100 protein-coding genes and 1 tRNA gene (2 of these 101 cut by a window edge) are annotated in these 115,343 nt (G+C 40.7%); 64 read left to right on the top strand and 37 right to left on the bottom strand.

Annotated features, from left to right (window positions below):
- The 12 genes from ACO6S2_RS07165 to thrC all read left to right on the top strand — a co-directional run.
- Positions 1-1,466, top strand: the 3' portion of a protein-coding gene (locus ACO6S2_RS07165; RefSeq protein ID WP_422361814.1) for an alpha-isopropylmalate synthase regulatory domain-containing protein. It extends 70 nt beyond the left edge of the window; 1,466 of the gene's 1,536 nt are visible here — the last part of the coding sequence; its start codon lies beyond the left edge, outside the window; its stop codon occupies positions 1,464-1,466.
- Entirely contained in the window at positions 1,456-2,538 is a 1,083-nt protein-coding gene (leuB, locus tag ACO6S2_RS07170; protein WP_422361815.1) for a 3-isopropylmalate dehydrogenase, read from the top strand. Before ACO6S2_RS07165 ends, leuB begins: the two co-directional genes overlap by 11 nt.
- Positions 2,539-2,944: 406 nt before the next feature.
- Positions 2,945-3,835, top strand: coding sequence for a branched-chain amino acid transaminase (locus ACO6S2_RS07175; protein ID WP_422361816.1), 891 nt, complete (start codon positions 2,945-2,947; stop codon positions 3,833-3,835).
- 120 nt (positions 3,836-3,955) lie between these two features.
- Entirely contained in the window at positions 3,956-5,626 is a 1,671-nt protein-coding gene (gene ilvD, locus ACO6S2_RS07180) for a dihydroxy-acid dehydratase (protein ID WP_422361817.1), read from the top strand.
- 81 nt (positions 5,627-5,707) lie between these two features.
- The gene (gene ilvB / locus ACO6S2_RS07185; protein ID WP_422361818.1) at positions 5,708-7,447 is read left to right on the top strand and encodes a biosynthetic-type acetolactate synthase large subunit; all 1,740 of its coding nucleotides are present in this window, start codon (positions 5,708-5,710) and stop codon (positions 7,445-7,447) included.
- A 5-nt stretch (positions 7,448-7,452) separates the two neighbouring features.
- Positions 7,453-8,013, top strand: coding sequence for an acetolactate synthase small subunit (gene ilvN / locus ACO6S2_RS07190; RefSeq protein WP_422361819.1), 561 nt, complete (start codon positions 7,453-7,455; stop codon positions 8,011-8,013).
- 79 nt (positions 8,014-8,092) lie between these two features.
- Positions 8,093-9,418: a pyridoxal phosphate-dependent aminotransferase gene (locus ACO6S2_RS07195; protein ID WP_422361820.1), complete on the top strand. Its 1,326-nt coding sequence runs from the start codon at positions 8,093-8,095 to the stop codon at positions 9,416-9,418.
- A 10-nt stretch (positions 9,419-9,428) separates the two neighbouring features.
- Positions 9,429-10,691 carry a threonine ammonia-lyase IlvA gene (gene ilvA / locus ACO6S2_RS07200; RefSeq protein WP_422361821.1) on the top strand — a complete coding sequence of 421 codons (1,263 nt, stop codon included), beginning with the start codon at positions 9,429-9,431 and terminating at the stop codon, positions 10,689-10,691.
- A 170-nt stretch (positions 10,692-10,861) separates the two neighbouring features.
- Positions 10,862-13,306, top strand: a complete 2,445-nt coding sequence (thrA, locus tag ACO6S2_RS07205) for a bifunctional aspartate kinase/homoserine dehydrogenase I (protein ID WP_422361822.1) — start codon at positions 10,862-10,864, stop codon at positions 13,304-13,306.
- A gap of 3 nt (positions 13,307-13,309) precedes the next feature.
- Positions 13,310-14,233 (top strand): homoserine kinase, encoded by a 924-nt coding sequence (locus ACO6S2_RS07210; RefSeq protein WP_422361823.1) that lies wholly within the window; start codon positions 13,310-13,312, stop codon positions 14,231-14,233.
- Positions 14,234-14,237: 4 nt separating this feature from the next.
- A complete protein-coding gene (locus ACO6S2_RS07215) occupies positions 14,238-14,540 on the top strand; it encodes a DUF1330 domain-containing protein (RefSeq protein WP_422361824.1) in 303 nt (100 codons plus the stop codon).
- Positions 14,541-14,569: 29 nt separating this feature from the next.
- Positions 14,570-15,865, top strand: coding sequence for a threonine synthase (gene thrC, locus ACO6S2_RS07220; RefSeq protein WP_422361825.1), 1,296 nt, complete (start codon positions 14,570-14,572; stop codon positions 15,863-15,865).
- Between the two features lie 21 nt (positions 15,866-15,886).
- Here the strand turns inward: thrC and ACO6S2_RS07225 are convergent, their stop codons facing one another.
- The gene (locus ACO6S2_RS07225) at positions 15,887-17,005 is read right to left on the bottom strand and encodes a fatty acid desaturase family protein (RefSeq protein ID WP_422361826.1); all 1,119 of its coding nucleotides are present in this window, start codon (positions 17,003-17,005) and stop codon (positions 15,887-15,889) included.
- A 152-nt stretch (positions 17,006-17,157) separates the two neighbouring features.
- On the bottom strand, positions 17,158-19,533 hold the full coding sequence (locus ACO6S2_RS07230) for an ATP-binding protein (protein ID WP_422361827.1): 2,376 nt from the start codon (positions 19,531-19,533) through the stop codon (positions 17,158-17,160).
- A gap of 177 nt (positions 19,534-19,710) precedes the next feature.
- On the opposite strand from ACO6S2_RS07230, the gene ACO6S2_RS07235 reads away from it, so the two are divergent.
- Genes ACO6S2_RS07235 through ACO6S2_RS07250 form a run of 4 tightly spaced genes read left to right on the top strand, consistent with a single transcriptional unit; the run spans position 19,711 to position 23,088 of the window.
- Positions 19,711-20,325 (top strand): RNA polymerase sigma-70 factor, encoded by a 615-nt coding sequence (locus ACO6S2_RS07235; RefSeq protein ID WP_422361828.1) that lies wholly within the window; start codon positions 19,711-19,713, stop codon positions 20,323-20,325.
- Positions 20,326-20,358: 33 nt separating this feature from the next.
- Positions 20,359-21,345 carry a FecR family protein gene (locus ACO6S2_RS07240; protein ID WP_422361829.1) on the top strand — a complete coding sequence of 329 codons (987 nt, stop codon included), beginning with the start codon at positions 20,359-20,361 and terminating at the stop codon, positions 21,343-21,345.
- Positions 21,329-21,682 carry a hypothetical protein gene (locus ACO6S2_RS07245; RefSeq protein WP_422361830.1) on the top strand — a complete coding sequence of 118 codons (354 nt, stop codon included), beginning with the start codon at positions 21,329-21,331 and terminating at the stop codon, positions 21,680-21,682. Before ACO6S2_RS07240 ends, ACO6S2_RS07245 begins: the two co-directional genes overlap by 17 nt.
- Positions 21,679-23,088, top strand: a complete 1,410-nt coding sequence (locus ACO6S2_RS07250) for an LA_2272 family surface repeat-containing protein (RefSeq protein WP_422361831.1) — start codon at positions 21,679-21,681, stop codon at positions 23,086-23,088. Before ACO6S2_RS07245 ends, ACO6S2_RS07250 begins: the two co-directional genes overlap by 4 nt.
- 22 nt (positions 23,089-23,110) lie before the next feature.
- Here the strand turns inward: ACO6S2_RS07250 and ACO6S2_RS07255 are convergent, their stop codons facing one another.
- A complete protein-coding gene (locus ACO6S2_RS07255) occupies positions 23,111-24,400 on the bottom strand; it encodes a 3-phosphoshikimate 1-carboxyvinyltransferase (RefSeq protein WP_422361832.1) in 1,290 nt (429 codons plus the stop codon).
- A 217-nt stretch (positions 24,401-24,617) separates the two neighbouring features.
- On the opposite strand from ACO6S2_RS07255, the gene ACO6S2_RS07260 reads away from it, so the two are divergent.
- The gene (locus tag ACO6S2_RS07260) at positions 24,618-24,797 is read left to right on the top strand and encodes a hypothetical protein (RefSeq protein WP_422361833.1); all 180 of its coding nucleotides are present in this window, start codon (positions 24,618-24,620) and stop codon (positions 24,795-24,797) included.
- A gap of 73 nt (positions 24,798-24,870) precedes the next feature.
- On the opposite strand, the gene aroB is transcribed toward ACO6S2_RS07260, so the two are convergent.
- A complete protein-coding gene (gene aroB / locus ACO6S2_RS07265) occupies positions 24,871-25,917 on the bottom strand; it encodes a 3-dehydroquinate synthase (protein WP_422361834.1) in 1,047 nt (348 codons plus the stop codon).
- Positions 25,918-26,026: 109 nt separating this feature from the next.
- Here aroB and ACO6S2_RS07270 point away from each other — a divergent pair, with 109 nt between their 5' ends.
- Positions 26,027-27,967, top strand: a complete 1,941-nt coding sequence (locus ACO6S2_RS07270; protein ID WP_422361835.1) for a YgiQ family radical SAM protein — start codon at positions 26,027-26,029, stop codon at positions 27,965-27,967.
- Between the two features lie 10 nt (positions 27,968-27,977).
- On the opposite strand, the gene ACO6S2_RS07275 is transcribed toward ACO6S2_RS07270, so the two are convergent.
- Both ACO6S2_RS07275 and metG read right to left on the bottom strand, forming a co-directional pair.
- Complete coding sequence (locus ACO6S2_RS07275; RefSeq protein ID WP_422361836.1) at positions 27,978-30,086, bottom strand: molybdopterin-dependent oxidoreductase; 2,109 nt, start codon at positions 30,084-30,086, stop codon at positions 27,978-27,980.
- Positions 30,087-30,212: 126 nt separating this feature from the next.
- On the bottom strand, positions 30,213-32,303 hold the full coding sequence (gene metG / locus ACO6S2_RS07280) for a methionine--tRNA ligase (protein WP_422362437.1): 2,091 nt from the start codon (positions 32,301-32,303) through the stop codon (positions 30,213-30,215).
- A gap of 102 nt (positions 32,304-32,405) precedes the next feature.
- Between metG and ACO6S2_RS07285 the strand changes: the two genes are divergently transcribed.
- A complete protein-coding gene (locus tag ACO6S2_RS07285; protein ID WP_422361837.1) occupies positions 32,406-32,948 on the top strand; it encodes a hypothetical protein in 543 nt (180 codons plus the stop codon).
- On the opposite strand, the gene ACO6S2_RS07290 is transcribed toward ACO6S2_RS07285, so the two are convergent.
- The 11 genes from ACO6S2_RS07290 to ACO6S2_RS07340 all read right to left on the bottom strand — a co-directional run bounded on the left by ACO6S2_RS07290 (position 32,945) and on the right by ACO6S2_RS07340 (position 45,071).
- A complete protein-coding gene (locus ACO6S2_RS07290) occupies positions 32,945-34,672 on the bottom strand; it encodes a transglutaminase domain-containing protein (RefSeq protein WP_422361838.1) in 1,728 nt (575 codons plus the stop codon). The genes ACO6S2_RS07285 and ACO6S2_RS07290 overlap by 4 nt on opposite strands.
- Positions 34,673-34,765: 93 nt before the next feature.
- Complete coding sequence (gene rseP, locus ACO6S2_RS07295; RefSeq protein WP_422361839.1) at positions 34,766-36,085, bottom strand: RIP metalloprotease RseP; 1,320 nt, start codon at positions 36,083-36,085, stop codon at positions 34,766-34,768.
- Positions 36,085-37,236 carry a 1-deoxy-D-xylulose-5-phosphate reductoisomerase gene (locus ACO6S2_RS07300; protein WP_422361840.1) on the bottom strand — a complete coding sequence of 384 codons (1,152 nt, stop codon included), beginning with the start codon at positions 37,234-37,236 and terminating at the stop codon, positions 36,085-36,087. The genes rseP and ACO6S2_RS07300 overlap by 1 nt, the downstream gene beginning before the upstream one ends.
- Positions 37,237-37,492: 256 nt before the next feature.
- A complete protein-coding gene (locus ACO6S2_RS07305) occupies positions 37,493-38,989 on the bottom strand; it encodes a GH3 auxin-responsive promoter family protein (protein ID WP_422361841.1) in 1,497 nt (498 codons plus the stop codon).
- 2 nt (positions 38,990-38,991) lie between these two features.
- The gene (locus ACO6S2_RS07310) at positions 38,992-39,576 is read right to left on the bottom strand and encodes a DUF6624 domain-containing protein (RefSeq protein ID WP_422361842.1); all 585 of its coding nucleotides are present in this window, start codon (positions 39,574-39,576) and stop codon (positions 38,992-38,994) included.
- A complete protein-coding gene (locus tag ACO6S2_RS07315; RefSeq protein ID WP_422361843.1) occupies positions 39,573-40,625 on the bottom strand; it encodes a M42 family metallopeptidase in 1,053 nt (350 codons plus the stop codon). The genes ACO6S2_RS07310 and ACO6S2_RS07315 overlap by 4 nt, the downstream gene beginning before the upstream one ends.
- A gap of 145 nt (positions 40,626-40,770) precedes the next feature.
- Entirely contained in the window at positions 40,771-41,301 is a 531-nt protein-coding gene (locus ACO6S2_RS07320; protein ID WP_422361844.1) for a GNAT family N-acetyltransferase, read from the bottom strand.
- Positions 41,302-41,634: 333 nt separating this feature from the next.
- Positions 41,635-41,718, bottom strand: a tRNA-Leu gene (locus ACO6S2_RS07325).
- Positions 41,719-41,903: 185 nt separating this feature from the next.
- Entirely contained in the window at positions 41,904-42,875 is a 972-nt protein-coding gene (egtD, locus tag ACO6S2_RS07330; protein ID WP_422361845.1) for an L-histidine N(alpha)-methyltransferase, read from the bottom strand.
- Entirely contained in the window at positions 42,868-44,154 is a 1,287-nt protein-coding gene (gene egtB, locus ACO6S2_RS07335; RefSeq protein ID WP_422362438.1) for an ergothioneine biosynthesis protein EgtB, read from the bottom strand. The genes egtD and egtB overlap by 8 nt, the downstream gene beginning before the upstream one ends.
- A gap of 80 nt (positions 44,155-44,234) precedes the next feature.
- Positions 44,235-45,071, bottom strand: coding sequence for a cytochrome-c peroxidase (locus tag ACO6S2_RS07340; protein WP_422361846.1), 837 nt, complete (start codon positions 45,069-45,071; stop codon positions 44,235-44,237).
- A 227-nt stretch (positions 45,072-45,298) separates the two neighbouring features.
- Here ACO6S2_RS07340 and ACO6S2_RS07345 point away from each other — a divergent pair, with 227 nt between their 5' ends.
- The 3 genes from ACO6S2_RS07345 to ACO6S2_RS07355 all read left to right on the top strand — a co-directional run bounded on the left by ACO6S2_RS07345 (position 45,299) and on the right by ACO6S2_RS07355 (position 48,732).
- The gene (locus tag ACO6S2_RS07345; RefSeq protein WP_422361847.1) at positions 45,299-46,405 is read left to right on the top strand and encodes a cytochrome-c peroxidase; all 1,107 of its coding nucleotides are present in this window, start codon (positions 45,299-45,301) and stop codon (positions 46,403-46,405) included.
- Entirely contained in the window at positions 46,374-47,129 is a 756-nt protein-coding gene (locus tag ACO6S2_RS07350) for an MbnP family protein (RefSeq protein ID WP_422361848.1), read from the top strand. Before ACO6S2_RS07345 ends, ACO6S2_RS07350 begins: the two co-directional genes overlap by 32 nt.
- A gap of 73 nt (positions 47,130-47,202) precedes the next feature.
- Positions 47,203-48,732, top strand: coding sequence for a GNAT family N-acetyltransferase (locus tag ACO6S2_RS07355; protein ID WP_422361849.1), 1,530 nt, complete (start codon positions 47,203-47,205; stop codon positions 48,730-48,732).
- A gap of 80 nt (positions 48,733-48,812) precedes the next feature.
- On the opposite strand, the gene ACO6S2_RS07360 is transcribed toward ACO6S2_RS07355, so the two are convergent.
- The 3 genes from ACO6S2_RS07360 to ACO6S2_RS07370 form a co-directional block, all read right to left on the bottom strand.
- Positions 48,813-49,415, bottom strand: a complete 603-nt coding sequence (locus tag ACO6S2_RS07360) for a superoxide dismutase (protein ID WP_422361850.1) — start codon at positions 49,413-49,415, stop codon at positions 48,813-48,815.
- A 142-nt stretch (positions 49,416-49,557) separates the two neighbouring features.
- Positions 49,558-50,016, bottom strand: coding sequence for a nucleoside deaminase (locus ACO6S2_RS07365; protein ID WP_422361851.1), 459 nt, complete (start codon positions 50,014-50,016; stop codon positions 49,558-49,560).
- Positions 50,013-50,573, bottom strand: a complete 561-nt coding sequence (locus tag ACO6S2_RS07370) for a hypothetical protein (protein WP_422361852.1) — start codon at positions 50,571-50,573, stop codon at positions 50,013-50,015. The genes ACO6S2_RS07365 and ACO6S2_RS07370 overlap by 4 nt, the downstream gene beginning before the upstream one ends.
- Positions 50,574-50,687: 114 nt before the next feature.
- Between ACO6S2_RS07370 and aspS the strand changes: the two genes are divergently transcribed.
- The 5 genes from aspS to ACO6S2_RS07395 all read left to right on the top strand — a co-directional run bounded on the left by aspS (position 50,688) and on the right by ACO6S2_RS07395 (position 55,237).
- The gene (aspS, locus tag ACO6S2_RS07375) at positions 50,688-52,442 is read left to right on the top strand and encodes an aspartate--tRNA ligase (RefSeq protein WP_422361853.1); all 1,755 of its coding nucleotides are present in this window, start codon (positions 50,688-50,690) and stop codon (positions 52,440-52,442) included.
- A gap of 4 nt (positions 52,443-52,446) precedes the next feature.
- Positions 52,447-53,559, top strand: a complete 1,113-nt coding sequence (locus ACO6S2_RS07380; RefSeq protein WP_422361854.1) for a BamA/TamA family outer membrane protein — start codon at positions 52,447-52,449, stop codon at positions 53,557-53,559.
- A gap of 75 nt (positions 53,560-53,634) precedes the next feature.
- Positions 53,635-53,994: a response regulator gene (locus tag ACO6S2_RS07385; protein ID WP_422361855.1), complete on the top strand. Its 360-nt coding sequence runs from the start codon at positions 53,635-53,637 to the stop codon at positions 53,992-53,994.
- Positions 53,995-54,003: 9 nt separating this feature from the next.
- Positions 54,004-54,396, top strand: coding sequence for a DUF2721 domain-containing protein (locus ACO6S2_RS07390; protein WP_422361856.1), 393 nt, complete (start codon positions 54,004-54,006; stop codon positions 54,394-54,396).
- Positions 54,397-54,400: 4 nt separating this feature from the next.
- The gene (locus ACO6S2_RS07395) at positions 54,401-55,237 is read left to right on the top strand and encodes an SGNH/GDSL hydrolase family protein (RefSeq protein ID WP_422361857.1); all 837 of its coding nucleotides are present in this window, start codon (positions 54,401-54,403) and stop codon (positions 55,235-55,237) included.
- Here the strand turns inward: ACO6S2_RS07395 and ACO6S2_RS07400 are convergent.
- Positions 55,234-55,698: a hypothetical protein gene (locus ACO6S2_RS07400; RefSeq protein ID WP_422361858.1), complete on the bottom strand. Its 465-nt coding sequence runs from the start codon at positions 55,696-55,698 to the stop codon at positions 55,234-55,236. The genes ACO6S2_RS07395 and ACO6S2_RS07400 overlap by 4 nt on opposite strands.
- 166 nt (positions 55,699-55,864) lie before the next feature.
- Between ACO6S2_RS07400 and ACO6S2_RS07405 the strand changes: the two genes are divergently transcribed.
- On the top strand, positions 55,865-56,257 hold the full coding sequence (locus tag ACO6S2_RS07405; protein ID WP_422361859.1) for an acyl-CoA thioesterase: 393 nt from the start codon (positions 55,865-55,867) through the stop codon (positions 56,255-56,257).
- Between the two features lie 12 nt (positions 56,258-56,269).
- On the opposite strand, the gene ACO6S2_RS07410 is transcribed toward ACO6S2_RS07405, so the two are convergent.
- Both ACO6S2_RS07410 and ACO6S2_RS07415 read right to left on the bottom strand, forming a co-directional pair.
- Positions 56,270-56,845, bottom strand: a complete 576-nt coding sequence (locus ACO6S2_RS07410) for a PhnA domain-containing protein (protein ID WP_422361860.1) — start codon at positions 56,843-56,845, stop codon at positions 56,270-56,272.
- Between the two features lie 7 nt (positions 56,846-56,852).
- Positions 56,853-57,920, bottom strand: coding sequence for a VOC family protein (locus ACO6S2_RS07415; protein WP_422361861.1), 1,068 nt, complete (start codon positions 57,918-57,920; stop codon positions 56,853-56,855).
- A 179-nt stretch (positions 57,921-58,099) separates the two neighbouring features.
- Here ACO6S2_RS07415 and ACO6S2_RS07420 point away from each other — a divergent pair, with 179 nt between their 5' ends.
- From ACO6S2_RS07420 to ACO6S2_RS07430, 3 genes are all read left to right on the top strand, one after another.
- Entirely contained in the window at positions 58,100-58,549 is a 450-nt protein-coding gene (locus ACO6S2_RS07420) for a hypothetical protein (protein ID WP_422361862.1), read from the top strand.
- Positions 58,550-58,555: 6 nt separating this feature from the next.
- Positions 58,556-58,984, top strand: coding sequence for a hypothetical protein (locus tag ACO6S2_RS07425; protein WP_422361863.1), 429 nt, complete (start codon positions 58,556-58,558; stop codon positions 58,982-58,984).
- Positions 58,985-59,139: 155 nt separating this feature from the next.
- On the top strand, positions 59,140-61,047 hold the full coding sequence (locus tag ACO6S2_RS07430) for a peptidase M61 (protein WP_422361864.1): 1,908 nt from the start codon (positions 59,140-59,142) through the stop codon (positions 61,045-61,047).
- Between the two features lie 45 nt (positions 61,048-61,092).
- Here ACO6S2_RS07430 and ACO6S2_RS07435 read toward each other — a convergent pair whose 3' ends face one another.
- Together ACO6S2_RS07435 and ACO6S2_RS07440 are read right to left on the bottom strand one after the other, a co-directional pair.
- Positions 61,093-62,643 (bottom strand): OmpA family protein, encoded by a 1,551-nt coding sequence (locus ACO6S2_RS07435; protein WP_422361865.1) that lies wholly within the window; start codon positions 62,641-62,643, stop codon positions 61,093-61,095.
- 228 nt (positions 62,644-62,871) lie between these two features.
- Positions 62,872-64,188: a serine hydrolase domain-containing protein gene (locus ACO6S2_RS07440; protein ID WP_422361866.1), complete on the bottom strand. Its 1,317-nt coding sequence runs from the start codon at positions 64,186-64,188 to the stop codon at positions 62,872-62,874.
- A gap of 168 nt (positions 64,189-64,356) precedes the next feature.
- Here ACO6S2_RS07440 and rpsT point away from each other — a divergent pair, with 168 nt between their 5' ends.
- The 3 genes from rpsT (at position 64,357) to ACO6S2_RS07455 (ending at position 66,009) form a co-directional block, all read left to right on the top strand.
- Positions 64,357-64,608 carry a 30S ribosomal protein S20 gene (gene rpsT / locus ACO6S2_RS07445; RefSeq protein ID WP_318172766.1) on the top strand — a complete coding sequence of 84 codons (252 nt, stop codon included), beginning with the start codon at positions 64,357-64,359 and terminating at the stop codon, positions 64,606-64,608.
- 118 nt (positions 64,609-64,726) lie between these two features.
- Complete coding sequence (radC, locus tag ACO6S2_RS07450) at positions 64,727-65,422, top strand: RadC family protein (protein ID WP_422361867.1); 696 nt, start codon at positions 64,727-64,729, stop codon at positions 65,420-65,422.
- A complete protein-coding gene (locus ACO6S2_RS07455) occupies positions 65,422-66,009 on the top strand; it encodes a DUF1684 domain-containing protein (RefSeq protein WP_422361868.1) in 588 nt (195 codons plus the stop codon). The genes radC and ACO6S2_RS07455 overlap by 1 nt, the downstream gene beginning before the upstream one ends.
- Positions 66,010-66,013: 4 nt before the next feature.
- On the opposite strand, the gene hutI is transcribed toward ACO6S2_RS07455, so the two are convergent.
- The 8 genes from hutI to ACO6S2_RS07495 form a co-directional block, all read right to left on the bottom strand.
- Positions 66,014-67,234 (bottom strand): imidazolonepropionase, encoded by a 1,221-nt coding sequence (gene hutI / locus ACO6S2_RS07460; protein WP_422361869.1) that lies wholly within the window; start codon positions 67,232-67,234, stop codon positions 66,014-66,016.
- A 19-nt stretch (positions 67,235-67,253) separates the two neighbouring features.
- A complete protein-coding gene (locus tag ACO6S2_RS07465) occupies positions 67,254-69,947 on the bottom strand; it encodes a tetratricopeptide repeat protein (protein WP_422361870.1) in 2,694 nt (897 codons plus the stop codon).
- A 4-nt stretch (positions 69,948-69,951) separates the two neighbouring features.
- A complete protein-coding gene (gene gatC, locus ACO6S2_RS07470) occupies positions 69,952-70,239 on the bottom strand; it encodes an Asp-tRNA(Asn)/Glu-tRNA(Gln) amidotransferase subunit GatC (protein ID WP_422361871.1) in 288 nt (95 codons plus the stop codon).
- Positions 70,240-70,331: 92 nt separating this feature from the next.
- Entirely contained in the window at positions 70,332-71,300 is a 969-nt protein-coding gene (gene arsM / locus ACO6S2_RS07475; protein WP_422361872.1) for an arsenosugar biosynthesis arsenite methyltransferase ArsM, read from the bottom strand.
- A gap of 115 nt (positions 71,301-71,415) precedes the next feature.
- A complete protein-coding gene (gene arsS, locus ACO6S2_RS07480) occupies positions 71,416-72,465 on the bottom strand; it encodes an arsenosugar biosynthesis radical SAM (seleno)protein ArsS (RefSeq protein ID WP_422361873.1) in 1,050 nt (349 codons plus the stop codon).
- A gap of 38 nt (positions 72,466-72,503) precedes the next feature.
- Positions 72,504-72,839: an arsenosugar biosynthesis-associated peroxidase-like protein gene (locus ACO6S2_RS07485; protein ID WP_422361874.1), complete on the bottom strand. Its 336-nt coding sequence runs from the start codon at positions 72,837-72,839 to the stop codon at positions 72,504-72,506.
- 303 nt (positions 72,840-73,142) lie between these two features.
- Entirely contained in the window at positions 73,143-74,372 is a 1,230-nt protein-coding gene (locus ACO6S2_RS07490; RefSeq protein WP_422361875.1) for a BspA family leucine-rich repeat surface protein, read from the bottom strand.
- 143 nt (positions 74,373-74,515) lie between these two features.
- On the bottom strand, positions 74,516-75,031 hold the full coding sequence (locus tag ACO6S2_RS07495) for a DUF4924 family protein (protein ID WP_422361876.1): 516 nt from the start codon (positions 75,029-75,031) through the stop codon (positions 74,516-74,518).
- Positions 75,032-75,234: 203 nt separating this feature from the next.
- Between ACO6S2_RS07495 and lepA the strand changes: the two genes are divergently transcribed.
- The 13 genes from lepA to ACO6S2_RS07560 all read left to right on the top strand — a co-directional run bounded on the left by lepA (position 75,235) and on the right by ACO6S2_RS07560 (position 96,479).
- Entirely contained in the window at positions 75,235-77,022 is a 1,788-nt protein-coding gene (gene lepA, locus ACO6S2_RS07500) for a translation elongation factor 4 (protein WP_422361877.1), read from the top strand.
- Positions 77,023-77,116: 94 nt separating this feature from the next.
- Complete coding sequence (locus ACO6S2_RS07505; protein WP_422361878.1) at positions 77,117-77,989, top strand: bifunctional 5,10-methylenetetrahydrofolate dehydrogenase/5,10-methenyltetrahydrofolate cyclohydrolase; 873 nt, start codon at positions 77,117-77,119, stop codon at positions 77,987-77,989.
- A gap of 41 nt (positions 77,990-78,030) precedes the next feature.
- Entirely contained in the window at positions 78,031-78,612 is a 582-nt protein-coding gene (locus ACO6S2_RS07510; protein WP_422361879.1) for a 7-carboxy-7-deazaguanine synthase QueE, read from the top strand.
- Positions 78,613-78,641: 29 nt separating this feature from the next.
- Entirely contained in the window at positions 78,642-80,573 is a 1,932-nt protein-coding gene (locus tag ACO6S2_RS07515) for an OmpA family protein (RefSeq protein WP_422361880.1), read from the top strand.
- Between the two features lie 167 nt (positions 80,574-80,740).
- Positions 80,741-83,935 (top strand): SusC/RagA family TonB-linked outer membrane protein, encoded by a 3,195-nt coding sequence (locus ACO6S2_RS07520; RefSeq protein ID WP_422361881.1) that lies wholly within the window; start codon positions 80,741-80,743, stop codon positions 83,933-83,935.
- Positions 83,936-83,959: 24 nt separating this feature from the next.
- Positions 83,960-85,471, top strand: coding sequence for a SusD/RagB family nutrient-binding outer membrane lipoprotein (locus ACO6S2_RS07525; RefSeq protein WP_422361882.1), 1,512 nt, complete (start codon positions 83,960-83,962; stop codon positions 85,469-85,471).
- 27 nt (positions 85,472-85,498) lie between these two features.
- Positions 85,499-86,191 carry an immunoglobulin-like domain-containing protein gene (locus ACO6S2_RS07530; protein WP_422361883.1) on the top strand — a complete coding sequence of 231 codons (693 nt, stop codon included), beginning with the start codon at positions 85,499-85,501 and terminating at the stop codon, positions 86,189-86,191.
- Between the two features lie 24 nt (positions 86,192-86,215).
- Positions 86,216-86,746, top strand: a complete 531-nt coding sequence (locus ACO6S2_RS07535) for a hypothetical protein (protein WP_422361884.1) — start codon at positions 86,216-86,218, stop codon at positions 86,744-86,746.
- A 64-nt stretch (positions 86,747-86,810) separates the two neighbouring features.
- Complete coding sequence (locus tag ACO6S2_RS07540; protein WP_422361885.1) at positions 86,811-87,161, top strand: hypothetical protein; 351 nt, start codon at positions 86,811-86,813, stop codon at positions 87,159-87,161.
- Entirely contained in the window at positions 87,151-90,696 is a 3,546-nt protein-coding gene (locus tag ACO6S2_RS07545) for a T9SS type A sorting domain-containing protein (protein ID WP_422361886.1), read from the top strand. Before ACO6S2_RS07540 ends, ACO6S2_RS07545 begins: the two co-directional genes overlap by 11 nt.
- 138 nt (positions 90,697-90,834) lie before the next feature.
- The gene (locus ACO6S2_RS07550) at positions 90,835-91,389 is read left to right on the top strand and encodes a hypothetical protein (protein ID WP_422361887.1); all 555 of its coding nucleotides are present in this window, start codon (positions 90,835-90,837) and stop codon (positions 91,387-91,389) included.
- Positions 91,390-91,759: 370 nt separating this feature from the next.
- Positions 91,760-94,921 carry a SusC/RagA family TonB-linked outer membrane protein gene (locus ACO6S2_RS07555; protein ID WP_422361888.1) on the top strand — a complete coding sequence of 1,054 codons (3,162 nt, stop codon included), beginning with the start codon at positions 91,760-91,762 and terminating at the stop codon, positions 94,919-94,921.
- Positions 94,922-94,949: 28 nt separating this feature from the next.
- The gene (locus ACO6S2_RS07560) at positions 94,950-96,479 is read left to right on the top strand and encodes a SusD/RagB family nutrient-binding outer membrane lipoprotein (RefSeq protein WP_422361889.1); all 1,530 of its coding nucleotides are present in this window, start codon (positions 94,950-94,952) and stop codon (positions 96,477-96,479) included.
- A gap of 232 nt (positions 96,480-96,711) precedes the next feature.
- Here the strand turns inward: ACO6S2_RS07560 and ACO6S2_RS07565 are convergent, their stop codons facing one another.
- Entirely contained in the window at positions 96,712-98,109 is a 1,398-nt protein-coding gene (locus ACO6S2_RS07565) for a hypothetical protein (protein ID WP_422361890.1), read from the bottom strand.
- A gap of 92 nt (positions 98,110-98,201) precedes the next feature.
- Positions 98,202-98,516 (bottom strand): HesB/IscA family protein, encoded by a 315-nt coding sequence (locus ACO6S2_RS07570; RefSeq protein ID WP_422361891.1) that lies wholly within the window; start codon positions 98,514-98,516, stop codon positions 98,202-98,204.
- Positions 98,517-98,569: 53 nt separating this feature from the next.
- On the opposite strand from ACO6S2_RS07570, the gene ACO6S2_RS07575 reads away from it, so the two are divergent.
- The 13 genes from ACO6S2_RS07575 (at position 98,570) to ACO6S2_RS07635 (ending at position 110,970) form a co-directional block, all read left to right on the top strand.
- Positions 98,570-99,091: a hypothetical protein gene (locus ACO6S2_RS07575; protein WP_422361892.1), complete on the top strand. Its 522-nt coding sequence runs from the start codon at positions 98,570-98,572 to the stop codon at positions 99,089-99,091.
- Between the two features lie 10 nt (positions 99,092-99,101).
- Entirely contained in the window at positions 99,102-99,500 is a 399-nt protein-coding gene (locus ACO6S2_RS07580) for a YkvA family protein (RefSeq protein ID WP_422361893.1), read from the top strand.
- The gene (locus ACO6S2_RS07585) at positions 99,497-99,676 is read left to right on the top strand and encodes a hypothetical protein (RefSeq protein ID WP_422361894.1); all 180 of its coding nucleotides are present in this window, start codon (positions 99,497-99,499) and stop codon (positions 99,674-99,676) included. The genes ACO6S2_RS07580 and ACO6S2_RS07585 overlap by 4 nt, the downstream gene beginning before the upstream one ends.
- Complete coding sequence (locus ACO6S2_RS07590) at positions 99,673-100,152, top strand: RDD family protein (RefSeq protein ID WP_422361895.1); 480 nt, start codon at positions 99,673-99,675, stop codon at positions 100,150-100,152. The genes ACO6S2_RS07585 and ACO6S2_RS07590 overlap by 4 nt, the downstream gene beginning before the upstream one ends.
- A gap of 232 nt (positions 100,153-100,384) precedes the next feature.
- Complete coding sequence (pheT, locus tag ACO6S2_RS07595; protein WP_422361896.1) at positions 100,385-102,796, top strand: phenylalanine--tRNA ligase subunit beta; 2,412 nt, start codon at positions 100,385-100,387, stop codon at positions 102,794-102,796.
- 2 nt (positions 102,797-102,798) lie between these two features.
- On the top strand, positions 102,799-103,098 hold the full coding sequence (locus ACO6S2_RS07600) for a hypothetical protein (protein WP_422361897.1): 300 nt from the start codon (positions 102,799-102,801) through the stop codon (positions 103,096-103,098).
- Positions 103,099-103,108: 10 nt separating this feature from the next.
- Positions 103,109-103,393: a cell division protein ZapA gene (locus ACO6S2_RS07605; protein WP_422361898.1), complete on the top strand. Its 285-nt coding sequence runs from the start codon at positions 103,109-103,111 to the stop codon at positions 103,391-103,393.
- Between the two features lie 54 nt (positions 103,394-103,447).
- Positions 103,448-105,013, top strand: coding sequence for a ribonuclease Y (gene rny / locus ACO6S2_RS07610; protein ID WP_422361899.1), 1,566 nt, complete (start codon positions 103,448-103,450; stop codon positions 105,011-105,013).
- A 41-nt stretch (positions 105,014-105,054) separates the two neighbouring features.
- The gene (locus ACO6S2_RS07615; protein ID WP_422361900.1) at positions 105,055-106,116 is read left to right on the top strand and encodes an endonuclease/exonuclease/phosphatase family protein; all 1,062 of its coding nucleotides are present in this window, start codon (positions 105,055-105,057) and stop codon (positions 106,114-106,116) included.
- Positions 106,117-106,332: 216 nt separating this feature from the next.
- Entirely contained in the window at positions 106,333-106,728 is a 396-nt protein-coding gene (locus ACO6S2_RS07620) for a lipocalin family protein (RefSeq protein ID WP_422361901.1), read from the top strand.
- 215 nt (positions 106,729-106,943) lie between these two features.
- Positions 106,944-109,376 carry a TonB-dependent receptor domain-containing protein gene (locus ACO6S2_RS07625; protein ID WP_422361902.1) on the top strand — a complete coding sequence of 811 codons (2,433 nt, stop codon included), beginning with the start codon at positions 106,944-106,946 and terminating at the stop codon, positions 109,374-109,376.
- A gap of 218 nt (positions 109,377-109,594) precedes the next feature.
- Positions 109,595-110,128 carry a DUF5946 family protein gene (locus tag ACO6S2_RS07630; protein WP_422361903.1) on the top strand — a complete coding sequence of 178 codons (534 nt, stop codon included), beginning with the start codon at positions 109,595-109,597 and terminating at the stop codon, positions 110,126-110,128.
- Between the two features lie 221 nt (positions 110,129-110,349).
- On the top strand, positions 110,350-110,970 hold the full coding sequence (locus tag ACO6S2_RS07635; protein ID WP_422361904.1) for a GNAT family N-acetyltransferase: 621 nt from the start codon (positions 110,350-110,352) through the stop codon (positions 110,968-110,970).
- Between the two features lie 93 nt (positions 110,971-111,063).
- Here the strand turns inward: ACO6S2_RS07635 and ACO6S2_RS07640 are convergent, their stop codons facing one another.
- A complete protein-coding gene (locus tag ACO6S2_RS07640) occupies positions 111,064-112,071 on the bottom strand; it encodes an NAD-dependent epimerase/dehydratase family protein (protein ID WP_422361905.1) in 1,008 nt (335 codons plus the stop codon).
- Positions 112,072-112,144: 73 nt separating this feature from the next.
- Here ACO6S2_RS07640 and ACO6S2_RS07645 point away from each other — a divergent pair, with 73 nt between their 5' ends.
- The 4 genes from ACO6S2_RS07645 to ACO6S2_RS07660 all read left to right on the top strand — a co-directional run bounded on the left by ACO6S2_RS07645 (position 112,145) and on the right by ACO6S2_RS07660 (position 114,696).
- The gene (locus ACO6S2_RS07645) at positions 112,145-112,582 is read left to right on the top strand and encodes a winged helix-turn-helix transcriptional regulator (protein WP_422361906.1); all 438 of its coding nucleotides are present in this window, start codon (positions 112,145-112,147) and stop codon (positions 112,580-112,582) included.
- 3 nt (positions 112,583-112,585) lie between these two features.
- On the top strand, positions 112,586-113,077 hold the full coding sequence (locus ACO6S2_RS07650; RefSeq protein ID WP_422361907.1) for an ester cyclase: 492 nt from the start codon (positions 112,586-112,588) through the stop codon (positions 113,075-113,077).
- Positions 113,078-113,222: 145 nt separating this feature from the next.
- Entirely contained in the window at positions 113,223-114,062 is an 840-nt protein-coding gene (locus ACO6S2_RS07655) for a peptidylprolyl isomerase (RefSeq protein ID WP_422361908.1), read from the top strand.
- Between the two features lie 10 nt (positions 114,063-114,072).
- Positions 114,073-114,696: a YdeI/OmpD-associated family protein gene (locus ACO6S2_RS07660; protein WP_422361909.1), complete on the top strand. Its 624-nt coding sequence runs from the start codon at positions 114,073-114,075 to the stop codon at positions 114,694-114,696.
- 7 nt (positions 114,697-114,703) lie between these two features.
- Here the strand turns inward: ACO6S2_RS07660 and ACO6S2_RS07665 are convergent, their stop codons facing one another.
- Positions 114,704-115,343 carry the end of an adenosylmethionine--8-amino-7-oxononanoate transaminase gene (locus tag ACO6S2_RS07665; RefSeq protein WP_422361910.1) on the bottom strand. Its footprint extends 644 nt past the window's final position, so the window shows 640 of its 1,284 coding nt (coding positions 645-1,284); the start codon falls outside the window, past its right edge; its stop codon occupies positions 114,704-114,706.

Below are 115,343 nucleotides of genomic sequence, written 5' to 3' on the forward strand. Positions count from 1 at the left end.
GTGAAAAGCTTACCCTCGCCCAACTCATCATCGATGAGCTGGGTGTGGATCGTTTGGAGATTGCCTCTGCGCGGGTATCTGATGGAGAGTATCGGGGAGCTCAAAATATTTTAGACTGGGCCAATCAAAATGGTCACGGTCACAAAATCGAAATCCTCGGTTTTGTAGATGGTGGTAAATCATTGGATTGGATCAAGGAAGCCAACGGGCAGGTGATGAACCTGCTGACCAAAGGCTCATTGAAACATTGCACGGCTCAGTTGAGAAAAACACCGGAAGAGCACTTGGTTGATATTGCTGAGACGATAGCTTATGCCGATAAGTTAGGGATAGCTATCAATGTCTATCTCGAAGACTGGTCGAATGGCATGATGGACTCTCCGGAGTACGTCTATCAAATGGTAGAAGGGCTACAAAAAACCAGTGTGAAACGCATCATGTTGCCGGATACTTTGGGCGTACTCAACCACGAGGAAGTAAGTAAGTATTGCACAGAAATGGTGAAGCGTTTTCCAAACGTTCATTTCGATTTTCATGCGCACAACGATTACGATCTTTCGGTGGCTAATGTATTTGAGGCCTTGAAGGCTGGTATGAAAGGCATTCACACCACGCTGAACGGACTAGGCGAGCGAGCGGGCAATGTGCCACTTTCTAGCGTAGTGGGTATCATGAAAGACCACCTCAATCTTGAGGTAAATCTGGATGAAACCAAGCTGTACAAAGTCAGCAAGGTCGTCGAAGCATTTTCTGGGGTACGTATACCGGCTAACAAGCCATTGATCGGAGAATTTGTATTCACACAAACTTCTGGTGTACATGCCGATGGCGATAGCAAGGACAACTTGTATCAGACAGCATTAGAGCCTACTCGATTTGGACGATCTTATTCATACGCATTAGGCAAACTTTCCGGCAAGGCCAATATTCTCAAGAACCTAGAGGCTTTAGGCATTCAATTGTCGCCAGAAGAGACAAAGAAAGTAACTGAGCGGATCATCGAATTGGGCGATAAGAAGGAAACCATCACACAGGAGGATTTGCCATTCATTGTCAATGATGTATTGGGTAATTCGGTTTCCGATCCTACGGTCGAAATTCTGAATTACTCTTTGTCAGTAGCAAAAGGGCTAAAGCCTTCGGCAACGATTTCTGTGAGTCTAGACGGTATCGTGCAAGAAGAAACAGCACCTGGAGATGGACAATATGATGCATTTATGAATGCCTTATTGAAAATCTATGCTACAGTAGGAAGAACGTTCCCAAAGTTGGTGGATTACGAAGTTAGAATACCACCCGGAGGTAATACGGACGCATTAGTGATGACCACCATTTCATGGAATTGGAATAGGAAAATATTAAAAACCAAAGGGCTAGACCCTGACCAAACAGTGGCAGCAATTAAAGCAACCACACGAATGTTGAACATAGTAGAAAGTAAAGAAGTAAAAGAATATGCAGTATAAAATAGCTACACTTCCTGGAGATGGAATTGGACCTGAGATAGTAGAACAGGCCGTAAAGGCCATGAAATCTGTGGGAGAGGCTTTCAATCACGAATTTGATTTTCAATTCGCGCCAGTAGGTGCATCTGCAATTGATGAAGTAGGAGAGCCTTATCCGGAGGCTACACATAACCTTTGTATGGAGTCTGATGCCGTTCTTTTCGGTGCTATCGGAGATCCGAAGTATGACAATGACCCTTCGGCAAAAGTTCGTCCAGAGCAAGGCTTGCTAAAAATGAGAAAGCTACTTGGACTTTATGCAAACATCCGTCCGGTAGTGACTTTCCCTAAGTTGAATTATAAGTCACCATTGAAAGAAGAGATTGTAGAAGGTTCTGATTTTGTGGTCATTCGTGAGTTGACTGGTGGTATTTATTTCGGGGAGCCAAGAGGAAGATCTGAGGATGGACATACAGCCTTTGATACTTGTGTGTACAACAAAGACGAAGTGAAGAGAATTCTTGACTTGGCTTATGAATACGCTGGTAAGAGAAGAAAGCATTTGACTGTAGTCGACAAAGCCAATGTATTGGGTACTTCCAGACTGTGGAGAGAAGTAGCTCAGGGCATGGAAAAAGAGCATAGCGACATTCAAACTGAATATATGTTTGTGGACAATGCAGCCATGCAACTGATCCAATGGCCAAAGAAATTCGACGTGATGGTAACTGAGAATATGTTTGGAGACATCCTTTCTGATGAAGCAAGTGTAATTACTGGTTCTATGGGATTGTTACCTTCAGCATCTGTGGGTATCCACACTTCAGTGTTCGAACCTATACACGGGTCATACCCTCAAGCAGCTGGTAAAAACATTGCTAATCCCATTGCTACCATTTTGTCAGCAGCGATGTTGCTAGAGTCTTTGGACTTGATGAAAGAAGCTGAAGCGATTAGAAATGCTGTGAATCAGGTGATCGATGAAGACTACTTGACAGAGGATTTGAATAAAGAAAATGCAAAATCTACTACAGAGGTAGGAGATAAAATAGCCGAACTGATCCGTGCAAATAGCACAGTATTAGAAGGTTAGATAAAATAGTATTAAAAATTGCCTAAAATGCTAGGACGTTAAAAATTTTATGTTCTACCTTTGGAATTCGAAAGAACAACAAAGATGAAGAACATTATTGTCATAGCATTAGCGATTATTACCGAGGTCACAGTCACCTCAGGTCGGGAATGATATGCAATAGTTTAAAAAGATATTCTAAAGCGTCATTCCCAACAGGATGGCGCTTTTTTTATACCCAAATGTTGACCCAAAAAATGATAACGACTATCGTCACAGTATTAGCCATCGTGATTATTACCATTATTGGTGATACGTGAGAAAGGTATATAAGAACTAAAAAGATTCTAAAGCCTTTCTCCACTGAGAAAGGCTTTTTTTATGACTAGAGTCAAACAAAAGAAATTATTAACTAAAGAGACAGACTATGTATTACAACGAAAACTCGATCCTTTTCCTAGATGGACAGTGGGTAAAAGCATCAGAAGCAAAAGTTGACTTGTTTAGCCAGACCATGCATTATGGCAATGGCGTCTTCGAAGGGATTCGATCTTATGCGGGAGCAGCAGGACCGAATGTATTCAAGGCCAAGGAGCATTTCGAAAGACTAAAGTACTCAGCAGATAAGATGGGTATCAAAATCAGCCAGTCCGTCGATGAATTAGTCAAAGTCTCTTACGAATTGTTGGATAGAAATGGATTGAGCAATGCTTATATCCGCCCTATGGTTTACCTCGGCGCCAACATGAAATTACTCTCGTGTGGAGAAGTTCATATAATGATGGCGGCTTGGGATTGGCCTCCTTACTTGGGAGACGAAGCCCTGAAAGTTATGATTTCGTCGATCGAACGACCAAATCCCAAGTCGATCCCAGTAGATGCGAAGGTGACAGGCAACTACACCAATTCTATCATGGCGTCTAACGAAGCCAAGAGAAATGGATATGATGAAGCGTTGTTGCTCGATTCAGAAGGATATGTAGCTGAAGGTTCAGGTCAAAACTTCTTCTTCGTGAAGGATGATGTGATCTATACGCCACCACTCGGCAATATTCTTCCTGGAATCACCAGAGCCACCATCATCGAGTATGCTATGGAATTGGGCTATCCGGTGGTTGAAAAATTGTTTAAGCCTGAAGAAATGAAGGGTGCTGAAGTAGCCTTCTTCACTGGAACAGCTACAGAAGTAGCGAGTATAGCTTCTATCGATGACATGGAATTCAAAACGGATTGGAAAGAAACAGTCGCCTATGATTTGTTTCTCATGTACCGTCAGCGAGTAAGCAACGCAGAACTAAGTGAATTCACCTTGGTTTAAAGAATAGCCAAGATTAAAGAACCAAGAAAGAAGACAGAATTACAAAATAGAAATAAGGACATCAATTGAGTCAGGAATCAAATCTTGGTTCTTGACTCTTGAGTCTAACATCCGAATAACATGAGTTTAAATAAATACAGCAAAACGATCACACAAGACCCCTCACAGCCAGCTTCACAGGCACAATTGTATGCCACTGGCTTGAGTGAAGACGATATGAAAAAAGCACAAGTTGGGATCGTGAGTACGGGGTTCGAAGGCAACCCGTGTAACATGCACCTCAACATCTTGTCGCACCAAGTGAAAAAGGGTGTTCGTGAGGCTGATCTAGTAGGGTTGATCTTTCATACAATCGGTGTGAGTGATGGAATTTCCAATGGAACCACAGGGATGAAGTACTCTTTGATTTCGAGAGACATCATTGCGGATTCTATTGAGACAGTGGTCAATGCACAATTTTATGATGCTGTAGTACCTGTAGTAGGGTGTGATAAAAATATGCCGGGCTCTATCATCGCCTTGGGCCGATTGAATAGACCGGGATTGATGGTTTATGGTGGAACGGTGAAACCTGGAAAGTGGAAGGGTGAAGACTTGAACATCGTTTCGGCCTTTGAGGCCTATGGTCAGAAACTAGCCAACAATATTTCGGATGAAGACTATAGTGGAATTATCAAAAATTCTATTCCTGGTCCAGGTGCTTGTGGAGGTATGTACACGGCTAATACCATGTCGTCAGCGATCGAAGCTATGGGTATGAGTTTGCCATCTTCTGCTTCTAACCCTGCTGAAAGTGAAGATAAAAAGCAAGAGACCTATAGAGTAGGTCAGGCAGTTAGACACTTGTTGGAGCAAGACTTGCGTCCGAGAGATATCATGACAAAGGAAGCATTCGAGAACGCCATCCGAATCATTATGATTTTGGGTGGTTCTACCAATGCAGTGCTTCATTTAATTGCTATGGCGAAGTCAGTGGATGTACCTATCGGATTGGACGACTTTCAGCGTATTTCTGACAGCACGCCGTTCATCGCTGATTTGAAGCCAAGTGGAAAATACTTGATGGAGGATCTGCACTACATAGGTGGAGTTCCTGCGGTAATGAAAGCATTGTTGCAAGAAGGTTACTTGCACGGCGACTGTATGACCGTGACGGGTAAGACTTTAGCAGAGAACATTGAAAAAGGTCCATCCTTGAAAGAAGGGCAAAAAATCATTCATTCATTCTCAGACCCAATCAAACAATCTGGTCATTTACAGATTCTATACGGAAACTTGGCGCCAGAGGGGTCAGTTGCAAAGATTACTGGAAAAGAAGGCGAGTACTTCGAAGGCCCAGCCAGATGTTACGACGATGAGTTTGAGGCGATCGAAGGCATCGGTAAAGACGTGAAAAAAGGAGAAGTGATTGTAATCAGACAGTCGGGACCGAAAGGCGCTCCTGGAATGCCAGAAATGCTAAAACCTACAAGTGCCGTGATGGGTGCCGGATTGGGTAAGGATGTGGCATTGATTACGGATGGTAGATTCTCTGGTGGATCCCATGGATTTGTGGTGGGACACGTTACTCCAGAATCGCAAGAAGGCGGACCACTCGCATTGGTGAAAGATGGAGACATCATCAGTATCGATGCAGTGAAGAACGAAATGAATTTGAAAATTTCTGACGAAGAAATGGCGAAACGAAAAGCAGAGTGGAAACAACCTGCCTACAAAGCCGATAAAGGGATTTTAAGAAAATATATCAATCAAGTAGCATCAGCTTCAGAAGGCTGTGTAACTGACGAATAACCTAAACATGAATGAAGAGCCAAGAATCAAGAACCAAGATAAAATCTTGACTCTTGATTCTTGCATCTAAAATCTATCAAAATGAATACATCGACACTAGAATTGGAAGAGAAACCAAAACAAGGTATGAAAAGATTGACAGGTTCTCAGGCATTGCTTGAGTGCTTGCTTGCCGAAGGAGTGGAGACACTTTTCGGATATCCAGGTGGAGCCATCATGCCAGTCTATGATGAATTATATAAATACGCAGATCGACTAAATCATATTTTGGTTCGTCATGAGCAGGGTGCTGCACATGCAGCGCAAGGATTTGCACGAGTCAATGGACAAACAGGTGTATGCATGGCCACTTCTGGGCCAGGAGCTACTAATTTGATTACTGGTATTGCTGATGCTCAGATCGATTCTACACCAATGGTGGCTATTACGGGTCAGGTGTTTTCTCACTTATTGGGTACAGATGCTTTTCAGGAAACAGATGTCATAGGTATTTCTATGCCAGTGACGAAATGGAATTTTCAGGTGACTAAAGCCGAAGAAATTCCTCAAGCGATTGCCAAGGCATTTTATATCGCTAATACCGGGCGTCCGGGTCCAGTTTTGATCGATATCACTAAGGATGCTCAGATCACTGAATTTGATTTTCCAGTGTATGAAAAGTGTACGAAAATAAGAAGTTATCATCCCTTTCCAATATTGGAAAAATCGAAGGTAACGGCTGCGGCTGAGTTGATCAATCAGGCCAAAAAACCACTGATGCTAGTGGGACACGGCGTTTTAATTTCTCAAGCCCAAAGTGAATTGTTGGCTTTCGCCGAAAAGGCAGAGATTCCGATGGCTTCTACTTTGCTAGGCCTATCCGCAGTGCCTAATAAACACCCCCTATATGTGGGTATGCTCGGCATGCACGGCAATTATGGGCCAAATTTAAAAACCAATGAAGCCGACGTGATTATAGCTGTTGGCATGCGATTCGATGATCGTGTGACGGGTGACTTGAGTAGATATGCTAAACAAGCCAAAATCGTCCATATTGAAATCGATCCTGCTGAAGTGGATAAGAATGTAAAGGCGGATGTGGCTATCGTGAGCGATGCTAAAGCAGCCTTGATTCAACTAGAAAAGGAGATTGCATCAAATACCCATAAGAAATGGCTACAAGAATTTGCGGAATGCGACGCCAAGGAATTTGAGAAAGTAGGCAAACTTGATCTTCATTCTGAAAAAGAAGAGATCAAAATGGCTGAGGTGATCAAAATGATTTCAGATCAGACCAAAGGAAAAGCCATTGTAGTGACCGATGTAGGGCAGCATCAAATGATTGCGAGCAGATATTATGCTTTCGACGATACGAGGTGTAATGTAACATCGGGAGGCTTGGGTACAATGGGATTCTCATTGCCAGCGGCAATGGGTGCTAAAGTGGCTCGTCCAGAAAAACAAGTGATTGCGGTGATCGGTGATGGTGGGTTTCAAATGACGATCCAGGAGTTAGGTACGATTTTCCAAAGTAATATTGGAGTGAAAGTGTTGATTTTGAACAATCAGTTTTTGGGTATGGTGAGACAGTGGCAAGAAATGTTTTTTGACAAAAGATACGCGCATACAGAAATGGTGAACCCAGATTTTCAGATGATATCCAAGGGATATGGGATACCTTGTAATAAGGTGACCGACCGCGATGAACTGGCTGTGGCAGTAGATGTTTTCTTGGAGCACGAAGGGCCTTATCTGCTAGAAGTGTGTGTAGAGCAAGAAGGAAATGTATTCCCAATGGTTCAAACCGGAGCATCTGTATCAGAAGTAAAATTGGAAAACTAGAATTCATGGAACAAGAAAAACAATATACCATATCGGTATTGACCGAAGATAGAGCAGGTTTACTCAATCACCTGACGGTTGTATTAAACCGAAGAAAGATAAATATTGATTCTTTAAATGTTTCTACTACCGAAGTGGCTGGAATCAGTCGGTTCACCATCGTGATTACGACCACCAGAGACCAAGCGGACAACTGCTGTAAACAATTCAGAAAGTTGATCGAAGTATTGGGAGCCTTTGTCTATGAAGAAGGTGAAATCTATTATCAGGAGATTGCACTTTATAAAGTGCCTACTACCGTTTTCCTAAATGGAAACAAGATTGAGACTTTGGTAAGAAACAACGGCGCCAGAATTTTGGTGATCGAAGAAGATCATATCGTCATTGAAAAAACAGGTCACATTGAAGAGACCCACGATCTGTACAAAAAACTAGAGCCATTAGGCTTGTTAGAGTTTGTGCGATCTGGCCGGGTGGCCATTTCCAAATCCAAGCGTAAGACTGAGGCTTACATCAAGGAATTGGAAGAGACCAAATCGAATCAGTTGAGTATAAAAGACTATTAAGAGACATTAGATATTAGTATTTAGATCCTAGAGCGAGTGGTCTAAATACTAACGTCTAACTACTAAATACTGCAAAGCCATGCGCCAAGTACTACTACATGAAGGATCGAGCCAGCTGGACTATGAAATCAGAGACATAGTCAAGAAAGCGGAAGCCCTACAAGCACTGGGTCAGCGGATCTATTGGGAGAACATAGGAGACCCGATATTGAAGCATGCGGTGGTGCCAGCTTGGATCAAGGAAATTTTGACTGATTTGGTCAATGACAACAGCACGTATGGTTATTGCCATTCGAAGGGCGTGTTGGAGACCCGTCAGTATCTGGCAGAAAAGAATAACAGAAAAAACGGTGTTCAAATCACTGCTGATGATGTATTGTTTTTCAATGGATTAGGAGATGCTATTGGTAAGCTGTATCAGTTCTTGAATCCCTATTCAAGAGTGATTGGCCCATCGCCAGCTTACTCCACACACTCGGCATTAGAGGCAGCACACTCCAACAAAGAACCGCTTACCTACAATCTGGATCCGGAAAACAACTGGTACCCAGACTTGGACGACTTGCGTCTGAAGGTGAAGTACAATCCGAATATTGTAGGCATTCTAATCATCAATCCGGATAACCCGACTGGTATGGTTTATCCTGAAGAGTACTTGGTGAAAATTGTAGAAATTGCAAAAGAGTTCAACCTCTTTATCGCAAGTGATGAAATCTATACCAACATCATCTACAACAATACCAAGACTAAGGCTTTGTCTGAAGTGTTAGGCGATGTGCCAGGAATAGCCCTGAAAGGTATATCCAAGGACTGCCCATGGCCAGGCAGCCGATGTGGCTGGATGGAGTTTTACAACAGAGAAGCCGACGAAGAATTCAACAAGTATTGTGCTACGCTAGAAAATGCGAAGATGGTTGAGGTTTGCTCCACCACGCTTCCGCAAAAAGCATTGCCCTTGATTCAAGAGCATCCAAAATATCAAGAGTATCTGGCGCTAAGGAGAAATGAGATAGCCGAGCGCAGCGAGATTATCTCTCAATATTTGAAGGACTTACCTTATGTGACTTTCAATAAAACGAATGGTGCTTTTTACAACACCATCGTCTTTAAAGATGGCGTATTGAGTAATAATCAGAGCTTACAAATTGAGAACCCTGATGTGAGGGAGCTGGCGGATGCTTGGGTGGAGCGCATAGGTGAACCAGACAAGCGATTTGTTTATTACTTATTGGCAGCAAAGGGAGTATGTGTGGTTCCGCTATCTTCTTTTCAATCTGAATTAAGAGGGTTTAGAATCACGTTGCTTGAAGAAAATAAAGAGGTCTTGCATGAGACTTTTAGTAAGATAGCAGATGCCATCAATGAATTTTGTACCTCTGATGTGAACGAAGAAGTGGTCGTATAAAGAAAGAAGAATGGAAGTGGAAGAATTGATGATACCGTCTTACGAAGGCATACAAGCGGCCAAGGTGAAGCTCAACAATGTGGTGGTACGAACCCCGTTGATGAAAAACTTCAATTTCTCAGAAAAGTATGAAGCCAGTGTTTCATTCAAGAGAGAAGACCTGCAAGCCGTGCGATCCTACAAAATTCGTGGAGCTTATCATAAAATTTCCTGTCTCGATGAGCAGGAAAGAGCCAACGGTATCGTTTGTGCTAGTGCTGGTAATCATGCTCAAGGTGTAGCTTATTCTTGTCAGAAGTTGGGTATTAAAGGCACGATCTTCATGCCGAGTGTAACGCCCAAGCAGAAGATTGGTCAGGTACGTATGTTTGGTAAAGATAAGGTCGAAGTAGTACTCACGGGAGATACTTTCGATGATGCCTACAACGAAGCCATGGCTTTTTGTGATGAACACAAAGCCACTTTTGTACATCCATTCGATGACGAAAAAGTTATCGAAGGACAGGGCACGGTAGCACTGGAAATATTGGAAGACGCTGATGGGCCTATTGATTATCTCTTTGTTCCGATCGGTGGCGGAGGGTTGGCAGCGGGTGCGATCACAGCACTCAGAACTTTGTCGCCTAATACCAAGATTATTGGTGTGGAGCCGACGGGTGCCCCAGCCATGAAAGATTCCCTTGCTCAAGGAACGAATGTTCTTTTACCTAAAATCGATACCTTCATAGACGGTGCCGCGGTACGCCAAGTCGGAGCGAAAACTCTAGAGATTTGTAAAGAAGGGTTGGATGACATCATCTTGGTGCCTGAGGGCAAAGTGTGCTCGATGATCTTACAGCTCTATAATCAAGAGGCCATAGTAGTAGAGCCCGCTGGTGCTTTGAGTTTGGCCGCCTTGGATTTTTATGAAGACAAAATCAAAGGCAAAAACGTGGTCTGCGTGATCAGTGGCAGCAACAACGACATTACCCGAACAGAAGAGATTAAAGAACGGTCCTTATTGTATGAAGGCATCAAACATTATTTCATCATTCGTTTTCCGCAAAGGGCTGGAGCGTTGAGAGAATTTTTGACCGAAGTACTTGGACCAGGAGATGATATTGTTCATTTCGAATATTCGAAAAAGAACAGCAGAGAGAAAGGTCCGGCATTGATTGGGATTGAATTGCAGAATAAAGAAAGCCTTCAGGGTTTGTTTGAAAAATTGGAAGCCAAAAGTTTTGTCTTCGAATACCTCAATGAGAAGCCTGATTTGATGCAGTACCTTGTTTAATAACCTAATGAGCCAATGAAATAATGAACACTGACACATTATTCATTGGTACATTAAGACATTAACTCACCGAACCGGAGCCTAGTTTGTAATAGGCAAAAGTTCAAAACTTAAATAAACAATAAGAGTGAAGCCTTGAATCTTGACTCTTGAATCTTAAATCATAAAAAATGAAAGTGTTGAAATTTGGAGGTACATCCGTAGGTACCCCGGATAATCTGAGAGTGGTAAAGGATATCTTATCCAATGGAAAAAATGAAAAACAAGTTTGTGTAGTATCTGCCTTCGGTGGAGTGACCAACTTGCTCCATGAGTGTAGTGATTTGGCCGCGGCTGGTGACGAAGGTTACCAGGAACTATTAACCAAAATAGAAGAGAGACATTTAGATACAGTAAAGGATCTCCTTCCAGTAAAGAGCCAGTCTGGCACACTTAGTAAAACCAAAATCTTATTGAACGACCTGGAGGATATCATGAAAGGTATTTTCTTAATTGGCGAATTGTCACCAAGATCTTTGGATCGCGTACTGGGAATGGGCGAGACGCTTTCGTCCAATATCATTGTCGATTTCTTGAATGCAGAAGGATTGATAACAGACTGGGGCAACACGGGGGGCATGATCAAAACAGATAGCACTTTCAACAATGCAATCGTAGATTTTGAGGCTACTAATAAAAAAATCAAAGACTTCTTTAAATTATCGGCTGATTTGGTGATTTGCCCAGGTTTTGTGTCTTCCAACGAAGACAACGTAAACACCACCTTGGGTCGAGGAGGATCAGATTATACGGCGGCAATTTTAGCTGCTGCACTAGAAGTAGATACTTTCGAAATCTGGACAGACGTAAGCGGCATGATGACTTCCGACCCGCGGGCCGTGTCGTCAGCACATCCTATCGAGAAGATTTCTTATCAGGAAGCCATGGAGCTGTCGCATTTTGGTGCGAAGGTGATCTATCCACCTACCATTCAGCCAGCGTTGGATAAGAACATTCCAATTAAGATTAAAAACACCTTCAAGCCGGAAGACGCAGGTACGACCATTAGCGCTGATGCGAATGGTACCAAGCAGTTTGTGAAAGGTTTGTCAAGTGTGAAAAACATTGCCTTGCTCAACTTGTCAGGTAGTGGCATGATCGGCATCCCTAAATTTTCATTTAGGCTCTTTAAGGCCTTGTCTGAAGCCAAGGTGAACGTAATCATCATCACTCAGGCTTCGTCTGAGCACTCGATATGTGTAGGTGTAGATGGTAGTGACGTGGAGGCGAGTAGAGCGGCAATCGCTGAAGAGTTTCAGTTTGAGCTTAGCCTGAAGAAGGTTAACCCACTGGAGGTAGAAGAAAACCTGGCCATTGTGGCATTGGTGGGTGACAAGATGCGAGACCATGTGGGTATCAGTGGACAAATGTTTGCCGCGCTGGGTGAGAATGGTGTGAACATCAAAGCTATTGCGCAGGGTTCCTCTGAAAGAAATATCACCGTAGTGATTCAAGAGCGTCATCTAAAAAAGTCGCTCAATGTATTGCACGAAAGTTTCTTCTTGTCCGAAAAGAAAAGAATCAACTTGTTCTTGGTCGGAATTGGCAATGTGGGCGGTACGCTCATAGATCAAATTGCCAAACAAAGAGATTACCTGAGCGAAAATGAGCATGTTGATTTGCGAATCGTCGGCTTGGCCAATAGTAAGAAAATGTGCTTTGATCAGGACGGTATTGACTTGTCAAAATGGAAAGATCTGCTAGTAAGCAGTGACTTGAAAATGGACAATGAAGCTTTCATCCAATCCATTCAAGACATGAATTTGCGAAATAGTGTGTTCGTGGATAATACGGCTAGTGCAGACATCGCCGGGCTGTACAACGGCATTCTGAGCAAAAACATTTCGGTAGTCACGCCAAACAAGATTGCTTGCGCTTCTTCTTATGAAAATTATCAGGAGCTCAAAAACACGGCACGTGAATACAAGTCGAAGTTCTACTACGAAACCAATGTAGGTGCTGGCCTTCCCGTCATCACCACTCTCCAAGATCTGATCAAGAGTGGAGACAAGGTAAAGAAAATTGAAGCCGTGCTTTCAGGGAGCTTGAATTTTATATTCAACAACTTCAAGCCGGGAGTGAAATTCGTAGACATCGTAAAACAGGCTGGCGATGAAGGGTACACCGAACCAGATCCGAAGATAGATTTGAGCGGAGTGGATGTGATGCGAAAGATTTTGATTTTGATCAGAGAGTGCGGCGTAGAAGCTGAACTGGCTGACATTACGGCTGATTCTTTTATTCCTGAGGATTGCATGAGTACCAAAACCAATGAGGAATTTTATGCCAAGTTGGAGGAACATGAAGAACACTTTCAGTCTTTGGTGAAAAGTGCTGAAGACAACGACGCTCGGCTGAAAGTAGTTGCAACTTACGACAACGGAAAAGCATCTGTTGGATTAAAGGAAATTACCAAATCGCATCCTTTTTATATTCTGGAGGGTAGTGATAATATTGTATTGTTCAATACCAACAGATACGATGATCAGCCCTTGGTGATCAAAGGTGCTGGAGCGGGTGCTGCAGTCACTGCCATGGGTATATTTGCCGACATCATGCGAATTGCAAATAGCTAAACTATGCCTGACAAAATAAAAATATTTTCTCCTGCCACCGTTGCCAATGTGGGCTGTGGATACGACGTCCTTGGCTTCGCATTAGATGGGGTTGGTGAAGAAATGGAAGTCTCCAAAAGAGACGATGGTAAATTGGTCATTGAAGAAATTATTGGATTTGACTTACCGAAAGACCCTACCGTAAATACCGCAACTGTGGCGGCTCAAGCACTTTTGGATGCCGCAGGTAGCAAACAAGGGTTTTCCGTTACCATCAAGAAAACCATCAATCCTGGTAGTGGAATGGGTACCAGTGCTTCAAGTTCAGCGGGCGGCGTGTTCGCTGTCAATGAGTTGCTTGGTAAACCGTTTTCAGCTGCTCAATTGGTAGAGTTTGCCATGGAGGGAGAAAAGGCCGTGTCTAAAAAAGCGCACGCCGACAATGTAGCGCCAAACTTGTTAGGAGGGTTCACTCTCGTTCGTAGCTATGATCCGCTAGATATATTAGAGCTGCCAGTGCCAGAGGAGCTGTTTGTTACTGTGGTACATCCACAAGTAGAGGTGAAAACCACTGATGCGAAGAAGATACTGAAGAAGCAAGTGGACCTGTCTACAGCAGTCCAGCAATGGGGCAATGTGGGGGGATTGGTGTCTGGACTGTACGAGTCGGACTACGAGCTCATCGGGCGTTCCATGGTAGATGTGATTGTAGAACCTATTCGCAAGATTTTGATTCCACTCTATGATGAGGTCAAATCACAGGTCTTGAAAGAAGGTGCTTTGGGTTGTAGTATAGCAGGTTCTGGGCCTTCGATCTTTGCGTTTAGTAAAGGTGAAGAAACGGCTCTGAAGATTAAAAACATCATGCAAACTAAATACGACGAGGTAGGCATATTGGCTTATACTTATATGTCGGCGATTGGAAAAAAAGGAGTAAGAACCATTTAATACCATGTTGTATATCACTCAACTTATCTATGTAAAACAGGGGAAGGAAGATGTTTTTCAAGAGTTTGAAAATCAGGCGATTCCCTTGATGGAAAAGTATACAGGAAAGCTGATTCAGAGATTAAGACCAGAGGTAAGTGCTTACGTGGACGGTGAGGATCAAAAGCCTTATGAAATTCATATCATAAGTTTTGATTCTGAGGATAAGTTGAAAGAATTTATGAAAGACGATACTCGTCTAAAATTCAAGCATCTGAAGGATGAATCAGTAGAGTCCATTCTGATGTTCAAAGGAGAAAAAATGTGATCCATTTTGGATTGATTAGTTAGAAGACAATGAAATATTACAGTACCAATAAGCAAGTCCCAGAAGTAAGTTTTGAAAAAGCCATTTTCCAAGGCCTACCTGATGACAATGGCTTGTACATGCCGAAAGAGATCAAACAGTTGCCTGCTGAATTCTTTGAAAAAATTCATGACATGCCGCTGCACGAAATCGCCTATCAGGTAGCGAAGTGTTTTATCGAAGATGAAATTCCTGAAAAGGACTTGAGACAAATCGTAGAAGGTACTTTGGCTTTTGACCTGCCACTCGTAGAGGTAGAGGACAATGTTTATGCCTTAGAATTGTATCATGGGCCTACTTGTGCATTCAAGGATGTGGGGGCAAGATTCCTAGCCAGATGTTTGAGTTACTTTTCAAGACAAAGCGACAAGAAGGCGACCATCTTAGTAGCCACCTCAGGCGATACAGGTAGTGCTGTAGCTAGTGGTTTCTTGGGTATGAAAAACATCAATGTGGTCATCCTTTACCCGAAAGGGAAAATAAGTAAGATTCAAGAGCAGCAGCTGACCACGCTTGGCGAAAATATTACGGCATGTGAAGTAGAAGGCACTTTCGACGATTGTCAGAAAATGGTCAAAGATTCATTCCTTAATCTGGAATTGAAAGAAAAATACAATTTGACTTCTGCCAACTCCATCAACATGGCACGATTGGTTCCGCAGTCATTTTATTACTTCTGGACCTACGCCATGCTGGGGGAAGACAAAGATTTGGTGGTCTCTGTTCCGAGTGGAAACTATGGTAATCTAACCGCTGGATTACTCGCCAAGAAAATGGGCTTGCCCATCAAGCAATACATAGCTTCGGCCAATGCCAATGATATCGTACCCGCCTACCTGAGATCAGGGAATTTCGAACCAAGAAGATCAGTTGAAACTATTTCCAATGCCATGGATGTGGGCAATCCGAGCAACTTCTATCGCATGAATGATTTGTTTGGGGCTGATGTAGAAACATTCAGAAATGAGCTAAAGGGTTACACTTACTCAGATGAGGAAACCAGCCAAACCATCAAACAAGTTTATGGAGGTACCGGCTATCTTCTCGATCCACATGGTGCTGTGGGGTACTTGGGGCTGAAGGACTATTTGAAAGACCATGAAGGAATCGGTGTATTTTTAGAAACGGCTCACCCTGCCAAGTTCTTGGATGTGGTCGAACCAATTATCAATGAAAAGGTCGAGATTCCACAAAGACTTCAGGATTACATCGACAAAGAAAAAGTAGCCATAGAAATTGAAGCCGACCTTGAACAGTTAGAAGAAGTGCTGAAGAACCTTGAGTAAACCTAAAGTAAGCTTTTGGTATTAAGCCTTTGCCATAAAGAATGCGGGCTGTCCAGCGTATTCCTCATGTTTTCCGAGTTGTTTCAGCATGTGAAAGTGACTAGCTACTGCATCACCAAAGGAGTCTACCGCATAGTATGGTAGCCCAAATTCTTTAGTGGTTTGTTGTACAATTGGAGCAATGGCAGGATAATGCACATGACAAATATCCGGAAATAGATGATGTTCCACCTGAAAATTCAAACCACCGACTAACCAGCTCAGTACTTTGTCGTTCATACCGTAGTTGCATGTGGTGAGCAACTGATGTGCTGACCAGCTATGGTCAACTTCTTCACCTTCTATTTCATAGAACGCGGCTGAAGGTACTACATGTGCAGTCTGAAAAATCATGGCCAACATGATGCCTGTTACCCCACTAGAAACTAAAATCATAACCAAAGTAATCCAAGCAGGGATTGGAATGACGAGCATGGGCACTGCTACGAAGAATATGTAGTAGAAAAATTTTCGAAGTACAATCGCGGCAAATTCTTTTCTGAATTCAGCACCAGGTTTGATCAAGCGCATTTTTTTGTAATCAAAAGCCTTTAAAAAATCTTTGGTGGTCAGCCATTCCAAAAGTGGAACGCAGTAAAATATAGGTGCATAAATATGTTGAAATCTATGGAACCACTTTTTAGGCTGATGGTTTGAAAATCGGAATACAAAACGGGGTAGGATGTCTTCGTCAGTATGCTCTATATTGGTGTATGTGTGGTGGATTACATTGTGCTGTATTTTCCAAATCAAGGAGTCTACACCAATGATCATGGCCGACAATCCCATCCAAAAGTTTACCTTCTTATTGTTGGAATATGAACCGTGTAAAGAATCATGCATCACGGCGGTACCAATAAAGGCTTTGCCAAGGCCCATGATCACCCAAAGCCCCATAAGTATCGGCAGACTGGTAATTCCAGAAAAAACAAGAATAAAGAAGGGGATTAGATACCAAGAAAACAAGCAAATGGATTTGATGACCATCGTGGAATTCGCATCCCTTTTTAAATTGTTTTTTTGAAAGTAACTATTGACTCTTGTTCGTAGGGTGGCTGTAAATTCTTGATCCTGTTTTTTAGAGAACTTATATCTGATCATAGCTGCTTAACTTTTCTTTGGTTAGGTTGAAAAACTTGCCATTATGGCAACCAAGGAAAAATCTTTCCGTAGTCCAATCGACAAATCTAATCAGAATTGAGCGATCTGCCTAATATGAAGCAATGAGCAGTATGATTTAAGTCAGGACGCTTTTAGTTATTCTCTTCGTTAATCTTTCCTTTCATGAGGTCGACCTGTAGTGTAAGTATGAAGGCTGTACCTACACCCACTTTGCTTCTGACGTCTATGTGACCTCGGTGAGTTTTTATGATATCCGTAGTAATAGACAGTCCCAGGCCAGTTCCTTTGCCAGATTCCTTTGTCGTGTATAGTGGTTCAAAGATTTTCTTTCTCACTTCTTCGCTCATTCCACTACCACTATCTTGTACGATCGCTCTAACAAATTTTCCATCAATGTTTTGAAGCATAATTTTGATCCAGCCTTCCCCTTCTATAGCATCGGAGGCATTTCCAATAAGGTTAATGAAGATTTGATTCAGTTGTCCTGGGAAACAATCAATAGATGGAATGTCTTTCCCATACTCTTTGATGATCTGAATCCTTCCTTTGTATTTAGATTTAGAGATAAGCAAAGCGGATTCAATAATATCATGAAGTTGAGCTTTTTTGAACTTTTTCTCATCCTTTCTTGAGAAGATTCGAAGTCCGTCCACGATTTCTGTTATCCGGCTGGCACCAAATTTCACATCTCCTAGCAAATCGGCAGTATCTTTTTTGAGTACTGAAACGCTCTGATTTTCTGACTTGTGAATGTTGTAGTTACTTTTGATTTCGTCCAGATCATTCAACTGAATGATTTGTTCAAATGTGCTTAATGTATCAAAAGCCTCAGAAATGTTTTCTTCCAAAATTTGAAGTCCATTGGATACAAAACTGATTGGGTTATTTACCTCGTGAGCAATTCCAGCAGTAAGCATACCAAGTGCCGACATTTTTTCAGCCTGAATTAAATTGGCTTGCGTTCTCTTTAGCTCATCATGAGCTTTATGCAGCTTGGCATTTTTTTCCATGATGGTGCCATTACTGAGTTGTAGTTCAACATTTCGCTGGTGAATAGTTGCCTGCTGAGATTTTAGTAACTTGTTGAGCTTTCTAATCCTTACATATTCTACACCTAAAATGATGGCAATAAGAAGAAATGCACCACCGATAATTAGATAGATCTGTTGTCTCTTTTCGCTGATTTCAGCTTGTTGCTCTAGAATGAGTTTTTCTTCCTCAGCCACTTTAAGTTCCAATTGGTGTCTGATTAGGCTTTCTTTGTATCTGAGAATCTCAGCCTGACGTTCGGTACTTTCGAATTCGTGTTGCGCTACCATCAAATCCTGATGGATATACTCTGCTTCAAGAGCAGTGTGACCAAGCTCTCTATTGCCCACCAGTGCTTCATGCTCCAAGTTTTTTAACCGTGCTATTTCATCTTGCAAAATTTCCTCTCGTTTAGTCTTTTCAGCCGCTTCCTTGGTGAGTTGTTCTTCTGTGATTATGGCTCTCGAAGTTTTTTCCAACTCCCGCGCCAAAATCTCAGCTTCTTCAAGATCGTCTGGATGATAGGTGGTCTCGGCCGGAAGCCTGCTTTGGAGAGTGCTAAATCTGTTTTTATATCGATTAGATTCCGTTTGGTTTCCTAGTGCTTCATAAGTCTGTGCAAGGAATTCATAAGTTTGAGCCAATATTTTGTTACCGGACTGACCGGACTGGCCAATTGTTTCAGCTTGCTTTAGTGCCTCTAGAGCTTCGTTGTTTTCTCCTGTGTTAAGGTAGAGTGCGGCCATTCTGTTGTATGCATTAGCGGCCATTTGCTCACTTCCACCCTCGGTTTCAATCAGTGATAGATAGGATTTCCCAGTAGTAATACCCTTTTTACTGTCTTTGGTTTTTTGATAAACTTCCAATAAACCATCATGTGAGATTAGCTTAAAATAGGCCAGATTGTCTTTTTCAGCAAGTGCTAATAAAGACTTGTATGAAGATAGTGCATTTTTTAGATCATTGGCAGTCAGGTGGTTGAGACTGGCTGCAGCCTTTACTTCAATCATGCCCAATTCGTAGTCGATTTTGTTGAATTGATCATAGGCAATGGCGTAGGTTTCATTTGCCTTGGTGAAGGCTCCCATATGAGAATAAATATTAGCCAGAGATAGGTACCCATTTGCAGACACGCTATAGTTATTGACCTTCTCTGCCTGCATGCTCATTTCTAAAAAAATGTGAATGGCCTTTTGAAAATCATTTTGGGTTAGATAAACCTCTCCAATGAGATTTTTAGCTTCCCATACCTTTTGTGTGTCTCCATTTTTCTCGGCCAGATTTAAAGCAGCTTGTGCTTGACCGAGTGAAGCACTAAGATTTTTACGATTCAGATTACTCTTGGCATTTGAAAGTAAAATACCGATTCTTTCCTGATCTCTATCGCTTCTGTTTTGTGCAAGACCTGCTGATGCCCAAAGTATTAAGACCAAGGAAAACAGAGATAAATATCTTGATTTTGAAGGAAGTAAATTCATACAGGATTTAGATAAGTAGAATATTTGTTTTGTCCAAAATATGGTTGCACCTGACCAATCAGTTCAAACTAAGCTACTGAAATCATGCAATTCGCCAAAAAAAAATATACGAAAAGAATGGATAATTATAATTATGCGCTTCTAAGGCTCTAAAAGTGAGGATAATCGCTGTGTTTATTGTCAAATCTTGATACTTTCGTCGAGTTGTTGAAAATTGATTTGGAAATCACTAAAAACATCACCGATCTATCAAACGAAAACACCTTCGAAAAGGTGTTTAAGGCCTATTATCATCAACTTTCAGCTTTTGCTTACCAATATGTGGAAAGTCATGAGGTAGCTGAAGAGATTGTTCAAGACACCTTTACTAATGTCTGGTCTAAATCCGATCAAATAGAAATTAAAACTGCTGTAAAGTCTTATCTCTATGGGGCGGTCCGTAATGCCTGTCTGAACTATATCAAGCACAAAAAAATAGTGCGGAGGTATGAAGAACAAGAACAATGGAAATCAGAAGGCTTCGAAACAGACTTTTTAGAATTAGATGAACTCCAAAGAGAAATAGATGATGGGTTGGCTCAATTACCAGAAAAATGTCGCCAAATTTTTGAGATGAGCCGCTTTGAGGAAAAAAAATATAAAGAGATAGCCGAAGAACTGGGGTTGTCCATCAAGACGGTAGAAAATCAAATGGGAAGGGCCTTGAAGGTGATGAGGTCTGCTTTGAGTCGACACTTGCCAAGCTTCATTATTGGGTTTATTTCTGTACTTCAAAAAAACTTGTGGGGGTAAAATGAGAGATAGTTGTCCACATTCTAAGAGAAAATGAGCGAGAAAAACAGACATAGCGTTTCTGAGGAGTTGTTGTTCAGATATTTCATGAACGAGGTTAGTCCTGACGAACAGGACATGGTATTGTCATGGAGGGCTGAGTCTGGTGAGAATTTAGAGGAATTTGAACGAGTGCGAATTTTCTTTTTGGATGCGAAGGCGATCAATAGTATTGAAAAAGACACTGGGAACTATAATGTCCCGTTGGCGTGGAAGAAGTTTCAGCAGGTAAATAAAGTACATCAGAGAATTAGTTTTACTTGGTTGAAAGTAGCGGCCTCAATTTTATTGATCCTTGGAGCAGGCTGGTTTGTATATGAGTCTAATCAGGTAGAGACACTTGAGTTAGTGGCGCAAGAAGATCTGCAGGCCATAAAGCTCGTTGATGGTTCAAAGATCTCGTTGAATGAAGGTAGTCAGCTGATTTATCCAGACAAATTTAAAGGTGGAAACCGAAAGGTCGAACTTAAAGGAGAAGCCTATTTTGAGGTAGCTCACAATCCAAAACAGCCTTTCTTAATAGAAACTGACGAGGTAAAGGTTCAAGTATTAGGCACAAAATTTAATGTCAACAATGCTAATAAAGACAGTGTGGTGGTCAGTGTGGATAGTGGAAAAGTGCGAATGAGTGTAGGTGGAAAAGAGGAAATACTTACGGCAGGGTACCGTGGAGTTTATTACAGAAGTACTGAATTACTTATCAAGATCGAAACGGCCAAAACAGGCATGCATAACTATTGGAGAACTAAAACCCTGGCCTTCAAAGGAGCTACTGTATCGGAGGCCATTGATGCCATACAAAAGGTCTATGGTGTGGAACTGAAACTATCAAATCCCAATATCGCTAATTGCAAGATCAACGTTGATTTTGAAGATGAAGAGATCGAGCATGTTTTGGAAATTATAGGTGAAACCTTGAATCTGGTTTGGTCCAATCAAGGAGATTCCTACTTATTAGCTGGCTATGGCTGTCCACAGTAACATATTATTGGTACTAATTTTCATTGGTGGATCCTATTTGTCTAAAGCGCAGGAACTTTCCCAACAGCCTATTGCCATCCAGCTCAAGAATGTGACTTTAAAGCAGGCCTTGGAGAAAATTAATGCTTTGGAAGATGTGAAATTGGCTTACAATCCAGATCAAATCCCAAGTGACAAAATGGTTGATCAGTCCTTCGAGGAGGAGCCTCTTGCTAAGGTTTTAGAAGTTCTGCTTGGATCAGATTTTCACCTTAAGTTCAGAGGTAGCTACGTCATCATTCAACCAAAAAAGAAGACCGAAAAAAAAAAGCACCCGATTAAGCTCTCGGTTCAGTGAAAGATGCGGAGACGGGAGAGGTGATCCAGGATGCTACGATCTATGAGGTGAATCAACTGGATGCCACACTCACCAATACCAGAGGAGAATTTGACCTTACCGTAAAGGCAAAAACAGACTATTTAACCTTCGCGATTAGCAGAGAGAATTATCAGGATACAATCATTCAGGTATCTAGCATTTCTGAAATGTCAGTTTCGCTAAAGCCAATTAAAAAAGAAAAAAGAAGCCTTTCGAGTCGATTTGAAATAGAGACAAAAAAACTGGTGAAATTCTTCACCCCTGATGAATCAAGGCGAAATGCTAAGAATGTAACCATGGAAGAAGATCGATTTTTCCAATTTTCTTTAGTCCCGATGGTAGGAACTAATGGAAAGTTGAGTGGCCAAATTCGAAACAACCTTTCAGTGAATTTGTTGGCAGGATATGCTTATGGTGTGAATGGAGTTGAATTGGGTGGTTTTTATAATATTGACCGAAGAGAGATGAAGGGCGTTCAAATCGGAGGCTTCGGCAACGCTGTAGGAGGAGAATCGCATGGTGTGCAATTGGCTGGATTTCTCAATACCACCAAGGGGTATACTAACGGTGTGCAGGCAGCTGGATTTCTCAACATAGTTACAGATGATGTCAAAGGAGTGCAAGCTGCAGGCTTTGTAAATCTCTCCAAAAAGGTAGGAGGGGCACAAGTCGCAGGGTTTGTGAACCTGGCCACGAAAGAAGTGAATGGTTTCCAAGGAGCAGGTTTTGTTAACATGGCCAAATCGGCAAAAGGAGTTCAAACATCTGGATTTCTTAATTTGACTAACGAGGTTGATGGGGCTCAAATATCAGGATTTCTTAATATGACCAAGAAATTGAAAGGTGTTCAGATTGGAATCGTGAATATTGCGGATACGGTTGTTCATGGTGTACCTATTGGGCTGTTCAGTTTTGTGAAAAGTGGCTTGCATCAGTTGGCTATTGAGCATAATGAATTCATGCCCTATCATGTTGCGTTTCGTTCGGGGGTACATCAGTTTTATAGTGTGCTGTCAGCAGGTATAGATCCATCAAAAGACAATTTATGGCAATACGGTCTTGGATTTGGCTCTCAATTCAACCTGAAGAAAAAATGGTATGGAAATGTGGAATTGGTAGCACACAGCATACAAAATCCAGAACGAGATCAGCATAACGATGAGCTTAATTTGCTCAATCGTTTGAATCTTAATGTCGGATACCAAATTGGCAAACATCTTTCGATAAATGCGGGCCCTACATTGAATCTGTACTTAACCAAAGTTTACGATTCAAGTACAGATACCTATGGCGATCTTAACCAATCTGGTTTTTACGAATCAATTACTGATGACGGCTTACACCTGTCTGCCTGGGTGGGCTATGCGGCTTCAGTAAGGTTTTAATCTTCAGTCGAAATATTGGTTTCTACGAGTTGACCTGAACCCCTGCCATTTCCAAGTGCTCCCAATATTCAGGGTATGATTTTACCACTACTTCAGGCTCATGAATGAGGCAATCGAATTTCATAGCCAATGGAGCCAAAGCCATCGCCATACGATGATCGTCGTACGTATTGAACTCAATTACTTTTGTTACTTCTAACTTGTTCGGTGAAGTTAATATCCAAAGTCCATTATCATGTTCTTCCAGCTTAGCTCCAATCTTGCCAAGCTCAGCGGCCATGGCAGCCGTTCGGTCGGATTCTTTAATACGAAGGCTTTCAAGCCCCGTCATTTCCAAATCTACACCCAAAGCGGCTGCTGCAGCCATCACGGTTTGCGCCAAATCTGGGCAGGATTTGAAATCAATAATCAATTTGTCCTGGATATCCACTTTGCTAAGCGTTACCGTCTCACCATCAAAAGTTGATTTTACGCCCAATCCTTCCATGATATCTGCTATCGCGTGATCGCCTTGATTGGATCTAGCTCGTAAGCCTTTAAGACTGATTTGAGCCTCATCAGCCAAAGCAAATAAGCTGTACCAATAGCTGGCTCCAGACCAGTCCGATTCGATGGTGTAGCTATTGGATTGATATTGCTGAGAAGCTACAGTGATTTGATTGCCTTCGAACGAGCCTGAAACGCCAAAGTGTTTCATGAGGTTCAAAGTCATTTCGATGTATGGGCGACTGTATATTTCACCTTCCAAGGTAATTGTTAATCCTTCTGGAAGAGTAGGAGCTACCATCAAAAGAGCAGAAATATACTGACTGCTGATGTTTCCTGGTATTGTTAGTTGGTTAGTTTTTTGGTTACTGAATGGCTTGAAAAGTAGGGGAGGATATCCAACTTCCTCTTCATAGCTGATTTCAGCGCCAAGATCATTGAGTGCATCTACCAGCAAACCGATAGGCCGCTTACACATCCTTGGTGTGCCTGTGATACGCCTTTCTTTTTGGCCCATAGCTAAAAAGGCGGTCATGAACCTCATTACGGTACCAGCATCTAATACATCAAGTGTGTAGTCATCTGAAGCTAGCAATTTGGTCATTGTCACGGTATCACGCGCAGTCGATAAGTTTTTGAGTTCAGAAGAGCCACCGGCTAATTCGTTCAAAAGTAATGCACGATTGCTTTCACTTTTCGAAGAAGTCAATGGAACATCGAGGGATAATGTTGTTGTAGGTCTGCTTAATTTGATAGATCCACTCATGTTCTTTATAGCTTTTTTTGAAGATGCAATATTAAAGTCTAGGCAGGAATTTGAAGCCATTAGTCAGGATTTTAATTTGAATACAAGCGTACTTGCTTACAACTTAATTGAGGGTGAACAATCGACACTGCCCCTAAACCAAAGACTTAAACAAATCGATTGTTCATTTTCAATTTTGTAAATCTATTGTTCAGCTTATCCGTTGAAATAAATGAAGCAAAAACTTGAGGGATAAGGTCTTGAAAGTTGTTATTATAATAGGTCAGAGAATACAAAGATGAAGCAAAAAGTAAACAAAAAAAGAAAAGGAATTTTGAGCAAATTGGTTGCGGGGGCAACCGCAGGCGCAGCCGTTGGATTGGCGAGCTATTTATACCTGAAAAACGATAAAGTGGATACCAAGAAGGTAGATGACTTGATCGTTGCTGAAGATTCTAAAGCTGACCTTTTTGTCTAAGAGACAAGAAGTCAGCTCAAATCATTCTATTTTTTCTATTCTAATTTAGGTTCGTGTCCTCACGAAACGAATATTATCCTACCTGCTTATTAAAGTAAAACAGGCTATCGAGCATGTCCGGAGCTGAGATAGGTATGTTGACCTTGCACTTTCCAATTTCACTTAACAAGCTGAATTGTACCACACCCCCTTCGTTTTTCTTGTCCTGAAGTGTTAGTCCTATGATTTCATCAAATAGTGACTGGTCTATATTGGTCGGATTGTAAACTTTAATCAAATAGGCAGCAATTTCTTCTAGCTCCTTAGAATCGAGCCCTGTAAACTTATAAGACAAATAAGCTTCGCAAATCATTCCTACAGCTATGGCTTCACCATGGAGGAGTCTTTGGTCGCCTTTGTCAAGAAAATAAGACTCCACTGCATGCCCTATGGTGTGGCCAAAATTCAAGATCTTCCTTAAACCAGATTCAAAAGGATCTGCTTTCACCACTTCTTTCTTGATAGCTATAGAGCGGTCAACGAGTGCTGACCACTGTGCGCCTTCGAATCCCACGGAATGTACCTTTTGCCAATAATTTTTGTCGTAAATCAGTCCATGTTTAATGACTTCAGCAAATCCTGACCTAAGCTCGCGCTCCGGCAAAGTGGCATAAAAGCAGGTGTCGATCAAAACGTTTTGTGGTTCTGCAAAGAGACCGATATGATTTTTAAAGCCATGAAAGTCCACCCCCAACTTGCCGCCTACACTGGCATCAACCTGGGAAAGTAGAGTGGTTGGGATGTTAAGAAAATCCATGCCACGCTTGTAGGTACTGGCCACAAAACCACCCATGTCGCCAATCACGCCGCCGCCTAGGTTGATCACCAACCCTTTGCGGTCGAATCCAGCCTCTGTGAGTGCCATCCAAAGCTGCTCACAAGTACCTAGATGTTTGTTTTCTTCTCCACTATCAATCTTTAATAGAAAATGTTCTGGAAGTGCTTCAAGAACCAGTGGCAAGCAATGCTCTTCCGTGTTCTCGTCGCAGATCACAGCGACTTTACTATACTTTTTACCGGCAAGAAAATTACGGATACTTTGGGTAATGTCGTTCGTGATTTCTGTACGGTGATTTTCCATGGTTTTAGCTTGTAAGCGGCAAATGTAGTCGGGTCAATTTTAAATTCCATTTAAATGTATATCAAAAGCAATTTCATAGGGTTCATATCTTTTTCGCTAGCTTTGCAAAATGGCAGTGAGGCATGAATTAAAGGATTGGCTTCCAATAACTAAGAAAGAACTGGAAGCACATGGATGGGACGAATTGGATGTAGTGATTATATCCGGAGATGCCTATGTCGATCACCCTGCCTTTGGTGGAGCCGTTATTGGTCGTATCATCCATTCTGCTGGCTATCGTGTGGGCATTATCCCTCAGCCCAACTGGCAAGATGATCTGCGTGACTTTAAGAAATTTGGAAAACCGAAGTTGTTTTTTGGTGTGACCTCAGGCTGTATGGATTCGATGGTGAATCACTATACGGCGAACAAAAGAAAACGCTCCAACGATGCCTATACGCCAGGTGGGGATGCGGGATTTAGACCAGACTATGCGACTATTACTTATACCAAAATTCTGAAAGAATTGTATCCAGATGTGCCGGTAGTCATAGGTGGCGTGGAGGCAAGTCTTAGAAGAGTAACACATTACGATTATTGGTCAGACAAGCTGATGCCTTCTATTTTGGTAGATAGTGGAGCAGACTTGTTAGTCTATGGTATGGGTGAGCAGCCGCTTAGAGAGATTATGAATTTGTTGGGTAAGGGCGTGCCTTTTAACCAGCTCACCAATATTCCACAGACCAGTTACAAAGTGCCTCGGCAAGAAGAAGTACCTAAGCATAAAGACTGGAAAGACATTGTTCTTAATACGCATGAGAAATGTTTGCGAGACAAGAAATCTTATGCTTCCAACTTCAAATTTGTAGAGCAAGAATCAAATCGACTTCAGGCAGATAGAATTATACAAGCAGCAGCTGATTATCAGGTGGTGATTAATCCACCCTATTATACGATGACAGAGCAAGAAATTGACCAGTCATTCGATATGAATTACACACGACTGCCACATCCAAAATACAATAAGCGCGGACCCATACCTGCTTACGAAATGATCAAGTTTTCGATCAACATGCATCGCGGTTGTTTTGGAGGATGCAGCTTTTGTACGATCTCTGCGCATCAGGGTAAGTTCATTGCCAGTAGAAGTCAGGAGTCGATTATGAAAGAAGTGGATCAGGTGACCAAGATGCCTGATTTCAAAGGGTATATTTCTGATCTTGGTGGACCATCCGCCAATATGTATGGTTTGAAGGGCAAGGTCCAGGAAATCTGCGATCGGTGCGTAAGTCCCTCATGTATTCATCCGGTGATATGTAGTAATCTGGATACGGATCATAGCCAGATGACAGAGCTGTATCGAAAGGTAGACAAGCACCCAAGCGTGAAGAAAGCATTTGTCGGTAGTGGTATTCGATACGATCTACTCACCAAGAGCTATAATAAGGACGCAAACGATAGCATAGATGAGTATATGGAGCAGCTCATTACTAGACATGTTTCTGGTCGTTTGAAGGTGGCTCCTGAGCATACAGCTGACGATACGCTGAAAATCATGCGTAAACCGTCGTTCAAGCACTTCCATGAATTCAAAAAGAAATACGATAAGATCAACGAAAAGCATCAACTCAATCAGCAGTTGATACCTTACTTTATCTCTAGTCACCCCGGGTGCAAAGAGGAGGATATGGCGAACCTAGCAGCGGAAACCAAAGACATGGGATTTAGGCTAGAGCAGGTGCAGGATTTTACGCCTACCCCGATGACGGTGGCCACTGTGATTTACTATTCCGGTTATCACCCCTATACCATGCAGAAACTATTTACGCCGAAATCTGAGAAGGAAAAGCGCAATCAGCACATGTTTTTCTTTTGGCATAAGAGTGAATACCGAAACAGAATCAAGGATAAGCTGCAAAGCAAAGGCAGAGAAGATTTGATTGAAAGGCTGTTGTATAGCCGCCCAGAGAAAAAGCAGTTTGCGCATAAAAATAATGACGGAGGCAAACCGAAAGCCTTTGGGAAGAATAAATTTTCGGGTAAGCGATCTGGGAAGAGTAGGAGACGGTAATTAAGTCATACTAATTTTTACATACCTCCAGTTTTACAGGTACACCATTGACAGCGGCATTACCCGTTAGCTGATCCACAAAATTGTCATCCGTTAGTTCGTTGATATTTGTGCCAGGTGAAGTGGCAGCAACATCAAGCTTAATCTTACCCTTGTGTCCCCAGCCATGTGGCAGACTTACAACGCCTTGCATGATTTCTTCTGTGGTTTTGAACGGAACGATCACGTGTCCCACCCGCGAAGTGATTTTAATGTTGGTTTCATTACTTAACCCTAATTTTTGAGCATCATCCGGGTGAAGAAAAAGGTCGCATGTATTATTTTTCAATAATCGCTTACTATTATGCAGCCAGGAATTACAGGTTCTTAATTGACGCCTGCCGATGAGCAGAAAATCTTCAGGATTGAAAGTGTTGAACTTTTGTTTCACACGCTGAAGGTCTTCTTTGATTTCTTCTGGAAAGAGGTTGATCAATTTATCCTTATGGTAAAGTGATTCTGGCATTTGAGATTTTAGAGCTCCTAAATCGATGCCATGCGGATTCTTTCTTAATTTTTTTATATTCAATTCCTTTTTGTAAGGACCTCTTTTGAGTAGAATGTCGAGCATCTTTTCTGGTGAAAACAAGTACATAAGACCTAATTTGATTCGCTTCGACAATGTGAGTTTTTTCATTGATTTCAAGTAGGCGACTCTCAATGCTCTAAAAATTTCCCAGTCATACTTAGCTCCTTCTGATTTGTCAAATAGCGCTTCTGAATATTTCGAAGTGTTTCTGACAGCAAGCGTATGGAATATGATGTCGTAAAGGTCTGTCTCAAGCCCAGTGGCTGGAGGTAATATGATGTCGGCGAGTTTGGATGTTTCATTGATGTATATATCCACCGATACTATAAAATCTAAGGATTCGAAGGCCTTTTCCAATTGTACACCATTAGGTGTAGAGAGTACTGGATTACCGGCGCTGATGATCATAGCTTTAATCTGCCCATCGCCAGGAGTCAATATTTCTTCAGCCATTACTGATGACGGAAGCTCTCCTCCGACTTCGGGAAGCCCGCGTACTCTGCTCTTCCATTTACCAATATGGCCTTTTGAAATTTGAGGTTTTAAATCAATGGCTGGAGTGGTGAACATATATCCGCCTGCTTCATCGAAGTGACCAGTGAGAATGTTTAATATATTGATCAGCCACATACACATGCCTCCGAATTCCTGGGTGCATACCCCCATTCTTCCATATAAAACTGCCTTTTCAGTGCTCGCAAATTTTCTGGTTAATTCTTTGAGTACGTTTGAATCGATGCCAGTAATCGCGGCTGTCTTTTCTGGGGAGTAATCATTCGCTACTTGGTGTAGCTCTTCATAGCCTTTGAGGTGTTGTTCAAATCTTCCGAGCTTCACCAGACCTTCTTCAAGTAGGATATGGAGCATACTTAATAGCATGAATGCATCCGAACCAGGTCGAATGAAAAGATGTTGGTCCGATTTATCCGATGTTTCTGTGTAGCGTGGATCGATATTGATAATCTTACCTCCTCTGTCTTGAATGTTTTTTAATCTCTTCTTGATATTCGGAGCGGATAGTAGGCTGCCATTGGATATAATCGGGTTAGCTCCCAGAATGATTAAAAAATCGGTCCTATCGATATCAGGTATGGGAATTTGGAACTGATGACCATACATCAAATAAGCCATATATTGATGTGGTAATTGATCTACACTCGTAGCTGAAAATCTGTTTTTTGTCCTGAGCTCTTTTAGGAATTCAGGGGCTGACAATAAAGAACCCGTATTGTGAACATTCGGATTTCCGCTATACACCCCGACGGCATCCAATCCATGTTTCTTTCTTGTAGAGGCTAAGGCATCGGCTACTTCTTGAATGGCAGCTTCCCATGGAATTTCTACCCATCCATCTGCCGTTTTTTTAACCGGTTTTTTTAGACGATTTGGATCTTCATAAATGTCTTTTAGGGCAAGTGCCTTTGGGCAGATATGTCCTTGGCTAAATTCATCATCTAAATCACCTTTGATGGAGATGACTTCTTTGCCGTCGTGTTCGATAGCCAGGCCGCACATGGCTTCGCATAGATTGCAGGTTCGATAGTGGGTCATGCCGTATCTTTTTTCAAAAGATAGGACTTTTATAATGATTCGACAATTGTGAAGTCAATGGATTCGGTGAACAAAAAAAGCTCAAGGTTTAAACCCTGAGCTTTTTTTCATAGGAGTGAAATGTGATTAACTAATCCCCATCCCATTCTGAGTCACCTCGTTAGGCTGAACCAATCGAAGCTTGCCGTCGTGGTCTTCGGCCATTAGGATCATGCCTTGGGACTCGATACCCATGATTTTGCGAGGAGCCAAGTTCATCAGAACTGTCACTTGCTTACCGATCATTTCTTCAGGAGTATAGTGCTTGGCGATGCCACTCAAGATGGTACGGGTATCTACACCAGTGTCTACTTTAAACTTCAAAAGCTTGTTGGATTTCGGTACGGCTTCGGCTTCTAAAATGGTAGCTGTACGGATATCCATTTTCATGAAGTCATCGAACGTTACCTCAGGCTTCTGTGGTGCTACTTCTACATCTTCTACTGCAGCAGACTTGTTGGCTTCTGTCGCTTTCAATTTCTCTACTTGTTCTTCCACGAGTTTGTCATCTATTTTTTCAAATAATAAGGCCGGCTTCTCTATGTTTTGTCCTGCTAATAAAATACTTGCCGAACCAGCTTCATTCCATTTTTCTCCATCCATGTTGAGCATGGTGGCAATTTTCTCTGCTGTTTTTGGTAGGAAGGGTTCTGACAGAATAGACAAGTTAGCTGCTATTTGCAAGGCAACGTTCAAAATGGTAGCCGTACGCTTTTCATCTGTCTTGATCAATTTCCATGGTTCAGTATCCGCTAGGTATTTATTGCCCAAACGTGCTAAATCCATTAAATGAGCCAAAGCCTCTCTAAATCTGTATTTTTCAATGCTTTCTGAAATCTTAGCAGGAAATGTTGCCATTTCTTTGATCACCGCTTCGTCTTCGCCCTGTAGTTCGGCTGCAGGAAGTTTGCCATCAAAATATTTGTGCGTAAGCACAACAGCACGGTTGACGAAATTACCAAAGATGGCCACCAACTCGTTGTTCACTCTGGCCTGGTAGTCTTTCCAGGTAAACTCACTGTCTTTGGTTTCTGGCGCAATGGAAGTAAGTACATACCTCAATTCATCTTCTTTGCCGGGAAATTCATCCAGATACTCATGCAACCAAACGGCCCAATTTCTTGAAGTAGATATTTTCTCTCCTTCTAGGTTTAGAAATTCGTTGGCGGGTACATTTTCAGGTAAGATATATTCGCCATGTGCATGAAGAATCGCTGGGAAAATGATACAGTGAAATACAATGTTGTCCTTTCCGATAAAATGGATAAGGCAGGCGTCATCTTCATCGTTCGCCTGCTTCTTCCAATGGTCCTCCCAGTTTTTGTTGTTCTCTTTTGCCCAGTCTTTGGTAGCTGATATGTAACCAATGGGGGCATCAAGCCAAACGTATAGTTTTTTCCCTTCTGCTTTGGGTAATGGGACATCTACACCCCAATCCAAATCTCTGGTCATGGCACGTGGTTGTAAGCCTTCTTTGAGCCATGAACTACACTGGCCATACACATTGGATTTCCATTCGCCTTTTTTGCCTTCGATTAGCCACTGCTCTAGCCAGGGCTGATATTTGTCTAATGGTAAGTACCAGTGCTTCGTCGTTTTCAAGACTGGCGTTTTTCCACTTAATGTGGAAATGGGGTTGATCAAATCTGTGGCATTAAGGGAAGTGCCACACTTCTCACACTGATCACCATAAGCGGCTGGGTGACTGCACTTAGGACATGTACCAGTTACATATCTGTCCGCAAGAAATTGCTTGAACTCTTCATCGTAGAATTGCTCAGACTCTTTCTCCGTGAACTCTCCTTTTTCATAAAGGTTCAAGAAAAACTCTTGGGAGGTTTTATGATGAATCTGTTCGGATGTACGGTGATACATATCGAATGATATACCAAATCGCTGAAAAGTATCTTTATTGATTTGATGATACTTGTCAATGATCGCTTGAGGTGTAGTGTTTTCTTTTTTAGCCCTGAGCGTAATAGCTGCTCCGTGCTCATCACTTCCACAGACGTAGGCTACCTCTTTTCCTTTGACTCTGAGATAGCGTACATAAGTATCTGCAGGCAAATAGGCACCAGCAATGTGACCGATGTGTAACGGGCCATTCGCATAAGGAAGGGCAGAGGTGACAGTATATCTTTTAAACTCTTTTTGCACAGATTTTTTTTCGGCAAAGATAGAAATAATCGAAAGCTAGGGGACGTAATTCATACTTATTTAAGTTGGCTAAAGTGTAGGTGAAAAAATATTGGTAACTTAAGCGAAACCAACATCCTGAAAATGAAACAAGAATTAATTCAAACACTTGGCAAAAACGGATATCGAGTTTACCAAAACGAGGACTGTTTGATCATTAGAACCAAGATTTTTGGGTCTTGGGGGCTATTGATTCTCTTTTCTATTTTGGGATTCACTTTTACCATGCTTGGGCTGTTGATTCTTGTGCTAGCCGGAAACTGGGAAGGTTTGCTCGCATTAGGGGTAGGAGTTGTTTTGTTGGTGGCACCATTTTTTAATTATCTCACTGCATCATATCGCAGTCTGTTAATTGACCGAAAGAACAAAACAATATTGTTCAGAGCTGGTCATTCAAGAGCCTATTTGTTTACCGATGTAAAAGATGTGAAATTGGAAGTACAAGCGAAACAGGCTGATACTAATGCCTTTTCAGATTCTAATCAGGAATTTCACTATACCATTACAGCTTACATGAATAGAGGAGACATAGAAGAAATTATTGCCCTGAAATTTAGCAATGAAGAAAGCGAACGACTGATGTTTGAACTGAAAGATTATCTACAAACTATGCTTACTTATTCTTAGAACTTGAGGTTTAAGTTTTTTCTAGTGAGAACCAAAATTATGAATTCGGGATCTTCATGTTTGATAGTAATTAGAAGGTAACTTCTCCCCTGAGGAATTACAATGGCTCCAAAATTTCCTTTGTATCCATGCCAGATGTTTAGTTTTTTATCGTTGTTGACATTGATGTTCTGGTCTCCAATGAATTCGTAGATCTTTTCTTTTGCGGTTTTTTCTGTTACTTGTTGGCCGGAGGCAATCACCTGAAAACAATTTATTTTTTCATCGTAGTCGTTTTCTAAAGCCAAAAACAGATCAGATGCAGTCTCGGTGCCGTCATTTAAAATATTGAAGCCATCAGGAATATTCATTCGAATACCTAGACCTTCATTTTCGTAAACGGGATTTTCAAAATAATAGGGAAAGACTTGACTTGATACTGAATACTTTTTGCCCCCGAGGCTAAAGGATTCAGCTTGTAAGTTTTTAAGGACTGGAATTTGCTCTAAATAGGAGTGACTTAATGGGCTACCATACTGACTTTTGAATAAGGCTATTCTCAGTGCTGGGTTGGGTGGAAAATTGTATGTTAAATCCTGTGGCTCCCAATGATTATTGATGGCGACTTCTATCCATGTTTTGGATATCCAAAACCATCGATCATAACAATAACCATAAACGATGCGGACTGGGATGTTAGCGGTTGAGAGTAATTCGAATAGAACCAGATTTGGGTAGGGGAGGTTCTTCGAAAAACCTTTGATTTGATTAACCTTCTCGTTTCTTGTGAGCGTGTGAATCCCTAATGAATCTAGTATCTCATTGCCTCTAACTGCACTAAAAAACAACTCCGTCTGAGAACGACTTGTGGTATCTGATTGAAGGTAGGGTTCCTTGGTTTTATCTACGATTAGAACAAAGGAGGAACTGTCTTGAAAAGTAATTTTTTGATTGTGTTGTTTGAACGTTAGGGATGATAAACTGTCCAGCCCATCTATTTTGAGTTTAACTGAGCTGATGTTACGTGGGTCTGGAAACCGGATGTTGGACAGTAGACGATTTATTTCGAACGCGTCCGACTCAAAGAATTGAGATGAGCCAGTTTTATTTGTTCTGATCAGGCTGATCTGACCGAACGATGACTGGCCTTTGGTTTCCACCAAGTTGAATTCCTTGTCGAATTTGCTAATTGTCGATGTAGATCCAGTAGTCTGCTTTACCACTCTTAGTTTTTGTGCTTTTTCCACAGAATAACTTAGAAGTTCTCTGGTGACCTCAACAACTTGATTTAGCTCTGTAGAAAATGTCTGATAGCATAATTTAGATCCAACGGTATCTAGTTCTCTGGTACTCAATTTTCTTATTTTATCAGGGCCCAAAACAATGGATTGGTTTATTGAATAAAATGTTGAACTATCAGAATCGTTGATATAGCTGATGGTATCAGATTCAAATCTTGCTTGATATCTCAGCGTGTCCTTGAAAATAGTCGTCCAGGAAACAAATTCGAGGAATCCTGAATCTGACTCAACGAAATGAGAAGAGGAAGAAAAATTCAAAGAGTCTTGTAAGGTAAGCAGGCTGAATTCGAGCGAAGTAAAGGTGTGAATATTTTGGTCGACTTCTGTACTTATTCTGTAGCTACCTGCTCGATGGTTATTGACATCAACTTGGTAAGAAAAGCCCTGAGCACAAGTAATTTGACTTATCGCAAGTAAGAATAAAGTGAAAGAAAGTCTGCGCATTGAAAAGGTTGATTCCTATCAAAGAAACAATATAAATAAAAAAGAGCACTGATGATTTCAGTGCTCTTCAAATTGAATGTTTTTTATAGCAATTTAGAAAATGGTCTGAACGATGTCATTGAAGAAAGCAAACACCATTAAACTTAATAGAATTACCATACCAACTTTCTGCGCATTCTCTAGAAACTTGTCGGATGGCTTCTGACCTGACACAATTTCATAGGTTAAGAAAACCACGTGCCCACCGTCAAGCGCTGGAATAGGTAAAAAATTCATAAATGCCAGTACCATAGAAAGCAAGCCAGTCATATTCCAGAATTTGTTCCAGTCCCAGGTGCCGCCAAACATCTGTGCGATACGAATAGGACCGCTAAGAGATTTTGAAACCGCTACATCTCCTGAAAATATTTTGCCTAAGCCTTTGATGTTAGCCCACACTACATTGAATGCCTGAGATGTGCCAATTGGAATGGCTTCTCCAAAGGAGTATTCATCATGTTGGTAGTTGATTAAAGGACTTGGCTGAAAGCCAATGGTGCCCTCAGATGAAACTTTGAACGTCAGCGTAGCTGTGCTGTTGTCCGCTCTTTTGACCGTAGCTACGACACTTGAGTCCGCATTCGATGTTAATAAGCTTTTGAGTTGATCAAAGTAAAGCGCGGGTTCGTTATTAATAGTTAGAATTTGATCTTTGGCTTTCAGTCCACCATCAGCCGCTGCCGTTCCAGCGATCACTTGACCGACCTCGTATGGAAATCTAAAGGAGATGAATTGATCCTTGTATTTCTTGTCTGTCAATTTGTTTAGGAAGCCTTCAGGAAAAGCTAAATCAAATACGGAGTCTCCTCTTTGAACTTTGTATGTGGGCTGATCAGCAAAAAGCACCTCCATGCTTCTCAAGTCTGTGAAACGATCATAATCTTTACCATTTACTTTTAGGATGATATCACCAGATTTCAATCCTATTTCCTGCCCCAGTTGATAGGCAACAATACCATGCTTGTTGAGTTCTTCTTTAGGTATGTAAGAATTGCCATTGCTGTAAACCAGAAATACGAAAATGATGATGCCTGTGATTACATTAACAATGATGCCGCCCATCATGACTATGAGTCTTTGCCAAGCCGGTTTAGCTCTAAATTCCCATTCTTCAGGTTCAGCAGACATACTTTCCGTATCCAATGATTCGTCGATCATACCGGATATTTTCACAAAGCCACCCAGAGGAATGGCACCAAAAGAGTATTCTGTTTCACCGTATTGAAAGCCCCAAATTTTCGGGGGAAACCCAATCGAATATTTTTCTACCCTCATACCGAAGGCTTTTGCGGCAATTAAATGCCCAAATTCGTGCACACCCACCAAAATGGATAATCCCAACAAAAGTTGGGCTGTCATGATTAGTCCTTCCATCAATTAATTAATTCTGTTGCTAATATTCGAGTTTCTTTATCTGTCTCTACGTAATCGTCAAAATTAGGAGTGGAGATATACGAGATTTTGTTCAGACAGGATTCCACCACATCAGACATCTCCAGGAAGCCTATACGGTCCTCCAAAAATTTTGATACCGCAATTTCGTTAGCCGCATTCAATATACAAGGCTGATTGCCCCCTTTTTTTAGCGCGTCAAATGACAATCCGAGATTTTTGAATGTTTCCATATCCGGTTTTTCGAAAGTAAGCTGTGGGTAGTCCATAAAATCAAACCGAGGAAAATTAGTCTTAAGACGGTCAGGGTATGTCAATGCATACTGTATAGGCAGCTTCATGTCCGGCAATCCCATCTGTGCTTTGATTGATCCATCTTCAAACTGTACCATGGAGTGGACAATCGATTGTGGATGAACAACCACTTCTATTTGTTCAGCGGTCAGGTCAAAAAGCCATTTGGCTTCAATCACCTCCAAGCCTTTGTTCATCAAACTGGCCGAATCGATAGTGATTTTGGCTCCCATGTCCCAGTTGGGGTGCTTGAGTGCTTGTTCTTTTTTGACATTAGTCAAAAAGTCACGGTTCTTTCCTCTGAACGGTCCTCCAGAGGCTGTAAGGATGATTTTTTCTATTGGGTTGGTAAATTCACCAGTCAGACATTGAAAAATCGCAGAATGTTCGGAGTCCACTGGTAGAATTGGCACTCGTTTCTTCTTAGCCAGTCGGGTTACTAATTCACCTGCTACTACTAGTGTTTCTTTGTTTGCCAGCGCAATGGCTTTGCCGGCTTCAATGGCTCTGAGGGTAGGCTTCAATCCCGCGTATCCAACGAGGGCAGTGAGTACCACGTCAACTTCTTCCAGTTCAGCAGCATGGCACAAAGCATTTTCACCAGCGAACACCTTGATGTCTTGATTGTCCAAGGCATCGAATACTCTTTGGTATTTGTCCTCATTCGCAATTACGACCAAATTGGGTTTGAATTGGATGGCTTGTTTGATAAGCAAGTCCGCATTTTCATTGGCCGTAATGGCTTCCAGCTCAAAATGATCTGGATTGGCTTCTATTACCTCTAAGGCTTGTGTGCCAATTGAGCCAGTTGAACCAAGAATGGATATTTTTTTCTTCAATTTTTTTGTTTTGGGTACCGCGTTTTGCTTAATCAATAACCCTTGGTTATTTCGACCGCAGGCGATCCGCCGAAGCGGAAAAATCTTCGATAAAGCACATATCAGAGATTAGATTTCTCTCCCGATTTCTATTGGGATCGAAATGACATAAAACACTGATATTTCCTTTTATTTCTAAACTTAAACTAAAAAGCAGCTGCAAAGCTATATAGAATAGTTGAACTGAACTTTTCTAAAGTTTAGAACTTTGGAAAAGTTATAGCTTAAGCTTTATCAACTGATCTGCAATCTTCCGATCGTTGGACAATCTCGGCACTTTGTTTTGTCCGCCTAGTTTGCCCTGAGACTTCATATAGTCGATAAAGGCATTCTTTTTTAATGGAATGATTTCTAGTCTTTCCAGAATATTACCGGTGATCAAATCATCATAGTACGAGTTGAGTGTTCTGAGTTTTTGATCAATGGTATCAGCAAATCGCTTCATGTCATCAGGTTGGTGACCAAATTCGATAAACCACTGATGCTTTGGTAGTCCTGATTCAGGTGTCACCTGTGGTGCTACAGTAAACTCAGTGATCTCGGTTTGAGTTTGCGCTTGTACCGCTGCGTTCATCGCTTTTTCTACTTCCTGACCAATCACATGCTCGCCGAAGGCAGAAATAAAATGTTTGATTCTGCCAGTCACGACTACCCGGTAGGGATCTGTCGAAACAAAGGCCACCGTATCGCCGATCGAATAGCCCCACAGTCCGGCATTGCTATTAATAATCAAGGCATAGTTGACTCCTGTTTTTACCTCACTGATACTCAGTCGAGTTGGATTTTTATCAAAATATTCGTCCGCAGGAATGAACTCAAAGAAAATTCCAGAGTCAAGCAACAAGAGTAGTCCTTCTTCATCCAACGTATCTTGGTAGGCAATAAAGCCTTCGGAAGCCGGGTAGGTTTCTACAGAATCTATGGTTTTTCCGATACTCTCAAACAATTTGGCCTTGTAGGGTTTGAAGTTGACGCCCCCATAGACGAATAATGAAAAATCAGGGAAAAGATCTTTGATGGCTTGGCCAGTTTTGGCTGTCAATCGATCGAAATACATTTGAACCCAGGGTGGAATGCCTGAGATGAGCGTCATGTTTTTTTGATAGGTCTCTTCTACGATTTGATCGACTTTCTGCTCCCAATCTTCGATGCAGTTGGTTTCGTAAGAGGGCATTTGATTAGAACGCAAATACCCTGGTACGTGGTGATTGACTATGCCGGAAAGTCTTCCAGTATGAATGCCACTAGTTTTGGTCATGATAGGACTGCCGGAAAGGAAAATCAGATTGCCATCCAGAAACTTACTGTTGCCAGAATTATGGACATAATTCAATAGTGCATTTCTAGCGCTATTGATATGATTGGGCACAGAGTCCTTCGTGATGGGAATGTACTTGGTGCCTGAGGTCGTGCCTGAAGTCTTAGCAAAATAGGAGGGCAGTCCGGGCCATAGTACATCCGGTTCTCCAGTTTTCACACGGTCTACATAGGGCCGAAGCACTTCATAATCTCCAATCGGAACCGCTTCTTTAAATTCCTGATAGTTGCCAACATCTTTGAAATTGTGGTCTTTGCCAAAGGCTGTATTGGCTGCTTTTTTTGTTATTTCAGAGAGGATTTTGTCCTGAGATTCTGTGGGGTTAGAGACCCATTGGCTTTGTTGGTTGACGATGTATTTGGCGAATGGCTTGCTCAGTACCGATCGGATGCCCATGTTTATTGGTATTTGCTTTGTACGGTTTTCAACTCTTCATCGGTGAGTGGTAGGAGTCCTACTTCCACACGTTTTTCATTTACCGAATTTACATCTTCCAATGGAAACAGCACTTGTTTATCATCAACATAATTCCACTGTGTTCCGAAAACCTGTGGCTGTTTTTTGTTGACTAATATTCGATCCTTCATAGTGGCCATTTGCGCCAAGCTTGATTCCCCTCTTTGGGTGGAAGCTTCAAGCATGGGGTAATATCTTTCCCTTACCTGATCATTTGGTGCATGCTGTACCGCCAAAAAAATGGAGATGTTGGCTTTTTTGCCAATCACTGAGGTGCCTAACCAGCCATGCTCAGTTAAAACCGCCACCACATAGTTGAGGTGTATGGAATCACGAAAACTGATCAACTGATTGAGTGAATCCATTTGATAGGACTCAAAACCAAACGCCTGAGCGATAGGCATTACGGCTTCGCGCACTTCAATACTCTGATCTACAAAATGCTCCAGATTACTGCGCAGGCTAGAATAATCTTGAGCGAATCCTTTGAATGAAATAAAACAGAAAATGAAGGTTAGTTTTTTCAAGTCCAGCTCCAGTTATAATTGTGAATGTTTTCAAAGGCAGCCACCGTCAGATCAATTGACGCCTGTATATCGTCTTTGTCTGCCATTTCGATCACTTGATGCAAATGCCTTGTTGGAATAGAAATGGCTCCTGATATGGCGCCGTTTTTACCCTTTTGCTGAATGCCGGAAGTATCCGTGCCGCCAGCAACAAGTATTTCGTTTTGCCACTTGATCTTGTGATCATCAGCTGTTTTTCTTAGGAAGTTAACCATTCGTGTATCGCAAATGGTCATGGCGTCGAGAATCTTAATCGCCGTACCTTTACCCAGTTCGGTCACATATTCGTGGGGTTGTGCGCCAGGTAAGTCGTAGGCAATGGTAGTATCTAGTGCAATACCAAAATCAGGATTGATACTGTGAGCAGCTACATTGGCACCTCGGATGCCTACTTCTTCCTGTACAGAAAATACTGCATAGATATCATGTGCATTGTTTTTCAGCTGTTTCATGGCTTCTATCAAGATGAAGACAGATACTCTGTTGTCAATCGACTTACAATTGACACAGTTGCCCATTTCGATCAAGTCTCTTTCTCTGGTCACGGGATTACCGACAGCCACGATTTTCTCGACTTCCTCCTTAGGCATTCCTAAGTCGATGAAATAGTCTTCTTTCTTAGCGGGCTTCTCTCTCTCCGCTGGTGACATCACATGGATTGGTTTACTACTCATTACGCCGATAATGTCTTTTTTACCATGAACGACCACTCGCTGCGCCGTAAAAGTTTTAGGGTCAAATCCTCCAAGGGTTTGAAATCTCAAAAAACCATTGTCATCGATATGATTAACAATAAATCCTATTTCATCCATGTGAGCCGCTAGCATCACTTTCTTAGGATCATCGCCATTACCTCTTTTGATGGTTACCAAATTGCCCATGTTGTCGATGTGGTATTCGTCCACATGGTTTTTGATTTCTTCTATCACCAGATTTCTGATTCGAGATTCGAAGCCAGGAGCACCAGCGATTTCACAGATGCTTTTGAGTAGTGGGATATTGAGAGCCATAAGATGTAATTAAGAATTCCTGATTAATGTGCGAATTTAAGAATTGAGACTATATCAATCTAGTTAAACGGGAAAGTAAAAGGAAAAATGTGATTATTAAGATGAGTGCTTGAACAAGAACAAGAAACATGGAGCTCGTATTAGCCTATTTTTTTAATTTTAGTTTCATCATAATGTCTCGCTGTAGGTCGATTCCCAATTTGAAAGTTTTTTTATCAAATTCAATAAATCCATTTCTCTTATAAAATTGAATTGCTTTTAAATTCTTTTCCCATACGCTAAGCCAGATAGATTCAAACCTTCTTGAATTTGCTATTTCTAGCGCTTTTTTCAAGAGCAATCGTCCAACATGTTTACCATGAAACTTTTTCAATACGTAAATGCGCTCAATTTCAAGAGAAGAGTCATCTTGTATTTCTGTTTGTGAATTTCCAGTGTTCACCTTTAAGTATCCAATTGTCTGCTTTTCTAGTTCGGCAAAATAAAACTCAGAGTTTTCGTTGTTCAATTCTTCGGTAAGTTGTTGCAATGAAAATTTGGTATTAAGATAGGTTTCCATATTCTCCTTGCTATTGTCAGCAGAGAAAGTGTCGAAAAAGGTGTTTTTTCCAATTTCTTGCAAATTTTCAACGTCTGAGTTGGATATCTTTCGAATTACTATTTGTTCTAATTTCATAATACCTTGAATGTAACCAACAGCTGATAATTATATAGTGCGTTCTTTAAATTGTGTAGCATTCAAATCTAACAGAATAATTTCTATTTGAATTTGAGTTTGAAAGAGATACGCCTTGGTGTATTACTATGTAGTTAGTTGTCTGCTAATTGGCTTGGAGCTGGCTAGTGATAATAGATAGATGAGCCAGAACTATTCTTCTGTTGATTTGAATCAGAAAAGTGTGTAATAATTTTGAAGAAAATGTGCGCACGAGAAGATTCGATGGGAGCGACCTTCGCCTTCCACGAGATTGCTCTGTTAGAAAGTAGTGTGCAATAATTTGGAAAAATGTGCGCACGAGAAGATTCGAACTTCCACGGGATTGCTCCCACCACCCCCTCAAGATGGCGTGTCTACCAGTTTCACCACGTGCGCATTTGTATTGTGATGAGCCCGAATGAATCGGGGTTGCAAAAATAGATTTATTATCGAATTGCCCAAAGTAAATGTGGAGATAGTAGTAAGTTTTTAATTCACAAGCTTACCGCACCTTGCGGCATCTGTAATGGATACAGCAGAAGTCATACTGGCGGGTCGCGGAACGGAGTCCGCGAAGGAGCTTAAACAATCTCCCAGATAGAGTCCACGAAATATTGGTTGGCATCGAACAAGTCTTTTTTTACTTCGAAGCCTGACTTTTTTGCTAATTGATGAAGCTGTTTGAGAGAATACTTTCTTGAAATTTCAGTATGAATAGGTTCCCACTCAGCAAAATGAAAGGTTTGACCATCTAATTCTACCTCTTGCTCTATTTTGCTAAGGAGTGCACTCTTGCATTCTCCGGTCACAGGGTCATAAGTTGGATGATGCTCGAATTGTTCCACGTCAAAATTGCCGCCCAATTCCCTGTTGATTCTTCTAAGTAAGTTGTAGTTGAATTCTGCCGTAATACCTTTTGAGTCGTTATAAGCTAAGAGTATTTTTTTTGGGTCTTTTTTTAAATCCACCCCAATGAAAAGTAAATCGCCAGGGTTTAGTTTGTTGCTAATGTTGGAAGTGAATGACTGCGCTTCATCATTAGTGAAGTTGCCAATATTGGAGCCCAAAAACAGCACCACATTTCTTCGGCCATTACTTTCCTTTAGCTTATTCAAGACCTCGAAATAGTCCCCTTGTATCCCTTTAAAAGATAGGTCAGGCATTTCTTTGGTCAAGGATTGATGCAGTTGATCCAGCGCATTTTGAGAAATGTCGATAGGTACATAGTCGAATGGAATCTCATGATTTAAAAGCTCCTTTAGCAATACTTTGGTTTTCATGCCGTCGCCTGCACCGAATTCGATCAAGTTGAAAGGCTGTTGCTCTGGGAAGAATATGCGAGCTATTTCACTTTTGTGGGATTCAAAGATGTCAAGTTCAGCATTAGTAAGATAATATTCATCCATGTGCATGATCTGCTGGAAAATAGCATCTCCCTTTTTGTCGTAGAAATACTTGGACGAAATGTGCTTAGAGTCAGATGAAAGGCCATCAAGGACATCTGTAAGGAACTGTTTATTCTTGATTATTTCTTTTTCTATGGTTTCAAACATGTTTTGCCAGGCGAATTCCGGTGAAATGCCATTTTAATTGAGGGTGAAAAAAGTTTCTATAGCTTGGTCTGATATGGTCTTTGGGAGTGGCGAACGAACCGCCTCGAAGTACCATTTGATTAACCATGAATTTTCCATTGTATTCGCCTATTGATCCAGTTTCTGTTTTGAAGTACGGATAGGGTAGGTAGGCGGAGTTGGTCCATTCCCATGAGTCTCCATAAAACTGAAAATGATCCTTCTTGGCGGTCTGGGTATTCAAGGCTGCTCCTTCTATAAAGTTGGCGTTTTTATGAATTGCTGATTCAAATTGCTTGCTTGCTACTTCCCATTCGAATTCGGTAGCGAGTCTCATGCCTTTCCATTGAGCGTATGCTGCCGCCTCATACTGGCTAATGTGGGTGACAGGTTCATGAAGGTTGAGCTTCTGCAAACCAAAAAAAGTGTATTGGTACCACTCCCCATCAATGTGGTGCCAGTGCATAGGTGAGGTTTCTTTATTTTCTTGCACCCAAGCCCAGGCTTCCATGTACCAATATTTGAAATTTTGGTAGCCACCTGCCTCTATAAATTCAAGATATTCTCCATTGGTGATCAGTCGATCTCCAATTTCAAAATCATGCAAATAGACTTGATGTATACCTAATTCATTGTCAAAACAAAAACCTTCTTGCTGATGGCCGATGGTATAGTTTCCTTCGGAGATAGGAAGAAAACCAAGGGTTCTACTTTCGGCACTCGAGACAATTTCCTTTTTGGTATATGCCGGAAACAGTGGGTTGTTGCCTAGGATATACTTGATGTCATAAACCAATAGTTCCTGATGCTGCTGCTCATGCTGAAGTCCCAATTCTAATAGACCCGAAATGACCGTAGGGAGTTCGTTGATCGTATCCAGAAAGAAGGCCATTTGTTCGTCTACATAAGCCCTGTACTTGTAGACTTCCTCAGTAGTTGGACGAGTTAGATTGCCTCGATCTGTTCTGAGTACTCGCTTGCCGATACTTTCGTAATAACTATTGAAGACATAGTTGTATTCTGAATGGTAGACTTGATAGCCTATGAAATGTTCTTCGAGTATCATTTTTTCGAAAAACCAAGTGGTATGCCCTAAGTGCCATTTTGGAGGACTTACATCTACAATAGGCTGTACCACCATGTCTTCTTTTTCTAACGGCTCGCACAGATGAATGGATTGATTTCGAACTCTCGTGTATTTATCCTTGAAATAGGAAATGGTAGCAATAGACGGAGCGGTTTGGATATGGGTTGAGATAATCCTTTGAGTTTTTTGGTTAACTTAAATTTAAGATTTCTTACGCATATTTAGTACGAAAGTTGAACTAATTCAGTCGTGTTTCACTTCACTATTTCACCTTCTAGTGTTTTTACGAAAGCTTCAAGTGCGATTTTTTCTGAATCAGAAAACTTGACTTTACCAACAAGAGAATCTTGGTTTTGGTTCAAAGGATCTAAGTTTTGATAATGATCTAGAACTTTACTTAAACTAGCAAACCTACCATCGTGCATATATGGTGCTGTGTACTTTAAGTTTCGAAGTGATGGAGTTTTGTACTTACCCAAATCAACAGAATCTCTTGTGATTCTAAATCGGCCTGTAGACAAAAATAAGTTTTCAACAGAGTAAGCCTGTTCTATGCCATTATGATGAAATCTATTGTCAGTGAAAAGAGGGGGAGTATGGCAAGAAGCACAGTTTTGCTCGAATATCTTTTTTCCTTGGATTTCAATTTTAGAAAATTTTGCAAGCCCCTGTTGCACACTGTCGTATTTGGCGTTTGCTGAAATTAATGTGCGCATGTACTGCGCCAATGCCCGGCTGACGTAAGCGGAAGAGATAGAATCAATATAAAATGCTTTTTTGAATGCTTTTTTATAATCTTTATCTCGGTTCAAATTACTGCATAGCAGAGTTAGATCAGAACCCATTTCATCTGAGTTTGTGAGTGCGGTAAACGATAATGATTCCAGGTTCTTTACACCACCATCCCAAAAGAAGTTTGCTGACCAAGCCAGATTGAACAATGGAGGTGTGTTCCTTTTTAATTTCAAGCGGCTATGGCCAGAGCTAAACCTTTGGCTATCTGAAAAAGAAAGTTCTGGTTGGTGGCAGGAAGCACAAGAAATTTTACCACTAGCAGAAAGTGTTGGATCAAAAAAAAGTGCCTTGCCCAAGGCAACACCTTCTTTAGTTGTTTCATTTCTTGCTGGAGAAGAAATTGGTTTTGGAAAATGAGCAGGATAGCTCAGTTGTAATTTATTTGTAGAAATTGAGTTAGTATTACAGCTCCAGTAAAAAAGGAGAGTGGAAAGGATTACTATGGTGTTGAGAAGTTTCAGATTCGCTATTTTCCTGCGAATGAAAGTTAATGGAATTACAACTTCTACATGTTGACTAATTGATGAATTTAAAGTGTGTCATAATACTTATTGGGTTTCATGTACTTTGTTCATGTGATGATGACACTGAGTTTAAGGGGCCAACCCCATACAGCTATGTGCCTCCAACTCATTTTGGCGACAAATATGAGATTCCCGAGGATAATCCTTTTACCGAAGAAGGCATTGAGCTGGGAAGACATTTATTTTATGAAAAGCAATTGTCTCGTAATGGTCAGGTGTCATGCGGGTCTTGTCATCAGCAATCGAAGGCCTTTACAGATGGCGTAAAATTCAGCATGGGCGTCGATCGGAAATTGACCAGTAGGAGTTCTATGTCACTGGTGAATCTGCTTTGGCAGTCCAAGTTTTTTTGGGATGGTCGAGCGTCAAGTTTGGAAGAGCAATCCCTAGAGCCCATTCAGGATCATATCGAGATGGATTTGTCTTTAACGGAGGCCGTAGAGCGACTGTCCAATTCAGATTCCTATCGTCAGCAATTTCAGCAAGCTTTTGAAACAGAGGAAATTACATCTGATTTAATAGCCAAGGCGCTCAGTCAGTTCATGCGAACACTGGTTTCTTCTAACTCACGATATGATCAATATCTGCTCGGAGAAGAGGTGTTTACAGATCAGGAAAAGCTAGGGATGGATTTATTTTTCACTCATCCAGAGCCCACAATTGGACTGAGAGGAGGGAATTGCGGAGATTGTCATTTAAGTATATTGACTTCAGGTGATCGTAATGGATATCGAGGGTTTCATAATAACGGTATTGATGCCAAAGAAAATTTAGAAAATGGATTGGTGAATATAACAGGAGAGGCTACTGACAAAGGAAAATTTAAAGCACCTAGTTTGCGAAATATTGCACTTACTGCTCCTTATATGCACGATGGTAGATTTGCAACGCTCGAGGATGTGTTGGGTCATTACAATGAAAATATTCAGACCAGTGCAACCTTGGATGTGTTAATTACCGATGCAACTAATAATGCTGAAAATGTGTTGCCCGTAAAACTGGGACTCACTGAAACAGAAAAAGAAGCTATTATCGCATTTTTACATACCCTTACCGACGAAACTTTCATTACAGATGAAGCATTTTCCAACCCTTTCGAAGATTAGCACAACCATTTGCGCGTTGCTAATAATGAGTGCTTGTTCGTCGGATGAAGCAGAAGAAAGTAATGCCCTCATATTTAATTTTAGCGTGAAAGTTGATAATGAAATATTGATTTTTGGATCAAAAAAATATGTCACTCCAAGTCAGCAACAAGTTTCCTTTGACAGAATCGAATTTTATTTAAGCAATATCCAACTCAAAGACGCCAATTCAAATATCGTTTATACTGAACCAGATAGCTATCACCTCGTGAGTTTCGATGCTGACCACCTCACTGCTAGTATAACAGTCGAAGGTGTTCCATCAGAAATTGAGATAGCAGAACTCCTCATGGCTATCGGTGTAGATGCGGAGGCCAACGCGTCGATTGATCATGTGGGGGATTTGGATCCTACAAATGGTATGGCTTGGGATTGGAACACAGGCTACAAGTTTTTCTTGATGGATGGAAGGTATTTTGATAAAGACGATCCACTAGGCGAAGAGATAAAGATGCATATTGGGACAGACAAAAATTACTTTGTTATGAGTCAGGTCTTTTCTGAGCCATTCTCAATCGTTGGAGATTTTACCCTAGGTTATTCGGTAGACGCCATGGCACCAATTGGGGATTTAGATTTTGATCAGGGTACCGTATTTATGAATGATGAACGTGGAGATCAGGTAGCTGACAATTACAAAAATGCACTGCTCATATTGGAAGAGACCTTCGGCTTCATAAAATAATTTGAGACACCCTTACCATTCCTTCTACTCTTTTCTGCTAGCTTTATTTCAATTATTCCGATGAAAGGTACAAATGGAAATTGAAAACATAGAATTGACCTATTTGACTCTTGGAGATTACAAAGAGTTGAAAAAGGCCATGATTGAAGCTTATAGCAGTATTCAGGATGCTTACTGGAAAGCAGACGAGATTAAGTCGTTGATTGATAAATTTCCGGATGGACAGGTGGTGATCAAGGTCAATGGCCAATTGGCAGGATGCGCCTTGTCTATTATTGTAAAATACAACCAATTCGACGAGCACCATACCTACAAAGAAATCACAGGTGACTATACCTTTGACACGCACACTGATGAGGGAGATGTACTGTATGGGATAGATGTTTTTATAAAATCAGAATTTAGAGGACTTCGCTTAGGTAGAAGGTTATATGACTATCGGAAGGAGCTGTGTGAGCGTATGAACTTGCGTATGATTGCTTTTGGTGGGAGAATTCCAAACTATCATAAGTATGCCGATGAGATTTCTCCTAAGGAGTATATAGAAAGAGTCAAAAGAAAGGAGATAGTTGATCCGGTGCTCAACTTTCAAATTTCCAATGATTTTCATCCTTCTAAAGTCCTGACTGGGTATTTAGAGGGAGATGAAGCTTCGAGTGAATATGCTGTTCTCCTAGAGTGGGACAATATCTACTACAAGAAGCCCACAAAAAAGGCGGAGACCAAAAAGAAAATCGTTCGATTAGGATTGGTGCAATGGCAAATGCGATTGTACAAAGGTATGGAAGAGCTCATGCAGCAAGCAGAGTATTTCGTGGATGCGGTATCTGGTTATCGCTGTGATTTCGCCTTGTTTCCTGAGTTTTTCAATGCGCCCTTGATGGCTGAAAATAATCACATGTCAGAGCCAGAGGCCATTCGAGAATTAGCTACTCATACCGAGGAGATTGTTAGGCGGTTTTCAGAATTAGCTATTTCTTACAATATCAACATCATCACCGGCAGTATGCCGGAAATTAAGGACGATTTATTGTATAACGTAGGCTATCTGTGTCGAAGAGATGGCACCACAGAACGGTACGAAAAAATTCACGTGACTCCGGATGAATCTAAGGTCTGGGGGATGCAAGGCGGCAATGAAATCAAGGCTTTTGACACCGATTGCGGTAAGATTGGTGTGTTGATCTGTTACGATTCAGAATTTCCTGAGTTGAGCCGGCTGTTGGCTGAAGAGGGGATGGATATTCTGTTTGTACCTTTTCTTACGGATACACAAAACGGATATTCCAGGGTGAGAAATTGTTCACAAGCTCGAGCGATAGAAAATGAGTGCTATGTAGCAATTGCTGGCAGCGTGGGCAACTTGCCTAAAGTCCATAACATGGATATTCAGTTCGCACAGTCCATGGTATTTACCCCATGTGATTTTGCGTTCCCCACTAATGGTATCAAGGCCGAAGCCACTCCCAATGCGGAAATGATTCTAATAGCCGATGTAGATATTGATTTACTAAGAGAACTGAATCAATTTGGCAGTGTACAAAATTTGAAAGATCGAAGGAAGGATCTTTTTGATTTGAAAAAGAAGCGGTCTAAAAAATAGACTCTCTTGTGAGGTATAAAAAAAGCCATCCCGATTATTATCGAGATGGCTTTGTACTTTAGTTATGAAGTACTCTTCAGTTATTTCGCGGCAGCGAAACGCTTGTTCACTTCTTCCCAGTTGATCACATTAAAAAATGCGTTGATATAATCAGGACGCCTGTTTTGGTAGTTTAGGTAGTAAGCATGCTCCCAAACATCAAGACCCAGGATCGGAGTGCCTCCACATCCAACACCCGGCATCAATGGATTGTCTTGGTTAGCAGAAGAGCAAACTTCTAATTTGCCATCTTTTACGCAAAGCCAAGCCCATCCAGAACCGAATCTAGTCGCACCTGCTTTAGCGAAAGCGTCTTTGAAAGCATCAAACGAGCCGAATGCCTCGTCGATCGCACCAGCGATGTCGCCAGTAGGATTGCCGCCGCCGTTAGGGCTCATCACAGTCCAAAACAAAGAGTGATTGAAATGTCCGCCGCCGTTGTTTCTTACTGCAGGTACATCTGAATGCTCCGCACAAAGTGCTTCGATAGACTTGCCTTCCATTTCAGTACCGGCAATCGCTCCATTCAAATTAGTTACGTACGCATTGTGGTGCTTTCCGTGGTGGATTTCCATTGTACGCTTGTCGATATGTGGTTCCAATGCATCGTGTGCATAGGGTAATGATGGTAATTCAAATGCCATGATAAATCTATGTTTATGTTTAAAAAATTCTTAAGAGTAAAGTTAATTGTAAATCTAAAATAAACGGAATCAAATGATCATTCTATTCTATGCCGATATAGAATGATTGTATGATCTGACGAAACCTTAAGGTTAATAAAGGTTAGGCTCCTTTTTCGCGCATACGCTTAAAAAAGTCAGTGACCAAAGTACTGCATTCATTAGCCAAGATACCTTTGGTGATTTTTGCTTTTGGGTGAGTGGCATTTGGAGCCAAATGAGAATACCCTCTTTTTTCATCACTTGCGCCGTAAATAACTTCATCGAGCTGAGACCAGTAAGTAGCTCCTGCGCACATGGTGCATGGTTCTAAAGTAACATACAATTTGCATCCTGATAGATACTTGGTACCAAGGTAGTTTTCGGCAGCTGTGATCGCTAATATTTCTGCATGGGCTGTTACATCGTTGAGCTTTTCTACCTGATTATATGCACGAGAAATAATTTTGTTTTCACATACCACAACAGCACCCACAGGCACCTCATTTTCTTCGAATGCATATTGTGCCTGTTTGAGGGCTTCTTTCATGAATGCCTCATCGCTATGAAGTCCCGGAATCATTTTTTCTTATTAATGAATTCAACGCTATCCATGATGTCGGCCAATTGTGGTTGCCATTCGGCTTGCAGCTGCAAAGGACTGGTAAAATTGAATACCCATGAATGTTTACCTACTATCATATACTGAATGTAGGTGTATTTTTTGACAGCACTTTGTGACCTAAATGACTGCGTATTGCTATCCGCTTTTACGGTAGATACAAACTCGAAATACGCTGTTTTTTTACCATTTACTTCTTTCACCCCTTGACTAATCATTTCAATCTCGTCGTAAAAATTGTAAATGTTCGATTTTTGAAAGCTGACCATGATTTCCAAATCATCGGCGCTCCATTGAGTTACTGATTTGTTTACCCCAAGGTCAATAGTAACTGATGGATTGGTATAAATGGCTACTGGCCTTTTGGTTGAGAAATACCTACTCGCTATTTCATCGTCAGTCATAAGCCTGAACTGATCCGGGATCATCATAGTAATCTCTTCGGTAACGTTGACTTTTGTCAGGTTTTCAGTCAGAAAAGTTGAAAAGAATAAACTGAGAAATAAAAAGACACCCATGATTTTGCGAATTTTTTAAAGCTAGTGAAAAATCAAAATTAAACTACCTTGTGATGAAGCCCAAAACAAGACAATGATTAAATTTGCGCCTTCATTTTTTATAATACGAATATTATGCTGAGAACGCAGACTTGTGGCGAATTGAGATTGGCGGACGCCGGAAAAGAAGTGACCCTATGTGGATGGGTACAAAAAGTACGTGATAAAGGAGGAATGGTTTGGATCGACCTCCGTGATCGATATGGTATTACTCAGTTGATATTCGAAGAGGGGCAAACACCAACTGAATTAGTGGAGAAGGCAAAGACTGTAGGTCGTGAGTTTGTTCTTAAGGCGACAGGTGAAGTAGCAGAACGTTATGCCAAAAATGATAAGATCCCTACGGGAGAAATAGAAATAAAAGTGAGTGATTTGGAAGTGTTGAATGCTTCTAAGGTGCCTCCATTTATTATCGACAATGATACCGACGGCGGCGAAGAGCTAAGAATGAAATATCGTTATCTTGATCTTCGAAGAGATGAGGTAAGAGACAAATTAATGCTTCGTCATAAAATGCTTCAGGCCACCCGATCTTACTTGTCGGAACAAAACTTCATGGAGGTTGAGACCCCAGTACTCATCAAGTCTACCCCTGAAGGGGCTAGAGATTTTGTGGTTCCGTCTAGAGTGAACAAAGGTGAGTTTTATGCATTGCCTCAGTCTCCACAGACCTTCAAACAATTGTTGATGGTCTCTGGTTTTGATAGATACTTTCAAATTGTAAAATGTTTCCGAGATGAGGACCTGAGAGCTGATCGTCAGCCAGAATTTACTCAGATAGACTGTGAGATGTCTTTCGTAACTCAGGAGGATATATTGAATACTTTCGAAGGATTGACTCGTCATTTGTTCAAGCAAGCATTGGACGTAGAAGTAGGTGAGTTTGTACACATGCAATACGACGATGCCATGAGGTTGTATGGGTCTGACAAGCCGGATGTAAGATTTGGAATGCCTTTCGTAGAATTGAATGATGTCGCTCAGAACAAAGGTTTTAACGTGTTTGATCAGGCAGAGCTTGTTGTTGGAATATGTGCTGAAGGATGCGCATCCTGGACACGTAAGCAACTGGATGGTTTGACGGATTTCGTTAAGAGACCACAAGTTGGAGCCAAAGGCTTGGTCTATGTGAAATGTAATGAAGACGGGTCATTCAAGTCATCTGTAGATAAGTTTTACTCGCAAGAGGACTTGAAAGCTTGGGCTGAAAAAGCTAAGGCTAAACCTGGTGATTTGATCTTGGTATTGTCTGGAGACCTGAATGCTACTAGAAAACAAATGTGTGAGCTAAGGTTGCACATGGGTGATTTGTTGGAGCTGAAGGATCCAATGAACTTCAAACCACTATGGGTATTGGACTTTCCGTTATTGGAGTGGGATGAAGAATCAGAAAGATATCATGCGATGCATCACCCATTTACTTCACCAAAGCCCGACGAAATTCCATTATTGGATACTGATCCTGGTAAGGTTCACGCCAATGCCTACGATTTGGTAATCAACGGCGTGGAGATAGGAGGGGGTTCTATCAGAATTCACGATAGAGAAACACAGGCAATGATGTTTAAGCATCTAGGCTTTTCTGATGAGGAGGCAAGAGAGCAATTTGGCTTCTTGATGGATGCTTTTGAATATGGAGCGCCACCACATGGAGGAATTGCCTTTGGATTTGATAGATTATGCTCTATGTTTGGAGGCTCAGATTCTATCAGAGATTTTATAGCCTTCCCTAAAAATACTTCTGCGCGCGATGTAATGATAGAATCACCTTCTCCAATTGCTAAGGATCAGTTGGATGAGTTGGGACTTGATTTGTTGCCTGCTGAATAACTAGATGAAATTAAACCTGATTTATTGCTTTTTTCTGGTGTGTTCGTTCTTAAGTGTACGAGCACAGGAGCAAGACTCTGTCCGTCAAGACTCTGTCCAAGAAAAGCGAGTCAAATTCGCTATTTATCCAGCACTAGGATATTCTCCAGAAACCAAGGTGAATATTGGTACCATCGCCTTTTTTGTTTTTAATACAAAATCCAAGAATCCGGATTTCCACAGACCCTCGAGTATTACTCCATACATAGTTTTTACTACCAACAAACAGGTTTTAGTTAAGTCAGATTTTGACTTGTTTTTTGGGAATGGTATGAACTTGAACATGGAAGCCAGAGTGTTTGACTTTCCCGATAATTATTACGGGATAGGCAGTGATACGGACCCTGAGATTGTAGAAAAATATACGGATCGCTATGTAGGCATGAGCGGCACCTTGTTGAAACCAGTCACTTCACAATGGTTCGGTGGTGTTCGATTTGATTTTCAGTACAACAACATTACCAATTTAATAGACTCAGGCCTGCTGGTAACGGAGGTTCCTGTAGGTATAGAAGGTGGGAGGAATATGGGAATTGGACCTGCTTTTAGGAATGATACCCGAAATAGCACACTATGGCCTACTCACGGCCGGTTTATAAACGCAAGAGCAGCTTTCTATGGAAAAGCTTTTGGTGGAGAATATAACTACGGTAGTTTCCTTCTAGATTATAGGCAATACTTCGAGTTTTTGGGTCCCAAAAGTGTATTGGCAATACAGTTCAGAATGAATATGACGTCGGGCGATGATATACCTTTTTATAAACTTCCTAAAATGGGTGGAGGAGGAAGACTAAGGGGTATAGAGCATCGAAATTTATATAGAGACAGACAACTAATGTATTTTCAGGTTGAAGCCAGACAAGAGTTGTTTTGGCGATTTGGAGGAGTGATTTTTGCAGGAGTGGGAGAGGTCTTTGATAGTTTTAGTGATTTTGAAATAAATAAGCTAAGAGCTGTTTATGGACTTGGAGGACGTTTTAGAGCCTTAAAGGATGAAAAAATGAATTTCCGAATGGATGTCGGCTTTACCGATAATGGACAATATGCGTTTTATTTGTCTGTTCGTGAGGCCTTTTGATATGCGTCCCGTATTGTTGTAATAATTTTGTATTTTGCATAACCAGTTAAGGAAAAAGAGAAAGAACGATTAATTATGGCAGATAAGATCAAGTTGCTATATGTGGATGATGAAGCAGCTAACCTAAATGTTTTCAGAATTGCCTTCAAAAGAAGGTACAATGTCACTACATGCGAAAGTGCGGCTGAAGGGCTCAAGCTGATGGAAGATGAAAAGTTTGATGTCATCATATCTGACCACCGTATGCCGGAAATGACGGGAGTGGAGCTGCTCGAAAAAGTAGGAGAACTTTACCCTGACATGACGAGAATCATCATTTCTGAATATGTAAATGATGAGATCATTCGGAACGCAATCAAAAAATTTGGTTTTACAGGTAGTGTTGGTAAGCCATGGGATGCGGATGAGCTGGTGGCCCTTATTGAGAAAAAATAAACTCTTCTTTTGCAATTAGAAATTTCTACACCGGCCCTTTTATTTCCGGCGATTACGCTGTTGTTGCTAGCCTATACCAATAGATTTTTGGCATTAGCCACACTTATCAGAAATTTACATGCGAAATATCAGCAAGCCGAGACTCAGCATGTGCTTGTTGGGCAAATAAGGAACCTCAGAGTACGACTAAATATGGTTCGTCGGATGCAAGCGTTTGGCGTTCTAAGTTTTCTACTTACAGTAGCTTGTATGTTTGCGTTGTTTCAGGAAGGTTTTGTCTTGGCCAATTATTTATTCGGAGGTAGTCTGATTTCATTGATTACCTCACTCATCTTTTCATTGATAGAAATTCAGATGTCAACCAAGGCACTCAATATTGAGTTGAGTGATATGGAAAGTTGATGACATGAGTGCGAGATATATTATCGGATCTATTTTGACTATTCCATTGTTGCCAATGCTCTATCTGCATGGAAGAAAGGTTAAAAATACCATTCCCGATCTGCCGGAAGCTATTGATCCAGTAGGGGTTAGTGGTTTATCAACTAACCGTAAATTAAGGGTATTGGTGCTGGGAGAAAGTACAATGGCTGGCGTTGGGGTGGAGACGCATAAAGAAGGATTTGCAGGCACATTGGCTAATGAGTTAGCAGCCAACATGAATCTAGGTGTTCAGTGGAAGGTTCAGGCGAAGAGCGGGATCACAATGGCCCGGATTTCCAGTGAACTATTATCTGATTTGGATGAATATGATTGGGATTTGGTGGTGGTTGGCATTGGGGGGAATGATGCATTTAAGCTCAATAACCCCTGGCGCTGGAAAGCTCAAGCACGATTTCTTATTCATGAATTAAAGCTTAAGTTTGATGATACACCGGTGGTTTTTACGAATATGCCACCTATTAGAGAGTTTCCCGCATTTACTCCTCTTATGAAATGGGCCATTGGAAATCTGGTAGAAATATTGGGAGAGGCTTTAGCTGTTGTAGTGGCTGAGTTCGAGAAGGTTTATTATTCTTCGGAGGTAATAAGTATTGAAAGCTGGTCCAGAAAGTACAATCTATCCAATAATCTGTCTCTTTACTTTAGTGATGGAGTTCATCCGTCAAAATTGACCTATCAAACATTAGCTAAGCAATTGGTTGAATTTATTCAAGAGAAGGAAATTTTAGAATTTGAAAAAAATAACAAACAACCAATAAAGGAGGAGGTTCATACAATAGAACGTTCTAGAAGGCTCTAATCTGTCAAAACAACATTTTCTTGGTAGAAGGAAATGATGTCTTCAGCATCTTTAATTTTATATAACACATCCTCGAACTCTACTGTATTTTGGTGTCTGATATTGAGTGCAATTTTCAGCACTAGTTCCAGATCGCTTTTGGCTTGTTCCTCGGTGACGAGCTTCTTTTTTAGTGCTTTCAAAACATATTTATTAGTTTTTTTCACCGAATAGTAAATGGGCGGTTTTTGTATGAATTTGGTTGTGGTGCCGGAAACTTTGCTTGTTTCTTCATAGATGTAGTACTCTTTCAAAAGCTGCATCATATTCGTGAATGGCGGGCCGAAACGGTGAGGAGAAAGGGATTCGATATAAGCCTCGTCAAGCTCCATTTCCTGATATTGGAATTCAAAAACTTGTGACTGAGCCAGTGAAGTTGAATAATTGATAAAAACGAGTAGTGAAATAAACAATAATCTCATAGTCTATGGTTGATGATTAAAATTCAAAAGGTTGCAATTAGTTGAGAGATTTAGCAAAAATTAAGATAATGAAATCCTATGATTTAAATTGCGATCAACGAGTAATTCTTAGGCCAGTGAGCTTTTGGATTTGTGATTGAACATAACATGTGAAGATTAGAATATTATGAAGTTTCATACAAGAAAGTGGGTAAAGCCAGAAGATTTAAACCCAAATCAAACTTTGTTTGGAGGAAAATTACTGGCCTGGATTGATGAAGAAGCGGCGCTATATGGAGCGATTCAATTAGAGAATCAAAAGGTAGTGACAAAGTTCATGTCAGAGATAAATTTTCTAAGTTCAGCTCGGCAGGGAGATATAGTAGAGATTGGTATAGAACCTACCAAGTTTGGAAGGACTTCGTTAGAATTGAACTGCGAGGTAAGAAACAAAATGACCCGAGAGAAGATTATTACAGTAGAAAGAATTGTGCTCGTAAATATTGGTGCAGACGGTAAACCCTCACCTCACGGAAAAACTGAGGTGGAATATGTAAAGGATCGTTTGTCTGAAAGTTGATCCATTTCTACATTATTTTTTGACAAACCTGGTCAGTATTACAATTTGCTGACCATTAACTTTCCCTTCAATGTGCTCCGGATTGTCATGAACTAATGAAATATTGCGCACCGCAGTGCCTCGTTTGGCTGTGAAGTTGGCTCCTTTTACGTTCAGGTCTTTTATGAGTACCACGCTGTCACCAGCTTCGAGAATTGCTCCGTTACTATCCTTGTGTATGATCTTGTCTTCTTCACTTTCATCTTCACCTGTTGCCTTGGCCCATGAGAGGGTGTCGAGATCCAAGTAAAGCATATCTAGGAGATCTTGTGGCCAGCCTTCTTCTTTCATTCGGGTGAGCATCCGCCAAGATAGAACCTGCACTGCAGGATTAGAATTCCACATGCTGTCGTTGAGGCATCGCCAATGATTGGTGTCATTCTCAACTGTTCCATCAATTTGCGACTGGCAGACTTGGCATAAATAGGCACATTCATCAGCGTGGTCGCCAGATTTAGGAGCTACTATATAAAGTGATAAATTATTAGTTGCACTGCACAACTCGCATTTAGACTCGCTTCTTTCCCGAAGTTCTTTTTCGATACTCATGAACGTGTCAGTCGAATTTTTTCCTTTTTGTAATGGCCATAGCCTTCAAGATAAAACCAGGTAGGGGTTTGTGTGGATCTCGATTTTTGAGTTTAATACTCCAATTGATTTTTTTAATCAAAGGTACTTTATGAGTTTCTACGAATTCAACCAGCGTGCCGTCGTTGTCTTCTATATAGCCCCAGTGACCGTTAGCATCTCCCATATCGAAATGTTCAGAACTTAGTACTTGAAACGGATAGTTCTTTTCTTTACATTCCTCTACCAGCGCATTCATGTTTCTAATATCAAAACATAAATGAATGAATCCGATATCTCCCCAGAATCTACCTTCGAATAGTTTTTTTGGTGTACGGTCTAGTGCTTGAATGAGCTCAATTTGTCCATCGCCGAGTAGGGGATAAAACCCTCCTGTTCGATCTTTGATGTGAGTAAGTAATACTCTTCTGAATTTTCCTTCTCCGTTGTTGAGACCTTTGAGATCGTCGAATGTTCCAGTTTTATCGTATATCACTTGGTCATATCCGAGAATGTCAGCGTACAGTTTTAATGATTGGTCAATATCTGATACACCTAAGGTAGCTCCGCAAATACCCCCTACATCAAATTTTGATTTTTTGAGCCATGAGTCAAATTCTTTAATATGAAGAATGTTATCCCAAGGGTCTTTAATATAGAATCCTTTGGATCCGTCTGGTTCCTCATTTATTTCTGTGCAGATTGTTACTCCTTTGGTTTTCAGCCTGTCGTAGCTTTTCTGAATGTTTTGTGATTTAACTTTGGCTACATTGATACCCAAATCGCCAAGTTGAACAGGTTCTTCAATGGTGAGTGGTTTGCGACCAGTGTGTTGCCAGATTTCGTAACCGCTACCCCCTTGGGCATTCATGGCCAGGATGGCTCTTTTAGCGCGTGGTTGACCACCCATATATTTAGCCATAAAAGTGGCTTCATTATCATCGTCAAAAATGCACAAATCTGCCCCAAGGGTTTTAGCATACCACTCAAATCCCTTTTCAGCATCATCTACGCCAACGCCAATTTGCTGAATCCCATATATTAATTTACCATCCATGCTTATCGCATTAATAATTCACAAAAATAGAACCAGCAAATTAGGTAAAAATTCTGGATCAACTCATGCACTTCTCAGTCTAAATGTGTAGTAGTGAGGTAATAATTTTGATACTTTTTTTTCATCGTTTACTTTAGCCTGATCTAATCCAAAGTATTTTTCACATTAAAATCATAATTATGAAATCTTATTGGATTAGTCTCCTCTTACTCCCTGTCATATTGGGTTGTCAACCAAAGGTCGAGCAATCAAAGAAGAAACCCCTTGAAGGGACATGGGAGTTGATTGCTGTAATCAATAAAGAAAATGGGGAAACCTTTAACACGTATGTGGAAGGCCGCCGTATGATAAAAATCATCACGCCCACGCACTTTTCATTTGTCAATCACGATTTGAATCAGGGAAAAGACTCCACAGCATTTTTTGCCGCGGGTGCAGGCCGCTATAAGCTAGAAGGCGACAACTATCAAGAGCAGCTTGAGTTTTGCACTGCACGAGGCTGGGAAGGCCATGTGTTTGATTTTAAGGTTCAAATTAAAGGTGATACTTTAATTCAGCAGGGGGTTGAGAAGTCAGAAGAACTTGGCGTAGATCGTTATATTCTAGAGACCTATGTTCGTCAACCTTAGAATACAATGAATTTTAGCGTACCCCAAAAGGTTATTATCTTTAGGGGTACACCACTTGACACCAACTTAATGCCTAGAGTAAGCACTTTAACAGCGCAAGACCAAACCATAGTTTTTACTGACCTGACACAGGTGAGTGCCGAGGAAGCGCCAGCCATTATGGACGAAGCAGCTAATGTTATCTCCCAACACCCTCCAAAATCTGTTATGTCTTTAGTAGATATGACAGACATGCGATTCAACAAAGTGGTAATTGCTAAAGTCACGGAAATAGCCAGAATTAATGAGCCATATGTAAAATTGACGGCGATTGTTGGGCTGAATTCAGTAGCTAAGCTTATAGCAAAGTCTGTGATTAAATTAACAGGGCGAAATACTGGCCTTTTTGATAATAGGGATGATGCCAAAGAATGGTTGCTCTCTGATCAAGATTGAATACTAAGCCAAACAAGGAGTTTTTTTGACCTTGAGATAGCATCATTTGACCAATGGTGTAATAAATCGACCAGTTAGGATACTTGTCATAGGTGACTGGCCAATTGGATGGTTATGTTTAAGTATCAATAAAGAAAAACTCAAAATAAACTCAAATGAAAAAAATACTACTATTGGTGATGGTCATGTCCTATGGACTTGTGTCGCCGGCTTTAGCTCAAGATCAGTATGTGTATACACTGGATCTTACCGTTGTAAAGGACGATAAAGTACAGGTCGTTCTTACGCCGCCAAAAATCAAAGAATCAGAAACCACTTTTTACATGCCTAAGATTATACCAGGCACCTATGCTGTACAGGATTATGGAAGATTTGTAGAAAATTTTAAGGCCTACGATAAAAAAGGAAGAGAACTTACAGTAGAAAAGCCCTCGGTGAACTCCTGGAAAATATCTAAAGCCAATAAACTCGCTAAGGTGTCTTATTGGGTGAAAGATTCCTATGATAATGACGTAGATGGGCCAGCTATATTTGAGCCGGCAGGAACAAACATTGAGGAAGGGAAGAACTTTGTTATTAACTCGGGAGGCTTTTTCGGTTATTTCGAAAACATGACACGAAAGCCCTTTAAGTTCAATGTGATCCGAGATTCAAAAATGTACGGTTCTACAGGGTTGATTGCTTTGAGCACTGGCCAGCCGATGGAGACTAGCCTTGATATAAGCGAGGTCAAAGTAGCAGACAGTCAGGCTGAAGTGGATACTTATCTGACGGAAAGCTATGACCATTTGATAGATAACCCACTGATGTACTGCGAGCCAGACACCAGTATTGTGAATGTAGCAGGTGCAGAGGTGCTCATCTCCACTTATTCCCCAGGGAAAGTGGTGAAATCTGAGGAAGTGCGTGGTGCTATTGAGCAGATCCTAATGTCACAAAAGGAGTACTTGGGAGGCGAATTGCCTGTTGATAAATATGCCTTCATCTGTTATTTCACAGAAAGGCCTGTGCGGTCTGTAGGAGCTTTAGAGCATTCCTATTCTTCTTTGTATTCTATGCAAAATCAGCCGATGGAGTCAATGATTGGTATGTTTAATCGATTCGCCGCTCATGAATTTTTTCATATCGTAACTCCTTTGAATATACATTCCGAAGAAATTCACCAGTTCGATTTCAATGAGCCAAAAATGTCTAAGCATTTATGGCTTTACGAGGGGATCACTGAGTTTTTTGCTGGCAACGTTCAAGTAAAATATGATCTCATGACAGCGGATCAATATTTACAAACTTTACAAGGCAAGATGGTTAGCGCCACAACTAGATATAATGACTCTCTGGCATTTACTGATTTGAGTAAGTATACTTTGGATAAGTATCCGGATCAATATGGAAATGTTTATGAAAAAGGTGCCTTGATCGGCGTTTGTTTGGACCTAAAACTAAGAAGTCTCTCGGATGGTCAGTATGGAGTGCAGCAAATGATGTTTGATTTGTCTGAGAAATTTGGAAAGGATCAAGCCTTTAATGACGAAGATTTGTTCAATATTATTACTGAGATGACCTATCCAGAAATAGGAGATTTTTTCAAGACCTATGTAGAAGGAACTACGCCATTGGACTATGAAGAGTTTTTTGCCCTGGCTGGTGTAAACTATGCTTCTTCCGAAACGAGAAGGGAAATGAGTATGGGATTGACCCAAGGATCTTATGGCTATAACCCTGAAACAAGTCGTGTTTTTATAGCCAATGCAGAAGGTTTAAATGCTTTTGGAAAAGCTTTTGGATTAAAAAATGGCGATGTATTAGTGGGTATTAATGGAAAAGAGATACCTTTGAGTGGTATCGGGGCATTTTTTCAGAACGTTAGAGAAGAAATGGAAGTGGGAAATCAGATGACCTATACCGTGATGAGGCAAGGAGAAGATGGCTCAGAATCTAAAGTTGATTTGAGCGCCGAGATAGTTGAAATTGATGTAGAGTATACACATATACTTTCATTGAGTGAAGAACCTACCGAATCACAATTAGCTGTCAGAAATGGCTGGCTATCCAAAGACGAATAACCTCAATTTACCATAAGCACTGAACTTCATAGTTCGGTGCTTTTTTTATTTGTTGATTTTGTGAACTGTGAACTCTACTCTACGATTCAATTTTCGAGTTTCAGCACTTGCGTTGCTGGCGATTGGTTTCATGCCACCAAAACCTTTACCTGAGATTCTTTTTTTACTCACTCCCTGTGCGATTAGATAATCCATCACTGTTTGCACTCTCTCTTCGCTTAGCGCTACATTCAATGAGGCTTTACCTTGATTGTCGGTATGGCCAGATAAGAAAATAGAAACATCAGGATTGTACTTCATCATCTCCACCACAAGGTCTAACTCTTTTTCCGACCCGGCAATAAGAATGGCTTTGCCTTGTTCGAAAAGTACATGGTCTAGGGTTACAGTATTACCTTCTATTATGGGCTCAAGGCTAAAGTTTATTGGTTCGTTGTTCAGTAGTGCTGCATCTGTTACTACGTTCTCAGCAGAGAGATATCTGAAAGCTTTCACTTTTACGATATAATTGTTCCCCTCATCTACAGTAAGGTTAAAAGCTCCCTGTGAGTTGGTTAATGTTTTGAATTCCTGATTTGTTGGTTCTGTCGTTACATAGATCTCGGCACCTATGATGGTTTCATCGGTTTTCTTGTCTTTTACAAGTCCACTTATCGCAATGATTTTTTCCTCCTCTACAACATCCACTGCTTGAACCGTATCAGCTATGGTTTCAATAGGAGCGATTTCAGGAGCTATTTTCACTTTTTTGATGTCTCCATAGCCGTCACTATTTTGAGTGCTAGAGAGGTAAGCATATTCATCTTCTAATAGGAAGGTGAATGAGCTTTCTCTGCCTTTTGTATTCACCTTCTGACCAAGATTTTTCGGTTCACTCCAGTTCTGCCAGGTGTCATCTAGTCTGGTACTCATTAAAACATCAAAGCTTCCTTCTCCTTCATGGCCATTAGAAGAAAAGAAAAGTGTCTTGTTGTCAGCAGCTAAGAAAGGAGTGATTTCTTGATTTTGGGTATTGATGGCTGAGCCTAAGTTTTTTGGACTGGTCCATGAACCGTCTGCTTTCATACGAGATATGTAAATGTCTTCCACACCATAATTGCCAAAAGATTCCATGCCGAAAAGGATGTGTCTTCCATCAGGTGAAACACTGGCACTCAGTTCTTTGGATTTGGAGTTCAAATAAGGGATGCTGAATGGTTTTGGAGTTGACCATCGACCGCCATTGTTGTGGGATACACTTAATTGGTTTTCATTACTGATCAACATTGATCGACCAGCATTTATAAACCCAATGATCTGATTACTTTGTTTGTTATTAATCTCTTTCAGATTATAGGCGGGAGTCCATTCTCCATTCGTATTTTTTTCACTGACCCAAATGTCCCCTTGATCTTTGCTGCCTCCCAAATTTTGAGAGTGGTTCTTTCTGGTGAAATAAAGGTTCTGGCCATCGGGGCTTAATACCACATTCAACTCGTCAGAAGTACTGTTAGTAATCGAATCAATAGAAATTTGTTCGGAGTAAATTTCTACCTGTCCGAAGGAATTAACACTGATTAAAAGAAAAAGAAAAAAAAGCGTGTTTTTGATATTCATACTGCTGGATAATTCAGACGGTAAATTTGAGGTGCTTCACTATTAATTGCAACTAGCATATTTTGATGATTTAGCATATTATATAATGTAATTAATAATAATTTGCATTAATCATAGTATTATTTTAATAAATATGATTATATTTATATTTTATTGAACCAATCGAATCATAAAATATAACCAGGTGTATATGGAATGAAATGATCTCGGGAACCTGCCCCGGGGCTTTCATTCTTTTTCTTCTTCCAACAAACCATATACCAAATCGTGAATTCTAGGCCTTATATTTAGCTGATAGATTTTTCTATTGGTTCTGGAAGGATAAACTCTATTAGCTAGAAATACGAATAAAAGTTGATTATCTGGGTCTGCCCAGACCAATGTGCCCGTATAGCCTGAATGCCCATAGCTGTTTGCACTTGCCAATTTGGCTACACTGCTCTTGATACTGTCGTATTCAATCAGAGGTTTGTCAAACCCCAAGCCTCTGCGATTGTCTTTTTCGCAGTATTGGCACCTTGTAAATTCCTTAATTGTTTCAGGTTTGAGGTATTGATTTCCATTGTAGGTGCCTCCATTGAGAAGCATTTGATAGACTTTGGCCAAATCCCCAGCATTACTGAATAATCCTGCATTGCCAGAAATGCCCAACATGACGGCAGCCCCTTCATCATGTACTACGCCATGAAGTTTGCTCATCCTAAAGAATGTATCTATCTCAGAAGGTACAATTTGACTTAAGTTATATTTTTTCAGAGGGTCAAATCCCAAACTATTCGCTTCCAATGGCTTGTAAAAGTTGTTCGCTAGATATTGCTCGAAAGGAACACCGGATAGGCGTTCTATGAGATCAGGGAAGAGATAAAAAGCCAACCCTGAATACACATAACCCTCTTCATTGTACAAGTCAGATTTTTTAATCATTTTAAAAATTTTGTCTTCTCTGAAGTTCTTATGCAAGAAAAGGTCTGACCCTGGAATTCTATAAGGAAATGTTTCTGAAGAGTCCGCTGATATGGTTTTTCGTTTATATTTTCCATTTCTACGTTGAGATTCCGAATAATAAGGAATCCAATTTTTCATTCTGGATTGATGAGCCAGGACCTTTCGAATGCTCAGGTCGTCCTTATTTGATTTAGCCAAAAAAGGAAAATAGTATCCCATGGTTTGATGTAAATCAAATTGGCCTTCTTCATACAGTTTCATCAGTGCAAGCGTGCTCGCTGTTATTTTGGTGATAGAGGCTAGATCATATAAATCTAAATTCCGCACCTTTTGTACGCTGTCGTATGTATGAAAGCCAAAGGATTCATAGTAAAACACCTGACCTGCTTTGGCCAAAAGAATTTGGCATCCTGGAAATGCCCCTGAATCCAGCGCTTCGGTAATGATCGAATCAATGCCTGAATATAGCTTTACTGAATCTATGTTGACTTTGTGTGGTGAGACATAGCTCAACGTATCCATTTTGGATTGTTGCGCTATCAATCCAAATGGTACAATAAGGGAAAGGACAAACGAAAATAGGATGCACTTCAGTCGCATGAGATATTGTAGGATATTCTATCAAAAATTAACTAGAGCATAATTACAGTAAAATGGACTCATTTACCTAGCAAAAGCTTTCTTAATTTATTTAGTAAATTGTATTTGCTTTTATACATAATAGCTCTAAATTTGCAGTCCGAAAAAAAGAATATAACATTTTAGAGAATGGCGAATCATAAATCGGCTTTAAAGAGAATAAGATCAAACGAGGCTAAAAGGCTAAGAAACAGGTATCAGCATAAAACTACTAGAACTTTCATCAAGAGATTGAAAGATTCTACGAACAAAGCTGAGGCTGAAGAACTATTGAAAAAAGTAGTTGGGATGATCGATAAGTTGGCTAAAAACAACATCATCCACAAAAACAAAGCGGCTAACCAAAAGTCAAAATTGACTAAGTTGGTAGCTTCTCTATAAGCCAGAGTCTCTTATTAAGATATAGATCGCTCCCTTTTTCAAGGGAGCTTTTTTTGTTTAAGCCCTTCTCGTTTTAACCTCTTTTTCCTACTTTCGGCCTAGCACCAACAGAATCTCTATGTACAGTTCAGAAAATCTGTCCATCAAGCAGTGGGCAGAGGAAGACAGACCTAGAGAAAAATTAATTATAAAAGGGAAGGCATCACTTTCTGAAGCAGAATTGATTGCCATCCTGATAGGATCAGGTACTCCGAAAATCTCGGCAGTGGATCTGGCTAAGACTATTTTGGCAGCCGCAAGGAACGATTTGAATGAATTGGCCAAGCTCTCACTGACTGATTTGAAAAAATTCAACGGCATAGGCGAAGCCAAAGCTATTGCCATCATCAGTGCGCTAGAACTAGGGCGGAGGAGAAAAGAGGCTGAGTTTGTGAAAAAGCCGAAAGTTACTTCTTCGTTAGACGCTTACCAATACCTAAAGCCAAGCCTTATGGATTTGGATCATGAACAATTTTGGGTATTATACCTGAACCGAGCCAATCAAATCATAAAACCCGAAATGATCAGCGCAGGAGGCGTGTCAGGAACAGTCGTGGATGCCAAGCTTGTGTTTAAGAAAGCCTTGGATGTCTTGGCCTCAAATGTGATACTGGCTCATAATCACCCCTCAGGCAATATTCAGCCTAGCACTCAAGACATTCAGTTGACAAAAAAAATCAAAGCGGCTGGTCAAACTTTGGATATTCCCGTCTTGGATCATATTATTTTCACGGATGACAAGTATTTTAGCTTCGCGGATGAATCTATGATATAATGAGAAGCAGAATCTATTTTTTGATAGGCTGGTTGTTGGTTTTGGTGACTTGTGAACCAAAACAAAAATCTTTGTCCTATGAGGAATTTATAGCCAACGACCGAAAGGAAACGCACGAGTTTATGAATAATTCTGAGGACTCACCGTTTGCAGGAATAGATACCACCATTCGGCTTAACTACTATCCTCCGAACGAGAAATTCAAAGTGATTGCAGAAATAGAAAGAATATCGGATGGAGGTCAATTGACCTTGGGTACTTCCGACGGAGTGCCCAGAGTTTATAACAAGCACGCTTTTTTGAATTTTGAACTAGACCAGCACCGGCAACGATTGTTGGTGTTGAAAGGAGAGGAGAATGATGGCCTTTTCCTGGCTTTTGCAGATTTGACCAATGACAAAACCACTTATGGTGGCGGTCGGTATATCAATCTTAACTTCTCAGATCAGGCCGAAAAAATTACCCTTGATTTTAATCTAGCCTACAATCCCTATTGCGAATACAATGCTGAATATTCCTGTCCATTACCACCATTAGAAAACTATTTGAAAGTGGCTGTTGAAGCAGGAGAGAAGTTGTATAAGTAATATATTAGACCACTCTTATGCCACCTTTCCAAACGCCATCGGGTTTGATTTTGCCCTGCTGATAAAATATCTCTCGGTGATCATTGACTGGGAATGAAATCAAGTCGGCGATTTGTCCTGCTTTGATTCTTCCACGATCTGACAGGTTCAGTGCTTTGGCTGCCCTAAAAGTGATGCTAGCAACGCATTCTGGAATCGATAGTTTTTCAGCCGCACCCATAAGAGCAGTTTGGATCAATAAATCGCCCATAGGTGCAGAGCCAGGATTCCAATCCGTGGCGATAGCCAAACAACAACCAGCATCCAGAAGTTTTCTAGCTGGAGAGTAGTGCATGCCCAAGCCAAGAGAGGCACCGGGTAATACCGTGGCCACGGTTTCTGAATTTGCTAATAATTTTACGTCTTCGTCTGAAGTAGCCTCCAAGTGATCGGCACTTGCCGCACCTGCTTCCACAGCTACTTGGGTACCACCAGATGTAAACTGATCGGCATGAACGGTGATTTCAAAGCCGGCCTCCTTGGCTTGTGTCAAGTATTTCGCAGATAGTTTAGTGTCGAAGGCCCCATCTTCCGTGAAGATATCAATGCGGTTAGTAAGGTTTTTCTCTTTCAATATTGGGAAGAGGTTTTCCACAATATGATCCAGATATTTCTCGTGGTTGTCAAATTCCTTGGGGCAAACGTGAGCTGCCAGGCAAGTCGAAATTAGGTCAGCCGGTACCAGGTGATTGGCAGATTGAATCGCCTGAAGCATTTTGATTTCCTCATCTACAGAAAGTCCGTAGCCACTCTTCACTTCTATCGTGGTCACTCCTTCTTCCAAATGTCTTTTGGCTCTAGCCTTAACCAAATCTGTTAGGTCCGCTTCAGACGCAGCTCTGGTTTTATTTACTGAGTCATGAATACCACCACCGTTTTTCAAGATTTCCTGATAAGTTTTGCCTGCTACACGTTGCGCATAGTCACCAGCTCTGGAGCCACCAAAACAAATGTGGGTATGGCTATCAATCAATCCGGCCATCAGAATATGATCACCTTTGATTAACTCAGTTTGATCTGCTTTCGCCTTGAGGCTTTTGAATTCTCCCACCTCAATGATTTGGTCGTCTTCAATTAGTACGCCTCCTTTTTCTATCAGACCAAGGGAGTCTTCAGCAAGTGCTCCTTTCAGCGGAGCTTCTGCCATGGTGATGATTTCTTTGAAAGGGCCTATCAGTCGTTTCATGGGTTTGTTGTTTTGGGTGTTACCAGTCTTGGTCTAATTGGGCTTGGGCTTGCTCTTTTTTAACCTCGAAGGCTATTTCATACGCTTGGTAATCTTCTTCAGGAAGAATGTCGATCAATTTGATCAAGGCATCATCCGCGAAATCAATAAGTCCTGTGGCCAAACAATGCTCGATGTACGCTTTTATCAGGACCTCAGAATACTCATTGATTGTAATGGCTTCTCTCAAGACTTGATAAGACATTTCTTCGTCTTTATCTGTTTCCTTAAAATAATCAGAAGCAGCGAGAACACCTTCTTCAAAAAATGGGTTCTCTAGTCCAATGCGTTCAAATAGCAACCTTTGGTCGGCAGTAGCTATTTTGGCCTGTGTCAGCATTTCTTTCTCTCGAGTGAATGAATAACTGTTCCAAGAGACTTTGTTTTGCTGCATCGCATCAAATAGTTTTGTCCATTCGGCAGCCATTGTGGGATTGATCGAGTCGTTGGAGGTGCTTTCTTTGCTCAATAAAAACAAAGCTAGGGATTGATCGCCAAGTCTGTGATACGCTAGTGATAAGTCCGCGGAGACATTCGGATAAAGAGTTTCACGGGCAGCTTCGAGATATTTGGAGGCTAATAGCGGGGCATCTAGCTCCAGACACCATTTGCCTAGTAGTGCATTCCATTTTCCAGACTCATCTTCGTAAACCTCTTTCAGTTGAAAAATGATCTCAATTGCTTTAGCTACTTGTCCATTTTGATAGAGGTTAAGCGCCTTGACAATGTTGAGTTCTTTTCTGAATGCAGCATTATCTGGTGCATCAAGGAACGGATCTACGAGCTGAAGGAATTCTGGCAATTGATTCTGATTGCAGTATAGTCCTAGATTTTTTAGATAACTATAGGTAAATAGATTGAGTGAGATAGAGGGGGGCTGAGTGATAAATGTGAGACTCGAAGTGTCTTTATTGATCAATTGATTGGCGAGTGAGTTACTTTGCAAGTCGAATCGTTCTAAATTTTTACTTTCATCTAGCTTGATTGGCCACCCATGCAAGCTGGCTACGGCTTTTCTATTGGCATCCACTACGGCCTGTTTCCAAGTACCAGGAGTGCTGTTTTCTAAGTAATAAATGGCAGAGTCTATCACGTTAGTTTTGTTGTAGAGTAACGCAATGTTATTTTGTATTGCCCAGTTGTTGGGAAATTCTTTCAATCCATCCTGGTAGGTAAACAGGGCATCAAAAAATCGACTGTTGTTTTCATACTCTCTTCCCAGTGAAGCAAATGCATAACTTGTCGGTGCACTTTTAATTGCATTTTTGAGATACTTCAATCGTAAGATTGGTTCGTCCTCTAGCTGCGCCAGCTGGTAATTTCCATGGTGGTTGTATGCGTTTTTGGATACGCTTTCTTTGTAATAGTATTTGGCCGTCGACTCATTTTCTAATGTCAAATTCAAATCACCCAGGCCATTATAATACCCAGCCATTCCCAGGTAAAAACTACCGAAATGTGAGCGAAAGAAAAGCGCGGCAACAATGATCAAACCTGCAATTCGTGCCGAGATATAAGGAAAATTGTCCTCGATATACGCAAATTGATGAACAGGAAGGTTCTGTTGAAGTTGAGTGATGAAATTGAATATGATGTATAGGAAGAACATCAGTCCAAACCCAATGTGACTATACAGAATCATGCTTTGCATAGAAGCAATAAAAGCGTCATTGCCATGGTAAGATTGGTAGGCAAATGTTATGAATGTGATAAGTCCCAAAATCAGGTACAAAAATGCTGTGTAAGGGTAATGAGGTAAGAACCTGGAGTATAGATTTTCCCTTGATTTGATACCCCAAATGCCTAAAATTGACGATAAGGCTATTAGAGCAAATTCATTGAGATAGTATATGTCCCAATCCAGATAGTTTACTCTATACAAATAGAGAATAACAATGTTGAGTAGATAGACTGTACTCAGTATGATGAAATGTTTGGTGTTGTTGGATGAGGACTTTACATACGGGGTGGTTAAGGAAAGTATGGCATAGATGATTTCATGCCCGATGGTCAGGATGAATGTCACACAAATCAGTGAGGCTGGTAGGTAGGAGAACCTAGTCAAAAAAAGAAGTGGAGTCTCGTAAGTACTGCCAAAATGAATAACGAGAAGAACTAATGCCATTAGTCCAGAAAAGGCCAAAAACCTCCAGCCCATTCCAATATTTTCGTTGATTGTATTGAAATAGTAGGACAATGGAACGAATAAAAGAAGTACAATGATGATCGCAGTTTGATTGTAAATGTCAAAGAAGCCAACATTGCCAATGCCACTCAGTACTACCAGTAATATCCAAAGCCCTACACCAATGTAGTACCAAAACTTCTCCAGATAGGTCGAAATCGTTAAGCACCCGATCAAACAAGTGTACAACAAAATGAGATAGGTATAGCTGAGATAATTGGGTAAAGCTTTTGATCCTCCAAACACTTTTTGAAAGATCAAGGGCAGATCTGTCGTGATCGTACTTTCTATAAATTCAGAATGATTGGAAAATACAGGAAAGGATAGGTTTTCTATATAGCCGGTCAGCTTCCAATAATAAAATGGGCTGAGACCTCCCCACTGAATGGCTAAAAAAGCAGCGCTAAAAAAAAGAAGAAGGGAGGTTAATAGGATAAAAGTGAGTTTGAATGGAGCATTCCATTCGTTCCAGAAAGCAAATTTGTTCATAGGATTACTTGAGTACCTTCGGTACGATGAAATGACCTTGGTCGCTCTCAGGAGCATTTTTCATAGCCTCGTCACCTGAAAAATAATTATCAGCCTTGTCTTCCCTTAAATGGATAGGCTCTTCATTAACATTGCCCAGAGGTTTAACATTAGAAGTGTCCACTTCTTCCAGTTTTTCCACCCAATCCAGGATGTCACCCAGATCTTCACTCATCTTCTCTTGTTCTTTTTCTGAAAGCTCAAGTCTCGACAAATGAGCCAATTTCTGAACGGTCTTTTTATCTATTGCCATTTGATTCTTCAATAAGCCTCAAATTTAACAAAAGATGTGTGTTGGAAGACTAGTCCTGAGAACAAAAAGGCATCTGCTGATGATAAACAACATTAGCAACAACCTCCACCGTCGTAGAAAAAGGTAGATTCTGTGATGTGGATATCGTCTCTGCTCAAATCAGCTAATGCACTCGCTGTTTTATCACAAACAGCCAGCGGTTGATTTTGCATCAAAACATGACCTTTTTTGTCATCTAGATATTTTTCATTTCCAAAGTAAATGGCCGCCTTGCCGGTAAATACACAGGGGCCGTCTTCAGGCATAGGGTCTTTGATGGCGCAGACTTCTAAACTTTCTATGATAATATTTTCCTTGATATCGTAATGATTAGGAGATAAAATGCGATAAGGCCTTTTGGCTCGAACCTCTATGGTCCCAAAACCAACATCCGTTAGCATTTTGATGTAATCCTTCATAGGGATGGAGCCGCTGAGGCACAGAGCTCTGAGTTTCTCATCTTCTTTCAAATGCTCCGGCATCACCTGATCACAAATCGGGTCAGACATGACTAATCGACCATGAGGCTTCAATACTCGATACATTTCCTGTAGTGCCTTATTCAATTCATCTGCCTTGAAAATATTGAAAAGGCAATTTTGCGCTGCAACATCAATAGACTTGTCTGTTACTGGCAGGTCCAAAGCATCTCCTTTTTTTAGATCCACAAACTCACTTTTGAACCAATCGTTTTCCGCTTCGGCTTGTTCGAAGTTTTGTCTGGAAGCGTTGAGCATTTCGTCGACCACATCCACTCCGGTGACCCCACCTTCTTTCCTGCTGAAGTAAGAGAACTGAAGCAGCTCCATGCCACCACCTACTCCTACATAGAGAATGTTTGGGTTGTTGACCAAATCTCTAGGGTGGACGGTAGTGCCACAGCCGTAGTTCATTTCTTGCATGATTTTCGGCATGCTTAGTCCTGGTAATTGCCAGATCGGAGAGGTGGTGCAGCAGAGTCCGACATCAGGAGTGAGTGCTGCGGCTTTGTATACGTCTTTTGTGGTTTCTAAATAGGACATTTATTGTATTGATTTTACTCGTCAAAAATACAGCGTCATTGCCCCGGCGTGTCTGGGCAATCTGCAATTTCCTGGCAGATTCCCTGAATAAATCAGGCAATGACGGTGGTTTGTTCTAGGTTGTGGTCCCCCCACAACTAGACCCCGCACCGGCCGTACAGCCATAACAGTGATTGTTCAGGATAATTTCTCGTTTTGTTAGCAAGTCAACATCAAAATCTCGAATGTGGTTCGGTGCTTTGTCATTTAATTTCAGGTCGAGCATCTGATTGAAATCACAATCATAGAGATAGCCATCCCAGCCTATTGAAATCGTGTTTCTGCACATCACGCCGTCGACCGCCGAAGGATTGAAGGCGTCAATCAATTTTTGCATGTAGTCCTCATAATTTTCGGACGCAACCAGGTAATCTAAAAATCTCGAAATAGGTAAGTTGGTTATCGCATACAATTCATTGAATTCAATGTCGTAGCTATCTTTCAGCTTTCGCTTAAATTCTAATTCTAATCCTGATTGGTCGGCAGGAAGAAAGGCGCCAGACGGGTTGTAAACCAAGTTTAGTTTTAGCTCTGAGTCCATCATTCCATAGCCAAGATGATTTAGCATTTTCAAAGCCTCGATCGACTTTTCGAACACGCCATCGCCTCGCTGTGCATTAGTTCTGCGAGCGGAAAAATGTGGAAGGGAAGATACTACCTCAACTTTATGTTTTTTGAAAAATTCTGGAAGGTCGTTGTATTTTTTATTGGCTAGGATGATGGTCAGGTTGCAACGTACGATGATATGTTTATCTCGCTTTGAGAGCTCCTCTACAAACCACCTGAAATCAGGATTCATCTCCGGTGCACCGCCGGTCAAATCCACAGTGGATATATCTGATTGATCGAGCGCATCTAGGCACAGTTGCATGGTTTCTCGAGTCATAATCTCCTTGCGGTCCGGTCCAGCATCCACATGGCAGTGCTTACACACCTGATTGCACATCTTGCCCAGATTCACCTGGAAGATGTCTGTACCCGTCGGTTTGAAAGGGGATTTGCCAAGCACCTCCAACTGATCCGAAAAGCTGGTTTGCTCTAACTCTTCTAGAATGGCAATTTGCTTATCCGTGTGGCTCAGCTGATGGTCTTGACCTTGCAGTGATATTTTTCGCTCTTTTAGCATCAATTTTGAATTTCAAATTTCAAATCTTGAATTCACGATCACATCGTCAAATCATCAATCTTATTCATCATCTGTACGCCATGTACCAACACCGCTCCGCTTTTGATGGCTGCCGCTACGTGAATCGCTTCCATCATTTGCGCTTCGTCGGCGCCTTTTTCTAGTGAGTCAGACGTATAAGCGTCTATGCAATACGGACATTGTACGGCATGCGATACTGCCAAGGCGATCAGTGACTTTTCCCTTTGCGTCAATGCGCCTTCTTTGAATACGTCGCCATAGTAGTCGAAAAATTTCTTACCCAACTCGGGTTGTAGCTCAGTGATGTTGCCAAATTTCTTTAGATCCTTCGGATCGTAGTATGTCTTTTCCATGTATGTATTGGTTATGAGTAGGTAGGTGAATTTTAAAATCTTGAATTTAAAATTTCTATCCCAATAACCATGAGCGATAGGAAATAATTCCAATTAATTGAGTCATTTCTTACTTCCCTTTCCCTCTGTTCGTTTGAAATGATAAATGATTGAAATATCTCTAAGAGTCACCTTAGAAGGATTCTGAGTAATGTCTCAGTTTTAAAGGAAGGTTTTTTCTCAAACTAATGTTGTAACTTATTCGATCCTAAAGTATGCACACGGTTGAAAGACCAAGTTTATGGTTGAGGAGATTTTGGCTTGTCAAGGTGTACAGTTGGTAAAATTTGGCTTAGGTAAAGTCCAATTTGGCGTATCAGTACTAAAATCTTCACATTCGATTACATTTGAAACATCCCATGAGCTAATATCTTGATTGAATTGAGAATCTTGAAACATACTTACCATATTTATTACGTTGCTCACATTCCAAGAGCTGATATCTTGATTGAATGATGATTCAGAGAACATATGCCTCATATTGGTAACCTTACTCACATCCCAAGGGCTAATATCTTGGTTGAAGGATGATATTGCAAACATAGCCAGCGTATTGGTTGTATTACTCATATCCCAAGAACTAATATCCTGATTGAATTGCGAGTCAATGAACATGCCTGCCATAGTAATAACATTGTTCACATCCCAAGAACTAATATCTTGATTGAATGATGTTTCAGCAAACATGGCTTCCATATCGGTGACGTTGCTTACATTCCAAGAACGGATGTCCTGATTGAATGGTGAATCACGAAACATAAGTTCCATATTTGTAACCCTACTCACATCCCAAGCACTGATTTCTTGATTGAATTGAGACTTATAGAACATACCGCTCATATCAGTAACCTTACTCACATTCCAAGAGCTGATATTTTGGTTGAATTGTGACTCATAGAACATGTAATTCATATCAACAACACTGCCCACATTCCATGCACTTATATCTTGATTGAAGGATGATCGAATAAACATAAGTTCCATATTTGTAACCCTGCTCACATCCCAAGAACTGATGTTATGATTGAATTGTGACTCACGGAATAGCTCACTCATGTCAGTAATTAGTGAGGTGCAAATTGGAGGTAGTGAATCCCCTTTAGCTATTAAATTAGCTAATTGATATCGATCCACGACTAAATATGAAACGCCATTCAAAATATATGATTGACCAGCTCGAGCATTTTGGTACGCTTTCACTGTAACACCATTGTCATCAAGATAGATATATATGGAACACCCATTTTCATCTACCAAATCTCTATATGGTGTATCATCACACAGATCAAAATCATTACTAACCCCATCGAAATCAGAGTCTTTTTGAGATTCAGCACATCCACTAGAATCAACTTCATGGCCTGATAAGGTGCCGAGACATCTATCAGAAGAATCTTCTATGCCATCTTTATCAGAATCCACAAATACATCATCATCACAGTTGGATAAAATCATTAAACACAGTGTGAGTATAAAAGGCGAAAACTTTTTCATTGATAATAAATATGATCGATTTCCTTACTGGGAGCAATTTCTCGGAAGTGCAGCGGATAGGTTTTGTTAATTATAGAACAGGAACAAAAGTAGGAGAATCGGAAGACTACCACAAATCGAATCGCAAACGGGCAAGCTAGTTTTTAGTTAGAAGCCTTTTGCTCCTCGTACTTATAACTCAGCAGTGAAAGTAAATCTCCAAATCGGTCGACCATTTCTTGGTCTTCTGGTTCGATGATGCGCTCGGCTATTTTTAGGAGGAGAAATCCGTAGATGCCGTTGAGACAGATTTGAATTTCATCTCGGATCGCACCTTGAGCGTGGCTCATGTTGTTTTCTATGAAGGGTAAGGCTTTTTGATACACACCATAATAGTCTTCATCGTCGGCTTTAAGCTGGTCGTGCAGATTACTTAGGGTCACAACCAGCTCATTTACTTCCTGTAAGTGACCTTTTTCTTCTATGCCCTGATCTTTCATTTTCTGCATGAACTCCTCGTAATGATTCACTTCAGCTAGTTTTTCTTTGTCTGAGATCGGGAAGAAATTGATGACCTGAGTGCCAAACTTTTCGAGGTCGAACTGATAGGCTCGCATCAGGTCTTCTTTGCGGTAGATAGAGATGATATATTCTGAAATATTGTTGGATTGTTCGGTCATAATAGCTTTACAAATTTATACTTTTTTTAATCTCTACGGCTCGTGGAGACACAAGCTATGGCGTTTGATTTAGTTATATCGCCTTGGCTCGTATCCTCACGAACCTTATTGCGAAAATGACATTAAAAAACACTAGTTCATCTTTGAATCAGAATGCAAAACTGAACTAAACTTTGCCTATTTTTGCATTCTTTTTTGAAAAAATGGAGAACATAAGAAATTTCTGCATCATTGCACACATAGATCACGGCAAGAGTACCTTGGCGGATCGTTTATTACAACACACCGGGACCGTGGCGGATCGCGACATGCAAGAGCAATTGCTCGACGACATGGATCTAGAGCGTGAGCGTGGCATTACTATCAAGAGTCACGCTATCCAAATGGGCTATAAGTTTGACAATAAAGACTATACGCTCAATTTGATTGATACCCCTGGACACGTAGATTTTTCTTACGAAGTGTCAAGATCAATTGCAGCTTGTGAAGGAGCCTTGTTGATCGTAGATGCCTCGCAGGGCATCGAAGCGCAGACCATTTCCAATCTTTATTTAGCGCTAGAACATGATCTGGAAATCATTCCAGTACTCAATAAAATTGACTTGCCAGGCGCCATGCCTGAAGAAGTGTCGGATCAGATTATTGATTTGATCGGTTGCGACAAAGAAGACATTATTCACGCAAGTGGAAAAACAGGCATAGGCGTAGATGATATTTTGGAAGCCATTGTAAATAGAATTCCTGCTCCCAAAGGCAATCCTGACGAGCCACTTCAGGCGATGATTTTCGATTCTACTTTCAACTCCTTTAGAGGAATCGAAGTAATCTTCCGTGTATTTAATGGTTCGATCAAAAAAGGAGATAAAGTAAAGTTCGTAGCTACCGGCAAAACTTACGACGCTGACGAAATCGGCATTTTGGGACTGGAGCAAAAGCCACAAAAAGAAATTTCTGCTGGAAATGTAGGCTACCTCATTTCTGGAATCAAGGTAGCTAAGGAAGTAAAAGTAGGTGATACAATCACCCACGTAGATCGTCCAACTCAGGAAATGATCAAAGGTTTCGAAGATGTGAAGCCGATGGTATTTGCCGGTATCTATCCGGTAGAAACGACCGATTACGAAGAACTTCGCGCTTCGATGGAAAAATTGCAGCTCAATGATGCCTCATTGATCTGGGAGCCTGAGACTTCAGCAGCACTTGGGTTTGGGTTTAGATGTGGGTTCTTAGGCATGCTACACATGGAGATCATTCAGGAGCGTTTGGAGCGAGAGTTTGATATGACCGTAATTACGACAGTGCCTTCTGTGCAGTTCAAAGCAGAAATGACGGATGGTACAGAGACCTTCATCAACGCACCATCGGAAATGCCGGACCCTAGTAGAATCAAAGAGGTGCAAGAGCCTTATATCAAAGCGCAGATTATTAGTAAGGCTGATTTTGTAGGGCCGATTATCTCTCTTTGTATGGACAAACGTGGCACTATTCAGAATCAGGTCTACCTGACTTCGGAGCGAGTGGAGTTGACTTTCGATATTCCTTTGTCGGAGATCGTGTTTGATTTCTTTGATAAGTTGAAAACGATTTCACGAGGCTATGCTTCTTTGGATTATGAATTGACTGGATTAAGAGCTTCAAAATTGGTGAAACTGGATATCATGCTTAATGGTGAACCCGTAGATGCCTTGTCGGCGATTGTGCATAGAGACAAAGCCTACGAATGGGGTAAACGACTGTGTGAAAAACTGAAAGAACTGATCCCAAGGCAGATGTTTGAGATTCCGATTCAGGCATCAATAGGTAATAAAATTATCGCTAGAGAGACGGTAAAAGCCATGCGTAAAAATGTACTGGCGAAATGTTATGGTGGTGATATTTCGCGTAAGCGTAAACTGTTGGAAAAGCAGAAAAAAGGTAAGAAGCGTATGCGTCAGGTGGGTAATGTAGAAATTCCTCAAGATGCATTTATGGCGGTATTGAAATTAGATTAAACTTCAAAAGTCAATCCCGATTTGGTGTTTGGGATTTGAAAATTGATATTTATAGTTCCTCATTGACCCAAAGCAAACAGGAAAACTAAATAGGATGGCTACAATAATTGACGGCAAAAAGGTATCGGCAGATATTAAATCAGAAATCAAAACACAGGTAGATGAGCTCAAGGCTACGGGCAAACGTGCGCCTCATTTGGCTATAATTATTGTGGGCGATGATGGAGCCAGTCACACTTATGTAGGAGGAAAAATCAAGGCCTGTGCTGCTGTAGGTTTTGAGTATACCTTGATGCAGTTTGCTGATAGTATATCAGAAGAGAAGTTGCTTAAGCATGTACATAACCTAAACACTGACGACGATATTGATGGATTTATTGTTCAGTTGCCTTTACCAGCGCATATTTCAGTAGATAAAGTAACAGAAAGTATCTCTGCAGAAAAGGATGTCGATGGTTTCGTTAATGAGAACTTTGGAAGCATCACTTCGGATCATCCGAAGTTGATGCCCGCTACGCCATTTGGTGTAATGGAGCTGTTGAAGCGATACAAGATCGAAACGGAAGGAAAGAATTGTGTGATTGTGGGTGCGAGTCGTTTAGTGGGTGCACCATTGGCCTTGATGCTTTCCAAGGAGGGCAACGCAACAGTTTCACTTTGCAATAAATACACTAAAGATTTAGCCAATCATACCAGACAGGCAGATATTTTGATTTCAGCAGTCGGGTTGCCTGGGCTCATTACTAAGGATATGGTTCAAAAGGGGGCTGTAGTGATTGATGTGGGGACAACTAGAGTGGAAGATGCTTCTAAGAAATCTGGCTTCAGGTTGTCCGGAGATGCGGACTATGAAAATATCGAGCCGATAGCGAGTCATATTACTCCAGTGCCAGGAGGCGTTGGACCCATGACTATCGCCATGCTTATGGTGAATACACTTCAGGCCGCAAAGAAGAACCTACTGTAAGTTTGACTTTCACTCCCAAAATATCAGAAAAACTTCCAATCATGGAGATTTTTTACTCCATTCAAGGGGAAGGTTTTCATTCTGGTAAACCGGCCATCTTTGTAAGATTGGGAGGGTGCGACGTAGGTTGTGTATGGTGTGATGTAAAAGAATCCTGGAACGAAGAAGATCACCCTTTCCTAACTATTGATGAAATCTTAGATGAGCTAAGTAAATACCCTTGCAAAACTTTGATCATTACTGGTGGCGAGCCTTTGATGTATGACTTGGTGCAACTGACCAGTCTATTGAAATCTGAGGGCTATCAGCTGCATATAGAAACCTCCGGTGCCTATCCTATGACCGGGACATGGGACTGGGTTTGTTTTTCACCCAAAAAATTTAAGGTGCCGCATGAGTCAGTATATAGCCAAGCACATGAGTTAAAAGCGATTGTATTCAATAAATCAGATTTTAAATTTGCCGAAGAGCATGCAGCTGGAGTAGAAGAAAAATGCATGTTGTACTTGCAGCCTGAATGGGGAAAGGCAGAACAAATGACTGAAAAGATCATTGAATATGCGAAAGAACATCCTCAATGGAATATTTCATTACAAACACACAAATACCTCAATATTCCATAATATCTTCGTTATTGCATAAAACGAGTCTTATGAGAATTGCCATTACCACCTTATTTTTCCTCACTTGCTTTAGCGTATTTGGCCAATACACAAAGTATCATACCACAGATAAAAGAGCCGAAAAGTACTATGAAGAAGCTCGGCAATACTTAAAAAGAGCTCAATTTCGGGAGGCTTTTGAGCCGTTGCAAGATGCATTGGATAAGGACCCCAACTTCATTGAAGTTTGGTTGGCTATGGGTAGTGCCAATTATAGGTTGGGTAGGTTCGATGAAACGCTGGTGGCCTTACAAAAGGCTTTGGAAATAGATCCTGATTACTCTAAGTCCATTTATGCATACTTTTTGATTGGCGAAATTTATTTTAAGCAAGCCAACTACGAAGAAGCTAAAGCTTATTTAGCTCATTACTTATCCAGAGACAATACTGAAATAAAAAAACGACAACAGGCCGAAGTGATGGTAGATAACTGTCAATTTGCCTTGGTAGCAATGGAGGCTCCGTTTGAGTATAATATACAAATTTTACCGGATCATGCCAATTCGTTTGCGCTGCAGTACTTTCCAGTGCTTTCTGTAGACCAGCAGACGATTTACTTTACTCGTCGTGAAGGGCTGTCCGTACAACAGGATGAGGATATTTTTTATAGCGACAAACTGGAAGATGGAAGTTGGTCGATGCCTCAGTCAGTTTCAGAGAATATTAACTCAGCCTACAATGAAGGGGCGGCGTCTTTGTCTGCCGATGGACGAATGCTAGTGTTTACCTCTTGTGATGGACGCCGAGGGTTTGGAAGCTGTGATATTTATGTTTCCTATAAGGAGGGCGACAACTGGTCTACTCCCGAAAATATGGGCAATATGATCAACTCGGCCGCGTGGGAAGCTCAAGCTTCACTCTCAGCAGATGGGCGCACGATTTATTTTGTTTCTAATAGACAGGGGGGCTATGGTCGGAAGGATATTTGGTCATCTAGTAAAAACAAGAAAGGAAAGTGGGGAGCGGCAGTAAATCTTGGAAAAAAAATTAATACAAATAAAGACGAAATTTCACCCTTTATTCATGCAAATGGTGAGTCTATATATTACTCATCCAATGGCAAAATTGGGTTGGGAGGATTAGATATTTATATGAGTGAAAAAACTGATTCCATCTGGTCTGACCCAGTCAATTTGGGCTACCCATTAAATGATGCCCATGACCAACTATCGCTCTATATTTCTTCTAATGGTGAGAAGGGATATTACACCATAGAAAAGAAAGATCGAGGTAGTTTTGAAAGTAAATTATACAGCTTTGATCTACCCGATAGCTTTCGTGTTTCGAACCGAAGTTCTTACCTGAAAGGTACTGTAACTGATGCTGATACGGGGACCCCACTTCGGGCGAATATTAAGTTGTATAAATTGAATAACGAGAAATATTATTCTGAACTTTTGTCAGATATGAAGACCGGTGATTACACTGTTGTGTTATCCGAATCAAATCAGTATGGGCTATATATATCCTCTCCTGGCTATCTATTTCAGGATTTTTCATTTTCATTCGATGATATTGATGCCTTCGATTCAAATTTACTTGATGTCAAATTAGAGCCAGTCAAGGTTGGTACTACTACTGTTTTGGGTAATATTTTCTTTGATTTCAACGAATACTCTCTTCAGCGAAAGTCTATGTCTGAGCTTAAAGAAGTGTATAGTTTTCTAAAGCAAAATCCTCAGGTGAAAGTGGAAATTTCAGGTCATACAGATAACGTTGGGTCTGCTGACTATAACCTTGAATTATCAACCAAAAGAGCTAAGTCTGTATACGATTTTTTACGTTTCAAAAGAATTGGTGACGAACAGATTTCTTATAAAGGCTATGGGCAGACTCTTCCAATTGCCCCCAATGATAATTTGGAAAACCAGTCAAAAAATAGAAGGATTGAGTTTAAAATTTTGGGAATATCTGATCAGTAGGAATTTATATCTGTAGTTACACCCTTATACCTTATTATTACTTTTTTTAGAGTAAATGTCCGTGAAATAACTAATCTATTTTTTTGTCTTAGTGCCGTAAGGGTAAAAATAGGCTGACCTTTTAAAAGGCCAGTTAAACATATTTTATCATTAAAAACTAAGACAATATGAGAAAACTACTACTAATTATCATGTTGCTGTCTGCGCTCATCGGAGAGTCGTGGGCGCAAGATCGAACCGTGTCTGGTAAGGTCACATCCGAGGAGGATGGTTCGACACTGCCTGGGGTAACGGTAATCCTGAAGGGTACAACAGTAGGTGCCACAACGGATCTTGATGGAAACTGGAAGTTAAGTGTTCCATCGGAAGGAGGAGTTCTGGTGTTCTCGTTTGTTGGTATGGCCTCTCAGGAAATTGAGATTGGTAATCGTTCGGTGATCGATTTGGCAATGGCAACAGATGCGAAGCAGCTAAATGAGGTGGTAATTACTTCATTTGGAATGGCTCGGGAGAAAAAGGCCCTTGGCTATGCAGTTCAAGAATTGCAATCCAAAGATTTAGTTCAATCTCAAACTAGGAGTGCCCTTCAAGCTTTTCAAGGAAAAGTTGCAGGAGTTCAAATAACAAACGCCTCAGGGGCACCTGGAGCCTCTACCAACATTGTAATGAGAGGAACTTCTTCCCTTACGGGTAACAATAGTGCTCTGTTTATTGTGGATGGGGTTCCGGTGAACAACTCCAATAACAACAACGGTGGAGTACTCACTGGATCTGTAGACGGAGGTAATGCAATAAATGACATCAATCCTGAAGACATTGCTTCAGTATCCATATTAAAAGGTGCATCTGCTGCGGCATTGTATGGTTCAAGAGCGGCGAATGGTGTGATTGTAATTACTACAAAAAAAGGACAGGACACCCAAGGTCGAATTAATGTTGAACTAAACTCCTCTTATACTTTCGAAAGAGTGTTGATGTTGCCAGAATTGCAAAATCAATTTGGGCAAGGGCAACAAGGAGACAACTACGGATTTCTTAACGATCAGGAAAGCTGGGGTGATGAGTTTGATGGTTCGCTCCGTCCTTATGGATCAGTAATTCTTGATAGATCAAGCCCATATTTCAATACACAAAGAGTAAAGCCTTATGTTGCACTTCCTGATAACCTTAGAGAGTACTTTGAAATAGGTGGAATGCTCACTAATAGTATTGCTTTGTCTGGAGGTACGCAGGCGGCGAGTTTTAGGATGTCCTTTTCTGATTTGAATCAGTCAGGTGTTATTCCGAATACAGATTTGAGAAGAAATACTTTTTCACTTGCTGGTTCTGCAAAAATGAACGAAAAGTTGGACTTCTCGGCCAACATCAATGTGGTTAGACAGAAGAACGATTTGGCCATAAATGGTCAAGGAGGCGAATCTCCTTATAATCAGGTATTGCAAACAAGTAGATCGATTAGCCTTATTGAGCAAAGAGATCTGAGCAATCCATACAATGGTGTTGATTGGTATTACACTCCATTTATTCAAAACCCATATTATAATTTGTTCAATGATTCTTATGTAAAAGAATTGAACAGATACTATGGAAACTTCACAATCAATTATAAACCGATTGAAATCTTGACCTTGACGGCTAGAGTAGGTTCTGATGTGTCTGGAGATGATCGAACCAGGGTGAAACAACGAAGAATTGCTTCCCCAATTAGCCCAAATGGAGGAGCCGATGAACCTGGTTTTATACAGGAGGAAGCGTATACCAATAGACAATTGGATGCCAATTTTATTGCATCTGTGAACAAGGATATTGCTAATGGGTTGAACTTAAATGCATTGGTGGGTTATAACTATAATCAACGATATGCTAGAGCCTTTTTTGCAAATGTGAATCAGACTTCTATCCCTGGATTCGAAAATATCAGTAACGGAGCAGTAAGTCCATCTGTTGGCGAGACGACAGCATTTAGAAAGCTGATGGGAGCCTACGGTCAGATAGATCTTTCTTATAAAGGGTTCTTGTTTTTGGGAGCAACTTATAGACAGGATTGGTCTTCTACTTTGCCTTTAGGGAACAATTCATTTGGATACCCTAGTGTAAATACGAGTATTGTACTGACCGATGCATTTGACTTAGGAATAGATAATATTCTCACCTTCGCCAAGGTGCGTGCGAGTTATGCAGAAGTAGGAAATGATGCCCCATCATACAGGACAAATTCGATATTCTTTGCACCTCAGACTGGGTTTGGTATTGCAGGTAACTTTGGATCGGTAGACTTTCCACTCAACGGAGTAGCTGGATTTACTGAAGGAAATAGAATTGGTAATCCTGGTTTGAAGCCAGAAAGAACCAAGGAGTTTGAAATCGGAGCAGATTTGAGGTTTGTGAATAACAGAATCGGACTTGATTTGGCCTATTTCAGTAAAGTTTCCGAAGATCAAATTGTAACTGCTCAGGCACCACCTTCATCAGGATTTTCAAGTCAGGTTCTTAATGCCGGCACAATCGAAAATAAAGGTTGGGAAGTGTTGTTTAGAGGTACTCCTGTTAAAACCAGCAATTTGACAGTTGAATTCTTGGTGAACTATACTAAGATAGATAACAAAATCACATCTCTACCAAATGGTGATATTACAATTGGTTTTGGTTTGGCCAACTTCCCATTGAAGGCTATCGAAGGTCAGCCGTATGGTGTGTTTGAAGCACCTACTGCATTAAGAAATGATGCAGGTCAGCTGATTCTAGATGGTAATGGACTACCACAGCAGGACCCAGCTCCAGCATTATTTGGAAGTGTTCAGCCAGATTGGTTAGGAGGAGTTACTACTAATGTGACGTACAAAAACTTCTCATTTAGTGCAACTGTAGATCATAAAAGTGGAGGAAAGGTTTATTCAAGAACTGTTGGACAAATCTATTTTAATGGTACCGCAGAAGAAACAGCATTTAACAACAGAGAAAGATTCATAGTTCCTGGAGTTGTAGACAATGGTGACGGCACATTCTCACCAAATCAAACTGTTTTGACTTATGCATCGAATAACATTCGACAATACTGGAATACAATCAACGGTTTTGGAGAGTATCTCATTTTTGATGCTGGTTATACCAAGTTGAGAGAGATGACCCTAAGCTACCAATTGCCAGCTGCGCTGTTGGATAAAACTTTTATAAGAACAGCTTCAGTAAGTGTTTATGGTAGAAATCTTTGGATTCATACACCTGATAGAAACACATACATCGATCCTGAGGTGAATTCTTTTACTTCTGGAAACGGAAACAATGGAAACTTGACTGGTTATGAGTTTGGAACTACACCAAGTACAAGTACATACGGAATGAGTGTACGAATTACTCTTTAATGGTCATTTAAAATTTATAAAGAGATGAAAATAGATATAAGAAAAATAGCGGTCACATTATTGGCTGTAGTCTTTGTTACTACGGCATGTGATGACACGCTAGATATAAATCAAGACCCTAATAATCCAGAAAGCTCTACAACAGCATTTACACTGCCAGTGGCAGAGGCGTCAATCGCTGTAATGATGAACTTGGATTTAGGAATTATGACTGGATTTTTGAATCAATATTGGACACAAGCTTTTCAGGCTTCTCAATATCAGGTTTATGACAACTATACTTACAATGGCAATCAAACTTCTACCGCATGGTTGCATGCATATGCATGGGCACTGGAAGATCTGAAGTTCGTTAGAGATCAAGCTATTGAAGATGGTACTCCAAACTATGAAGCTGTATCGATCTTATTGAGCGCATACACTTATCAAATGTTGGTTGATGTTTGGGACGAAGTTCCTTTTGATGAAGCACTTCAGGGAAAGGATGGAAACTTGAACCCTTCTTATGACGATGGGCAAGAGGTGTATGACGGACTGATTAATATGGTGGACGAGGCTTTGGCTTTGATCGATCTCAGTCCGACAGCAATTAATCCCGGTTCGGAAGACTTCTTGATGGGAGGCGATATGAATATGTGGATCAAATTTGCTAATACGCTTAAGCTAAGGATCTACATGAGACAGGCTTTGGCAAGACCAAGTGTAGCTCAGGCTGGAATTCAACAGCTGGAAACTGATGGCGCCGCGTTTATTGAGGCGGGCGAGGATGTAATGGTCCCATTTCCTGGAGGCTCAAATAATGAAAATCCATTGTATAGAGGAGATGTTTCTACTTTAGGTTTATCAGGACTTAACATCAATGCAAGTAATACAATCATCAATTTTTTCAATGCTCAGGGTGATCCAAGAATTGATTTTTACTTTGATGCACCAACTACAGGAACATCCGTTGGTACGCATGTAGGTATAAATCAGGGGGACGGAGTAACTCAAACTGGAGGAACTCCAATTTCTGATACTTCTATTCCAAGTTCAACTAACATTGTAGCCCCTACAAGTTCGGTGTATTTTATCAATGGATTTGAAAGCTTGTTTTTGCAGGCTGAGGCTCAAGAAAGAGGATGGCTAAGTGGTTCTGCTGCTACAACCTACGCTGAGGCTGTGCAGGAAGCTTTTACTTTCGCTGGCATGACAGCTTCTGCTGCAGCTTTTACAGGCGCAGGCGGAAATTATGAGTATCCTACTGGCGGCTCTCAGGCCGAAAGACTTGAGATGATTGCAATCCAGAAATGGATCGCCTTATGTGGAATTAACAACGTTGAGTCATGGGCGGAGTCCAGAAGAAACAACTATTTCAATAATGTAACAGGAGCTGGTTCTCTGCTTGATCTTTCACAATCAAGCGCAGGTACTGGTGCTTCATTAAATGGTAGTCAATTTCCACTTAGAGCACTGTACCCAGTTTCTGAAATTTCTACAAATCCGAATGCAACGCCAAATGGTAACATTGGTGACGGTGTTTGGTGGATTCAATAATTTGAAATAACTAAAAATATATATGTTATGAAAAATATATTATTAGCCTTAGTGGCTTGCTCAATGATGCTTTCATCTTGTCAGTACTTTGAGGCTCAGGAAGATACGTTAAACGTGCAGTCAACTGAAGTGCCGGAAATTAAATTCCCAAGTATTTTAGTCAACGGGGATAATCCTGCATTTATTACTGTAGGTGAGACCTATGAAGATGCCGGAGCTATGGCTACGCTAGGCGCTGAAGACATATCTGATGATATGGAAGTGGTTAGCGATGTTGACGCGAGTGCAGTAGGTGTTTATTCTGTTACATATTCAGTTGAATCAACAAATGCGCTTGGTCAGTCATCTGCTGCTACTGCTACTCGATTTGTGGCAGTAAGGCATGCGGTGGGTCCTGGACCTACCTTGGCCGGGAATTACACATCTACAAGCACCTCGTTTGGAGGAGCTTCTTTTGGTCAAACGATGACTGTAACTGATAACGGCAATGGTTATTACTCTGCTACGGACGTATATGCACATCCTAATGCAGATCAACCTGCCAACTTCTTTGATTTAGGTAATGCTGAAGTGGTAATCGAGCCACGAAGCACTGCTCAAACGATTTTTGGTTTGGCTATGATCGGGACAGTGACTGTTGATCCAGGGGTTACACTGGGTATGAATATTACATTTCCAGCGATTGGGTTTTCGACTGTAAAACCATGGGATAAACAGTAATTTGAAATTGTAAACATTGAAATTATGAAAAATTACAAAAACATAAATAGTATAAAATCCCTGTTCGGATTTCTCGCACTAGCCTTGACATTGGGAGCATGTGTTACCGGAGTTGACGACAATGTTGTTCTGAATGAGCATAATGCTTGGTTAGCCACAACACCGCGAGTTACAGATATGCTCGTAAACGGACAGGAAGTTGGGAGAGATAGTCTTTCAGTTTGGGAAGATGTGATTGTGAATGCTGGAGATGTTGTGAGCATTACCGCAACATTTAACACAGGGGAAGGAGCTGCAGAAAGTACATATACAATAGTTAGAAATTACTATGGCAGACACTTTTCTCAAGAAGCAAATCAAATCGTTGAGGGATTGGCTGATTCGGTATTTACCTATGGGTCAGGTGCAAATCAATTTAGTTTGGATTACACTGTTCCGGCTCAGGATGATGATGGTTTTGATTTTGATCATGACAACATTATTACCATATCTTTTAGATCTCTAAATGACATAGGTGCAGCAGGTTACAGTGATGTGACTCTAGCGTTTGAATAATCAATAATTATAACAAAATTAAAATGCCTTGGAAGGCTATCTTCCAAGGCATTTTTTTAAACATATGAGATACAGTTCTGTTGTTTTGATATTACTGGTATTTGCCTGTGTCAATTCAAGACAGCGTCACCCCATGGTTGAAAACTCTTTAAATGTTTCGTGCAAGCAGAATAGTATCAAATCGCATAAACTCTGTGTAACTGTATTAGACAGCATTAATAAGAAAATATTCTTCCAGTTATTGAGTCATGGTCGGGAGCAGCTTTCGGATACCATTTATTACTCTGAAGTCTTTTGGTATGACGAACAACACATAGTCATTAGAAAATTTCAAGGTTTTGCAGATAAGGTATCTGGTAAAAACTATAAAGATCAACTCGTCAGTATTATTAACCCATCTATAGATGAAAAGTAAAGTAAAGTATTCACTTCTTTTTTTAACGTTAATGAGTGTTTACTTCATTAGTTGCAATCAGAGTAAGAATCAAAAAAAAATAGAAGACATTCAAATTCCATTTCAAGATCAGCCTGAAGAGCTAGAGATGTATCATTATCTCATACGAACAAGAGATGTCGCTCTTCCTGATAGGTCTTACCGCTTAAATTATAAAATTGATGAACTGTCCAAAATGAGAGGTTTTGCCACTGCAAGGGGCAAAAAACAGGCAGACACTGATTGGATTGAGAGAGGGCCTGGAAATGTTCCCGGTCGTACCAGGGCCTTACTTAATTTTGAATCTGATACTGATGGTGAAACCTGGCTGGCTGGCTCAGCAGGTGGGGGGATTTGGAAAACTATAGACGGAGGAGAGAATTGGGCATGGAAGTCTGAAAGCTTTCCCAATATGGCTACAACCGTTTTGGCGAAATCAGAATCTAGTGACTTAGTCATCTATGCCGGTACTGGAGAATTTTTTAATAATGTAGGAGGTATCGATGGAGATGGTATGTTTAAATCTACTAATGGTGGGGAGTCTTGGTCTCAGATTTCTTCCACAGCTTCAAATCCAGATTTTCGAAATATTTTTAAAATCATTGTTGATCCCAATGAGCCGGAAAAACTATTAGCAGCAGTATCACAGTCTAGTGGAAAGGTGTTTCAAGAGGATTTGAAATCAACCATATTTAAGTCGTCAGATGGAGGAGCAACATGGGATGAAAAATATACAACTAACAGAAGAATTCAAGACTTAGACTTTAGACCTGGAGATTTTAATATCCAGTATGCCACGATTAATGGGACTGGACTTATCAAAAGTATTGATGCTGGTGAATCCTGGAGTGAAATTGGCGCAGAGGTTATCACTTCTGGGAGAATTGAACTGGATATTTCGACTGTTGATCCAGATAGGGTTTTTATTTCCGTACAGGGAGGGACTTCGGGAGGCTTTGGAGCAGCTAACCCAACGGGATCAAACGATTCTGATGTCTACGTCTCTCTTGATGCTGGAGATACTTGGCAAATCCTGATAGAGGAGAATGGTGGTGTGAATCATAATCATTTGGATGGTCAGGGCGGATATGATAATACCATAATGGCCCACCCTTTTGATAAGGATATTTTCTATGTTGGAGGTGTGGATCTGTGGAAAATGGAAATCGGAGATTTAAGTACAACAATTCCGGCAATTGGAAGTGTAGATACTACCGGAGTCGGGTTTATTGAGTTTGTGAATTTCGGGGCCTCTTTTTTTGGAGGAAGAATGGAAATTGGGTCCAATAATGAGGCAACTCAGCTTGATGGAGACTCATACGTAGATGTTGAAATATTATTTGGGCCTGGGATTAAGCAAAAGGCACATAGATTTTCCATTGCAAAAAATTCTGGCAGCAACGGTGATGATGGTGCTGGTGTTCCTACTAGTGGATACTTGTACGAGGGTTATGTAGAAGTTCCATTTCAAGTTTGGGACAGAACTAATAATAGACAGTTGATGGCTTCCTTTAGAGATCAGGAAAACGATGGTTCTTGGGATTTGGAAGAAAGGGATCCAGTAGATGCAACGGTAGCTCGTGAGTATCTGTTTGTGAATGGCGTAGAATACAGTGAAACTCCTAATGTGAATATAGCTGAGGATGCTGGGCATTCATTTAAGCAGCTATATTTTATGTGGCCTGCATTGGCTGTAGGTCAGTCATTTGATGCTGAAGGTTTACCTGTTTCATCGATTGAAATTTTCAAATCTGAAGTTCAATCTCGCCATCGCATAACTCATAATATTTCGGATTCTCGAGGTCAGTATGCCGGAAACAATGCCAACACACAACAAGAAGGAATCAAGGACCAGACAGAACTTCATCCGGATCATCACTTACTCGTCCCTGTAATACATGATGATCAGAACAAAACATTTAAAATTTTAAATGCTAATGATGGAGGAATATTTGTTTCTAATATATCCACATTGCCAGGGGTGAATGATGGAGAATGGATCCATGTAGGGAAGGGATTCAATACCAGTCAGTTATATGGAGTAGATAAAGCAGCTGGAAAAAATGAATATATATGCGGAATGCAGGACAATGCCAGTTGGCGTTCTCCTAGACAAGAGAGTGCTTCTAGTTCGTCAGATTATCTTAGAGCGAATTTTGGGGATGGCTTTGAAGCGCTTTGGCATTATACGGATGAGAACAAAATAATTACCTCTTCTCAAAATAACGGATTTAGAAAGACAATTGATGGAGGTAAATCATGGAGCCCTGCGACGGCAGGATTTTTTGACCCTTCGAGTCCGTTTGTTTCCAAGCTTGCACATTCAAAAAATGATCCAGATAGAATTTATACAGTGGCGAGCAGAGGCGTGTGGGCTTCTTCGGATTTTGGGGATAATTGGGAGTTGTCTTCAATATCAGAGGATTGGGCTGATTTTGGCTATGTAATGGATGTTTCTGTTTCATTGGTCGATCATATGATAGTTTGGGCAGGCGGGGGGATGACCTCAGAAAGCAAACTTCATGTTTCTTTGGATAGTGGTGTTACTTTCAAAGCTGTAGAAAACTATACAGCATTTGACCTATTGGGCAGAATATCAGGACTTGAAACACATCCCATCGAGCCTGAGACTGCGTTCGCACTCTTTTCTTTCCCCAACGCTCCAAAAATTTTACGAACTAAAGATTTGGGACAAAGTTGGGAAGATATCTCGGGCTTTGGAGAAAACCTTACAAGTTCAAATGGTTTTCCCGACGTTGCTGTTTACTCTTTGTTAGTTATGCCGCATAATGCAGATATTATTTGGGCTGGGACCGAGATCGGTATCGTCGAATCTATCGACAATGGTGAAAGTTGGCATATGCTGAGCAATGGATTTCCGGCATTGTCTGTTTGGGAGTTGAAAATTGTGGATAATCAAATTATAGCGGCTACACATGGGAGAGGTATTTGGACTTTGGATCTTATGGATATCAATAATGTGCCATTTATTCTAAGCGTTGATTGCATTAGTGGGATACCACCAAAAGTGAAAGTTAATGCTAGAGCAGTATACGATTCTTTGGAGTTATACGTAGACGGAAAGGTTGATGCTGTTCTTAAGGATCCTGATGTTTCTGTTTTGGAGGTTTCTACTTCTCTAAAGGCTTCAGGGAGTAATCAATTTCAGGCGGTATCCTACATTGATGGAAATCCATTTTACTCTGCTCGGGTTACTTTGAAGGTTGAATATGAAGAGGTTCTTGGAGTCAAAAACAGAAATGGATCCCCGGCCATAAAAATTTTCCCTAACCCATCTGGGGCTGGAGAAACAATCAAAGTGGAAATACAAGGAAGGAATTACACTAAGCAGGTTGTGGTAGTCGCTTATTCTCTTTCTGGTGAGAAAGTAGATCAAACAACTTTGGATATCGCAAGCAGTTTTAGTTTTGATGCAACTATATCTCGGGGAACCTACATTCTTCATTTTATGGAAGATTCAAAGCTGTTAGGAGTTGAAAGGCTTGTTGTTAAATAATTTGATTGGGAAATGCGATTAACTGACTTAAATAGATTCTGCTTGTTTATTACTTCAATAGTATTAATTAATCCAGTGTTGAAAGCTCAGGTGATTCAAAGTGGAACAATTGTGGAAATTCAATTGCAAAATGCAAGAATGAATTTAGAACAAGGAGAAGAAATTGAGGGGCATTTTTATGAATCTGACACGGTTTATCCTACTAATATTAGATTTCCGGATGATGAAATAATTGAGAGTGTAGATGCCAAATTTAATTTGTTAACCAATAACCTTGAATTAAAAATCAACAATCAGACATTGATCTTAAGAGGGAGAATGTTGAAGTCCTTTTCCCAAAATGGAAGTAAATATGTGCAAGGGAAGAATCTGCAGAATTATGGTTTGATCGATAGTCTGTTTTATCGGGTGATTGTAAATGATAAGTGCCAATTGTTTGCAACCTCCCAATTGGTACTTCAGCCAAACAACTATAACGAAATATTGGATGTGGGAGAAAAAAAAGACAGATATATAAAGAAAACTGAATATCTATTCTTCCGAAATGAAGAACTGGTTTACAGTTCAGTGTCACTTAAAAAAATGACGAAGTTTATTAGTAAACGCGCCTACTTTCAGCCCTGTGATACGGATCGTAGGCTGAAATCAACAGAATCTGATATGCAGAGTTTTCTTTCAAATTGTTGTCGTTGAACTTCTTGTCTTTTACTCGCAATAAATGGGTTTGACTTTAACGCAGTCGCAAGGGCTTAAATGAGCAAATCCCCTCTTTAAAAAATCAAAATCAATAAGTTTTTTGTAACGCCATTTTTCATTCTTTTAATAAAGAATATTAATTGGTGTATTAGACCTGATGTAATTCATAATTGCAATCAATTTGCACTTATTGGTAATTTCAAAATAAAAATTTGCAATTATATGTTATCACGAAATTATCACATTTTTTTATGTATTCGTCGGATAAATAACTTTTCAATATGTTCTTTTAATTCTTAGTAAGGGACATTCTTCTAGTCTTGTTTATAAGCGCGTTAATCATATTTTATCACTAAAAACTAAGACAATGAAAAAACTCTTACTTAGTATGATGTGTTCACTTGTGCTTCTCTATGGAGCTCAGGCACAAGAGCGCACAATTTCTGGTAAAGTATCTTCAGCTGAAGATAATTCTACTTTGCCAGGTGTAACGGTTGTTCTTAAAGGAACGACTACAGGAACTACCACCGATTTGGATGGCAACTACAAATTAGCTGTGCCAGAAACAGGCGGAACGCTGGTTTATTCTTTTGTAGGGCTAACTACCGAAGAGATTGAAATTGGAAACCGTTCTGTTATCGATTTGGTTATGCAGCCTGATGCTCAACAGCTCACGGAGGTGGTAGTAACCGCCTTGGGTATTTCTAGAGAAAAGGCTTCTCTTGGATATGCCGTTCAAGAAGTGGATGGTGAAGAGCTGGGAGAGGTACCTACAACCAATGTAGTGAACTCGCTTTCTGGTCGAATTGCTGGTGTACAGGTGAGTAACACTGGTACTTTAGGTGGATCTTCAAGAATTGTTATTAGAGGTACAAATTCTCTGATTGGAGAAAACCAGCCACTATTTGTAGTAGATGGTGTACCTATTGATAACTCAAATTTCACTACTGCTGATCAAAGAAGAGGAGCCGATGGTTTTGACTATGGTAATGCTGCTCAGGATATCAATCCAGATGACATCGAAAGCATGTCGGTATTGAAGGGTGCTGCGGCTGCAGCTCTTTATGGTGCCAGAGCTGCAAATGGAGTAGTAATGATTACTACTAAGAAAGGTCAGAAAGGAAGAGTTGCTGTTTCAGTTTCTTCAGGAGTGACATTTGACAAGGTGTTCAAACTACCAGACTACCAAAATGAGTACGGTGGTGGAGGCGGAGGAGCCTTTGCAGGTCAAGATGCCAACAATGACAATGTGCCTGCCTATGCTGTTGATGAAAGCTGGGGCCCTAGGTTAGATGTTGGTTTATTTGCTCGTCAGTGGTATAGTTTTGATGAAGGTAAACCATTCTACAACCAGGCTACTCCTTGGGTTTCTAATCCAAACAACGTAGAAGATTTCTTTGAAACTGGAATTACGTTGAGTAACTCAGTTTCGATTTCCGGAGGTTCGGATCAAGGTACTTTTAGAGTTGGATATTCAAACATTAACCAAACTGGTATCATGCCAAATAGTGAGTTAGAAAGACACACGGTTAGTTTTGCTATGACTCAAAAGGTTATGGAGAAATTGGAGGTTTCAACTAGCGGTAGTGTGATTAGAACTGACGCATTGGGTCGTTCTGGTACTGGCTATGCCGGTGAGAATGTGATGCAGCAGTTTAATCAGTTCGGACAAAGACAAGTAGACATGTCCTTGATGAGAGATTACAAAAATGTTGATGGGTCTCAGAGAACCTGGAACAGAAGAAGTTATTCTGATCCTTCTCCTCAGTATTCCAACAATCCTTATTGGGTAAGATATGAAAACTATCAGGATGATGATAGAACTCGCTTCTATGGAAATATTGGATTGAAATATAGTTTCTCAGACGAGTTGTCTGTAAGCGTGAAAGCAATGAGTGACTTCTATATAGATAGTAGAAGAGAAAGATTTGCTGTTGGTTCTCAGGAGATTTCAAAATACTCGGAAGATGTGCGTTTTGTCAACGAGAACAACTATGAGGTGATGGTGAACTATAATAAGCAGTTCAACGATTTCTCCCTTTCTGCTTTTGTAGGTGGTAATATTAGAAAGAACACTTATAGAAGAAATAAAGGAGAAACTCAGGATGGTTTGGCTATACCAAACTTATATTCTTTGTCTAACTCTGTAGGTTCTGTATTTGTGACTGATGATGGTACTAAACAACAAGTAAATAGTTTCTTTGGTAGTGCTTCGGTAGGATATAAAGGAATGGTGTACTTGGATGCTACCCTTCGTGGAGATGAATCTTCTACTTTACCAACAAGCGAGAATCTTTATTTCTACCCTTCAGTAACAGGGTCATTTGTGTTATCTGAGCTTTCTGGTTTAAATTCTTCAGGTGTTCTCTCATTCGCGAAGGTAAGAGCAGGATGGGCTCAGGTAGGTAATGACACAAATCCTTACAACGTATATACTACTTATGCTTCGAACCCTCAGGGAGGATTCGGTAACGCTCCTGTATATACTACACCAAATACATTGAACAATGCTACATTGAAGCCTGAGATTTCTAATTCTCTAGAATTTGGTGTTGAAACTAAATTCTTTGATAATAGATTGTATGTAGACGCTGCTTTCTATAGCAACGAGACTAAAAACCAAATTATTCCTGTTCAAGTATCATCTACTACAGGGTTTGGCTTTCAGTACATCAACTCTGGTTTGATTACCAATAAAGGAATCGAAATCATGTTAGGAGGTACTCCAATAAAAACAGCTTCTGGCTTCACTTGGGATATTGGAGTTAATTTCTCTCGAAACAGAAATGAGTTGGTTGACCTATACACAGATCCAAATGGAAATGAGTTAACTACTTACAACGTCACAGGACTTTTCAACATCAACTTTACCCATGTAGTAGGCGAGACCTATGGACAGCTTTACGGTTATGGATATGACAGAAATGATGAAGGTCAGAAAATCGTAAACGCTAACGGAACGTACAAGGCTACTGATGAATTAGTACCATTAGGTTCTTCTATGGCTGATTGGACTGGAGGTTTGACTTCTACAATGAGCTACAAGGGAATTTCTCTAAGAGCTTTGCTTACCACAAGTCAAGGAGGAGAAATTTTCTCTCAAACCGCCATGTGGGGTAACTACTCTGGAATTATGGCTGAGACTGTTGCTAATAATATTAGAGAAGATGGAATCGTAGTGGATGGAGTATATGCTGATGGTTCAGTAAATACAACAAACATTGATGCTAACACACACTTCTTTTATAATGGTGGATATAGTATTCAGGAGGCAAATATCTATGATGCGTCTTTCATTAAGTTGAAGGAAGTAGCGCTTTCATACTCTTTGCCTAAGGCTTGGTTAGAAAACATTTTCATTAACAATGTGACAGTTTCTGCGATAGGTAGAAATTTAGCCTTGTTGCAGAGCAATGTGCCGCACATCGATCCTGAATTGACACAAAGTGCAAACAACGTTCAGGGTATTGAAGGTGCTCAGGTACCAGGATCAAGATCTATTGGTTTTGATGTTAAGATCAATTTCTAATAGCATTTTTAATTCTAAATTTTAAAAGATGAAAAATATAAAAATATATAAACCTATAGCCCTTTTAATGGTGGCTATACTCATCTACGGATGTGAAGGGTTTGATGAACTAAATGTAGATCCGGATCAGCCAGTAGCTGTTCCTGCGGACTACTTGTTAACCTCAGCACAAAAAGGATTGGCTGATGATTTTGGAGATGAGTGGGCAAGTGCTCATTTCTCATTGCTCTATTCGCAATACTGGGCTCAAAATGCATATCCTACAGAAAGTAGATATCAATTAAGACCAGGTGTAAATAACACCTATTGGACATTGTACTATGCAGGATCTAACTCCTCTACACAAGCTAGAGGTGGGATAATGGATTTGCAGAATAGTATCAATTTGGCTAGCGAAATTGAGACGGATGTGGCAAATAACCAGGTGCAGGTTGCCAGAATTATGAAAGCGTGGGCTTTCCATAATCTGGTGGATATCTATGGTGATGTACCATACAGCCAGGCATTGTCAGGTGCGGATGTTGCAACTCCAGTTTATGACGACCAGAGAGAAATCTATATTGATATTCTTAATGAATTGAAGGAAGCTAGTGAAGCAATAGTATCTGGCGTTTCTATTTCAGGGGATTTGATATACAATGGTGATGTTGATCAGTGGGTGAAGTTTGCTAATTCCCTTCGTTTGAGAGTGGCTATGAGAGCTTCGGATGTCGCTGATATGCAGACTTTAGTGCAGTCTTCTATCACAGAGGCTATTGCAGGAGGGTTGATTGCAAGTAATGCTGATGATGCATTATTGTCGTATCAAACTTCAGCACCAAACAATAACCCTTTGAATGAGGATAGAAAAACTCGTGAAGATTATGCTGTAAGTACAACTTTGATCGATTTAATGAATAGCATGAGTGATCCTAGAATTGGTATGTATGCTGATGAAGTAACTAATGCTCCTGGTACTTATACTGGTATGATATATGGATTGGAGGATAATGTTGCTAATAATACGCCCGTTCAAGATGTGTCACAGCCTAGCGGTGCTTCAGATATAGCCGCTGGTAATGGTGTGTATGCGGCAACCTTCCCATATATTTTTATGGCCTATTCAGAAGTAGAGTTTCTTCTTGCAGAGGCAGCTCAGAGAAACTATACAACTGGAACGCCAGCTACTCATTATAATAGTGCCATTCAGGCTTCTATGGACTTCTGGGGTGTAGACGCTACTAGTGCAGCATCTTATATTTCAGCGAATCCTTATGATGCAGCTGATTTTAGAACCTCTATTGGTGTTCAGAAATGGTTGGCTATGTATATGCAAGGTCATCAGTCTTGGGCTGAATGGAGAAGGTTGGATTTTGGAGTGTTGACGATGCCTGCTGATGGTATTTTGGTGCAAGGCCTGACTACAATCCCAACCAGAAGACCATATCCAACAGATGAGCAAACCTTGAATGGTGCAAACTATTCTGCGGCAGTAGCCAGCATTGGTGGTTCTGATGATATGAGTACTAGATTGTTCTGGGATGTTTCAGACAATACTGTGCTTCCATCTCCATATTAATTAGATATAAATTGCCTAGAAATAGGAAACCTATGAAAAACTGAAGGAGTAATCCTTCGGTTTTTTTTGTTTTCTCTAACTGTGAAATTGGTTGAAATATAAAAAAGGTGTAATTGAATGGTGTGTGCTGCTTCGGGGCGGAGTGAAATTAATATATGCTATCATTGAGACGCTGGATTTCCAGTCTACCACTTCTGCAACAATATCACCAATGTAGCCGATATGTATTTCTCTAATCGTTGAATAAATAAGGGAATTGTTGTGTGTCTGTACTCGACTTTGCCCTTAGATTGTTTAAACCGTCAAGGTCTGAGGTTTTGGCTTTCTTTAAATATTGAAGGGATTTGTTTCGGTTATTCACCTTGGCATATAATACGGACTGGGACCACAATAGACTGACGGCTTCTGGATAAAGCATAAGTTGTATTTCTCCAACTAATAATTGGTGGTTCAGATTGTTTGCTGCGTCATTCCTTAAGATTACACCAAAAACTTGTCCTCGGATAACATCCAAGGTTCGAGCTGCTGCATCTGCCTTTTCTCCTTCTTTTTTAGATGCCTTTTGCAGGCTTTTTATTCTAGCCTGCCACCAGCTAAAAGAGTACGCTGTGGAGTCCAAAGGGATGTTTTCATTGTAAGCGCAAATTTTCAGTTGTTGCAATGCCTTAGAAATTTCCTCGTAGCTTTCAACTTCCTTTCTGTTTGATTTTTTTGACCGACTCAAGATTTTGGTCAAATCTTTATTGGCCAGGTAAGTTTGAATTCTCTTGTCCAAGTTGTGATTTTCAATTGGCAAGATACTTTTGTCAATGGCTTCAAGATAAGTGTACTTTTCTGAAGGAGCAAGATCTTGTCTACTGTCGAGTTTTGTTAATTCTAAGTTTATATATTTATCAACTTCACCTGGAGAAACTTCATCCAACCGATGTTGAATTTGAAGCCAACTCATCGCGGATTCAAATAAAGAAGTTGGGGGCCATTGATGGGGTCCTACATAAGTAAGAAGAACGTTCTTTATTTTATGTTCATCCAGCAGGTCTTTAAATTCAAGGTGCTCAATGTAGTTCATGTCCCTGGTACCTACGATTCCAAAATATAAATAATTGCCCCTTATTTCATCCTTTGGGTCCAAGCGAGGGCCGGCAACAGCTATTACGCCTGTAATGGACGGGTTGTCATTAGCCAGTAGTTGTGCAAATCGACCGCCTCCAGAAAAGCCGGATACATAGATCTGATTTGGATTTATATTAAGTCTCCGTTCTGTGTCTTCGGTCATGGCTTCGAAGGCTATTTGCCCTTCAATAATGGGACCATTTTTCGAGTTGTTTGATCCAATTAGAATGAACCCATTTTGTTCAGCAACCTTCGCGTATTTACTTATTGGCAATTTGCCTCTAGCCATGGGTTCAAAAAAGTATATGACGGGCCATTCTTTTTCTTCATGATAGTAGGAAGGGATATATGCCGCATAGGATTGGTTGGGTGAATCAATACATTGAACGACTTCAATGACTTTTCCATTGGGTATTTCTAGCTTGTACTGCGCATATACATTCGACTTTATTACAAATAGAAAAACTACTATGGGTAGGAAGCTAAAGATGGGTGATGTTAGGATTGTATTTTTCATACATCCTTAACAGAGCTTAAGAACTTTTCTCTTAGATAAAAGTTGTGATATCTGTAAAAATGAGAGTAGGCGACAATTGGTTGCGATAGATACTAGCTCTCTTCTTTATTAAAACAAAAACCCCTCTCTTCCGAGTCTTCAATAAAATCAACTTCTAGCCCCATCAAATACATGACATGTTTTTTTTCTATAACGATAGGTACTTCGTGATGTGAATAAGAGATGTCTGAGTCCTTTAGTTGGTCAAACCCCAGCATATAACCCATTGCGCCACAGCCGCCTCCTTTAATGCCAATTCTCAAAGCATATCCTTCTGGAATACCCTTGTTGCTCATGATGTTTTTCACTTCTTCTACAGCTTTTGGGGTAATTGTAACTGGTTCCAAACTCATTTTTCTCACTTCCATTTTTCTATAGCAAAAATACTTATTTTTGGATTACACAATCTAAAATTTGAGTATTGGAGGCACTAACAGAATTCGGAAAAATCATTCTACCAGCAGGAGCAGTTTTATACGCCATGTTCCTAACGACTCGCATGTTTTTGAATAAGGAATATGAGAAAAGACTAATAGATATTAAGATCAAAAACAACGAAACAGTATTGCCAGTTCGTTTGCAAGCCTACGAAAGAATTTGCTTGTTTCTCGAACGCATTGCACCAAAGAATTTGATAGTCAGATTGAATGTAGGTGAAATGACAGCGGGGGAATTTCAACAGGTACTCTTGCATGAAATTAGAGAAGAATTCGGTCACAACTTGTCACAACAGGTGTACATGTCCGAGGAGTCCTGGAATATGGTGAAGAATGCCATGGAAGAAATAATCATGCTGGTGAATGAGGCTTCGGGTGAGCTGGAGGAAGAAGCAAAAAGTATTGACCTGTCTCGAAAAGTTTTTGAGAAAGTGATAGAAAGGCAAGAGTTAGGCACAGATGTGGCTTTGTCTTACGTTAAGAATGAGATTCAGCAGGTATTTTAAATAGAGATTTATGAGTAAGAAAGAAAATTTCAAAAAGTATCAAAAGAAGGCAGAAGAGGTTTTAAAAGATAACAAACGAGTGCAAAATTTGTTAGGTTCTACCCGCGAAAAATTGACCGAAGTGCTGGAAAACAATGATCGCTTGAAGGAATTTTCTGAAAAGATCTATGTGATGATTCGCATGGTTAAAGCACAGATTTCGGGAGAATATCGCGAATTTCCATGGCGAACGTTGGCCATGATTGTTGGAGCTTTGATCTATTTTGTCACCCCATTGGATCTGATTCCTGATGTTATTCCGGTTTTAGGGCTTACTGACGATATCTCCATTGTTTATTGGATTTATAAAAGTGTGCAGGAAGATATCGAAAGATTCGAAGAGTGGGAACGAACTATCGAACTCTCATGAATATCAAAAAGCTCAATCGCTATGGAATACTGGGAGGTTTTCTCCTGATTTTTTTAGCTTCTCTTCATTTTTATCGTTCCTATCAAGCGGGTTCACCACGCTGGTTTTATCTTGTTATGGCTTGTGGCATGGGGATTATACTTTTCAATACTTTATTTGGTAAACGTCAAAAGTGAAAGTCCTATTCCTTCTTCAATATAATGTTTTAAGTAAAGCTTATTTAAGTTTTATTGAATCGAGCATTCCATTAACCAATAGGCTTAAAAGTATGATGTTTGATTTTGCCTTATCGGGAGTTCCAATCGCTCTACTTATTCCGTTAGTTGCAATTGAAAAGTTTACATTCAATACGGACTACGTTGCAAATTTCTTGATTCCGGTTTGCTTCGTTTTTGTGATGATCATAAAGGATCGTGACGGCGGGAGAAGTATTGGAAAGCGGTTGACTGGTTTTGTGATTGTTGATTCCAAATCAAATGATCCAGCAAGTAAAGTTCAGTGCATAGTTAGAAATTTGACCTTTCCACTTTGGCCAATAGAAGCGTTATTACTACTGGGAACTCCTGAGTCTAGATTAGGTGATTTTGTTGCGGGTACGAAAGTTGTCAGCTGCGAGCCAGGCGACCCAAAAGAGATGGGGAATCAGAATTAGAATGATATACCTCTCTTTTAGGTGTAGTCACTTTCGAGCGCTGTAACTTAAGCATATTGCCAAATTAATACCTAAAGCCAAACACCTAACACCCAAAATGCATGTCTTAATACACAATACTCACGACTGACTATTAGTCCACTCAAATATTAACTGCCCAAGTGCACAGCATAGTCATCTAATTTTATAATTTTACGGCTTGTTTTATCAAGAGTAAAAAGCAGGTAGTTTAATGAAGGTTTCTCTGAATTGGTTGAAGGATTTTATTGAGTTGAAAGAAGGCTCAAATGTCATCTCAGAAATATTAACAGACACGGGGTTAGAAGTAGAAGGCTTAGAGAAATTCGAAGAAATCGAAGGCGGGCTCGAAGGGTTGGTGATAGGAGAAGTGCTAACCTGCGAAAAACATCCTGATGCTGATAAATTGAGCCTGACGACTGTCGACATAGGAGCAGATGAACCTTCACCTATCGTGTGTGGTGCCCCAAATGTGGCCAAAGGTCAGAAAGTAGTGGTAGCTACCGTAGGTGCTACCTTGTACCCGGAAGGGGGTGAATCATTCAAAATCAAAAAAGCTAAAATCAGAGGACAGGTATCCCTTGGTATGATCTGTGCCGAAGATGAAATTGGTTTAGGTCAATCACATGATGGTATCATGGTGTTGGATACTGATTTGCCGAATGGCACACCAGCTAGAGATTACTTCAAGCCAGAAACTGATACAGTGATAGAAATTGGCTTGACACCCAATCGTGCAGATGGTGCTTCACACTACGGTGTAGCCCGTGATCTCAAGGCAGCCTTCAGAAGACCAACTACATTTCCGGATTTGAGCTCATTTAAAGTTGATAATCAGTCAAATCCAGTAGAAGTAGTTGTAGAAAATTTCGATGCGTGTCCAAGGTTCTCTGGGTTGACCATTTCCAACCTGACAATTAAAGAATCTCCAAAGTGGTTGAAAAACCGATTGAAAAGTATTGGTCTGGCTCCAATCAATAATGTGGTGGACATTACTAACTATGTACTGCATGGACTAGGACAGCCCTTGCATGCTTACGACATGGCTGAGGTGAAGGGTAAAATTGTTGTGAAGACATTGCCGAACGGCACGAAGTTTACAACCCTAGACGAGAAAGAAAGAGAACTCACCGACAAGGACCTTATGGTCTGCAATGCTGAAGATGGCATGTGTATCGGCGGTGTATTTGGAGGGATCAACTCTGGAGTGAAAGATAGTACAAAGGCTATTTTCTTAGAAGCTGCTTACTTCTCGGCAGATTGGGCTAGAAATACGGCAACAAGACATAGCATTAAAACGGATGCTTCTTTCAGATTTGAAAGAGGCACAGATCCGAATATGACCGTGCATGCGCTTAAGTATGCTGCTATTTTAATAAAGGAATTAGCGGATGGTGAGATTAGTTCTGATCTAATTGACATCTACCCGGAACCTATCGCCGATTTCGAAATAGATGTAAAATACAAAAACATAGATCGATTGATTGGCAAACAAGTGCCACATGATCGGATCAAAGAAATTTTGGAAGATTTGGATATAGCTGTATCCAATGAATCGGAAGAAGGGTTTAAAACCACCGTTCCTCCATATCGTGTAGATGTGACCCGTGAAGCAGATGTGATTGAAGAAATTCTCCGTATTTATGGTTACAACAATGTTGAGCTGGAGGAGAACTACGGGGCTGATTATCTGGCGGCCTTCCCTACACCTGATAAAGATAAGATTCAATCAAAGACCACGGATTTTTTAGCTGCTCAGGGGTTCAATGAAATCATTAGTAATTCATTAACAAACCCTGACTATGTGACCAAAACTGGTCTTTGGGATGAAAAGTTGAACGTAGAGGTACTCAACAAGCTGAGTGAAGAGCTCGGTGTGATGAGACAAACTATGGTCTTCTCAGGACTCGAGTCTTTGAAGTACAATATCAACAGGAAGCAGACTAACTTGAAATTCTTTGAGTTTGGTAGGGTTTACACTTCAGAAGAAGGTCAATATAAGGAGCACGAACAGTTAGCTGTGTTTTTGACTGGAGAGCAAATGGATGAAAGTTGGAATGTGGATAAAAAGTCAACTGATTTTTACAATATATCATCTACAGTTCATAAAATTTTAGATAAATTTAGCATTGTTGAATTCGATTCCGTACCGACGAACAATCCTGTTTTCGATTATGGTTTAGATATCTCCAAGGATGGCCAGTTGTTGGTGTCCATTGGAAAGGTGAACAGGAAGGTTCAGAAAATAGCTGAAGTAACCCAAGATGTATTCTATGCTGAGTTCAATTGGGCCAAAATGTTAAAAAAGTATGGTAAAAAGATACTGTACAAGCCAGTACCGAAATTCCCGGAAGTAAGAAGAGACTTGTCTTTAGTGATTGATGAGCAAGTGAACTTCCAACAAATAATGGAATTGGCAAAAAAAGAATCTAGAAAGTTGGTCAAAAGAATTAACGTCTTCAGTGTCTATCAAGGGGAGAGCATTGGTGAAGGGAAGAAGTCTTACGCATTGAGTTTTATCTTGCAGGATGAGAATAAAACGCTCAACGATAAGGCGATAGACAAAACAATGAAAGGCCTAATCGCCTGTTTTGAAAGAGACCTAAACGCAATAATTAGAAAGTAATAATGTCAGACAATCCTCTACGCTCAGAACTCAGCCACCTGGAACGAAAATTAGTTTTGTTGATCAGTGATCATCAAAAAATGAAGGAGGAGATCAGAGTCCTGAAAAAAGAGAACGGTGATTTGCGAGAGCAACTCGACCAAAAGGGCGAGGAAATATCCAGCTTTCAAAATCAAGATAAAATTAGTAAAATTGTGAATGGCATGGTTGTGAACAGTACCCATAGTGCTGCAGATTTGAGTGACATGCTGAATGAATATATAATTGAAGTTGATAAATGTATCGCTCAATTGAGCGAATAGAATAGTCTCAATGACAGAGTTATCAATAAAAATAAAAATAGGCAACAGAGAATACCCCATGAAGGTAGCAGCTAGTGAAGAAGCAACTATTCGTGAAGCGGGTAAGAAAATAAATGAAAGACTTAAGTCTTTTCAAGATCAATTTGGTATTGATGATAAACAGGATCTATTGGCGATGGTGGCCATTGATAGCTTCGTAGAGAAGCTTAGAGCTACTGAGCTGCGACAAACCACGGACGAGGTGGCGATGGATCAAATTTCTAAATTAAACCGATTAGTCTCTGCTGAATTATAATATTCATTTCTGCTAAGCATTCTTTGCACCCGTGCCATGATAAATATATATATCATGGACAACACACTACTTATCATATTATCGACCCTGGGCGGATTGGCTGTGGGTTTTGGCATTAGCAAATTTTTGGCCAAAAGAGCTGAGGGCAAACGTCTTTCTGAAGCTAAAGGGCAAGCTGAAATGATCATCAAAGAGGCAACTATCAATGCCGAAAATGTCAAAAAAGAAAAAGCCATTGAGGCCAAAGAGCACTTCTTGAAGAAAAAATCTGAGTTTGAGGAAGAAGCCAATCGCAAGAAAAATCAGATCATTGCCAACGAAAATAAAGTCAAGCAAAGGGAAAGTCATGTATCTAAGCAGATAGAACAAAACAAGCGTACTGAAGCAGAACTTGAAAGTCAGAAGGAGAATCTCGATGCGCAGATGGAAATAGTAAAGCGCAGAAAAGAGGAGCTAGAAAAAACGAAGCAAGAACAAACTTCCATACTCGAAAAGATATCAAACCTATCCGCCACAGAGGCTATTGATCAGCTGAAAGAAACACTAAAGGATGAAGCAAGAACCAAAGCTTCTTCACACATCAAAGACATTATAGAAGAAGCAAAATTAACAGCTACGAAAGAAGCTAAGAAAATTGTAATTCAAACCATCCAACGTACGGCTACAGAACATGCTATCGAAAACTGTGTTTCCATTTTCAATATCGAAAGTGATGATATAAAAGGTAAGATCATTGGTAGAGAAGGACGAAACATTAGAGCACTGGAGGCTGCCACGGGCGTAGAGATTATTGTTGATGATACACCGGAGGCTATTATCATTTCAGGTTTTGATCCGGTAAGAAGAGAGATCGCACGATTGTCTTTGCATAGATTGGTCACTGATGGAAGAATCCATCCGGCTCGAATTGAAGAGATCGTATCTAAAACCACCAAAAATATAGAAGAAGAAATTGTAGAGATTGGAGAAAGAACGGTTATTGATTTGGGAATTCATGGGTTGCATCCTGAATTGATCAAGATGGTCGGGCGTATGAGATTTAGATCTTCTTATGGTCAGAATTTGCTACAGCATTCCAGAGAAGTAGCCAAGCTGTGTGCTACACTGGCTTCAGAGCTGGGGCTCAATGCAAAGCAGGCAAAAAGAGCTGGACTCCTTCATGATATTGGGAAAGTATGGCCGGAAGAAGCAGAACAGCCACATGCCATTGTAGGAATGGAATTGGCTAAGAAATACAAAGAGCACCCTGACGTGTGCAACGCCATTGGTGCTCACCATGATGAGATTGAGATGACTACTTTGATTTCACCAATCATTCAGACCTGTGATGCTATTTCTGGCTCTCGTCCTGGTGCGAGAAGAGAGATTATGGAGTCTTATATTAAGCGCCTCAAGGATCTGGAAGCTCTTGCTCTAGGGTTTGATGGTGTCCATAAATGCTACGCAATACAGGCCGGTAGAGAACTACGTGTGTTAGTAGATGCTGAGAAGGTGACGGATAAATCAGCTGGCGATTTGTCTTTTGAGATTTCTTCAAAAATTGAAAACGACATGCAATATCCTGGGCAAATAAAAGTCACAGTGATCAGAGAAATGCGATCGATTAGCTACGCTAAATAACGGCTCCTTGATAATAAAGTCAGTGGGATGTAAATGATGGTATGGCAAGCGTATACTTCTATATAGCATCAATTATCATTCTAGTCAGTTTGCTGCCTTATGTGAGGTCACAACACTGGGTGTTTCGAGTCTTCGAATTTGCTCGGTTGCAGCTGACAGTATTACAAGTGCTAGCCGTTCTACTGGGACTGATTTTGCAGAAAGATTATCCATCGCACCTCATTGTGCAGGGCATTCTTGGTATACTGGTATTGGTGAACACTCTAAAGCTTATAAAGTATTCTCCTTGGTATCCAACAACGAAGATTACACTGAAGAATCCTTCTGAAGAAATTGCTGTATTATCTGTCAATGTGTATCAGTACAACACCGACTATTCCAAGTTTATCGATTTGGTAAAAGAGACTCAGCCAGACATTATTTTGACCATGGAGTCAAACCGTGATTGGGAGGAAGCCATGTCCGCATTGACTGATGATTACCCAAATTATCATTTTGAAAGCCTGGAGAATACTTATGGGATGCATTTTTTTACCAAACTTGAAATGCATGATGTATGTACCCATTTTTTTATTGCTGACGATGTTCCAAGTATGGAGATTGAGCTGTCTACTCCCGACGGCATCCAGTTCAAAATGTTTGGGGTTCACCCACCGCCACCTAGTCCTAGCGAAGAAGAAACTTCCAAAGAACGCGATGGAGAACTGCTCTGTGTGGCAAGAAAAATAAGTGAGACCAATCGAGCAGTGATTGTCGTGGGAGACTTTAATAGCGTGGCATGGTCGCGCCCTTCTTATTTGTTTAGAAAGACTTCAGGTCTTCTTGATGCAAGAATAGGTAGGGGCTTTATTTCCACCTTTCATGCTAATTTTTGGTGGTTTCGTTTTCCTATTGATTTGTTTTTTCATTCTAGTTCTGTAGAAGTAAATGAATTAAAGACATTATCACCTATTGGTTCGGACCACCTGCCACTTTATTGCCAGTTTAAAGTAGGCAATGACGATGTAGAAAATCGAGACCCTCAATTGACAAAGCAAGAAAAGGAGGAAGTACAGGAAATGATCATTGACGGTAAGACTGAAACTGGTAATAGAGAAAGGTAATTAGAAATTGTTCATGATTATTTCCTATCTTGATTGAAATGATCAAGTTTTAAACTATCTCCCTTTCTATTTATCAATAATATACTCATGAAGTGGTGGTATTCATTGAGCGGGTTGTTTGAACATAGTCTGAGTTGAAAAGTAGTCTTCCGGACACTTGTAGTTGTGCATGGTCAAGGTAGGCAATGTGCCTCACCTTTAAACCTTAAAATTTAAATGCATCAATTTTCAAATCAGTTCGCGTGGTTATGTTTTATTGTTCTATTTTCTCTTTCAAGTTGTAAAGATGATTCTCCAGAAATCTTAGGAACATGGGATTGCAACAGAGGATACACAGAAGAGTGTGGCGAACGCTCGGATAGCTTTGATACAGACTGTGATGGCTTTCAAGTGACTTTTCTTGATGATGGAACATACACCACTCGATTTCAAGTGGATGATAATGTATACGAAGATGATGGTACGTATTTGATAACGGGTGAATTCCTAATCTTAAATATTGAAACCGGAAACGAGGCAGCGGATAGATTCACACTGACCTCTAGTGAATTGCAAATTATTCATGAACAAGGCGAAGGCTGCCAACTGATTTGGGTATATGATAGGCAGTAATTTGCTCTGATAAAAGAAATAGTTATTCAAAAGGCCAACAGCAATTTTGCTGTTGGCCTTTTTTATTGTCATAGTTTGTCACAATAAGTCACAGCTCCAATCTTTTAGTGAAATAGGTCGTAACCTAGCGTACCAAAACATCAATACCATTCATCAAACGGATGAAAATCGCTTACCCAGAATTTGAAATATTCTGAAAACTCAAATCAAAGCCAATGTCTAGAATTATCAATTTTACTCTACTGACTGTATGTCTGAATGTTTTATCAATCACTACACTCATTGCACAGGTATCCTTATCTGGGGTGGTGAAAGATGCTAATGCAGGTGTCTCCTTCGCTAATGTATTATTGCTAAATCCACAGGACTCTTCTCTGGTGAAAGGAGCGGTCTCCGATGCTGAAGGTGCTTTCAAATTGGATGCAAATTCTGGAGCTTACTTGTTTAGAATTTCTTCGATTGGGTATAAAGACCATTTTTCAACTATTCAAGTTAAAGATGAGAATCATGACTTAGGAATCATACTTTTAACAGAGGATGCCGAACAACTAGAAGAGGTAGTTGTAGTTGCTGACAAGCCCATTTTCGAGCAGCGCATTGACCGGACGGTCATCAATGTGCAAAGCAGCATCACGGCCAGTGCAGGATCTGCTCTGGATATATTGGAAAAGTCTCCTGGCGTTACCGTCGATCGATCCAACTATAGTTTGGCCCTTGCTGGTAAATCGGGTGTTCGTGTAATGATCAATGGAAAAATCAGCCGTATGCCATTGTCAGCCGCAGTACAGATGCTGGAAGGAATGAATGCAGACAATGTAGAAAGTGTGGAGTTGATCACAACGCCGCCGGCCAAGTACGAAGCAGAGGGTGACGCCGGTCTGATCAACATTGTCCTGAAGCAAACCTCTGACGTAGGAACCAACGGTTCGTTCTCGTTATTTACGGGATACGGCGGAGGAGAAAAAGTAGGAGGTAGCCTCAATTTCAACCACCGAAAGAAGGGTTGGAATATCTTCGGAAACTATTCTTATCGGCTAGATCATACGGATCAACTCAATGGCAATGATAAGATTATCCTCACTGACGCAGGAGATGAAAACAGAACCAGTACGGTCAGTCACCGCGATCCGATTACCTATTCTCACAATGCACAATTGGGCTTCGACTATCAGCTGACCAAAAATACTTTAGTAGGTGCGGGGGTCACTTTCTTTGATAGAGATTGGAATATGGACGCGGTCAATTCGGTGGATTTTATGGTTAATGAAAACCCATCCTATTTGCTAACGATGCTTAATCATGAAGTGAACAAAAGCACTTATTTTGTTTACAATGCCAACGCTGAACATAAGCTTGGCGAGCGGCATACCCTTAGCGCTGAGGTAGATTATATCACTTTTGACTCATCTAATCCTACAGACTATCAACAAAACTTTCAGGACCTGGATGGCTCCAATGGTACCAGCAACCTTCCAGACATTCGCTCAAGTAAGGAGACGCCGCTGCGTACACTGGTACCTAGAGTAGATTACACTTTTCAGATCAACGAAAACACAAAACTGGAAGCAGGAGTGAAGGGTGCATTCAATTCCCTGGACAACTCTGTGCAAGTGATCTATGTGGAAAATGGAGCCACTACGATTGATCCGGATTTGACTCGAGAAGTAGACATGACAGAAGATATTCTTGCTGCCTACAGCTCGATCAGTTTTAAGGCCACTGAAAAGTTGGGTATCAATTTGGGGCTTCGTTATGAACATACCACTACGGATTTGGACAGTCGCACCGAACAAAATGTAGTCAATCGAGAATATGGCCAGTGGTTTCCAAGTGTGTTCATCAACAAGACCATCAATGACAACCACAGTTGGGTATTGTCCTATAGCCGGAGAGTGACCCGTCCAACATTCAATGAAATAGCCCCTTTTGTAATTTTCATGGATCCTACTACCTTTTGGACAGGCAACGAAGCTTTACTTCCCGCTATCACAAACAATTTTAAGGCAGAGTATCGCTGGAAATCTACTTTGATCAGCGCACAGTACAGTCGCGATGAAGATGCAATTGTAGGCTTTCAACCAAGACTGGCAGACAATGGACGCACCCAACTCGTATCTGCCGAAAATATGAACTACAGAGACAATTACAGCGGAAGCATTACGGTGCCCATCACAGTCACGGACTGGTGGGAGATGCAATACACCGTGACAGGAATCTATAGTATTTCTGAAACCGATCAACTCGACACACCCGTTCGCGTGTCCGCATTCAATGCCCGATTCAATGGCAGCAATACCTTCACACTCCCAAAGAATTTTACCTTCGAAGTGTCGGCCTTTATGGGTACGCCATCCTATTTTGGGATTTCAAAGTTTCAGTCTTACGCTATTGTGAATTTTGGATTGGAGAAAAAACTAAAGGACGACCAGGGATCATTCAAGTTGTCATTGACAGATGCATTCAGTGGTCGGGATTTCAAAGGAGAGACACTCGTGCCTGAAGAAAATCTCAACCTCAGAAGAAGGTTTAGATTCGAAAACCAGGTCTTCAATTTAACCTATACGCGCTCATTTGGCAACAACAAACTCAAAAAGCGACGCAACAAAGCTGCCGCTTCACAGGAAGAGCAACGTCGAATTCAAAATTAATTTCTCCAATGAGTAGGGTATTCGTCTGACTATTCTTTATATCCATGAAACATGAGATTTTCAAGCAGCATTAGAGATATTTAAGAATAGATTTTTAGGTTAGGTAACAGACAGCTCCGGACGAACGTTTGGAGCTGTTGTTTTTTATAAACATTTACAAGCGTTTTTAAAAAATGGAATGCACTATATTCGGTTCTTAGCAACAAGCAAAAAAGACAATGCAGGATTATATTGATTTAGCTGAAAAGAATAGTGTTACACTTTTAGATAGAGGGCAATGTCAATTTTGTGGAGCAAAGACAAAGAGAGGAATTCACGAATGCTTAGAAATTTTCAATCTTGGATTTCAAGAAATTAACCTTTCAAATATTGAAAATCATATATATAGATTTTTAATTGTGGACGCACACACTTTACAACACCCCGAAATCCACGGCAGATGGAACAACCACTTTCATCTGTCAAGACTTCATTTGATATTTGAATATGGGATTAAATGGACTTATGAATTATCACCGAAATTCAGTGATTACCTGAACAAATACAAGGTCCAGAAGCGGGACGAATATCTGACCCCGCCTGAACTTCTTAAAAGAGGGAATATCACGACAACAGATATTAAAGAAAAGTCAACTAACGAAAGGGAGTGCAAAGAATTAATAAAAGAATGGGCATTAGAAGTTTATGAGAAATGGAGTGTCCACCACGATATTGTAGATAATATTGCGAAAGGATTTTTAGAGAGAAGTTAAAAAGCCAGTTACTAAAAAGGTGTATATCCAATAGGGCATTTAAAGATAAATTGAAAGTCCTGTTCTTTGAGTAGGCAACGCCAAAGCAAAGTTTTGACATTTAACAAAAAGAAATTTATAAGTAAATATGTTTGTTTTAGCTTAGTGGTAAACCGAAAGTAAAGTGCTTCAAATCTGCCCTACTGTCTATACACAGAACGTCGACCTCAACTTCAATATTGATGAAAACCAAACCTATAACAAACCAATATTTACAATCTGCATCAAAACTTCTTGCTGAAGCATTTTATAACAATCCGGCGCATGAATACATCTGTCCTGATTCAGCCAAAAGATTAAATCAGCTAAAATGGCTTTTAGGTGCCAACTTAAAGCTTCAGCTTCAAAATGGTGCTAAGAGCTTTTGCTTGTTCGATAGTGGAAAAGTAATAGCCATGGGTTACTGGACTAATCCCAACAACAAAATAGGTTTATACAAAAAAGTAGGTGCAGGCTTACTACTGGCACCTGTAAAGTTGGGACTAAAAGAATTTCGCAGAATGATGTCTGTTTCTCATTATATAGAAAAAAGCATTTCAAATTTAAACCTGAACGAGCCTCATTGGTATCTTAACAATATGGTAGTTGATGAGGAGTCTAGAGGAAAAGGGTTAGGCACAAAAATATTAAATCAAGAGATTCAAAAGATAAAAGAGAGGCAGCCGAATGCTGTTTTTAGTCTGACTACTCAGAAAATACAGAATGTTGAATTTTACAAAAAGCATGGATTTGAAGTGGTTCATGAAGAGAACGAAAAGAGTCATGCCAGTGACTTTTCGAATTGGATCATGTGTAAATATTGAACAACAAAGTCACTGACAGATGTTATAGGTGAGACCTCTGACGCACGTTTGTAACGCGTGCCTAAAACTGGGATAGAGGCAGCGATTTTTCTACTATCTAGCGTCTAGTACCGTCTTCACCGATTGAGCAGTGTCTAATACCATCTTGTCAAAGGGTACAGGTTGCCAATTGAAAACGAGTTTGGTATGGCTTACATCTCCTTGATACACTTTACCCACATAGGGCATCATACCTTTCATTTCGTTATTAACTAGTCCCAAGAGTTTTACTAAAAAATTGGGTGCCACGCCAGTGCCCACTTTGTTGTAGCCATTTTGCTTGAGAAGTGTCGTAATTTCTGAATAGGCATGTGCAGCCTCTGTGGCTACAATAAATCGCTGGTTAGCGGCAGCAGTATTTTCCAATGCCTTCACATGTATAGCAGCAACATCTCGTACATCACTCATGTTTATACTCGCATGAATCATTTGCTTTAGTTCACCCGTGATCACTCGTTTAAAAAGTGACATAGACTCGCCTGACAAATTGTTGGTTATAGTAGGCCCGTACACTGGACCAGGATGTACAGTTACTAGTTCTATTTCTTTATCCTTTACATAATCCCAGGCACTTTTTTCAGCCAGTGTTTTACTTTTTAAATAAGCCGTGGCATTCTTGGCGTCTATCTGAGTCCAACTTTCATGGTTAATGTTTGTGTCGCCCGTCACATCACCTAGCATAGCCACCATCGATGAGGTCAAAACCACACGTTTAATGCCAGCTTCATGTGCTGTTCTTAAGGCACGCAAGGTTCCATCTACGGCTGGTTTGATCAATTCGTTTTCATCTTTTGGGATACTGGAGAAAAAAGGAGAGGCCACATGCATCACAAAATCGCATCCAGCTACAGCCTCTTTCCAGCCATCATCTTTTAGTAAATCCAATTCGCAGAATTCTACTTTACCATTCACATCTACATGCTTGTTGAGTGCATTTAAGATAGCATCTGTTTTTTTGACGCTACGTACTGATCCACGCACAGCGTAGCCTTGTTTTACTAATTCCACGGCGCAATGCATGCCAATGTAACCTGATATTCCTGTTAATAGAACCTTTTTCATTTTTTTTGTATTACTTTTATTTTGCAAGCAAAAATAAATACATTACTTTTGTTTTGCAAGTAATTAATTAGAAATGGAAAATCACTTTCGTTGTAAATGTCCCATTACCTCGGCGCTCGATATCATTGGTGATAAATGGTCGTTGGTTGTGATCAAGCAAATGCTCTTTGAAGGCCGCAGTACTTTTAAAGATTTTGTTGAAAGCCCAGAAGCCATTGCTACAAACATCCTAGCGTCAAGGTTGAAATTGTTGGAGGAATTTGGGCTGATAGAAAAGCACAAGCTACCCACCAATAAGAAAACCAACATTTATGTCTTAACAGAAAAGGGACTTGCCCTCACTCCGGTATTGATAGAATTCACATTGTGGAGCAAGTACAATATTCAGGATTTTAATCCCAACCTTAATCTACATACTGGCTTGGACAAGTTGGAGCAGGACAAGGAAACAGGCTTTACATCTATCATAGCAAACTACAATCAATACAAACGGACACTTTTAAATCCATAGAAAATGGCAACATCAGCAGATATCCCAAAAATCAATTTAGAAAAATTAGCACAGGCCCATTGGTCAGATCAGGAGCGAGCCAACGTGAGCGTAGTGGTTGACTTCTTTCAACACCTGATGAACGAACACGACTTTGATTATACTTTAAAAAATTATGCCGGAGGTTCTTATCTTCAACACAACTTGGCTATCCCCAGCGAAATGGAAGGGTTGGTGAGTTATGTCAGAGACATGGTGAAGCGTTTTCCTGAGTATTCATTCGACGTGAAGAAGATCATGGCAGACCAAGACCATGTGATTTTGCACAGTCACGCTACCATGAAAGCCAAACATCGTGGAAACGAAGACAAAGGATTTGTGATTACTGATACCTTCAGACTAAAGGATGGCAAGTTGGCGGAGCATTGGGATGCGATCCAACCGATTGATTTCTCTACTCGTTTACTTTTTTTAATGGTCGGAGGCCAAAGAGGGAATCAGAATTCATTGTTTTGATAAATCAACTAAGTTTTTCTGGAACTCAGTTGTACCTAGGTGACAAAATATTGTGAACCTGTTTCTACAGTATCGGGCTACTATTTGAATTTAAAGTTCAGCTAGTTTCACTAGATTAGCGCCATTCATTTCATAAATCCAAAACATGAAAAACCTGAACAAAGCCATTGCTTTCACTCTAGTTGTTACCTTTTGTATTAACTGCACGCAAACAGCTAAAAAAACGGAAGAACAGGCAGAAGAAAAAAGAACAAGCATCCAGATGATAACTGACTCTGGTGAGATTATAATAGAGCTATACAATGAAACTCCTAAGCACCGAGATAATTTCATCAAGCTGGCGAATGATGGTGTATTGGACAGTGTGCTTTTTCATCGAGTGATAGAGAATTTTATGATTCAGGGAGGAGATCCGGATAGCAAAAATGCACAGCCTGGCGACACGCTAGGCAATGGCGGACTGGACTACACCATAGATGCAGAGTTTATGCCTTCACTCTTTCACAAGAAAGGAGCACTAGGAGCGGCGCGAGATGGGAATTTGGCCAGAGCATCCAGCAGCACACAGTTTTATATCGTTCAGGGCAAAGTGTTCAATGATAGCTTGCTCGAAGTAGCCGAAGGACGTATCAATGGTTGGCTCAGGGAAAATGCCTATAAAAATGATAGCTCCAATAATGCCATTGTAACTGAACTGCTTCAGGCAGAGAAAGTAGAGGATTGGGAGCTGTATGCTCAGATCAATGATAGCATCAAAGCTTTAGCTAAAGATTATGTGTCCTTCGAGTCATACACCATACCAGAAGTCCACCGACAAGTATATCAATCCATAGGAGGTACACCTCATCTCGATCAAAACTATACCGTATTTGGTGAGGTGGTGAAAGGGCTGGAAATCGTTGACTCTATAGCTGCCGTGCAAACGGGGGCAATGGATAGGCCTATGGATGATGTACGTATATTATCTGTAAGGGTGCTGGAATAAAAGAATGTCAATGAATACTGATGTAGACAATTATTTTGTAAATGGCTGTGGCAGGTGCGACGATTACGCTACGCCCAATTGCAAAGTTCACCTTTGGACCGAGGGTCTGTCTGAGCTAAGAAGAATTGTATTAAGTTGTGGCCTGAATGAAGAAGCCAAGTGGGGCATGCCGTGCTATACCTTCCAAAACAAAAATGTGGTCATGATTAGTGCCTTTAAGGCCAACGCTTCACTGAGTTTTTTTAAAGGCGCATTGTTGCAGGATGCAGAGGGTTTGCTCCAAAAGGCTGGTGAAAACTCCCAGGCGGCACGGTTGTTCAAGTTTACTACAGCTCAGGAGGTGCTAGATGCTGAGTCTACACTGAGAGCTTATATATTTGAGGCAATCGAAGTAGAACGTGTAGGCCTGGCTGTTGAATTCAAGAAAGTTTCTGAATTTGATATTCCGGCAGAGTTTCAGAAGGTCATGAAAGATCAACCGAAAATCAAAGCTGCCTTCGAGGCTTTGACACCCGGAAGGCAAAGAGGATATTTGCTGCATTTCGCTCAGGCCAAACAATCGAAGACCCGTGAGTCCCGAATTCAAAAGTGCCTTCCCAAAATATTTGAAGGGAAAGGGTTTAATGAGCGGTAACTCTAGCTTACCCTTCCCTTAAAAACTCCAGTAAGGTCTCATAAACTAACTCCAATTCCTCATCTGTAATTACATACGGAGGAAGCAGATAGATCACATTGCCTAGTGGTCGAATCAATACACCTTTTTCAAGGAAATAAGGATAGATTTTCTTGCGAGCATCGCTATCGTATCCCGTTTCTCCAAAACCCTTTAAATCAAAGGCTACTATGGTGCCAGTAAGTCTTATATTTTCGATGTTGTCGAAGGTCTTGAGCTGCTCGATAAAAGCCTTATGCTTGTTGTGAATGCGTTGGATGTTGTCTTTACATTCTTGTGCTTCAAACAGCTCGAAGCTGGCATTGGCAGCCGCGCATATCATAGGATTTCCTGTATAGGAATGACCATGAAGCAAAGCTTTTTCTAAATCCTCGCTTTGGAAGGCTTCTTCTATTTTTTTGCTACAAGCCGTAATACCGAGTGGGAGCGAACCGCCGGTTATCCCTTTAGAAATACACATAATGTCGGGATTGGCCTCAATTTGGTCCGTGGCAAAGTAGGTGCCTGTACGTCCCCAGCCAGTCATCACTTCGTCTGCAATACAGATGATGCCTTTGGATTGTGCCAGTGCCACCAATTGCTGCAGCATGTCTGGTGAGTACATACGC

It is taken from the genome of Reichenbachiella sp. (assembly GCF_965233835.1).
In the GTDB taxonomy this organism is placed as follows: domain Bacteria; phylum Bacteroidota; class Bacteroidia; order Cytophagales; family Cyclobacteriaceae; genus Reichenbachiella.

Coding starts and splice junctions, on each gene's coding strand:
- leuB (WP_422361815.1), top strand. CDS start 1,456: ATGCAGTATAAAATAGCTACACTTCCTGGAGATGGAATTGGACCTGAG.
- ACO6S2_RS07175 (WP_422361816.1), top strand. CDS start 2,945: ATGTATTACAACGAAAACTCGATCCTTTTCCTAGATGGACAGTGGGTA.
- ilvD (WP_422361817.1), top strand. CDS start 3,956: ATGAGTTTAAATAAATACAGCAAAACGATCACACAAGACCCCTCACAG.
- ilvB (WP_422361818.1), top strand. CDS start 5,708: ATGAATACATCGACACTAGAATTGGAAGAGAAACCAAAACAAGGTATG.
- ilvN (WP_422361819.1), top strand. CDS start 7,453: ATGGAACAAGAAAAACAATATACCATATCGGTATTGACCGAAGATAGA.
- ACO6S2_RS07195 (WP_422361820.1), top strand. CDS start 8,093: ATGCGCCAAGTACTACTACATGAAGGATCGAGCCAGCTGGACTATGAA.
- ilvA (WP_422361821.1), top strand. CDS start 9,429: ATGGAAGTGGAAGAATTGATGATACCGTCTTACGAAGGCATACAAGCG.
- thrA (WP_422361822.1), top strand. CDS start 10,862: ATGAAAGTGTTGAAATTTGGAGGTACATCCGTAGGTACCCCGGATAAT.
- ACO6S2_RS07210 (WP_422361823.1), top strand. CDS start 13,310: ATGCCTGACAAAATAAAAATATTTTCTCCTGCCACCGTTGCCAATGTG.
- ACO6S2_RS07215 (WP_422361824.1), top strand. CDS start 14,238: ATGTTGTATATCACTCAACTTATCTATGTAAAACAGGGGAAGGAAGAT.
- thrC (WP_422361825.1), top strand. CDS start 14,570: ATGAAATATTACAGTACCAATAAGCAAGTCCCAGAAGTAAGTTTTGAA.
- ACO6S2_RS07225 (WP_422361826.1), bottom strand. CDS start 17,005: ATGATCAGATATAAGTTCTCTAAAAAACAGGATCAAGAATTTACAGCC.
- ACO6S2_RS07230 (WP_422361827.1), bottom strand. CDS start 19,533: ATGAATTTACTTCCTTCAAAATCAAGATATTTATCTCTGTTTTCCTTG.
- ACO6S2_RS07240 (WP_422361829.1), top strand. CDS start 20,359: ATGAGCGAGAAAAACAGACATAGCGTTTCTGAGGAGTTGTTGTTCAGA.
- ACO6S2_RS07245 (WP_422361830.1), top strand. CDS start 21,329: ATGGCTGTCCACAGTAACATATTATTGGTACTAATTTTCATTGGTGGA.
- ACO6S2_RS07255 (WP_422361832.1), bottom strand. CDS start 24,400: ATGGCTTCAAATTCCTGCCTAGACTTTAATATTGCATCTTCAAAAAAA.
- ACO6S2_RS07260 (WP_422361833.1), top strand. CDS start 24,618: ATGAAGCAAAAAGTAAACAAAAAAAGAAAAGGAATTTTGAGCAAATTG.
- aroB (WP_422361834.1), bottom strand. CDS start 25,917: ATGGAAAATCACCGTACAGAAATCACGAACGACATTACCCAAAGTATC.
- ACO6S2_RS07270 (WP_422361835.1), top strand. CDS start 26,027: ATGGCAGTGAGGCATGAATTAAAGGATTGGCTTCCAATAACTAAGAAA.
- ACO6S2_RS07275 (WP_422361836.1), bottom strand. CDS start 30,086: ATGACCCACTATCGAACCTGCAATCTATGCGAAGCCATGTGCGGCCTG.
- ACO6S2_RS07285 (WP_422361837.1), top strand. CDS start 32,406: ATGAAACAAGAATTAATTCAAACACTTGGCAAAAACGGATATCGAGTT.
- ACO6S2_RS07290 (WP_422361838.1), bottom strand. CDS start 34,672: ATGCGCAGACTTTCTTTCACTTTATTCTTACTTGCGATAAGTCAAATT.
- rseP (WP_422361839.1), bottom strand. CDS start 36,085: ATGGAAGGACTAATCATGACAGCCCAACTTTTGTTGGGATTATCCATT.
- ACO6S2_RS07305 (WP_422361841.1), bottom strand. CDS start 38,989: ATGGGCATCCGATCGGTACTGAGCAAGCCATTCGCCAAATACATCGTC.
- ACO6S2_RS07315 (WP_422361843.1), bottom strand. CDS start 40,625: ATGGCTCTCAATATCCCACTACTCAAAAGCATCTGTGAAATCGCTGGT.
- ACO6S2_RS07320 (WP_422361844.1), bottom strand. CDS start 41,301: ATGAAATTAGAACAAATAGTAATTCGAAAGATATCCAACTCAGACGTT.
- egtD (WP_422361845.1), bottom strand. CDS start 42,875: ATGTTTGAAACCATAGAAAAAGAAATAATCAAGAATAAACAGTTCCTT.
- ACO6S2_RS07345 (WP_422361847.1), top strand. CDS start 45,299: ATGAATTTAAAGTGTGTCATAATACTTATTGGGTTTCATGTACTTTGT.
- ACO6S2_RS07350 (WP_422361848.1), top strand. CDS start 46,374: ATGAAGCATTTTCCAACCCTTTCGAAGATTAGCACAACCATTTGCGCG.
- ACO6S2_RS07355 (WP_422361849.1), top strand. CDS start 47,203: ATGGAAATTGAAAACATAGAATTGACCTATTTGACTCTTGGAGATTAC.
- ACO6S2_RS07360 (WP_422361850.1), bottom strand. CDS start 49,415: ATGGCATTTGAATTACCATCATTACCCTATGCACACGATGCATTGGAA.
- ACO6S2_RS07365 (WP_422361851.1), bottom strand. CDS start 50,016: ATGATTCCGGGACTTCATAGCGATGAGGCATTCATGAAAGAAGCCCTC.
- ACO6S2_RS07370 (WP_422361852.1), bottom strand. CDS start 50,573: ATGGGTGTCTTTTTATTTCTCAGTTTATTCTTTTCAACTTTTCTGACT.
- aspS (WP_422361853.1), top strand. CDS start 50,688: ATGCTGAGAACGCAGACTTGTGGCGAATTGAGATTGGCGGACGCCGGA.
- ACO6S2_RS07380 (WP_422361854.1), top strand. CDS start 52,447: ATGAAATTAAACCTGATTTATTGCTTTTTTCTGGTGTGTTCGTTCTTA.
- ACO6S2_RS07385 (WP_422361855.1), top strand. CDS start 53,635: ATGGCAGATAAGATCAAGTTGCTATATGTGGATGATGAAGCAGCTAAC.
- ACO6S2_RS07395 (WP_422361857.1), top strand. CDS start 54,401: ATGAGTGCGAGATATATTATCGGATCTATTTTGACTATTCCATTGTTG.
- ACO6S2_RS07400 (WP_422361858.1), bottom strand. CDS start 55,698: ATGAGATTATTGTTTATTTCACTACTCGTTTTTATCAATTATTCAACT.
- ACO6S2_RS07405 (WP_422361859.1), top strand. CDS start 55,865: ATGAAGTTTCATACAAGAAAGTGGGTAAAGCCAGAAGATTTAAACCCA.
- ACO6S2_RS07410 (WP_422361860.1), bottom strand. CDS start 56,845: ATGAGTATCGAAAAAGAACTTCGGGAAAGAAGCGAGTCTAAATGCGAG.
- ACO6S2_RS07415 (WP_422361861.1), bottom strand. CDS start 57,920: ATGGATGGTAAATTAATATATGGGATTCAGCAAATTGGCGTTGGCGTA.
- ACO6S2_RS07420 (WP_422361862.1), top strand. CDS start 58,100: ATGAAATCTTATTGGATTAGTCTCCTCTTACTCCCTGTCATATTGGGT.
- ACO6S2_RS07425 (WP_422361863.1), top strand. CDS start 58,556: ATGAATTTTAGCGTACCCCAAAAGGTTATTATCTTTAGGGGTACACCA.
- ACO6S2_RS07430 (WP_422361864.1), top strand. CDS start 59,140: ATGAAAAAAATACTACTATTGGTGATGGTCATGTCCTATGGACTTGTG.
- ACO6S2_RS07435 (WP_422361865.1), bottom strand. CDS start 62,643: ATGAATATCAAAAACACGCTTTTTTTTCTTTTTCTTTTAATCAGTGTT.
- ACO6S2_RS07440 (WP_422361866.1), bottom strand. CDS start 64,188: ATGCGACTGAAGTGCATCCTATTTTCGTTTGTCCTTTCCCTTATTGTA.
- rpsT (WP_318172766.1), top strand. CDS start 64,357: ATGGCGAATCATAAATCGGCTTTAAAGAGAATAAGATCAAACGAGGCT.
- radC (WP_422361867.1), top strand. CDS start 64,727: ATGTACAGTTCAGAAAATCTGTCCATCAAGCAGTGGGCAGAGGAAGAC.
- ACO6S2_RS07455 (WP_422361868.1), top strand. CDS start 65,422: ATGAGAAGCAGAATCTATTTTTTGATAGGCTGGTTGTTGGTTTTGGTG.
- hutI (WP_422361869.1), bottom strand. CDS start 67,234: ATGAAACGACTGATAGGCCCTTTCAAAGAAATCATCACCATGGCAGAA.
- ACO6S2_RS07465 (WP_422361870.1), bottom strand. CDS start 69,947: ATGAACAAATTTGCTTTCTGGAACGAATGGAATGCTCCATTCAAACTC.
- gatC (WP_422361871.1), bottom strand. CDS start 70,239: ATGGCAATAGATAAAAAGACCGTTCAGAAATTGGCTCATTTGTCGAGA.
- arsM (WP_422361872.1), bottom strand. CDS start 71,300: ATGTCCTATTTAGAAACCACAAAAGACGTATACAAAGCCGCAGCACTC.
- arsS (WP_422361873.1), bottom strand. CDS start 72,465: ATGCTAAAAGAGCGAAAAATATCACTGCAAGGTCAAGACCATCAGCTG.
- ACO6S2_RS07485 (WP_422361874.1), bottom strand. CDS start 72,839: ATGGAAAAGACATACTACGATCCGAAGGATCTAAAGAAATTTGGCAAC.
- ACO6S2_RS07490 (WP_422361875.1), bottom strand. CDS start 74,372: ATGAAAAAGTTTTCGCCTTTTATACTCACACTGTGTTTAATGATTTTA.
- ACO6S2_RS07495 (WP_422361876.1), bottom strand. CDS start 75,031: ATGACCGAACAATCCAACAATATTTCAGAATATATCATCTCTATCTAC.
- lepA (WP_422361877.1), top strand. CDS start 75,235: ATGGAGAACATAAGAAATTTCTGCATCATTGCACACATAGATCACGGC.
- ACO6S2_RS07505 (WP_422361878.1), top strand. CDS start 77,117: ATGGCTACAATAATTGACGGCAAAAAGGTATCGGCAGATATTAAATCA.
- ACO6S2_RS07510 (WP_422361879.1), top strand. CDS start 78,031: ATGGAGATTTTTTACTCCATTCAAGGGGAAGGTTTTCATTCTGGTAAA.
- ACO6S2_RS07515 (WP_422361880.1), top strand. CDS start 78,642: ATGAGAATTGCCATTACCACCTTATTTTTCCTCACTTGCTTTAGCGTA.
- ACO6S2_RS07520 (WP_422361881.1), top strand. CDS start 80,741: ATGAGAAAACTACTACTAATTATCATGTTGCTGTCTGCGCTCATCGGA.
- ACO6S2_RS07525 (WP_422361882.1), top strand. CDS start 83,960: ATGAAAATAGATATAAGAAAAATAGCGGTCACATTATTGGCTGTAGTC.
- ACO6S2_RS07530 (WP_422361883.1), top strand. CDS start 85,499: ATGAAAAATATATTATTAGCCTTAGTGGCTTGCTCAATGATGCTTTCA.
- ACO6S2_RS07535 (WP_422361884.1), top strand. CDS start 86,216: ATGAAAAATTACAAAAACATAAATAGTATAAAATCCCTGTTCGGATTT.
- ACO6S2_RS07540 (WP_422361885.1), top strand. CDS start 86,811: ATGAGATACAGTTCTGTTGTTTTGATATTACTGGTATTTGCCTGTGTC.
- ACO6S2_RS07545 (WP_422361886.1), top strand. CDS start 87,151: ATGAAAAGTAAAGTAAAGTATTCACTTCTTTTTTTAACGTTAATGAGT.
- ACO6S2_RS07550 (WP_422361887.1), top strand. CDS start 90,835: ATGAATTTAGAACAAGGAGAAGAAATTGAGGGGCATTTTTATGAATCT.
- ACO6S2_RS07555 (WP_422361888.1), top strand. CDS start 91,760: ATGAAAAAACTCTTACTTAGTATGATGTGTTCACTTGTGCTTCTCTAT.
- ACO6S2_RS07560 (WP_422361889.1), top strand. CDS start 94,950: ATGAAAAATATAAAAATATATAAACCTATAGCCCTTTTAATGGTGGCT.
- ACO6S2_RS07565 (WP_422361890.1), bottom strand. CDS start 98,109: ATGAAAAATACAATCCTAACATCACCCATCTTTAGCTTCCTACCCATA.
- ACO6S2_RS07570 (WP_422361891.1), bottom strand. CDS start 98,516: ATGGAAGTGAGAAAAATGAGTTTGGAACCAGTTACAATTACCCCAAAA.
- ACO6S2_RS07580 (WP_422361893.1), top strand. CDS start 99,102: ATGAGTAAGAAAGAAAATTTCAAAAAGTATCAAAAGAAGGCAGAAGAG.
- ACO6S2_RS07585 (WP_422361894.1), top strand. CDS start 99,497: ATGAATATCAAAAAGCTCAATCGCTATGGAATACTGGGAGGTTTTCTC.
- pheT (WP_422361896.1), top strand. CDS start 100,385: ATGAAGGTTTCTCTGAATTGGTTGAAGGATTTTATTGAGTTGAAAGAA.
- ACO6S2_RS07600 (WP_422361897.1), top strand. CDS start 102,799: ATGTCAGACAATCCTCTACGCTCAGAACTCAGCCACCTGGAACGAAAA.
- ACO6S2_RS07605 (WP_422361898.1), top strand. CDS start 103,109: ATGACAGAGTTATCAATAAAAATAAAAATAGGCAACAGAGAATACCCC.
- rny (WP_422361899.1), top strand. CDS start 103,448: ATGGACAACACACTACTTATCATATTATCGACCCTGGGCGGATTGGCT.
- ACO6S2_RS07615 (WP_422361900.1), top strand. CDS start 105,055: ATGGCAAGCGTATACTTCTATATAGCATCAATTATCATTCTAGTCAGT.
- ACO6S2_RS07620 (WP_422361901.1), top strand. CDS start 106,333: ATGCATCAATTTTCAAATCAGTTCGCGTGGTTATGTTTTATTGTTCTA.
- ACO6S2_RS07625 (WP_422361902.1), top strand. CDS start 106,944: ATGTCTAGAATTATCAATTTTACTCTACTGACTGTATGTCTGAATGTT.
- ACO6S2_RS07630 (WP_422361903.1), top strand. CDS start 109,595: ATGCAGGATTATATTGATTTAGCTGAAAAGAATAGTGTTACACTTTTA.
- ACO6S2_RS07635 (WP_422361904.1), top strand. CDS start 110,350: ATGAAAACCAAACCTATAACAAACCAATATTTACAATCTGCATCAAAA.
- ACO6S2_RS07640 (WP_422361905.1), bottom strand. CDS start 112,071: ATGAAAAAGGTTCTATTAACAGGAATATCAGGTTACATTGGCATGCAT.
- ACO6S2_RS07645 (WP_422361906.1), top strand. CDS start 112,145: ATGGAAAATCACTTTCGTTGTAAATGTCCCATTACCTCGGCGCTCGAT.
- ACO6S2_RS07650 (WP_422361907.1), top strand. CDS start 112,586: ATGGCAACATCAGCAGATATCCCAAAAATCAATTTAGAAAAATTAGCA.
- ACO6S2_RS07655 (WP_422361908.1), top strand. CDS start 113,223: ATGAAAAACCTGAACAAAGCCATTGCTTTCACTCTAGTTGTTACCTTT.
- ACO6S2_RS07660 (WP_422361909.1), top strand. CDS start 114,073: ATGAATACTGATGTAGACAATTATTTTGTAAATGGCTGTGGCAGGTGC.